This is a genomic window from Citrobacter sp. S-77 (assembly GCF_963864895.1).
In the GTDB taxonomy this organism is placed as follows: domain Bacteria; phylum Pseudomonadota; class Gammaproteobacteria; order Enterobacterales; family Enterobacteriaceae; genus Citrobacter; species Citrobacter murliniae.
The window spans coordinates 3,207,410-3,322,752 of record NZ_CAWLWU010000002.1; the positions used below are offsets into that span (position 1 = coordinate 3,207,410).

The 115,343-nt window shown below is 52.0% G+C and carries 102 protein-coding genes (1 of these 102 cut by a window edge); 36 read left to right on the plus strand and 66 right to left on the minus strand.

Features of this window, described 5'->3' with window-relative positions; translation table 11 throughout:
- Positions 1-1,007, minus strand: a 1,007-nt coding sequence (locus tag AACS05_RS15990; protein ID WP_045449723.1) for a malate:quinone oxidoreductase, incomplete at its 3' end; no start/stop codon positions are given.
- Positions 1,008-1,285: 278 nt separating this feature from the next.
- On the opposite strand from AACS05_RS15990, the gene AACS05_RS15995 reads away from it, so the two are divergent.
- Entirely contained in the window at positions 1,286-2,533 is a 1,248-nt protein-coding gene (locus tag AACS05_RS15995) for a SulP family inorganic anion transporter (protein WP_045449725.1), read from the plus strand.
- Here AACS05_RS15995 and mgtE read toward each other — a convergent pair.
- The 6 genes from mgtE to AACS05_RS16025 form a co-directional block, all read right to left on the minus strand.
- The gene (gene mgtE / locus AACS05_RS16000; RefSeq protein WP_045445397.1) at positions 2,496-3,932 is read right to left on the minus strand and encodes a magnesium transporter; all 1,437 of its coding nucleotides are present in this window, start codon (positions 3,930-3,932) and stop codon (positions 2,496-2,498) included. The genes AACS05_RS15995 and mgtE overlap by 38 nt on opposite strands.
- 144 nt (positions 3,933-4,076) lie before the next feature.
- Positions 4,077-5,720 (minus strand): multidrug ABC transporter permease/ATP-binding protein, encoded by a 1,644-nt coding sequence (locus AACS05_RS16005; protein ID WP_045445400.1) that lies wholly within the window; start codon positions 5,718-5,720, stop codon positions 4,077-4,079.
- Positions 5,721-5,795: 75 nt separating this feature from the next.
- Positions 5,796-6,446 (minus strand): DNA oxidative demethylase AlkB, encoded by a 651-nt coding sequence (gene alkB / locus AACS05_RS16010; protein ID WP_045445403.1) that lies wholly within the window; start codon positions 6,444-6,446, stop codon positions 5,796-5,798.
- Entirely contained in the window at positions 6,446-7,510 is a 1,065-nt protein-coding gene (gene ada / locus AACS05_RS16015) for a bifunctional DNA-binding transcriptional regulator/O6-methylguanine-DNA methyltransferase Ada (RefSeq protein ID WP_045445406.1), read from the minus strand. Before ada ends, alkB begins: the two co-directional genes overlap by 1 nt.
- A 79-nt stretch (positions 7,511-7,589) precedes the next feature.
- On the minus strand, positions 7,590-8,645 hold the full coding sequence (gene apbE / locus AACS05_RS16020) for an FAD:protein FMN transferase ApbE (protein WP_045445409.1): 1,056 nt from the start codon (positions 8,643-8,645) through the stop codon (positions 7,590-7,592).
- A 115-nt stretch (positions 8,646-8,760) separates the two neighbouring features.
- Positions 8,761-9,885 (minus strand): porin OmpC, encoded by a 1,125-nt coding sequence (locus AACS05_RS16025; protein ID WP_045445412.1) that lies wholly within the window; start codon positions 9,883-9,885, stop codon positions 8,761-8,763.
- Positions 9,886-10,625: 740 nt separating this feature from the next.
- On the opposite strand from AACS05_RS16025, the gene rcsD reads away from it, so the two are divergent.
- Both rcsD and rcsB read left to right on the plus strand, forming a co-directional pair.
- Entirely contained in the window at positions 10,626-13,295 is a 2,670-nt protein-coding gene (gene rcsD / locus AACS05_RS16030; protein ID WP_045445415.1) for a phosphotransferase RcsD, read from the plus strand.
- Between the two features lie 16 nt (positions 13,296-13,311).
- The gene (rcsB, locus tag AACS05_RS16035) at positions 13,312-13,962 is read left to right on the plus strand and encodes a response regulator transcription factor RcsB (RefSeq protein ID WP_045445418.1); all 651 of its coding nucleotides are present in this window, start codon (positions 13,312-13,314) and stop codon (positions 13,960-13,962) included.
- Between the two features lie 65 nt (positions 13,963-14,027).
- On the opposite strand, the gene rcsC is transcribed toward rcsB, so the two are convergent.
- Positions 14,028-16,874: a two-component system sensor histidine kinase RcsC gene (rcsC, locus tag AACS05_RS16040; protein ID WP_045445421.1), complete on the minus strand. Its 2,847-nt coding sequence runs from the start codon at positions 16,872-16,874 to the stop codon at positions 14,028-14,030.
- A 166-nt stretch (positions 16,875-17,040) separates the two neighbouring features.
- Here rcsC and atoS point away from each other — a divergent pair, with 166 nt between their 5' ends.
- The 6 genes from atoS (at position 17,041) to AACS05_RS16070 (ending at position 24,304) form a co-directional block, all read left to right on the plus strand.
- On the plus strand, positions 17,041-18,879 hold the full coding sequence (gene atoS, locus AACS05_RS16045) for a two-component system sensor histidine kinase AtoS (protein ID WP_045445424.1): 1,839 nt from the start codon (positions 17,041-17,043) through the stop codon (positions 18,877-18,879).
- On the plus strand, positions 18,876-20,261 hold the full coding sequence (gene atoC, locus AACS05_RS16050; RefSeq protein WP_045445434.1) for an acetoacetate metabolism transcriptional regulator AtoC: 1,386 nt from the start codon (positions 18,876-18,878) through the stop codon (positions 20,259-20,261). Before atoS ends, atoC begins: the two co-directional genes overlap by 4 nt.
- A 196-nt stretch (positions 20,262-20,457) precedes the next feature.
- The gene (gene atoD / locus AACS05_RS16055) at positions 20,458-21,117 is read left to right on the plus strand and encodes an acetate CoA-transferase subunit alpha (RefSeq protein ID WP_045445438.1); all 660 of its coding nucleotides are present in this window, start codon (positions 20,458-20,460) and stop codon (positions 21,115-21,117) included.
- A gap of 2 nt (positions 21,118-21,119) precedes the next feature.
- The gene (locus AACS05_RS16060; protein WP_045445441.1) at positions 21,120-21,770 is read left to right on the plus strand and encodes a 3-oxoacid CoA-transferase subunit B; all 651 of its coding nucleotides are present in this window, start codon (positions 21,120-21,122) and stop codon (positions 21,768-21,770) included.
- Positions 21,767-23,089 (plus strand): TIGR00366 family protein, encoded by a 1,323-nt coding sequence (locus AACS05_RS16065; protein ID WP_045445444.1) that lies wholly within the window; start codon positions 21,767-21,769, stop codon positions 23,087-23,089. Before AACS05_RS16060 ends, AACS05_RS16065 begins: the two co-directional genes overlap by 4 nt.
- Positions 23,090-23,119: 30 nt before the next feature.
- Positions 23,120-24,304 (plus strand): acetyl-CoA C-acetyltransferase, encoded by a 1,185-nt coding sequence (locus AACS05_RS16070; RefSeq protein WP_045445447.1) that lies wholly within the window; start codon positions 23,120-23,122, stop codon positions 24,302-24,304.
- Positions 24,305-24,347: 43 nt separating this feature from the next.
- Here the strand turns inward: AACS05_RS16070 and gyrA are convergent, their stop codons facing one another.
- A complete protein-coding gene (gene gyrA, locus AACS05_RS16075) occupies positions 24,348-26,984 on the minus strand; it encodes a DNA topoisomerase (ATP-hydrolyzing) subunit A (RefSeq protein WP_045445460.1) in 2,637 nt (878 codons plus the stop codon).
- Positions 26,985-27,142: 158 nt separating this feature from the next.
- Between gyrA and ubiG the strand changes: the two genes are divergently transcribed.
- From ubiG to yfaE, 4 genes are all read left to right on the plus strand, one after another.
- Positions 27,143-27,871, plus strand: a complete 729-nt coding sequence (gene ubiG / locus AACS05_RS16080) for a bifunctional 2-polyprenyl-6-hydroxyphenol methylase/3-demethylubiquinol 3-O-methyltransferase UbiG (RefSeq protein WP_045445462.1) — start codon at positions 27,143-27,145, stop codon at positions 27,869-27,871.
- 439 nt (positions 27,872-28,310) lie between these two features.
- Positions 28,311-30,596 (plus strand): class 1a ribonucleoside-diphosphate reductase subunit alpha, encoded by a 2,286-nt coding sequence (nrdA, locus tag AACS05_RS16085; protein WP_045445465.1) that lies wholly within the window; start codon positions 28,311-28,313, stop codon positions 30,594-30,596.
- A gap of 112 nt (positions 30,597-30,708) precedes the next feature.
- Entirely contained in the window at positions 30,709-31,839 is a 1,131-nt protein-coding gene (nrdB, locus tag AACS05_RS16090; protein ID WP_045445468.1) for a class Ia ribonucleoside-diphosphate reductase subunit beta, read from the plus strand.
- Complete coding sequence (gene yfaE, locus AACS05_RS16095) at positions 31,839-32,093, plus strand: ferredoxin-like diferric-tyrosyl radical cofactor maintenance protein YfaE (protein WP_045445471.1); 255 nt, start codon at positions 31,839-31,841, stop codon at positions 32,091-32,093. Before nrdB ends, yfaE begins: the two co-directional genes overlap by 1 nt.
- A 37-nt stretch (positions 32,094-32,130) precedes the next feature.
- Here yfaE and glpQ read toward each other — a convergent pair whose 3' ends face one another.
- Both glpQ and glpT read right to left on the minus strand, forming a co-directional pair.
- The gene (glpQ, locus tag AACS05_RS16100; protein ID WP_045445474.1) at positions 32,131-33,201 is read right to left on the minus strand and encodes a glycerophosphodiester phosphodiesterase; all 1,071 of its coding nucleotides are present in this window, start codon (positions 33,199-33,201) and stop codon (positions 32,131-32,133) included.
- Positions 33,202-33,204: 3 nt separating this feature from the next.
- Positions 33,205-34,563 (minus strand): glycerol-3-phosphate transporter, encoded by a 1,359-nt coding sequence (gene glpT / locus AACS05_RS16105; protein ID WP_045445476.1) that lies wholly within the window; start codon positions 34,561-34,563, stop codon positions 33,205-33,207.
- A gap of 270 nt (positions 34,564-34,833) precedes the next feature.
- Between glpT and glpA the strand changes: the two genes are divergently transcribed.
- From glpA to glpC, 3 genes are read left to right on the plus strand one after another with little or no spacing between them, the layout of a single operon-like run.
- Entirely contained in the window at positions 34,834-36,462 is a 1,629-nt protein-coding gene (gene glpA / locus AACS05_RS16110) for an anaerobic glycerol-3-phosphate dehydrogenase subunit A (RefSeq protein ID WP_045445479.1), read from the plus strand.
- Positions 36,452-37,711, plus strand: a complete 1,260-nt coding sequence (glpB, locus tag AACS05_RS16115) for a glycerol-3-phosphate dehydrogenase subunit GlpB (protein ID WP_045445482.1) — start codon at positions 36,452-36,454, stop codon at positions 37,709-37,711. The genes glpA and glpB overlap by 11 nt, the downstream gene beginning before the upstream one ends.
- Complete coding sequence (gene glpC, locus AACS05_RS16120; protein WP_003834686.1) at positions 37,708-38,898, plus strand: anaerobic glycerol-3-phosphate dehydrogenase subunit GlpC; 1,191 nt, start codon at positions 37,708-37,710, stop codon at positions 38,896-38,898. The genes glpB and glpC overlap by 4 nt, the downstream gene beginning before the upstream one ends.
- Before the next feature lie 48 nt (positions 38,899-38,946).
- Here glpC and yfaU read toward each other — a convergent pair whose 3' ends face one another.
- From yfaU to AACS05_RS16150, 6 genes are all read right to left on the minus strand, one after another.
- On the minus strand, positions 38,947-39,750 hold the full coding sequence (gene yfaU, locus AACS05_RS16125; RefSeq protein WP_045445487.1) for a 2-keto-3-deoxy-L-rhamnonate aldolase: 804 nt from the start codon (positions 39,748-39,750) through the stop codon (positions 38,947-38,949).
- A gap of 25 nt (positions 39,751-39,775) precedes the next feature.
- Positions 39,776-41,065, minus strand: a complete 1,290-nt coding sequence (locus tag AACS05_RS16130; RefSeq protein ID WP_045445490.1) for an MFS transporter — start codon at positions 41,063-41,065, stop codon at positions 39,776-39,778.
- A 56-nt stretch (positions 41,066-41,121) separates the two neighbouring features.
- The gene (gene rhmD, locus AACS05_RS16135; protein ID WP_045449727.1) at positions 41,122-42,327 is read right to left on the minus strand and encodes an L-rhamnonate dehydratase; all 1,206 of its coding nucleotides are present in this window, start codon (positions 42,325-42,327) and stop codon (positions 41,122-41,124) included.
- Positions 42,328-42,341: 14 nt separating this feature from the next.
- Positions 42,342-43,124, minus strand: a complete 783-nt coding sequence (locus tag AACS05_RS16140; protein ID WP_045445492.1) for an IclR family transcriptional regulator — start codon at positions 43,122-43,124, stop codon at positions 42,342-42,344.
- 270 nt (positions 43,125-43,394) lie between these two features.
- Positions 43,395-44,591, minus strand: a complete 1,197-nt coding sequence (locus AACS05_RS16145) for a nicotinamide mononucleotide deamidase-related protein YfaY (RefSeq protein WP_045445495.1) — start codon at positions 44,589-44,591, stop codon at positions 43,395-43,397.
- Positions 44,592-44,696: 105 nt separating this feature from the next.
- Positions 44,697-45,239, minus strand: coding sequence for a YfaZ family outer membrane protein (locus AACS05_RS16150; protein ID WP_045445497.1), 543 nt, complete (start codon positions 45,237-45,239; stop codon positions 44,697-44,699).
- Positions 45,240-45,468: 229 nt separating this feature from the next.
- Between AACS05_RS16150 and nudI the strand changes: the two genes are divergently transcribed.
- The 8 genes from nudI (at position 45,469) to arnF (ending at position 53,529) form a co-directional block, all read left to right on the plus strand.
- Positions 45,469-45,894 carry a nucleoside triphosphatase NudI gene (gene nudI / locus AACS05_RS16155; RefSeq protein WP_045445500.1) on the plus strand — a complete coding sequence of 142 codons (426 nt, stop codon included), beginning with the start codon at positions 45,469-45,471 and terminating at the stop codon, positions 45,892-45,894.
- Between the two features lie 261 nt (positions 45,895-46,155).
- A complete protein-coding gene (gene arnB / locus AACS05_RS16160) occupies positions 46,156-47,295 on the plus strand; it encodes a UDP-4-amino-4-deoxy-L-arabinose aminotransferase (RefSeq protein WP_045445503.1) in 1,140 nt (379 codons plus the stop codon).
- Between the two features lie 2 nt (positions 47,296-47,297).
- Positions 47,298-48,281 carry an undecaprenyl-phosphate 4-deoxy-4-formamido-L-arabinose transferase gene (gene arnC, locus AACS05_RS16165; RefSeq protein ID WP_045445505.1) on the plus strand — a complete coding sequence of 328 codons (984 nt, stop codon included), beginning with the start codon at positions 47,298-47,300 and terminating at the stop codon, positions 48,279-48,281.
- On the plus strand, positions 48,278-50,260 hold the full coding sequence (arnA, locus tag AACS05_RS16170) for a bifunctional UDP-4-amino-4-deoxy-L-arabinose formyltransferase/UDP-glucuronic acid oxidase ArnA (protein ID WP_045445507.1): 1,983 nt from the start codon (positions 48,278-48,280) through the stop codon (positions 50,258-50,260). The genes arnC and arnA overlap by 4 nt, the downstream gene beginning before the upstream one ends.
- Positions 50,257-51,156 (plus strand): 4-deoxy-4-formamido-L-arabinose-phosphoundecaprenol deformylase, encoded by a 900-nt coding sequence (gene arnD, locus AACS05_RS16175; RefSeq protein WP_045445509.1) that lies wholly within the window; start codon positions 50,257-50,259, stop codon positions 51,154-51,156. The genes arnA and arnD overlap by 4 nt, the downstream gene beginning before the upstream one ends.
- Positions 51,153-52,811 carry a lipid IV(A) 4-amino-4-deoxy-L-arabinosyltransferase gene (arnT, locus tag AACS05_RS16180; RefSeq protein ID WP_045445511.1) on the plus strand — a complete coding sequence of 553 codons (1,659 nt, stop codon included), beginning with the start codon at positions 51,153-51,155 and terminating at the stop codon, positions 52,809-52,811. The genes arnD and arnT overlap by 4 nt, the downstream gene beginning before the upstream one ends.
- The gene (gene arnE / locus AACS05_RS16185) at positions 52,808-53,143 is read left to right on the plus strand and encodes a 4-amino-4-deoxy-L-arabinose-phosphoundecaprenol flippase subunit ArnE (protein WP_045445513.1); all 336 of its coding nucleotides are present in this window, start codon (positions 52,808-52,810) and stop codon (positions 53,141-53,143) included. Before arnT ends, arnE begins: the two co-directional genes overlap by 4 nt.
- On the plus strand, positions 53,143-53,529 hold the full coding sequence (gene arnF / locus AACS05_RS16190) for a 4-amino-4-deoxy-L-arabinose-phosphoundecaprenol flippase subunit ArnF (protein ID WP_045445515.1): 387 nt from the start codon (positions 53,143-53,145) through the stop codon (positions 53,527-53,529). Before arnE ends, arnF begins: the two co-directional genes overlap by 1 nt.
- A 2-nt stretch (positions 53,530-53,531) precedes the next feature.
- Here arnF and pmrD read toward each other — a convergent pair whose 3' ends face one another.
- The 9 genes from pmrD to AACS05_RS16235 form a co-directional block, all read right to left on the minus strand.
- Positions 53,532-53,795, minus strand: coding sequence for a signal transduction protein PmrD (gene pmrD, locus AACS05_RS16195; protein ID WP_045445519.1), 264 nt, complete (start codon positions 53,793-53,795; stop codon positions 53,532-53,534).
- Between the two features lie 106 nt (positions 53,796-53,901).
- Positions 53,902-55,269 (minus strand): o-succinylbenzoate--CoA ligase, encoded by a 1,368-nt coding sequence (gene menE / locus AACS05_RS16200; RefSeq protein WP_045445522.1) that lies wholly within the window; start codon positions 55,267-55,269, stop codon positions 53,902-53,904.
- Entirely contained in the window at positions 55,266-56,228 is a 963-nt protein-coding gene (menC, locus tag AACS05_RS16205; RefSeq protein WP_045445525.1) for an o-succinylbenzoate synthase, read from the minus strand. The genes menE and menC overlap by 4 nt, the downstream gene beginning before the upstream one ends.
- Entirely contained in the window at positions 56,228-57,085 is an 858-nt protein-coding gene (menB, locus tag AACS05_RS16210) for a 1,4-dihydroxy-2-naphthoyl-CoA synthase (RefSeq protein WP_045445537.1), read from the minus strand. Before menB ends, menC begins: the two co-directional genes overlap by 1 nt.
- Positions 57,086-57,099: 14 nt before the next feature.
- A complete protein-coding gene (gene menH / locus AACS05_RS16215; protein WP_045445541.1) occupies positions 57,100-57,858 on the minus strand; it encodes a 2-succinyl-6-hydroxy-2,4-cyclohexadiene-1-carboxylate synthase in 759 nt (252 codons plus the stop codon).
- The gene (menD, locus tag AACS05_RS16220; RefSeq protein WP_045445544.1) at positions 57,855-59,525 is read right to left on the minus strand and encodes a 2-succinyl-5-enolpyruvyl-6-hydroxy-3-cyclohexene-1-carboxylic-acid synthase; all 1,671 of its coding nucleotides are present in this window, start codon (positions 59,523-59,525) and stop codon (positions 57,855-57,857) included. Before menD ends, menH begins: the two co-directional genes overlap by 4 nt.
- Before the next feature lie 87 nt (positions 59,526-59,612).
- The gene (menF, locus tag AACS05_RS16225) at positions 59,613-60,911 is read right to left on the minus strand and encodes an isochorismate synthase MenF (protein WP_045445548.1); all 1,299 of its coding nucleotides are present in this window, start codon (positions 60,909-60,911) and stop codon (positions 59,613-59,615) included.
- Positions 60,912-61,015: 104 nt separating this feature from the next.
- A complete protein-coding gene (elaB, locus tag AACS05_RS16230; protein WP_045445550.1) occupies positions 61,016-61,321 on the minus strand; it encodes a stress response protein ElaB in 306 nt (101 codons plus the stop codon).
- Positions 61,322-61,374: 53 nt separating this feature from the next.
- Positions 61,375-61,827 (minus strand): GNAT family N-acetyltransferase, encoded by a 453-nt coding sequence (locus AACS05_RS16235; RefSeq protein WP_045445553.1) that lies wholly within the window; start codon positions 61,825-61,827, stop codon positions 61,375-61,377.
- A 68-nt stretch (positions 61,828-61,895) separates the two neighbouring features.
- On the opposite strand from AACS05_RS16235, the gene rbn reads away from it, so the two are divergent.
- Together rbn and AACS05_RS16245 are read left to right on the plus strand one after the other, a co-directional pair.
- Positions 61,896-62,813, plus strand: coding sequence for a ribonuclease BN (rbn, locus tag AACS05_RS16240; RefSeq protein WP_045449729.1), 918 nt, complete (start codon positions 61,896-61,898; stop codon positions 62,811-62,813).
- 63 nt (positions 62,814-62,876) lie between these two features.
- Entirely contained in the window at positions 62,877-63,881 is a 1,005-nt protein-coding gene (locus AACS05_RS16245) for a chemotaxis protein (protein ID WP_045445556.1), read from the plus strand.
- Positions 63,882-63,936: 55 nt separating this feature from the next.
- On the opposite strand, the gene nuoN is transcribed toward AACS05_RS16245, so the two are convergent.
- From nuoN to lrhA, 14 genes are all read right to left on the minus strand, one after another.
- Positions 63,937-65,394: an NADH-quinone oxidoreductase subunit NuoN gene (nuoN, locus tag AACS05_RS16250; RefSeq protein WP_045445559.1), complete on the minus strand. Its 1,458-nt coding sequence runs from the start codon at positions 65,392-65,394 to the stop codon at positions 63,937-63,939.
- Between the two features lie 6 nt (positions 65,395-65,400).
- Entirely contained in the window at positions 65,401-66,930 is a 1,530-nt protein-coding gene (nuoM, locus tag AACS05_RS16255) for an NADH-quinone oxidoreductase subunit M (RefSeq protein ID WP_045445562.1), read from the minus strand.
- Between the two features lie 123 nt (positions 66,931-67,053).
- Positions 67,054-68,895 carry an NADH-quinone oxidoreductase subunit L gene (gene nuoL, locus AACS05_RS16260; protein ID WP_045445564.1) on the minus strand — a complete coding sequence of 614 codons (1,842 nt, stop codon included), beginning with the start codon at positions 68,893-68,895 and terminating at the stop codon, positions 67,054-67,056.
- Positions 68,892-69,194 (minus strand): NADH-quinone oxidoreductase subunit NuoK, encoded by a 303-nt coding sequence (nuoK, locus tag AACS05_RS16265; protein WP_000612644.1) that lies wholly within the window; start codon positions 69,192-69,194, stop codon positions 68,892-68,894. The genes nuoL and nuoK overlap by 4 nt, the downstream gene beginning before the upstream one ends.
- Positions 69,191-69,745: an NADH-quinone oxidoreductase subunit J gene (gene nuoJ / locus AACS05_RS16270; protein WP_045445570.1), complete on the minus strand. Its 555-nt coding sequence runs from the start codon at positions 69,743-69,745 to the stop codon at positions 69,191-69,193. Before nuoJ ends, nuoK begins: the two co-directional genes overlap by 4 nt.
- Positions 69,746-69,756: 11 nt before the next feature.
- A complete protein-coding gene (gene nuoI / locus AACS05_RS16275; RefSeq protein ID WP_005129470.1) occupies positions 69,757-70,299 on the minus strand; it encodes an NADH-quinone oxidoreductase subunit NuoI in 543 nt (180 codons plus the stop codon).
- Between the two features lie 14 nt (positions 70,300-70,313).
- Positions 70,314-71,291 (minus strand): NADH-quinone oxidoreductase subunit NuoH, encoded by a 978-nt coding sequence (gene nuoH / locus AACS05_RS16280; RefSeq protein WP_003028063.1) that lies wholly within the window; start codon positions 71,289-71,291, stop codon positions 70,314-70,316.
- Positions 71,288-74,014, minus strand: a complete 2,727-nt coding sequence (gene nuoG / locus AACS05_RS16285; RefSeq protein WP_045449731.1) for an NADH-quinone oxidoreductase subunit NuoG — start codon at positions 74,012-74,014, stop codon at positions 71,288-71,290. Before nuoG ends, nuoH begins: the two co-directional genes overlap by 4 nt.
- 204 nt (positions 74,015-74,218) lie before the next feature.
- Entirely contained in the window at positions 74,219-75,556 is a 1,338-nt protein-coding gene (nuoF, locus tag AACS05_RS16290; RefSeq protein WP_003839356.1) for an NADH-quinone oxidoreductase subunit NuoF, read from the minus strand.
- Positions 75,553-76,053: an NADH-quinone oxidoreductase subunit NuoE gene (gene nuoE, locus AACS05_RS16295; protein ID WP_003028069.1), complete on the minus strand. Its 501-nt coding sequence runs from the start codon at positions 76,051-76,053 to the stop codon at positions 75,553-75,555. The genes nuoF and nuoE overlap by 4 nt, the downstream gene beginning before the upstream one ends.
- Positions 76,054-76,055: 2 nt before the next feature.
- A complete protein-coding gene (gene nuoC / locus AACS05_RS16300; protein ID WP_075261760.1) occupies positions 76,056-77,858 on the minus strand; it encodes an NADH-quinone oxidoreductase subunit C/D in 1,803 nt (600 codons plus the stop codon).
- Positions 77,859-77,943: 85 nt separating this feature from the next.
- Positions 77,944-78,606, minus strand: a complete 663-nt coding sequence (gene nuoB, locus AACS05_RS16305; RefSeq protein ID WP_003028075.1) for an NADH-quinone oxidoreductase subunit NuoB — start codon at positions 78,604-78,606, stop codon at positions 77,944-77,946.
- A gap of 15 nt (positions 78,607-78,621) precedes the next feature.
- The gene (gene nuoA / locus AACS05_RS16310) at positions 78,622-79,065 is read right to left on the minus strand and encodes an NADH-quinone oxidoreductase subunit NuoA (protein ID WP_003028077.1); all 444 of its coding nucleotides are present in this window, start codon (positions 79,063-79,065) and stop codon (positions 78,622-78,624) included.
- 626 nt (positions 79,066-79,691) lie between these two features.
- A complete protein-coding gene (lrhA, locus tag AACS05_RS16315; RefSeq protein ID WP_045445582.1) occupies positions 79,692-80,630 on the minus strand; it encodes a transcriptional regulator LrhA in 939 nt (312 codons plus the stop codon).
- A 926-nt stretch (positions 80,631-81,556) separates the two neighbouring features.
- On the opposite strand from lrhA, the gene alaA reads away from it, so the two are divergent.
- Positions 81,557-82,774 carry an alanine transaminase AlaA gene (alaA, locus tag AACS05_RS16320; protein ID WP_003028082.1) on the plus strand — a complete coding sequence of 406 codons (1,218 nt, stop codon included), beginning with the start codon at positions 81,557-81,559 and terminating at the stop codon, positions 82,772-82,774.
- A gap of 84 nt (positions 82,775-82,858) precedes the next feature.
- Positions 82,859-83,458 carry a 5'-deoxynucleotidase gene (yfbR, locus tag AACS05_RS16325; RefSeq protein ID WP_045445585.1) on the plus strand — a complete coding sequence of 200 codons (600 nt, stop codon included), beginning with the start codon at positions 82,859-82,861 and terminating at the stop codon, positions 83,456-83,458.
- 69 nt (positions 83,459-83,527) lie between these two features.
- Here yfbR and AACS05_RS16330 read toward each other — a convergent pair whose 3' ends face one another.
- The 4 genes from AACS05_RS16330 to yfbV form a co-directional block, all read right to left on the minus strand.
- Complete coding sequence (locus AACS05_RS16330; protein WP_045445588.1) at positions 83,528-85,360, minus strand: SLC13 family permease; 1,833 nt, start codon at positions 85,358-85,360, stop codon at positions 83,528-83,530.
- Positions 85,361-85,437: 77 nt separating this feature from the next.
- Positions 85,438-86,115, minus strand: coding sequence for a sugar phosphatase (locus AACS05_RS16335; RefSeq protein ID WP_075261759.1), 678 nt, complete (start codon positions 86,113-86,115; stop codon positions 85,438-85,440).
- Entirely contained in the window at positions 86,108-86,602 is a 495-nt protein-coding gene (locus AACS05_RS16340; RefSeq protein ID WP_045445594.1) for a YfbU family protein, read from the minus strand. Before AACS05_RS16340 ends, AACS05_RS16335 begins: the two co-directional genes overlap by 8 nt.
- Positions 86,603-86,684: 82 nt before the next feature.
- A complete protein-coding gene (yfbV, locus tag AACS05_RS16345; protein WP_045445597.1) occupies positions 86,685-87,140 on the minus strand; it encodes a terminus macrodomain insulation protein YfbV in 456 nt (151 codons plus the stop codon).
- A gap of 339 nt (positions 87,141-87,479) precedes the next feature.
- Here yfbV and ackA point away from each other — a divergent pair, with 339 nt between their 5' ends.
- From ackA to yfcC, 3 genes are all read left to right on the plus strand, one after another.
- Positions 87,480-88,682 carry an acetate kinase gene (gene ackA / locus AACS05_RS16350; RefSeq protein WP_045445600.1) on the plus strand — a complete coding sequence of 401 codons (1,203 nt, stop codon included), beginning with the start codon at positions 87,480-87,482 and terminating at the stop codon, positions 88,680-88,682.
- Between the two features lie 76 nt (positions 88,683-88,758).
- A complete protein-coding gene (gene pta, locus AACS05_RS16355) occupies positions 88,759-90,903 on the plus strand; it encodes a phosphate acetyltransferase (protein ID WP_045445603.1) in 2,145 nt (714 codons plus the stop codon).
- A gap of 216 nt (positions 90,904-91,119) precedes the next feature.
- Complete coding sequence (gene yfcC / locus AACS05_RS16360) at positions 91,120-92,640, plus strand: putative basic amino acid antiporter YfcC (RefSeq protein ID WP_045445605.1); 1,521 nt, start codon at positions 91,120-91,122, stop codon at positions 92,638-92,640.
- Positions 92,641-92,678: 38 nt separating this feature from the next.
- On the opposite strand, the gene AACS05_RS16365 is transcribed toward yfcC, so the two are convergent.
- The 5 genes from AACS05_RS16365 to AACS05_RS16385 form a co-directional block, all read right to left on the minus strand.
- Positions 92,679-93,632 carry a transketolase family protein gene (locus tag AACS05_RS16365; RefSeq protein WP_045445608.1) on the minus strand — a complete coding sequence of 318 codons (954 nt, stop codon included), beginning with the start codon at positions 93,630-93,632 and terminating at the stop codon, positions 92,679-92,681.
- The gene (locus tag AACS05_RS16370) at positions 93,625-94,455 is read right to left on the minus strand and encodes a transketolase (protein WP_045445611.1); all 831 of its coding nucleotides are present in this window, start codon (positions 94,453-94,455) and stop codon (positions 93,625-93,627) included. The genes AACS05_RS16365 and AACS05_RS16370 overlap by 8 nt, the downstream gene beginning before the upstream one ends.
- The gene (locus tag AACS05_RS16375) at positions 94,452-95,843 is read right to left on the minus strand and encodes a PTS ascorbate transporter subunit IIC (RefSeq protein WP_045445615.1); all 1,392 of its coding nucleotides are present in this window, start codon (positions 95,841-95,843) and stop codon (positions 94,452-94,454) included. The genes AACS05_RS16370 and AACS05_RS16375 overlap by 4 nt, the downstream gene beginning before the upstream one ends.
- Before the next feature lie 72 nt (positions 95,844-95,915).
- Positions 95,916-96,188, minus strand: a complete 273-nt coding sequence (locus AACS05_RS16380) for a PTS sugar transporter subunit IIB (protein WP_045445618.1) — start codon at positions 96,186-96,188, stop codon at positions 95,916-95,918.
- A gap of 77 nt (positions 96,189-96,265) precedes the next feature.
- Positions 96,266-96,709, minus strand: coding sequence for a PTS sugar transporter subunit IIA (locus AACS05_RS16385; RefSeq protein ID WP_045445621.1), 444 nt, complete (start codon positions 96,707-96,709; stop codon positions 96,266-96,268).
- Between the two features lie 249 nt (positions 96,710-96,958).
- On the opposite strand from AACS05_RS16385, the gene AACS05_RS16390 reads away from it, so the two are divergent.
- Complete coding sequence (locus AACS05_RS16390) at positions 96,959-97,978, plus strand: LacI family DNA-binding transcriptional regulator (protein WP_045445624.1); 1,020 nt, start codon at positions 96,959-96,961, stop codon at positions 97,976-97,978.
- A gap of 4 nt (positions 97,979-97,982) precedes the next feature.
- Here the strand turns inward: AACS05_RS16390 and yfcD are convergent, their stop codons facing one another.
- The 3 genes from yfcD to yfcF are packed head-to-tail and all read right to left on the minus strand — an operon-like array spanning position 97,983 to position 99,863.
- On the minus strand, positions 97,983-98,555 hold the full coding sequence (yfcD, locus tag AACS05_RS16395) for an NUDIX hydrolase YfcD (protein ID WP_045445627.1): 573 nt from the start codon (positions 98,553-98,555) through the stop codon (positions 97,983-97,985).
- A gap of 56 nt (positions 98,556-98,611) precedes the next feature.
- Positions 98,612-99,163 (minus strand): phosphodiesterase, encoded by a 552-nt coding sequence (gene yfcE, locus AACS05_RS16400; protein ID WP_045445630.1) that lies wholly within the window; start codon positions 99,161-99,163, stop codon positions 98,612-98,614.
- Between the two features lie 55 nt (positions 99,164-99,218).
- Entirely contained in the window at positions 99,219-99,863 is a 645-nt protein-coding gene (gene yfcF, locus AACS05_RS16405) for a glutathione transferase (RefSeq protein ID WP_045445633.1), read from the minus strand.
- Between the two features lie 130 nt (positions 99,864-99,993).
- Between yfcF and yfcG the strand changes: the two genes are divergently transcribed.
- From yfcG to AACS05_RS16425, 4 genes are all read left to right on the plus strand, one after another.
- Positions 99,994-100,620, plus strand: coding sequence for a GSH-dependent disulfide bond oxidoreductase (gene yfcG / locus AACS05_RS16410; RefSeq protein ID WP_045445636.1), 627 nt, complete (start codon positions 99,994-99,996; stop codon positions 100,618-100,620).
- Positions 100,621-100,684: 64 nt separating this feature from the next.
- Positions 100,685-101,047 (plus strand): dihydroneopterin triphosphate 2'-epimerase, encoded by a 363-nt coding sequence (gene folX / locus AACS05_RS16415; protein WP_045445639.1) that lies wholly within the window; start codon positions 100,685-100,687, stop codon positions 101,045-101,047.
- A gap of 19 nt (positions 101,048-101,066) precedes the next feature.
- Positions 101,067-101,960 carry a TIGR01777 family oxidoreductase gene (locus AACS05_RS16420; RefSeq protein WP_045445642.1) on the plus strand — a complete coding sequence of 298 codons (894 nt, stop codon included), beginning with the start codon at positions 101,067-101,069 and terminating at the stop codon, positions 101,958-101,960.
- 84 nt (positions 101,961-102,044) lie between these two features.
- Positions 102,045-102,560 (plus strand): GNAT family N-acetyltransferase, encoded by a 516-nt coding sequence (locus AACS05_RS16425; protein WP_071829079.1) that lies wholly within the window; start codon positions 102,045-102,047, stop codon positions 102,558-102,560.
- Between the two features lie 46 nt (positions 102,561-102,606).
- On the opposite strand, the gene hisP is transcribed toward AACS05_RS16425, so the two are convergent.
- The 14 genes from hisP to AACS05_RS16495 all read right to left on the minus strand — a co-directional run.
- Positions 102,607-103,380 (minus strand): histidine ABC transporter ATP-binding protein HisP, encoded by a 774-nt coding sequence (gene hisP / locus AACS05_RS16430; RefSeq protein ID WP_003028114.1) that lies wholly within the window; start codon positions 103,378-103,380, stop codon positions 102,607-102,609.
- A gap of 13 nt (positions 103,381-103,393) precedes the next feature.
- Positions 103,394-104,101: a histidine ABC transporter permease HisM gene (hisM, locus tag AACS05_RS16435; RefSeq protein ID WP_045445661.1), complete on the minus strand. Its 708-nt coding sequence runs from the start codon at positions 104,099-104,101 to the stop codon at positions 103,394-103,396.
- Complete coding sequence (locus tag AACS05_RS16440) at positions 104,098-104,784, minus strand: histidine ABC transporter permease HisQ (RefSeq protein WP_045445664.1); 687 nt, start codon at positions 104,782-104,784, stop codon at positions 104,098-104,100. The genes hisM and AACS05_RS16440 overlap by 4 nt, the downstream gene beginning before the upstream one ends.
- A 187-nt stretch (positions 104,785-104,971) precedes the next feature.
- The gene (gene hisJ, locus AACS05_RS16445; RefSeq protein WP_045445667.1) at positions 104,972-105,754 is read right to left on the minus strand and encodes a histidine ABC transporter substrate-binding protein HisJ; all 783 of its coding nucleotides are present in this window, start codon (positions 105,752-105,754) and stop codon (positions 104,972-104,974) included.
- Between the two features lie 246 nt (positions 105,755-106,000).
- Positions 106,001-106,783, minus strand: coding sequence for a lysine/arginine/ornithine ABC transporter substrate-binding protein ArgT (argT, locus tag AACS05_RS16450; RefSeq protein ID WP_045445670.1), 783 nt, complete (start codon positions 106,781-106,783; stop codon positions 106,001-106,003).
- Positions 106,784-107,070: 287 nt separating this feature from the next.
- Complete coding sequence (locus AACS05_RS16455; RefSeq protein WP_045445673.1) at positions 107,071-107,640, minus strand: UbiX family flavin prenyltransferase; 570 nt, start codon at positions 107,638-107,640, stop codon at positions 107,071-107,073.
- A 95-nt stretch (positions 107,641-107,735) separates the two neighbouring features.
- Positions 107,736-109,253, minus strand: a complete 1,518-nt coding sequence (purF, locus tag AACS05_RS16460; protein WP_045445676.1) for an amidophosphoribosyltransferase — start codon at positions 109,251-109,253, stop codon at positions 107,736-107,738.
- Between the two features lie 35 nt (positions 109,254-109,288).
- Positions 109,289-109,777, minus strand: coding sequence for a colicin V production protein (gene cvpA / locus AACS05_RS16465; protein ID WP_045445679.1), 489 nt, complete (start codon positions 109,775-109,777; stop codon positions 109,289-109,291).
- 269 nt (positions 109,778-110,046) lie between these two features.
- On the minus strand, positions 110,047-110,709 hold the full coding sequence (gene dedD / locus AACS05_RS16470) for a cell division protein DedD (RefSeq protein WP_045445682.1): 663 nt from the start codon (positions 110,707-110,709) through the stop codon (positions 110,047-110,049).
- A complete protein-coding gene (gene folC, locus AACS05_RS16475; protein WP_045445685.1) occupies positions 110,699-111,967 on the minus strand; it encodes a bifunctional tetrahydrofolate synthase/dihydrofolate synthase in 1,269 nt (422 codons plus the stop codon). Before folC ends, dedD begins: the two co-directional genes overlap by 11 nt.
- Positions 111,968-112,158: 191 nt before the next feature.
- Positions 112,159-113,073 carry an acetyl-CoA carboxylase, carboxyltransferase subunit beta gene (gene accD, locus AACS05_RS16480; protein ID WP_045445687.1) on the minus strand — a complete coding sequence of 305 codons (915 nt, stop codon included), beginning with the start codon at positions 113,071-113,073 and terminating at the stop codon, positions 112,159-112,161.
- Positions 113,074-113,222: 149 nt separating this feature from the next.
- Positions 113,223-113,882 carry a DedA family protein gene (locus AACS05_RS16485; RefSeq protein WP_045445690.1) on the minus strand — a complete coding sequence of 220 codons (660 nt, stop codon included), beginning with the start codon at positions 113,880-113,882 and terminating at the stop codon, positions 113,223-113,225.
- Positions 113,883-113,905: 23 nt separating this feature from the next.
- Positions 113,906-114,718: a tRNA pseudouridine(38-40) synthase TruA gene (truA, locus tag AACS05_RS16490; RefSeq protein ID WP_045445694.1), complete on the minus strand. Its 813-nt coding sequence runs from the start codon at positions 114,716-114,718 to the stop codon at positions 113,906-113,908.
- Positions 114,718-115,343: the 3' portion of an aspartate-semialdehyde dehydrogenase gene (locus AACS05_RS16495; RefSeq protein WP_045445697.1), read on the minus strand. Its footprint extends 388 nt past the window's final position; 626 of the gene's 1,014 nt are visible here — the last part of the coding sequence; its start codon lies off the right edge, out of view; the stop codon is at positions 114,718-114,720. The genes truA and AACS05_RS16495 overlap by 1 nt, the downstream gene beginning before the upstream one ends.

The window sequence follows — 115,343 nt, forward strand, 5'->3', positions numbered from 1 at the left end:
CCATCCAGAATGCGGGTATCAATACTGCGGTACGGACATCGGCGGTGCACCACGGACGCCTGACCGTAGACTTTCGCCAGGTGACGATTGACCACGTCCGGGTTTTCCGCCACCAGGAACTGACCACCAACCGGGAATCCGGCATAGCCTTTCGCTTCCGGGATATCGGTTTCCTGCAGCAGTTTCAACGCAGCGCCACCAGCACCAATAAAGACAAACTTCGCCTTGATGTCGTGTTCCGCTTCGCTGTTTTTCAGATCGGCAACCGTGACGGTCCAGCTATTATCCGCGTTACGCTTAAACCCACGCACTTCGGTGCTCAGCTGCAAAGCAAAATTAGGTTTTTTCTGCAACGATGCAATCAGCTGGCGCGTAATTTCGCCGTAGTTTACGTCAGTACCAATCTCAGTACGCGTTGCCGCAACTTTCTGTTTTGGATCGCGGCCTTCCATGACCAGCGGCGCCCACTCTTTAATTTGCGCGTGATCTTCGGAGTAACGCATGCCACGGAACAACGTACTCTGCTGCAGTGCGGTATAACGGGCACGCAGGAAATTCACGTTCTCGTCGCCCCAGACAAAGCTCATATGTGGCACGGTGGTGATAAACGAGCGGGGTTCATGCATCACGCCATTGTTGACCTGATACGCCCAGAACTGGCGGGAAATCTGGAAGGCTTCGTTAATTTCGACTGCCTTTTCAATGCTGACACTACCGTCGGCTTTTTTAGGCGTGTAATTCAGTTCCATGAGTGCAGAGTGTCCCGTTCCAGCATTGTTCCAGCCGTTCGAACTCTCCTGAGCAACGCCATCCAGTCGCTCAACCATGGTCATTGACCATTGTGGCTCCAGTTCCTGTAAATAGGTTCCCAGTGTGGCGCTCATAATGCCGCCGCCAATCAACAGCACATCCGTTTCCTGCTCTTCAGTCGCTTTCGCTTTTGCCGCCATAGAGACAACGTTCAGTCCTACGGCCAGGGTGAAGAGCATGGCAGTCACTTTTTTCATAATGTTAATGCCTTACTTTTAGTATCGCTTTTTAGCTTTTATTGCAGGTGAAAATAGAGCGGTACCAACGGTAACACTTAAGTAAAAATAATTAAATATTGTTTATAAATTATATTTAAATTTTAAAAATGTTATTAATAAGTTGATTCTTTATAGGGTTATTGACAATCATTTCTGGAAACCCTCCCACCAGACGGGTACTATGCTGCGCTTTGCTATTCACCGCACGGATGCTTGTCGGTCTGCTGTATCAGGCCATTTCCGACCTGAGAGTAAATATGTCTGCGCTCCATCCCTCCCCTGCCGCGACGGCAGATCATTCCGTTGGAACCGTATTGCGTAAGCCCCATTTACTGGTGCGCGAAATGTTGGCGGGCGTGGTTACCGCCCTTGCACTGATCCCGGAAGTAATCTCCTTTTCCGTTATCGCTGGCGTTGATCCGAAAGTCAGTCTTATTGCCTCCGTTGTACTGTGCCTGGCAATGTCCTTTCTGGGGGGGCGCCCGGCAATGGTTACCGCCGCTGCGGGGTCTGTAGCTCTGGTTATTGGCCCAATGGTGCACCTACACGGCGTGCAGTACATTCTGCCAGCGGTCGTGCTGGCCGGACTTATCCAGATCCTGTTTGGCGTATTAGGCATGGCACGCCTGATGCGTTTTATCCCCGCGGCCGTCATGACGGGCTTTGTCAACGCACTGGGCATTTTGATTTTCTTTGCTCAGGTCCCGCACTTCTGGGGAAAAAGCCCGTTAATCTGGGGATTGTTTATCCTGACTCTGCTGATCGCACTGTGGCTACCGCGATTCATTAAAAATATTCCCGCACCATTGGTTGCCATTGTCTTGTTGACGGTATTCACCGTGACCAGTGGACAACTGTTGCCTACCGTCGGTGACGAAGGTTCAATGCGCGGTGGACTACCTGGTTTAACCCAATTGCTGGTACCACTTAACGGGCAAACTTTTGCCATTATCTGGCCCTGCGCGCTAAGCATCGCCTTTGTCGGTTTGATGGAGTCGTTGTTAACCGCAAGACTGGTTGACGATCTGACGGTCACGCCATCGAATAAAAACCGTGAAAGTGCGGGACTGGGGATCGCTAATATTCTGGCCGGGTTTTATGGCGGCATTGCCGGATGCGCGATGATTGGCCAAACGATCGTCAACGTTGAGATGGGCAAAGGACGCAGTCGACTCTCAACGTTGGCCGCCGGATTAGTATTACTGCTGCTGGTCACCGCATTAAGTGAAGTAATGGCGAAAATACCCATGTCGGTACTGGCCGGCATTATGGTGATTGTGGCGGTGAAAACGTTCAGTTGGCACAGTATCACTCCCGCCGCGCTGGTGAAAATGCCAGTCACTGAAACGCTGGTAATGTTGATTACCGTTGCCGCGACGGTTTCTACCGGCAACCTGGCGATTGGCGTGGTTGCCGGAGTGATGATGATGCTGGTTCTGCCGCGTATCGTCAGATGCAAACAAGTGGTTACATCAGAAACAGCGTCGCCAGACCAAGAAAAATAAAGAATCCGCCGGTGTCGGTAATAGCGGTGATCATAACGCTTGAGCCGACAGCCGGGTCGCGCCCGAGTTTCACCATCGTCATCGGAATGATTACCCCCATCAATGCCGCCATCAGCAGGTTAAGCATCATCGCCAGGGTCATAACGCCACCAAGCGCCATATCATCATACAGCCACCAGGTAATCCCCCCCATAATCCCGCCCCAGACGAGGCCGTTGATCAACGCCACGCCCATCTCACGCAGGATCAGGAACGTCAGGTTACCGGGCTGAATATTTTGCAGCGCCAGCGCGCGGACGATCATGGTGATGGTTTGATTGCCGGTATTACCGCCGATTCCCGCCACGATAGGCATCAACGAAGCCAGCGCCACCAGTTGTGAAATCGTGTGTTCAAAACCGTCGATGACTCGTGAGGCGATGAATGCCGTGCAGAGGTTAATCGCCAGCCATGCCCAACGGGTTTTTACTGCTTTAGTGACCGGGGCGAACACATCCTCTTCGGCGCTTAACCCCCCCATCCGGCGCAGATCGGTGTCGGTTTCTTCATATACCACATCGACGATCTCATCGATGGTCAAACGGCCCATCAGCTTACCTGATGGATCCACCACCGCCGCACTGACCAGGTTGTCACGTTCAAACGTTCGTGCCGCGTTTTCTGCGATATCCTCCGGAGCGAAGGTGAGCGGATCGTCTTCCATCACCTCGCTGACTTTGCGCTGCACATCATTAAGCAAAATACAGGTCAACGTCAGTTCGCCTACGAGGACTTTATTGCGATCGGTCACGAAGAGTTTATCGGTGTTTTCCGGCATTTTCCCCAACCGTCGCAGATAGCGCTGTACCACTTCCAGCGTCACGTCCGGGCGCACGGTGATGACTTCGAACTCCATAATCGCGCCGACGCGATTCTTCTCGTAGTGCATCACCTGGCGCACACGCGCCCGCTCCTCTGCCGGCAGCGATGCCAGCAGTCGGCCTGTCAGGTTGCGTGGCAAATGCTGCACCAGATAAATCTGTTCATCGATATCGAGATATTGCAACGCGTCCAGCAACTCGCGGTCGGTCATCTCATCGATCAGATCGTCCCAGACGTTTTCTGACGCCTCAAGCAGCACATTTCCGCGTTTTTCACTTTCGACCAGTCGCCACAGGGCATGACGTTCTTCAGAGGGTAACGCTTCGAGGGTATCGGCCAAATCGGGCGGTGGCAGGTGGGCCACCAGTGCCCCTACCTCAGCAATATCGTCGGCTAATGTACCGACGTCATATTGCTCAGCCAGGGTAAGCTTGCCCAACAGTGTAGAAATAATGGCTTTATCAGTGGTCAGCAGCCAGATCAGACGCGCACGTTCTTCATCACGCAGCCTGGCGCTGTTTTTATTTATTACAGACATTAATCATAAATCCATGATTTGAAATATCGTTAATCATGATGCTGAATTATGTAAATAACAATAAACTGAGCCGCCGGTTGGATAAAAAAACGGCGGATGAGAGTGTTAACCGTAGGCCGGTAGCTCCTTATCCGGCCTATGGGATCAGGCTGTACGGGCTACTGCATCACGCGATGCGGCGTCGCGTTCATCACCCATTAACTCGGTAAGCTGCCCGTTGCGCATCTCCAGCAGACGATCGGCATGAATAAAGTAATGATCGTCATGGCTGATGGCGAAAATGGTTTTGCCCATTTCCTGCATTAATGGCAACAGCACCTGATAAAATTCACGGCGGAAGTGCGGATCCTGATCGGCAGCCCATTCATCCAGCAGAATAATGTCGCGCTCCTCCGCTAATGCCAGTAGCAGCGCCACACGTTTTTTCTGCCCTTTAGACAGCTTCAGATTGAGGATGCGACCATCATTCAATTCCAGCTTGTGCGCCATCTTCAGATGATCCAACCACTTCGCCACCAGTTGCGGATTTGCGTCTCTCCCTTCAGGGCCCAACAGTTTGTCGAACAACCAGACGTCGGTGAACACCGCCGAGAATAGCTTGCGATAATCTTCTGGTTTTTCAATCGCTACCGCCTTGCCATCCAGCAAAATCTCACCAGACTGCGGCTGGTACAATCCGGTAAGCAGCATCGCCAGCGTAGATTTTCCACTGCCGTTGCCGCCAATCAGGAAGATCAGTTCGCCACGATGGATGGTCAGATTAATCGGCCCAACGGAGAACGCATTATCCTGATAGTGAAATACCACATTGCGCATTTCCAGCGTTTGCCAGTTCGGAAACGCGGTTGGTCGCGGAAACTCTGCCTTGAATGGTGCCAGTGAGAACTTATTCAGTTTGTTGAAAGCCACCTGCGCGGTGAGCAATGTGGGCAGCGCGCCGACGGCAGAGAGTAACGGCGTACGCAGGAACAGCAGCGTCAGCGAATAGGTCGCCGCCACTGCGGTATCTGCCCAGCCCAGACTATTAGCCATCCAGAACACCAGGCCAATTGCGCCCAGCATCATAATGTTGGACCAGTTGACTGCGCTCAGGTGGAAGGTATCGGCACGGATAATATGATGGCGATACTCTTTGGCATCCGGGACGTACAACTGGTTAAAGATATGCTCGGCACGTTCACGGTTGAGCGTCAGTTCTTTGCGCCCTTCCAGCACCGTCTGATAATCGTTATACAACTTGTCTTCTGTTTCACGCAGGGTAGCCATATGTTTGTACACCCGCGCCACCAGTACAAACCCGCCCCAGATAGTGATCGCCATCCAGATTGCCGTTACCAGCAGCATTTTGGTCGACAGCATCGCCAGATACGCCGCCGATCCTACGGTCAAAATAATTCCCTGTACCAGCTCAGGCAGACGGACGAAAGCGATGGTAATGTTGCGGATATCACTGGTTAAACCGGCCAGTAATGAGGCGCTACCAAGCTGCTCGATGCGCTCAACGTGGGTATCCAGTATACGTTTGATAAATTCGCTACGCAGGCGGTAGACAAAGTGGTGGCCCAGCGTGGTCAGCGCCAGCTGTGAGCCAAGCGTGACGACCATAAGTAACAGCAGCAGGCCGAGAAACTCCGGCAGCACCATCAGCGTGGTGTCGACCGTCTCAATCAGGCGCTGATTTATAAACGCAATCAGCCCAATTCCCAGCGCAGCGCTGGCAAGGCTGAGCGCCATTACGCTGATAAATGGCCAGCGATACTGCCGCCAGACAAGAAGTAAAAGTTCCATGTGTACAACCCGGACAAGTAATAACAGCCCGCAGTTTAAACATCTCAACGCTTACAGCAATAATAATTCTTATTTTTATTCCGCTTTACCCGCCTGGCGAAATGTCAGATTGTAACGACAGTCGGCCGTCAACGGATGATACCCCGTCTTAAGCGGCTGGATACCATGGTAAAACAGACGCGATTTCCCTCCCCATACCACCACATCACCATGTTCCAGCAGCAAACGTTTTAACGGATCATTACGCTGCAAACCACCAAACTGAAAGATCGCCGGTAAACCCAGCGACACAGATACAATAGGCGCTCGCAGATCGGGTTCGTCTTTATCCTGATGTAACGACAGTTTTGCCCCGGGGTTATAGCGGTTAATCAAGCACGCATCCGGGTGAAAGTCAGGATAGCCTGCGGCAATTGCTGCCTGTTGACACAGGTCGACAAAAACGTCCGGTAATGGCGGCCAGCCTGCGCCAGTCAGCGGATCAACCGGAGAATAAAGGTAACCGTGCTGATCCGTCGTCCAGCCCAGATGACCACAGTTGGTCATCGCCACCGACATCGTATAACCGCCGGGCGTAACCATCTGGCGAAAAGGCGACAAGGTGGCGACGGATGAGATCGCCTGTAGTAAGGAAGGTGCGGCGTCAAACGCAAAACGTCGCAAAATTACCGCACCGGATGCCAGTGGCTCTTGCCAGGGTTTCGCATCTGCAAAGAGATCGAGCATTATGTTTCCTCGCCGGTAGTTTCACGTTGCAGGAGTTGTGCCTTACGCGCAACGCCCCAACGATATCCCGAAAGCGCACCATCACCGCGGATCACCCGATGACACGGGATCACAATCGCCAGCTTATTCGCCCCGCAGGCGCTGGCCACCGCGCGAACAGCCTTCGGTTTGCCGATTGCGCTGGCCAGTTGCTGATAGCTAACCGTCTCACCACAGGGAATAGCGCGTAGCGCCTGCCACACCTGCTGCTGGAATGCGGTTCCCCGGATATCCAGTGGTAAGGACAGTGGCCTGTTGCGCGTGTTAATCACGGCAATCACCTCACGCACATGCAGTTGGAATTGCGCATCTGCAGGTTCGTCAAGCGCGGTGGGAAACAGTTCACGGAGCTCCGCTATCAACGTGGCATCGTCATCGCCAAGTAAAATCGCACAGATACCGCGTTCACTTTCCGCCACCAGGCAGCGACCCAGAGCACAGTCCGTAAGCGCGTAGCGCACAGATACGCTGTCGCCGCCTTTACGAAATTGTTTCGCCGTCATGCCCAGCGCCGCATCCGCTTTACGATAGTAGCTGCTGCTGTCGGGGAACCCGGCGTTAAGGATCGCCTGCGTTATCGGCTCCCCTTTCGCCAGCGCATCGCGCAGACGGCGAGCGCGCCAGGACTGCTGCCACGCTTTCGGGGTCATTCCTGTTGTCGCTTTAAACAGACGATGTAAATGGAACGGGCTCATCGCCACCTGTTGCGCTAATTCATCCAGCGTGAGGGGGGACTCTTGCTCTAAAAGCTGACAGGCGCGGGTAATCTTATCCAACCGACGTTGTTGCGCATTGTCTTTGTCCGGCTGACAGCGTTTACACGGTCGATACCCGGCAGCCAGTGCCTGCTGTGCATCCGCAAAGAAGCTGACGTTTTTGCGCAGCGCATGTTTCGCCCGGCAGGAGGGACGACAAAAAATACCGGTAGTTTGAACGGCAAAGACAAACTGACCGTCGGCGTCTGTGTCGCGATCCAACACAGACTGCCAGCGGTCATCATCAGTCAGGCGTAAGATATTTTTCATTTTGGACTCCTTGGTTAAGCATAGCGCTTAGGCTCAGTGTGTCCGCATTGCATGATGCAAAAACCCGTATTCTTGCTTTTTAATTTTTGTCGCTGACCAGAAAGCTTTTAAACTGCGGCGACATCCAGGTTTTAAACTCATCGCCCTCTTTCACGATCATATAAACTGCCAGCCCTTCACGACGCACGACCTCTTTGGCTTTATCCGTCCCGAGAACCATCAGTCCGGTATCCCAGCCGTCGGCTTCAAGCGCCGTCGGAGCAATTACCGTCACGGACACCAGATTGTGTTCGATCGGTCGACCGGATTGCGGATCGATAACATGTGACAGACGCTTGCCATCCAGTTCGTAATAATTACGGTAACTACCGGAAGTACTGATCCCGTGCCCGTTAATATCCACAATCGCCTGCACCGCGTTTTCGCGATCGGTTGGTTTCTGAATCGCCACACGCCACGGATGCCCCTCGGCGTTCATTCCCCGGCTGTTCAGCGCACCGCCCACGGAGACCAGATAACGAGCGATCCCCTCTTGTTCCATCAGGCGGGCCAGATGATCAGCGGCATAACCTTCTCCCACGGTGGAGAGATCAACGTACAATTCCGGCAAATCTTTTTGCAGGTAGTTCTGATGGGCCTCATTAACGACCTTCAGATGCGAAAGGCCAGTCTTCGCTTTTGCTGCATCAATTTGCGCCTGAGCAGGAATATGTACAGGTTGCTGATCCGGACCAAACCCCCACAGATTGACCAGCGGCCCAACGGTGATGTCCATAGCCCCATCCGTTTTTGCGCCGATACGTAACGCAGACGTTACAATATCCGCCAACGCGTCATTTACCGGCCATGGTGAAAGGCTTTTCGACAGGTTAAAGCGCATCAATGCAGAATCGTTTTTATAGGTAGAGAGAAGCTGATCGTCAGCATCAAGCTGAGTCTGGATCTTCGCCTGCAATTCCCCGGCGCGTTTGGCATCTATTCCCACCACACTGACCCGCCAGAAGGTTCCCATTGTTTTACCTTCCAGTACCGTGGCGGTCGGTGACGGGAGCTGAGCCGATTTCGGGGCCTCATCGCACCCGACAAAAAAGATCGTTGCAGCCAACAGGGCTACACGACAAAAATTCATATCCATACGTGATTATCCTCATGCAAACGGGCGCAAGAGTACACCAAAAATAGTTGTTTGTACGTCAGAAAAACGGCATTAAAAAAGGGCCCGCAGGCCCTTTGACAGAGATAAATGCAGATTAGAACTGGTAAACCAGACCCAGTGCTACGATATCATCGGTAGCAATGCCTGCAGCCTGGGTGAACGCATTGTCATCCAGCAGGTTGATTTTGTAATCAACATAGGTAGACATGTTTTTGTTGAAGTAGTAAGTCGCGCCAACATCAACATATTTCACGATGTCCTGGTCACCGAAGTTAGTGAAGCCATTGCTGATGTCTTTACCTTTTGACTGCAGGTAAGCAACGGACGGACGCAGACCGAAATCAAACTGGTACTGAGCCACAACTTCAAAGTTTTGTGCTTTGTCTGCGAAGCCATAAGCAGCAGTCTGGTTGCTGCCATTAGAGGTACCGAAACGGGTAGCGTTGTAAGACTGGGAGTACTGTGCTGCCAAGTATACGTTGTTCGCATCGTATTTCAGGCCACCGGTATAAACCGTTGCACGATCGCCGTTGCCGTATACGCCAACAGCATTTTGGTCAGCAGTACGTTTAGAGGTAGTAATCGCACCACCGATACCGAAGCCAGCACCCAGATCATAAGTCAGTGATCCGCCGTAACCGTCACCATTCTGAGTCAGCAGGCTACGACCACTTACGTTTTCACCGCTTACGCTACCATTTTTACCCTGGTACTGCAGAGCAAAGTTCAGACCATCAACCAGGCCGAAGAAATCAGTGTTACGGTAAGTCGCATAACCGTTACCACGCTGCTGCATGAAGTTATCAGCACCGTAGGTGTCGCCGCCAAATTCTGGCAGGACGTCAGTCCAGGACGTAACATCATAAGTCACGCCATAGTTACGACCATAATCGAAAGAACCTGCATCAGCGAATTTCAGACCTGCGAATGCCACACGCGTCCAGGCGTCGTTGCTGGCTTCACTCTGGTTACCCTGAATCTGGTATTCCCACTGGCCGTAACCGGTCAGTTGATCGTTAACCTGGGTTTCGCCTTTGAAGCCGATACGCATGTAAGTTTTATCACCATCATCACCTTTGTTATCGGAGAAATAGTGCAGACCATCGACTTTGCCGTACAGGTCTAATTTGTTGCCGTCTTTGTTGTAAATTTCAGCCGCATTTGCTGCGCCTGCCACCAGCAGAGCTGGTACCAGGAGGGACAGTACTTTAACTTTCATGTTATTAACCCTCTGTTATATGCCTTTATTGCTTTTTTATGCCACTGCATACTGATTAACGTTCATTAACCAGTCGGCAACTTCATTCTCCGCAAAAACACAGAATAATCCAACACGAATATGATACTAAAACTTTTAAGGTGTTTCATTTATCACCATAGATGTTTCAAAATATTAATATAAGGGAACTTTTTTAAATGTAAAAAACAGCCAAAATAAGCACGAATAATCAAGATTCATTACAAAATGCTTAAAAATCAAATAATTGAGTTAGATTTACTCATAGCACTGAATGACAAAACAAAATCTTCACTCGCAACTAAAATAGTTCCGCTATCATCATTAACTTTATTTATTACCGTCATTCATTCATGAATGTCTGTTTACCCCTATTTCAACCGAATGCTCTGCGTTCGGTTTTTTTTTACCCTTCTTTACACAAAACTTACCATCCTGTGCTAACTCTCCTAAACTATAACGATTATTAACCCTCTCATCTCACATTCATCACGTATAAATTCATTAAATAATTTCTTGTTATTTAATGCTAAATTCTTAGGTCTTGCATTTATATTTGTACTTCACCCTGTACGCTGTACACCTTTACAGCACTATGGCAGCAGCGAAATGCGCGGTAAAAAATGCTGTACTACGGGCGTTGCGTTAGTATGGCAATTCATACATTACCCTTTATACTGCCCCATCATCTTTAGCGTCGTTTTAACAGGTCATAAACACGAATGAGTCAGTCAGACACAACGGTTTCTACCCGATTCTCCCTGTTGCCGGGAAGTATTACCCGTTTCTTCTTATTACTGATCGTTGTGCTGTTGGTGATGATGGGCGTGATGGTCCAGAGTGCGGTTAACACCTGGTTAAAAGATAAAAGCTATCAGATAGTTGATATCACTCATGCTATCCATAAAAGGGTCGATACCTGGCGGTACGTAACCTGGCAGATCTATGACAACATTGCCGCCACAACCACCTCCTCTACCGCCGACGGGCTACAAGAGACTCGCCTTAAACAAGATGTTTACTATCTTGAAAAACCCCGCAGAAAGACCGAAGCGCTTATTTTCGGTTCACACGACAGCTCGACGCTGGAGATGACCCAGCGCATTTCGACCTATCTGGATACGCTGTGGGGAGCGGAGAATATTCCGTGGTCAATGTATTATCTGAATGGTCAGGACAATAGCCTGATCCTTATTTCAACGCTGCCGCTAAAAGATCTCTCTTCCGGCTTTAAAGAGTCAACGATAGGTAATATCGTCGATTCACGCCGTGCTGAAATGCTGCAGCAGGCCAACGCGCTGGACGAACGTGAAAGCTTCTCCTCCCTGCGCCGCCTGGCCTGGCAAAACGGACATTACTTCACGCTACGTACGACGTTTAATCAGCCGGGGCATCTGGCAACCGTCGTCGCTTTTGATTTGCCAATTAATGATCTTATCCCACCAGGAATGCCGCTGGACAGCTTCCATCTGGAACCGGATGCCACCTCAACGGCCGAACATCTTAATGAAAAAGAATCACCTGACAGCGTCAGTATCAGCTTTAACAACAGTAAAATTGAGATCTCCTCTGCGCTGAACTCAACGGATATGCGACTTGTCTGGCAGGTACCGTTTGGTTCATTGCTCCTTGAATCTTTGCAAAGCATCCTGCTACCGCTATTACTGAATATCGCCCTGCTTGCCCTGGCGCTGTTTGGCTATACCACCTTTCGCCACCTCCCTGCCCGCTCGACCGACGTGGCGCCAAACCTTGCCGCCAATAATGAATTACGCGTTCTGCGGGCCATTAATGAAGAGATTGTTTCCCTGCTGCCTCTGGGTTTACTGGTACATGACCAGGAGGCGAACCGTACGGTCATCAGTAATAAAATTGCCGACCACCTGCTGCCGCATTTAAATCTGCAAAACATTACCAGCATGGCGGAACAGCATCAGGGCATGATTCAAGCCACTATTAATAATGAACTGTATGAAATCAGGCTGTTCCGCAGTCAGATTTCACCGCGTACACAGATCTTTATCATTCGTGACCAGGACAGAGAAATTCTGGTTAATAAAAAGCTGAAACAAGCACAGCGTCTGTATGAGAAAAACCAACAGGCCCGCGCTGCCTTTATGCAGAATATAGGCAGTGCTCTGAAAGAACCCGCCAGAATACTTGCCGTCAACGCTGCCGCGCTAAATACGCCTGACAGTCAGAAACTGGCAAATCAGGCTGATATTCTGGTTCGTATGGTGGATGAAATCCAGTTGGCTAATATTCTGGAGAGCGACACCTGGAAAAGCGACCCAACGCTGTTTTCCATTCAGACGTTAATTGATGAAGTGGTCCCTGAAGTTCTGCCGGTGATTAAACGTAAAGGGCTACAGTTGCTAATCAAAAATCACCTCAGCGCCAGTGACGAGCGCCGTGGCGACCGCGATGCTTTGCGCCGCATTCTGATGCTGCTGATTCAGTATGCGGTAACCACTACCCAAATTGGTAAAATTACCCTCGAGGTTGACCAGGACGAGTCGGAAGCAGAACGTCTGACCTTCCGTATTCTGGATACTGGTGAAGGGATCACGTTAAATGAAATTGATAATCTGCATTTCCCGTTCATTAATGAAACGCAGAGCGATCGCTACGGTAAAGCAAATCCATTAACATTTTGGCTGTGCGATCAATTAGCCCGTAAACTGGGCGGACACCTGAATATTAAAGCACGGGAAGAACTTGGAACACGCTATATAGTCCATGTTAAAATGCCACTGCATGACCAGCATGCTGACATTGAAGAACGCCTGTTGGATGACGTCTGCGTGATGGTTGATGTCACCTCTAATGACGTACGTAGCATTGTGTTACGTCAGTTAGAAAACTGGGGAGCAACCTGCATCACGCCCGATGAACGGTTAAATAGTCAAGAATATGATCTCTTTTTAACTGATAATCCGTCTAATCTTACTGCCTCGGGCTTGCTTTTAAGCGATGATGAGTCTGGCGTGAGGAAAATTGGCCCTGGTCAGTTGCGCGTCAACTTTAATATGAGCAATGCGATGCAGGAAGCTGTCCTGGCGCTAATTGAAGAACAACTGGCGCAGGAAGAGATCCAACAACTCCCTCTCGGCGGAGATGAAAACGCCGAACTTCATGCCAGCGGTTACTATGCGCTCTTTGTGGACACAGTACCGGATGATGTTAAGAGGTTGTATACTGAGGCAGCAACCAGTGATTTCGCTGCGTTAGCTCAAACCGCCCATCGCCTGAAAGGCGTGTTTGCCATGCTTAATTTGGTACCCGGCAAGCAGTTATGTGAAGCGCTGGAACATCTTATTCAAGAGAAGGATGCTCCAGGTATAGAAAAGTATATCAGCGACATTGACAATTACGTCAAGAGCTTGCTGTAGCAAGGTAGCCCAATACATGAACACTATGAACGTAATTATTGCCGATGACCATCCGATTGTGCTGTTCGGCATTCGTAAATCACTTGAGCAAATCGAGTGGGTGAATGTTGTCGGCGAATTTGAAGACTCCACTGCACTAATCAACAATTTGCCAAAATTAGATGCCCATGTGTTGATTACCGACCTCTCCATGCCTGGAGATAAATACGGTGACGGGATCACGTTAATTAAATACATCAAGCGTCATTTCCCGAGCCTGTCGATTATCGTTCTTACCATGAACAACAACCCGGCTATCCTGAGCGCAGTACTGGATCTCGATATTGAAGGGATCGTCCTTAAACAAGGTGCGCCAACTGACCTGCCGAAAGCGCTGGCTGCGCTGCAAAAGGGCAAGAAATTTACCCCGGAAAGCGTCTCTCGCCTGCTGGAGAAAATCAGTGCCAGCGGTTATGGTGACAAACGTTTGTCACCAAAAGAGAGCGAAGTCCTGCGCCTGTTTGCCGAAGGTTTCCTGGTCACTGAAATCGCTAAAAAACTCAACCGCAGCATTAAAACCATCAGTAGCCAGAAAAAGTCTGCGATGATGAAGCTCGGTGTGGAAAACGATATTGCATTGCTGAATTACCTGTCGTCCGTGACGTTGAGTCCGTCAGACAAAGACTAATTCACATAGAGCCTGGCTCTAAGCTCAGAAATGCCTGATAGCGCGTTACGCTTATCAGGCATTTTTTATACCCGCGTTTTTCTGACCCGCTCTGCGTAGACCGCCAGCGTTTGCTTCAGCACATCTAACGTCACAGGCTTGGACAGACAACTATCCATACCTGACTCCAGGCATCGCTGCTTCTCTTCTGCTAACGCATTAGCCGTCACACCGACAACCGGCAACGTTAAGCCCAACTGGCGAATGCGCTGCGTCAGACGATAACCGTCCATATTCGGCATATTGACGTCACTCAGCACAATGTCGATATGGTTTTTGCTCAATACATTTAGCGCATCCACACCGTCATTAGCAGTTTTACACTGATATCCCAGCGATCCCAGTTGATCGGCCAACAAACGGCGGTTTATCGGATGATCGTCGACCACCAGAATCATCATGTCATCGTTCGTGCTACCGATCTTATCCGGGGCTGGTAGCGCGCTGGAAAGTTCTTCATTGCCCAGTTCAACGCTGTAAATATGCGCCAATAGCACAGGCAACTCGTGCGGTGATGCCACACTGTGCACCCACTCACCCGGCGCTCTTTCCAGCGGAATACCAATATGGCGACGGCAGAAAATAACCGCTGCTCGCCCCTTCCAGGCCTGTTCCTGCGCATCATCAGCAATCAGTACATCATCCGCCTCAGGCTGCTGACCTTCATAGCGCAGTACTGTCATCCCCGCACTCGCCAGGCTGGTTTCGATAAAGTGATACAGCGAGGCGTTACGCACCGCCAGCCAGCAACGCGTACCCGCAAGGCCTTCAGCCCCTTTTTTCAGCGGGTATTGCGCACCATAAAGTGGAATACGCAACGTAAACTGGCTACCCATTCCCGGTTCAGAATCAACGGAAATATCTCCGTCCATCATGCTGATCAGTTTTTCACAAATTGCCAGCCCCAGCCCGGTTCCCTGGAAATTGCGCTGCACCCCTGTCCCCACCTGGAAGAAAGGATCAAACAGGCGCACGACCTCTTTGGCCGGAATGCCCACACCGGTATCACGCACGCGAATACTGAGGTAGTCCCCGCTGCACTGCACATGCAGCACAATACAGCCGGTATCGGTGAATTTAATCGCATTGCTCAACAGGTTAGAAATCACCTGCTGCAGGCGCATCGGATCACCATTTAACGCCACCGGCACATCCGGTTCGATAAAACAGTACAACCCAAGTTGCTTGCGAACCACCAGCGGCAGGTAGTTGGCAGTAATATGGTTCATCACTTCTCGCGGCGAAAACTCACGCGGCTCAATCTTCAGCTGTTCAGATTCGATTTTCGAGAAGTCGAGAATATCGCTAATAATTTTCAGCAACAGACTGGAGGAGTTATTCATCGCCGTCACCAGGCGATCCACCCCATCAGGAAGTTCCTTCGTTTGCAGCAGGTCGAGATTACCGATAATGCCATACAGCGGGGTACGCAGTTCATGGCTCACCGTCGCAAGGAACATCGATTTAGACTGGCTTGCCTGTTCCGCCGCCTGAGCCATCTCCTGCAACGACTCTTCCATTTTGACGCGAGCGCTGACATCCACCAGTACACAAATCGCTACGTTTTCATTGCGATAACGTGAGTGCACAAAGCTGATTTGCAGATTGGTATTATTGCTGGTTAGCACATCAACAAAATTAACCTGCTGGCCGCAGATAATTTGCGTTAGCCGTTGCCGGTCCTCATGCGTCAGCATGTTCAGGTAGGTATGAGCCAGCTCATTGCTCAGGATGTTAATGCCGTCTATGGTGCGCAGAATACAAATGCCGACCGGCGCGGAAGCAACAATTTTACGGTTAAACTGCTCATGTTCTTCCAGTCGCTGCGCGTCACTTTCCGCAGGAATGAAGATACGTCGCTCATACATACGCATGAGCATAAATAGTGCCGCACCCACCAGCACATTCAGCAGAATCGCGTTCAGGATCAGCATGCGGATCCGCTCCAGTACCATATCGACCGGAACGGAATAGACAATGCTGAGTGATGATGGCGGCAGATTTTTCTTCAACACCAGCTCACGAAAACCCGGCGTATAACCAAACCAGGAGCGTTCCTGCATCCAGCGCGGTTCAGCTTTGATATTGCCTTCTGGACCGGTCAGCGAAATCAGCGCATGACCATTTTCATCGAGGATTGTCACACCCATCGGCAAGTTGCCTGGTGTGAAGAAATTCTCCATACGAATCGGCTGCTCCACACCCAACATCGCCTGCAGGCGATTCGCCAGATAAACTGGTGTAAGCGCATAAAAATACCCTACGCCGGGACGCGGCCCCTGGCTTATCCAGAACAGGTTATTGCCGTTTTCTTCCTGTGGCGCGTTACGGTATTTGATGATGCGCTCATGCAGCGCTTTCAGAGCGACGTCACGTTCGACAGGCATATCGCGCAGGCCGAAATTGGCCATGCAGAGGTTATCACTGCCGATCAGGAACACACGATTCAAATCGTAAGCGGCAGAAAAATTGTCTCGCCAGTAGCGCATAAACCACGCCAGCGATTCCAGCGATCCGCGCCAGGTATTCCCCATTACCGTACAGTCGGAATCGGCAAACAACGGCTCAAAATTAGGCACGACGGTTTTATCATCCCGTGCCCGTTGGGACATCACACCGTTTTCCGCCGTTAAGCGATTTTCAGCAATATATTTCAGCTCTTTTATCACGTCAGAAGTGCGCTGAATGTAGCGTTGGGCCTGATCGGAGCTGAGGTTAAACTCCTGACGAATCTCAGACTCTCTCTGATGCAACGCATTCACAATGTAGAACACAGAAGCAAAAGCAATCAGAAGCCAAACCAGTAGCGCCAGCGCCCTGAACAGATAGCGTGAAACTTTTAGGGTTGCATGAACGGAAGCAAGGTATTTCAAAAGGGCGAAGCTCCGCCTCAGGGAATCAATAAAGTGTGGTTAAGGTAGCGGGAAATGCCCCGCATCGCAATGCCATCTCTTTGCGGGAGTATGATAGACCGCTGAGAAACCGTTGCCTCAACCCGTGATAATCGTGTTTGACCAAACACACTACATGGATGTCATGATGCGCAATCTGAAAGGGCTCATATGCCGCTTATATCCGCGACGTTTACGCAATCAGATGATCATGATGGCCATTCTGATGGTTATTGTACCAACAATATCTATTGGTTATATCGTAGAAACCGAAGGCCGTTCAGCAGTCTTATCTGAAAAAGAGAAAAAATTATCATCGGTAGTAACCCTGCTGAACGATGAGTTGGGCGATCGCTTTAGCCACTTCGATAATCTGCCGCGTGAAGCGCGTATTCGTGCGCTTAATGAAGAGCTGAGCTCCATTACAGAACGGATCACACAGGCGTTTCCCGGCGTGGGTGCAGGGTATTACCACAAAGCGCTGGATGCGATTATCACCTATGCACCCTCTGCGCTTTATCAAAGCAATGTTGGTATCACCATCGCGCCAGACCATCCCGGACATGAGGTGATGGACAACAACACCCCCGTGGTCTATTCAGGGCGACAAGTTCGCGGTGACATTCTCAACTCAATGATCCCAATAGAACGGCATGGCGAAGTCATTGGTTATATCTGGGCTAACGAACTGACGGAAGATATCCGCCAGCAGGCCTGGCGAATGGACGTCAGGATCATTGCCGTTCTGGCAGGCGGATTAGTCAGCAGCCTGCTACTTATCGTTCTCTTTTCACGCCGATTCGGCGCCAATATCGACATCATCACTGACGGGCTCTCGACGCTGGCGCAAAAAACACCAGCTCGTCTTCCCAACCTGCCCGGCGAGTTGGGACAAATTAGCCGCAGCGTCAATGCGCTGGCACAAACATTACGCGAAACCAAAACGCTTAACGATCTGATTATTGAGAACGCCGCAGATGGCGTCATTGCAATCGACAGACAGGGTGACGTCACCACCATGAACCCGGCGGCGGAGCAGATAACAGGCTATAAGCTACATGAGCTGGTTGGGCAATCCTATGCAAAGCTGTTTGCTAACACAGGGTTCTACAGCCCGGTGCTGGATACCCTGGAGTACGGTACCGAGCATGTCGCGCTGGAGGTCAGCTTTCCTGGGCGTGAACGAACTATTGAGATAAGCGTCACCACCAGCCGAATCCATAACGCTCATGGCGAGTTGATCGGCGCACTGGTGATCTTCTCAGATTTAACAGCCCGCAAAGAGACACAACGCCGGCTGGCACAAACAGAAAGGCTCGCCACACTCGGTGAACTAATGGCCGGGGTGGCCCATGAGGTACGTAATCCTCTGACGGCAATACGCGGGTATGTCCAGATCATCCGCCAGCAAACTTCTCAGCCGGAGCATCAGGAGTATTTATCCGTTGTGCTAAATGAAATTGATTCAATTAATAAAGTTATCCAGCAACTGTTGGACTTCTCACGCCCGCGGCAAAGCCAGTGGCAACAGGTTCGACTCAATGCGCTGATTGAAGAGACGCTGATCCTCGTGCAAACCTCCGGTATTCAGGCCCGTATCAGCTTTACAACAGAATTAGATGCCAGCCTGACAGCGATCGTCGCCGATCGAGAACTGCTCAAACAGGTGATCCTGAATATTTTAATCAATGCAGTACAGGCGATAGGCGCACGAGGTGAAATTCGGATCCGTACCTGGCAATACACCGCTTCGCAGCAGGCAGTAATGATTGAGGATAATGGCAGTGGGATTGATATCGCCTTACAGAAGAAAATATTCGATCCATTCTTTACCACAAAAGCGTCAGGCACAGGTCTGGGACTGGCACTGAGCCAGCGCATAATCAATGCTCATCAAGGGGACATCCATGTAGTCAGCATGCCTGGCTGCGGCGCAACTTTCACTCTTATTTTACCGATCAATCCTCAGGGAACCTCGTCAGAATGAAAACCACATACCGTATTCTCATCGTTGATGACGAAGAAAATGTCCGCCGTATGCTTACCACGGCCTTTTCGCTGCAAGGACATGAGACACACTGTGCCAGCGACGGCAAAGCAGCGCTTAGCCTGTTTGCTGACACACAGCCCGATGTGGTGCTGATGGACATTCGTATGCCAGAAATGGATGGAATCGACGCACTGAAAATCATGCGAACCCAGCAGCCACGGATCCCCGTCATTCTGATGACGGCCTACGCCGAAGTAGAAACGGCAGTAGAGGCATTACGTAGTGGCGCATTTGACTACGTGATTAAGCCGTTTGACCTGGACGAACTTAACCTGGTGATTCAACGCGCATTGCAGTTACAGGCGATGAAGCAGGAGATCCGCAGTCTTCATCAGGCCCTCAGCACCAGCTGGCAGTGGGGGCATATCCTGACGACCAGCCCGCTGATGATGGATATTTGCAAAGATACGGCAAAAATCGCGCTCTCACAGGCAAATGTACTGGTTAGCGGCGAAAGCGGCACGGGGAAAGAACTGATAGCCCGCGCAATCCATTACAACAGCCGACGTTCCAGCGGTCCGTTTATAAAAATAAACTGTGCCGCATTACCAGAATCATTGCTGGAGAGCGAGCTGTTTGGTCATGAAAAAGGCGCATTTACCGGCGCGCAGACATTACGGCAAGGATTGTTCGAACGCGCTCATCAGGGGACGCTGTTGCTTGATGAAATTGGTGAGATGCCGCTGGTTCTACAGGCGAAACTACTACGAATTTTGCAGGAACGAGAATTCGAACGCATCGGTGGGCATCAAACCATTCGCGTTGATATTCGTATTATTGCCGCCACCAATCGCTGCCTGTACACAATGGTAAAAGAAGGAACCTTCCGCGAAGACTTGTTTTATCGGCTAAACGTGATTCATCTGGCTCTGCCCCCATTACGTGAACGCCGTGAAGACATCGCTCTGTTAGCTAACCATTTTTTACAAAAATTCAGTTCGGAAAATCAGCGAGATATCATTGAAATTGATCCGACAGCCATGTCAATCCTCACGGCCTGGCCATGGCCGGGAAATATTCGCGAACTGTCCAACGTGATCGAACGCGCGGTGGTCATGAATACCGGTGCGGTAATTTTTGCTGAAGACCTGCCCGCCCAGTTCCGCTCTCCCGTAAGCGCAATAACGGAAGTAAAACCCGCCCAGACCGGAGAGCGGAACCTGAAAGAAGAGATTAAACGCGAAGAAAAACGGATCATTGTTGAAGTCCTCGAACAGCAGGACGGAAACCGAACCCGCACCGCGCTAATGCTGGGGATCAGCCGACGCGCCCTGATGTATAAATTACAAGAATATGGTATCGACCCGTCAGGTTCCTGAGACAAAATTTGCTATGCAGAATTTTGCACACTGCGCAAAACTCTGCATAGTTCATTGACTTCCCGCTCACATCCCGCTTAAAAATAATCAATATAACTCAATGAGTTAGAAATTTTCACATCTGTATTATCATTCTGGCACCCTGCTTGCAATTCCCTGAGCGTACCCAAAATGGAGTATGTCAAAGGGAAACATAATGAAAACAAAACTGATTACCTTACAAGACGCCGCAGGCTTCTTTCGTGACGGCATGACCATCATGGTCGGTGGCTTTATGGGTGTTGGCACACCGCCTCGCCTTGTCGAAGCCTTACTTGAATCTGGCGTCAGGGATCTGACGCTAATTGCCAACGATACCGCATTTGTCGATACCGGGATCGGACCATTGATCGTCAATGGTCGGGTAAGCAAAGTGATTGCTTCACACATTGGCACCAATCCTGAAACCGGACGCCGCATGATTGCAGGCGAGATGGACGTCCAACTGGTTCCGCAGGGCACTCTCATTGAGCAAATCCGTTGCGGCGGCGCGGGTCTCGGCGGTTTTCTGACGCCAACCGGCGTTGGTACCGTAGTTGAAGACGGCAAGCAAACCATGACGCTTGATTGCAGAACCTGGCTGCTCGAACGCCCGTTACGTGCAGACCTGGCGCTTATTCGCGCTCACCGCTCAGATATGCTGGGCAATCTTACCTACCAACTCAGCGCCCGCAATTTCAACCCACTGATTGCCCTCGCCGCCGACATCACGCTGGTTGAGCCAGATGAAATGGTCGAAACAGGTGAGCTTCTTCCTGACCAGATAGTCACCCCTGGCGCCGTTATCGACCATATCGTTATTCCACAGGAGAGCTAATCATGGATGCTAAACAACGTATTGCGCGCCGCGTGGCGCAAGAGCTTCGCGATGGCGATGTTGTAAATTTAGGCATTGGCCTGCCGACGATGGTCGCCAACTACCTGCCAGATGATATTCATATCACGCTACAGTCTGAAAACGGTTTTCTGGGACTTGGTCCGGTAACGACCGCGCATCCTGATCTGGTTAACGCGGGTGGGCAGCCGTGTGGAATTTTGCCGGGTGCTGCCATGTTTGACAGCGCCATGTCATTTGCGCTTATTCGCGGTGGCCACGTCGATGCCTGTGTACTCGGTGGGTTACAGGTCGATGAGCAGGCTAACCTCGCCAACTGGGTCGTCCCCGGCAAAATGGTACCAGGCATGGGCGGCGCGATGGATCTGGTGACGGGTGCTCGTAAAGTGATTATCGCCATGGAACATTGTGCGAAAGATGGCTCGGCGAAAATCCTCCGTCACTGCACGATGCCGCTCACGGCTCAGCATGCAGTGCACATGCTGGTGACCGAGCTTGCTGTCTTCCGTTTCCTTGATGGCAAAATGTGGCTCACGGAAATTGTCGAAGGCTGCGATATCGCTACTCTGCGTGAGAAAACTGAAGCGCAGTTCGACGTCGTCAGCGATCTGGTCATCCAGCGAGGTGACGAATGATTGGCCGTATATCTCGCTTTATGACGCGCGTGGTCAGCCGCTGGCTTCCTGACCCACTGATTTTTGCAATGTTGCTCACGCTGCTGACCTTTGGGATCGCGCTATGGCTGACGCCGCAAACCCCGATAAGCATGGTGAAATTCTGGGGGGATGGGTTCTGGAACCTGCTGGCGTTTGGTATGCAGATGGCGCTGATCATCGTAACCGGTCATGCGTTAGCGAGTTCAGGGCCGGTTAAAAGCCTGCTGCGCACGGCGGCCTCAGCAGCAAAAACCCCCGCTCAGGGTGTGATGCTGGTGACTTTTTTTGGTTCGGTTGCCTGTGTGATCAACTGGGGTTTCGGTCTGGTCGTTGGGGCGATGTTTGCCCGTGAAGTCGCCCGACGGGTCCCCGGTTCCGATTATCCGCTGCTGATTGCCTGCGCCTACATCGGTTTTCTCACCTGGGGCGGCGGTTTCTCCGGCTCAATGCCGTTGCTGGCAGCAACGCCGGGAAACCCGGTTGAGCATGTCGCGGGGTTGATCCCCGTCGGCGATACCCTGTTTACCGGTTTTAATATCTTCATCACGCTGGCGCTGATTGTAGTGATGCCGTTCATCACGCGCATGATGACGCCGAAGCCGTCTGATGTCGTCAGTATCGACCCTAAGTTACTGCTTGAAGAGGCGGATTTTCAGAAGAAATTACCCGCGGATGCCCCACCGTCAGAAAAACTGGAAGAGAGCCGTATTCTGGCCCTGATCATCGGTGCATTAGGAATTGCTTATCTGGCCATCTATTTCGCTGAGAAAGGCTTCAACATCACCATTAACACCGTCAATCTGATGTTTATGATTGCTGGTCTGCTGCTGCACAAAACGCCAATGGCCTATATGCGCGCCGTCAGCGCCGCAGCACGCAGTACCGCCGGGATCCTGGTGCAATTCCCCTTCTACGCCGGTATTCAGTTGATGATGGAGCACTCAGGTCTCGGCGGACTGATTACCGAGTTCTTCATCAACGTCGCCAATAAAGACACTTTCCCGCTGATGACCTTTTTTAGCTCTGCGCTAATTAACTTTGCCGTGCCATCAGGCGGCGGACACTGGGTTATTCAGGGGCCATTCGTTATGCCAGCTGCGCAGGCACTTGGCGCTGACCTCGGCAAGTCAGTCATGGCTATCGCCTATGGCGAGCAGTGGATGAACATGGCGCAACCGTTCTGGGCGCTGCCTGCACTGGCTATCGCCGGGCTGGGTGTGCGCGACATCATGGGGTACTGCATCACCGCCCTGCTCTTTTCCGGGGTCATTTTTGTTATCGGTCTGACCTTGTTCTGACGGCAACCACTCACTTTAAAGGAACAGAAGATGAAAAATTGTGTCATCGTCAGCGCGGCACGTACCGCTATTGGCAGCTTCAACGGCGCCCTGGCGACCACCAGCGCCATCGAACTTGGGGCTACCGTAATTAAATCCGCACTTGAGCGCGCCCACCTTGACCCGCAGCAGGTTGATGAGGTCATCATGGGTAACGTGTTGCAGGCAGGTCTCGGACAAAACCCGGCACGCCAGGCATTGTTAAGAAGTGGTCTCTCCGACACCGTTTGCGGTTTTACCGTCAACAAAGTGTGCGGCTCAGGTCTCAAAAGCGTCGCACTTGCCGCGCAGGCAATTCAGGCCGGGCAGGCACAGGCAATTGTCGCCGGAGGTATGGAAAACATGAGCCAGGCCCCCTACCTGTTAGACGCCAAAGCCCGCTGGGGGTATCGCCTCGGAGATGGACAGCTATCCGATGTCATCCTGCGTGACGGTCTGATTTGCGCCACCCACGGTTACCATATGGGGATCACGGCTGAAAATGTTGCCCGTGAATACGATATCAGCCGGGAGATGCAGGATGAACTGGCGCTGATTTCGCAGCATAAAGCAGTGGCTGCGATAAATTCCGGCGCGTTTCAGGCGGAAATAGTGCCCGTCAGCGTGACATCCCGAAAAAAAACCATTGTCTTTGAGCGTGATGAATTTCCAAAAGCTGACTCTACGGCTGAAGGTCTTGCCGCGCTGCGTCCGGCCTTCGACAAAGCAGGCACCGTCACTGCAGGTAATGCTTCGGGGATCAACGATGGTGCTGCAGCCCTGGTAATAATGGAGGAATCTGCGGCGCTGGCTGCGGGACTGAAACCTTTGGCACGTATTAAAGCGTACGCCAGCGGCGGCGTCGCACCAGCGATGATGGGAATGGGGCCGGTACCGGCGACGCAAAAAGCGCTGCAACTGAGCGGGCTGCAACTGTCCGATATCGATCTTATCGAAGCCAACGAGGCGTTTGCCGCGCAGTTCCTGGCGGTGGGTAAAACGCTGGGCTTTGATACGCAAAAAGTTAACGTCAACGGCGGGGCTATCGCGCTTGGTCATCCTATCGGTGCCAGCGGAGCACGTATTCTGGTCACGCTGCTTCATGCCCTACAGGCGCGGGATAAAACGCTCGGACTGGCAACGCTGTGTATTGGCGGCGGTCAGGGAATTGCGATGATAGTGGAAAGGATGAACTAAAAAAAAGGGCCGGATTTCTCCGGCCCTTCTCATAACAGCTTAATTACTCTTCTGCGTCATCCGCAGCATCGTCATCACTTTCCGCTTCAGGCGCGATATCATCGTCCCCTTCTGCGGCGCTACCGTCGATAGAATCAAGCTCTTCATCATCAACCGGTTCAGCAACACGTTGCAGACCCACGACATTTTCATCTTCCGCAGTACGGATGAGGATAACGCCCTGGGTGTTACGCCCTACCACGCTGATTTCCGACACGCGAGTACGCACCAGCGTACCGGCATCGGTAATCATCATGATCTGGTCGCTATCTTCAACCTGCACCGCGCCAACAACAGAACCGTTTCGCTCGGTGACTTTAATTGAGATAACGCCCTGCGTCGCACGAGACTTGGTCGGATACTCTTCTGCTGCGGTACGTTTACCGTAGCCGTTCTGCGTTACGGTCAGGATGGCACCTTCACCGCGCGGAACAATCAGAGAAACGACTTTGTCTTCTCCTGCCAGTTTGATACCGCGTACGCCGGTCGCAGTACGACCCATCGCACGGACGGCGTCTTCTTTAAAGCGCACCACTTTACCGGCGGCAGAGAACAGCATAACTTCATCGTTACCTGCTGTCAGATCCACGCCAATCAGCTCGTCGCCTTCGTTAAGGTTAACCGCAATGATACCGGCAGAACGCGGACGGCTGAACTCGGTCAGCGCCGTTTTCTTCACGGTGCCGCTGGCGGTTGCCATAAAGACGTTCACGCCCTCTTCGTACTCGCGTACTGGCAGAATAGCGGTAATACGTTCGTTAGCTTCCAGCGGCAGCAGGTTGACGATTGGACGTCCACGCGCGCCACGGCTCGCTTCCGGCAGCTGGTACACCTTCATCCAGTACAGACGGCCACGGCTGGAGAAGCAGAGGATCGTGTCATGGGTGTTGGCCACCAGCAGGCGGTCGATAAAGTCTTCTTCTTTAATACGTGCTGCTGACTTACCTTTCCCGCCACGACGCTGTGCTTCGTAGTCAGTTAACGGCTGATATTTAACGTAGCCCTGATGAGACAAGGTCACGACAACATCTTCCTGGCTAATCAGATCTTCGATATTGATGTCAGCGCTGTTGGCAGTGATTTCAGTACGACGCTCGTCGCCGAACTGTTCACGGATCAGCTCCATCTCTTCACGGATAACTTCCATCAGACGATCGGCGCTGCCCAGAATGTGCAGCAGTTCAGCGATCTGCTCCAGCAGCTCTTTGTATTCGTCGAGCAGTTTCTCATGCTCAAGGCCAGTCAGTTTCTGCAAACGCAGATCCAGAATCGCCTGGGCCTGCTGTTCTGTCAGATAGTACTGACCGTCACGCACGCCGAACTCAGGTTCCAGCCATTCAGGACGCGCGGCGTCGTCACCAGCACGTTCCAGCATGGCGGATACGTTACCCAGTTCCCAGGAACGGGCAACCAGCGCAGCTTTCGCTTCAGCCGGGGTTGGCGCACGGCGGATCAGTTCGATGATCGGGTCGATGTTTGCCAGCGCAATCGCCAGCGCTTCAAGGATGTGTGCACGATCGCGAGCTTTACGCAGTTCAAAAATAGTACGGCGTGTAACCACTTCACGACGGTGACGCACGAAGGCTGCGATAATGTCTTTCAGGTTCATGATCTTCGGCTGGCCATGGTGCAGTGCAACCATGTTGATACCGAAGGAAACCTGCAGTTGGGTCTGAGAGTAGAGGTTGTTCAGAACCACTTCCCCGACCGCGTCGCGTTTTACTTCAATCACGATGCGCATACCGTCTTTGTCAGACTCGTCACGCAGCGCGCTGATGCCTTCAACGCGTTTGTCTTTCACCAGCTCAGCGATTTTCTCGATCAGGCGTGCTTTGTTCACCTGATACGGAATTTCATGCACGATGATGGTTTCACGACCGGTTTTCGCGTCAGCTTCGACTTCCGCACGCGCACGAATGTACACTTTGCCGCGACCGGTACGGTAGGCTTCTTCGATACCACGACGACCGTTGATGATCGCGGCGGTCGGGAAGTCCGGGCCAGGAATGTGTTCCATCAGCCCTTCAATGCTGATGTCTTCATCGTCAATGTATGCCAGACAGCCGTTGATCACTTCCGTCAGGTTGTGCGGCGGAATGTTGGTCGCCATACCTACCGCGATACCGGACGAGCCGTTCACCAGCAGGTTAGGAATTTTGGTCGGCATCACGTCAGGAATACGTTCGGTACCGTCGTAGTTATCGACGAAATCAACCGTTTCTTTTTCCAGGTCAGCCATCAGCTCGTGGGCGATTTTCGACATACGGATTTCCGTATAACGCATCGCTGCTGCGGAGTCGCCATCGACAGAACCAAAGTTACCCTGACCATCCACCAGCATATAACGCAAGGAGAATGGCTGCGCCATACGAACAATGGTGTCGTAAACGGCGGTATCACCATGAGGGTGGTATTTACCGATTACGTCACCAACGACACGGGCAGATTTTTTATAGGCTTTATTCCAGTCGTTGCCCAATACGTTCATGGCGTAAAGTACGCGACGGTGTACCGGCTTCAGGCCATCTCGGACGTCCGGCAGCGCACGGCCAACAATGACCGACATCGCATAATCCAGATACGAGCTCTTCAGCTCTTCCTCAATGTTGACCGGTGTAATTTCTCTCGCAAGGTCGCTCATCTAACCGCTATCCCTCTACTGTATCCCGGATTCAAAGGTCGCAAATTATAACACACCCGTGCAGATTCAGGTAAATGGATTCCCCCAGAGAGAGGCTTTATTCATCCCGTCAGGCTGATATACTCGTTTGTATTGCTAATTCAGGAGTAGAAGCCCCAATGAATGCCGAAAAACCCCCGGTAACTCACAACGTTGACCATGAAGAAATTGCCAAATTTGAAGCAGTCGCGTCGCGCTGGTGGGATCTTGAGGGCGAATTTAAGCCTCTGCATCGCATTAACCCACTGCGCCTGGGCTACATTACCGAGCGCTCAGGTGGACTGTTTGGTAAAAAAGTTCTCGACGTCGGTTGCGGCGGCGGCATTCTGGCGGAGAGTATGGCGCGCGAAGGTGCTACGGTCACCGGTCTGGATATGGGCTTTGAACCGTTACAGGTAGCCAGACTTCACGCGCTGGAAAGCGGTATTCAGGTTGAATATGTGCAAGAAACCGTAGAAGAGCACGCCGCAAAACATGCGCATCAATATGACGTTGTAACCTGCATGGAAATGCTGGAACACGTTCCGGATCCGCAGTCAGTGGTCAGATCCTGCGCCAGGCTGGTAAAACCGGGTGGCGAAGTCTTTTTCTCCACGCTTAACCGCAATGGCAAATCCTGGCTGATGGCGGTGGTCGGGGCGGAATATATTCTGCGTATGGTGCCAAAAGGCACACATGACGTGAAAAAATTTATTAAGCCTGCTGAGTTGTTAGATTGGGTTGACCAGACTGTACTGAAGGAACGTCATATGACGGGTCTGCATTACAACCCGATCACTAACACCTTCAAACTGGGCCCAGGCGTCGACGTTAACTATATGGTACATACCACCGCACAAGCCGAGTAACACGCTCCATTACAAAGGCCGGATAAAGGGTTCTCCCCGCCATCCGGCATTTAGTTTGTTTGACCACGCTTTACTGCCATACCTACCAATCATTAGTAGCATCGCTAACGCAATTTTTGCGCCAAATCATAAGAACCTTCTGCACCTTCGACGAAGAAATCAGCACTCGATCAAATTTTCTATTTTTTTTCTCAATTATTGACATCCTCGCCAGGCCTTATAAGACGCGCACTTAGCGATTCTCACCCTTTTGCAACCTCAATTTAACCTCAAAATCAACTCTTGTGCTGAAAAGAATCCCTACTAGAATACTCACCATATAGCGTCTATTTTATCAAACAACCCCTATATATAGTATTTATCCACAGACTTAGTCACAACATGGCTCTGTGGATAATATGGGGGATATTTTTTCTTTCACGGACAGGTAAAAAACCACATGAATCAGAGTCTGCTGGTGACAAAGCGTGATGGTAGTACAGAGCGCATCAATCTTGACAAAATCCACCGAGTTCTGGATTGGGCGGCAGAAGGACTGAATAACGTATCGATTTCTCAGGTCGAGCTGCGCTCCCACATTCAGTTTTATGACGGTATCAAAACCTCCGATATCCATGAAACTATCATCAAAGCTGCCGCAGACCTGATCTCCCGCGATGCGCCGGATTATCAGTATCTGGCTGCCCGCCTGGCAATTTTCCACCTGCGTAAAAAAGCCTATGGTGAATTTGAACCGCCAAAACTGTTCGACCATGTAGTGAAAATGGTTGAAATGGGCAAATACGACAATCATCTGCTGGAAGACTACACGGAAGAAGAGTTCAAGCAGATGGACTCGTTCATCGTACACGACCGCGATATGACCTTCTCCTATGCTGCTGTTAAGCAGTTAGAAGGCAAATACCTGGTGCAAAACCGTGTTACCGGTGAGATTTATGAAAGTGCGCAGTTCCTCTACATTCTGGTAGCAGCCTGCCTGTTCTCTAACTATCCACGTGAAACCCGCCTGGAATACGTTAAACGTTTCTACGATGCCGTTTCTACGTTCAAAATTTCGCTGCCGACGCCAATCATGTCTGGTGTGCGTACTCCGACCCGTCAGTTCAGCTCCTGCGTACTGATCGAGTGTGGTGACAGCCTGGACTCTATCAACGCCACTTCCAGCGCGATTGTGAAATACGTTTCCCAGCGAGCAGGGATCGGTATCAACGCCGGCCGCATTCGTGCGCTGGGTAGCCCGATCCGCGGTGGTGAAGCGTTCCACACCGGCTGTATCCCGTTCTACAAGCACTTCCAGACCGCAGTCAAATCCTGCTCTCAGGGTGGCGTACGCGGCGGTGCTGCCACGCTGTTCTATCCAATGTGGCATCTGGAAGTTGAAAGTCTGCTGGTGCTGAAAAATAACCGTGGCGTTGAAGGTAACCGCGTTCGTCACATGGACTACGGTGTGCAAATCAACAAGCTGATGTACACCCGTCTGCTGAAAGGCGGCGACATCACCCTGTTTAGCCCATCCGATGTCCCGGGTCTGTACGATGCGTTCTTCGCCGATCAGGATGAGTTCGAGCGTCTGTACACCCAATATGAAAACGATGACAGCATCCGTAAACAACGCGTAAAAGCGGTCGAACTGTTCTCACTGATGATGCAGGAACGCGCTTCTACTGGCCGTATCTACATTCAGAACGTTGACCATTGCAACACCCACAGCCCGTTTGACCCGGCCATCGCACCGGTGCGCCAGTCCAACCTGTGCCTGGAAATCGCCCTGCCAACCAAACCGCTGACCGACGTTAACGACGAAAACGGTGAGATTGCGCTGTGTACGCTGTCAGCATTTAACCTCGGCGCAATTGAGAGTCTGGACGAACTGGAAGAGCTGGCTGTACTGGCTGTTCGCGCACTGGATGCACTGCTGGATTACCAGGATTATCCAATTCCGGCGGCAAAACGTGGCGCAATGGGCCGTCGTACGCTGGGTATTGGCGTGATCAACTATGCCTACTGGCTGGCAAAAAATGGCAAGCGTTACTCTGACGGCAGCGCAAATAACCTGACTCACAAAACCTTTGAAGCCATTCAGTATTATCTGCTGAAAGCCTCTAACGAACTGGCAAAAGAGCAAGGCGCGTGCCCGTGGTTTAATGAAACCACCTATGCCAAAGGTATTCTGCCGATCGATACCTACAAAAAAGATCTGGATGCGATCGTCAGCGAAGCACTGCATTACGACTGGGAACAACTTCGTGAATCGATCAAGACTCACGGCCTGCGTAACTCCACGTTGTCTGCCCTGATGCCGTCCGAAACCTCTTCGCAGATCTCCAACGCCACCAACGGCATTGAACCCCCACGCGGCCACGTGAGTATTAAAGCCTCTAAGGATGGGATCCTGCGCCAGGTTGTGCCGGACTATGAGCACCTGAAAAATGCCTATGAATTGCTGTGGGAAATGCCGAACAACGACGGCTACCTGCAACTGGTCGGCATTATGCAGAAGTTTATTGACCAGTCTATTTCAGCGAATACTAACTACGATCCGTCACGCTTCCCGTCCGGAAAAGTGCCGATGCAGCAGTTACTGAAAGATCTGCTCACCGCCTACAAATTTGGTGTGAAAACGCTGTACTATCAGAACACCCGTGACGGTGCAGAAGATGCGCAGGATGATCTGGTGCCGTCCATTCAGGACGATGGCTGCGAAAGCGGCGCATGTAAGATCTGATGAATGATGCCGGGTGGCGCTACGCTTACCCGGCCTACGATTGCACGGTTTGTAGGCCGGACGCGGTGCCTGCACCGCCATCCGGCGCTCATACCACAAAGGATTCACATCAATGGCATACACCACATTTTCACAGACGAAAAATGACCAGCTACTGGAACCGATGTTCTTCGGCCAGCCGGTGAACGTTGCACGCTACGATCAGCAAAAATATGACATCTTCGAAAAATTGATCGAAAAGCAACTCTCTTTCTTCTGGCGCCCAGAAGAGGTCGATGTCTCTCGCGATCGCATCGACTACCAGGCACTGCCAGAACATGAAAAACACATTTTTATCAGCAACCTGAAGTATCAGACGCTGCTGGACTCCATTCAGGGACGTAGCCCAAACGTGGCGCTGTTGCCGCTGATCTCTATCCCTGAGCTGGAAACCTGGGTTGAAACGTGGGCGTTTTCTGAAACAATCCACTCACGCTCCTACACCCATATCATCCGTAACATCGTTAACGATCCGGCGATAGTGTTTGACGATATTGTCACCAACGAACAGATCCAGAAACGTGCGGAAGGGATTTCCAGCTACTACGACGAATTAATCGAGATGACCAGCTACTGGCATCTGCTGGGCGAAGGTACGCACACGGTAAATGGCAAAACGATTGTCGTGAACCTGCGTGAGCTGAAGAAAAAACTGTACCTGTGCCTGATGAGTGTTAACGCACTGGAAGCGATCCGTTTCTACGTCAGCTTCGCCTGCTCTTTCGCCTTTGCCGAACGTGAATTGATGGAAGGCAATGCCAAAATCATTCGCCTGATCGCCCGCGATGAAGCGCTGCACCTGACAGGTACGCAGCATATGCTGAATCTGTTACGCAGCGGCGTGGACGACCCGGAAATGGCAGAGATTGCCGAAGAGTGCAAACAGGAGTGCTACGACCTGTTTGTACATGCTGCACTGCAGGAAAAAGAGTGGGCAGACTATCTGTTCCGCGACGGTTCGATGATCGGTCTGAACAAAGATATTCTGTGTCAGTACGTCGAGTACATCACCAATATTCGTATGCAAGCGGTGGGACTTGATCTGCCGTTCCAGACACGCTCTAACCCGATCCCGTGGATCAACACCTGGCTGGTGTCTGATAACGTTCAGGTTGCGCCACAGGAAGTGGAAGTGAGCTCATATCTGGTCGGCCAAATCGACTCCGAAGTGAACACCGACGATCTGAGTGATTTCCAGCTCTGATGGGCCGCATTACCCTGCGCATTTCTGGCACACAGTTGTTGTGCCAGGATGAACATCCTTCCCTGCTCGCTGTGCTCGAATCGCACAATGTTGAGGTCGAATATCAGTGTCGTGAGGGCTATTGTGGTTCCTGCCGTACGCGTCTGGTAGCAGGACAGGTGGACTGGATTGCAGAGCCTTTAGCCTTTATTCAGCCAGGTGAGATCTTGCCCTGCTGTTGTCGGGCAAAAGGGGATATTGAGATAGAAATGTAGTTTTGTCGGGTGACGGCGAAGCCGCCACCCGGCACATTTAGCGCTTCTCTTTCAAAAAGCTCACCGCTTTATCCGGGAAATCAGTAAACAGCCCGTCAACACCCGCCTTGTTATACAGAATGTCATACAGCTGATTCACGTCAGTCGCGTAATCCGGCAGTTGATCGGCACGAACGGTATAAGGATGCACAACCATCTTGTTCTGATGAGCGTCCTGAACCATTGCGGTTAATGAGATATTGCCTTGCTTAGATTTCTCATCAACCAGCATGTGGTAATCCGGCCCAATGCCGTCCGCATACTCTGCCACCTGCTTCATCGCACCCGGTTTAAACATCCAGTCGTAGTTGTAATTAACCCAACTACCGTCTGGTTTTTTCTCCTGGGTTTCATTCCAGTCAGTGTACGCAATCAACTGCACCAGATTGAGATCCATCCCCATCTTCGGTTCCAGTTCATTTTTAATGCGTTTTAGCTCTGCGACGTCAAAACACTGCAGATAGACATTGTCTTCCTTGCCGGTATACCCATACTTTTTCAGTACCTCCAGCGTCTTAGCCGCAATATCCTTCCCTTCCTGGTGATGGAACCACGGTGCTTTCATTTCCGGGTAAATACCGATGTTCTTACCGGTGGAATGATTTAATCCCTGAACGAACTCAATCTCTTCTTCGAAAGTGTGCACGCGGAAATCAGATTTACCCATCGGGAAACGCCCTGGATATGTCTGCACCTTTTTGCCGTTTTCGATATCGAAGCCTTCAGTAAATTTCAGCGATTTGATCTCATCCAACGTAAAGTCGATAGCGTAGTAACGTCCATCTTTACGGGCACGATCCGGAAAGCGTTCGGCAACATCGGTTACACGGTCAAGATAGTGGTCATGCAGGACGACCAGATGGTCGTCCTTAGTCATCACCAAATCCTGCTCCAGATAATCCGCACCCTGCGCATAGGCCATCGCTTTTGCGGGCAGCGTATGCTCCGGTAAATAGCCGCTTGCTCCACGGTGTGCAATCACAATCTTGTCTGCAGCGATGGCCGCACTGCTGACCACCATACCGGTCAACATCAGCGCTACGCTGAGACTTTTCAATGTCGTTTTCATCTATTAGCCCCCGTTACGCTTCAGTTCCATCTCTTTGTGATGACGTTTTTCACCAATCATGACGACCACCAGCAGAATAACCGCCAGCACGCTGCCGCCAATCATCACCATAAAGCCGCCATCCCAGCCGAAGAAGTCAACGGTGTAACCGACAATGGCGCTTGCCGCCACAGAACCGCCCAGGTAACCAAACAGTCCGGTAAAGCCTGCCGCCGTACCCGCCGCTTTTTTCGGTGCCAGTTCCAGCGCATGCAGACCGATCAACATTACCGGGCCGTAGATCAGGAAGCCGATGATAATCATACAAGCCATATCAACGTTCGGGTTTCCTGCCGGGTTCATCCAGTAGACGATCGTCGCAATAGTCACCAGCGTCATAAAGAACACGCCAGTTGCGCCACGGTTACCACGGAAGACTTTATCCGACATCCAGCCGCATAACAGGGTGCCCGGGATACCTGCGTATTCATATAAGAAGTAAGCCCAGGAAGATTTATCCAGCGCGAAATGCTTCACTTCTTTCAGATAGGTCGGCGACCAGTCAAGGATGCCGTAACGCAGTAAATAGACGAACACGTTGGCGATGGCGATGTACCACAACAGTTTGTTCGGCAGAACGTACTGCATGAAGATCTGCTTCGCAGTCAGCTCTTCTTCTGCTTTTTCGTTGTAATCATCCGGATAGTCGTTCTTGTACTCTTCAATCGGCGGCAGACCGCAGGACTGCGGGGTATCGCGCATCAGAGCAAAGGCAAACAGGGCAACAACAATCGCGCCAAATGCCGGCATGTACAGCGCCGCTTTCCAGTCGTTAAACCAGGCCATCCCCAGCAGGAACAGCAGCGGTGGCAGGCCACCACCAACGTTATGCGCGCAGTTCCAGACGGAAACGATGCCACCACGCTCTTTCTGTGACCACCAGTGCACCATGGTACGGCCACACGGCGGCCAGCCCATCCCCTGGAACCAACCGCAGAGGAACAACAGCACAAACATCACGGCAATGCTCGATGTCGCCCACGGTACAAAGCCCATAAACAACATCACTGCCGCAGCCAGAATCAAACCAGCGGGCAGGAAAACGCGCGGATTCGAGCGGTCCGAAACGGATCCCATGATGAATTTCGAAAAACCATAAGCGATGGAGATACCAGACAACGCAAAGCCCAGATCGCCACGAGAGAAACCCTGCTCAACCAGATAAGGCATCGCCAGGGCAAAGTTCTTACGTACCAGGTAGTACGCGGCATAACCAAAAAAGATCCCCAAGAAAATCTGCCAGCGCAATCGACGATAGGTCGGATCGATCTCCGCTGCAGGCAAACGCGCTTTGTGTGGCGCCGGTTTAAAAATGCTCAACATATTGTAGCCTCCGTGGCCGTCTTTCGTTCGAAGGAAACACTGCAGTTTGTCGTAACAACCCTACCGCTCCCAGTGTGGCCGCGATGTTAAGGAATCATTCGGTGCAATAATGTGAATTACAGCACATATTGTTACAGTTTTATGACAAATGTTCATAAAGACGCACGGAATCACGTTTCATTTTCGAATCATGAGCGATTATGCGCGAAATCAAACAATCCATGTTTTTTATGTGGCTAAATGATAAAAAACGAACTGTGAGGAAAAACAATGAAAACTCGCGACTCGCAAACAAGTGACGTGATTATCATTGGTGGAGGAGCAACAGGTGCAGGGATCGCACGCGACTGTGCCCTGCGCGGCTTGCGCGTCATCTTAGTAGAGCGCCACGATATCGCTACGGGCGCAACGGGGCGTAACCATGGTCTGCTGCACAGCGGTGCGCGCTACGCCGTCACCGACGCTGAATCTGCTCGCGAATGCATCAGCGAAAACCAAATTCTGAAACGTATCGCCCGCCATTGCGTCGAGCCGACGGACGGTCTGTTTATTACGCTGCCGGAGGATGAACTCTCCTTCCAGGCCACCTTTATTCGCGCCTGTGAAGAAGCGGGCATCCGCGCAGAAGCGATAGACCCGCAGCAGGCGCGCATTATCGAACCGGCGGTAAACCCGCAACTGATTGGCGCAGTAAAAGTCCCGGACGGTACCGTGGATCCCTTCCGTTTAACCGCAGCCAATATGCTGGACGCACGCGAGCACGGAGCCGTTATCTTAACGGCCCATGAAGTGACCGGACTGATTCGTGAAGGAGCGACCGTCTGCGGCGTGAACGTACGTAACCATCTTACGGGTGAGATGCAATCCCTGCATGCACCGGTAGTGGTGAATGCCGCCGGGATCTGGGGTCAGCGTATTGCGGAATATGCCGATCTGAGCATTCGCATGTTCCCGGCGAAAGGTTCGCTGCTGATCATGGATCATCGCATTAACCAGCATGTCATCAACCGCTGTCGTAAGCCGTCCGACGCCGATATTCTGGTGCCTGGCGATACCATCTCGCTGATCGGTACGACCTCACAACACATTGATTACGACGATATCGACAGCAACCGTGTCACCGCAGAAGAGGTGGATATTCTGTTGCGTGAAGGCGAGAAGCTGGCACCGATTATGGCGAAAACGCGCATTTTACGCGCTTACTCCGGCGTGCGTCCTCTGGTTGCCAGTGATGATGACCCTAGCGGTCGCAACGTCAGCCGCGGCATTGTGCTGTTCGATCACGCCGAACGCGACGGGCTGGATGGGTTTATCACTATCACAGGCGGGAAGCTTATGACCTACCGCCTGATGGCGGAATGGGCGACCGACGCAGTATGTCGCAAACTGGGTAATTCCCGCCCTTGTACCACGGCGGATACCGCACTGCCTGGGTCGCAGGAATCTACCGAGCACACGCTAAAACGCGTCATCTCTTTGCCAGCACCACTTCGTGGCTCAGCGGTATACCGTCACGGCGATCGCACCCCAGCCTGGCTTAGCGAAGGTCGTCAGCACCGCAGTCTGGTCTGTGAATGCGAAGCGGTCACGGCGGGAGAAGTGCAATATGCCGTCGAGAATTTAACCGTTAACAGCCTGCTGGATTTACGTCGCCGCACCCGCGTCGGCATGGGGACATGCCAGGGTGAGCTGTGTGCCTGCCGTGCCGCAGGTTTGCTGCAACGTTTTAATGTCACCACCGCGGCGCAATCCATCACTCAGCTATCCGAGTTCCTCAATGAGCGCTGGAAAGGCGTGCAACCTATCGCCTGGGGGGATGCGTTGCGCGAAAGCGAATTCACGCGCTGGGTTTATCAGGGATTGTGCGGTCTGGAAAAGGAGCACCAGGATGAAATTTGATACCGTCATTATCGGCGGCGGCCTCGCCGGACTGCTGTGCGGCCTGCAACTGCAAAAAAGCGGTTTGCGCTGCACGATTGTCACTCGCGGCCAAAGCGCGCTGCATTTTTCCTCCGGTTCACTGGATTTGCTCAGCACTCTGCCGGATGGTCAACCGGTCACTAACATTGAGACAGGGCTGGACGCGTTGTGCGCTCAGGCTCCTGCGCATCCTTATAGCGTTATCGGAACACAAAATGTGCTGGAACTGGCACAACAGGCACAGACTTTGCTGGAAGGATCCGGAGCACGTTTGCAGGGGGACGTTCACCAGGCGCATCAGCGTGTAACACCGCTGGGGACCCTGCGTTCAACCTGGTTAAGCTCGCCGGAAGTCCCGGTCTGGCCACTGTCAGCTCAGCGCATCTGCGTGGTAGGCATTAGCGGTCTGCTGGATTTTCAGGCACATCTCGCTGCCGCCTCATTACAGCAGCGCAACCTCAGCGTCGAAACGGCTGAAATCGATCTGCCGGAACTGGATGTTCTGCGCGACAACCCAACCGAGTTTCGCGCCGTTAACATCGCACGCCTGCTGGATAACGAAGACAAATGGCCGCTGCTTTACGACGCGCTGCTGCCGATAGCAAAAACCTGCGACATGATCATTATGCCAGCCTGCTTCGGACTGGCTGACTCCCGGCTCTGGCAATGGCTCAACGATCGTCTCCCCTGTTCGCTTAATTTACTGCCAACCCTGCCGCCTTCAGTCCTGGGCATGCGTCTGCATAATCAGTTGCAGCGCCAGTTTGTACGCCAGGGTGGGATCTGGATGCCTGGCGATGAAGTGAAAAAAATCACCTGCCAGAACGGGTTGGTGAGCGAAATATGGACCCGCAACCATGCTGATATTCCATTGCGTCCACGCTTCGCTGTACTCGCCAGCGGCAGTTTCTTTAGCAGCGGGCTGGTCGCCACTCGAGAGGCCATTCACGAACCGATTATGGGGCTGGATGTCCAGCAAACCGCGACCCGAGCAGAATGGTATCAGCGTGATGTATTCGATCCACAACCGTGGCAACAGTTCGGCGTGACAACGGATGACGCACTGCGCCCTGCTCTTGCGGGAAAAACAGTAGAGAACATGTTTGCCATCGGTTCTGTACTTGGCGGATTTGACCCTATCGCACAGGGTTGTGGAGGCGGCGTATGCGCAGTTAGCGCCTTGCATGCCGCACATCATATTGCGAAACGTGCAGGAGGCCTGCAATGAGCGACACACGTTTTGAAAGCTGTATCAAATGCACAGTGTGCACCACCGCCTGCCCGGTCAGTCGTGTAAACCCGAGCTATCCTGGCCCCAAACAGGCTGGTCCGGACGGTGAACGTCTGCGTCTGAAAGATGGTGCGTTATATGACGATGCACTGAAATATTGCATCAACTGCAAACGCTGCGAAGTCGCCTGCCCCTCAGATGTGAAAATTGGCGATATTATCCAGCGTGCGCGCGCCAAATACGACACGACGCGCCCGTCACTCCGTAACTTTGTCTTAAGCCATACCGATTTGATGGGCAGTGTTTCCACGCCGTTTGCGCCGATAGTCAACACCGCCACGTCGTTGAAACCGGTACGCCAGCTTCTTGATTACGCACTAAAAATCGATCACCGTCGTACGCTGCCGAAGTACTCCTTTGGTACATTCCGCCGCTGGTATCGCAGCGTTGCTGCCCAGCAGGCACAGTATCAGGATCAGGTCGCCTTTTTCCACGGCTGCTTTGTGAACTACAACCATCCCCAGCTCGGCAAAGATCTGATTAAAGTGCTGAACGCGATGGGTACCGGCGTACAACTGCTGAGTAAAGAGAAGTGCTGCGGTGTTCCGCTGATCGCCAATGGTTTTACCGATAAAGCACGTAAACAAGCGGTAAGTAATGTGGCCTCACTCAGAGAAGCCATTGACGGGAAAGGCATTCCGGTGATCGCCACCTCTTCAACCTGTACCTTTGCGCTGCGCGATGAATACCCGGAAGTGCTGGATGTCGACAACTCAGGCCTGCGCGAACATATTGAGCTGGCCACCCGTTGGCTGTGGCGCAAACTGGATGAAGGCAAAACGCTGCCGTTGAAAACGCTGCCGCTGAAAGTGGTCTATCACACTCCCTGCCATATGGAGAAAATGGGCTGGACGCTCTACACGCTGGAGCTGCTACGACAAATTCCGGGGCTTGAATTGACAGTGCTGGATTCTCAGTGCTGCGGGATCGCCGGAACTTACGGCTTCAAAAAAGAAAACTATCCGACATCACAGTCTATTGGCGCCCCCCTGTTCCGCCAGATCGAAGAAAGCGGTGCGGATATCGTCGTTACCGACTGCGAAACCTGTAAATGGCAGATTGAGATGTCTACAAGCAAGCGCTGTGAACATCCGATCACTCTGCTTGCCAAAGCATTGGGTTAACGCTGCTCGCTGCTGCCCGATGGTATTCCACCATCGGGCAAGCAAGTATCAATAACTGCTTTTGAGCTTTTGCACAGCCTTGTCAGATTTAAACATCGCCAACCTGCGATCCAGCGCTTCACTATAGAGCATCGTGTCCACGCCTACGGCAACAAAGTTCGCCCCCCACTGCAGACATTTTTGCGCCATCGCCGGATCGACAGCGAGAAATCCCGCTGCTTTTCCGGCTGCACGAATGCGGCGGATGCTCTCTTCAATAATTCGCTGCACCTCAGGGTGCCCGGCGTTATCCGGATAGCCTAAAGACGCAGAGAGATCTGCCGGACCGATGAAAACACCATCGATACCTTCCACATCCAGGATCGCGTCCAGATTATCCAGCGCCGTTTTACTTTCGACCTGCACCAACAGACAGAGCGACTCATTAGCCAGCGCCATGTAATTATCAATACGTCCCCAACGCGCTGCACGGGCCACGCTGGCCCCAACTCCACGCTCTCCCACCGGAGGATAACGCGTCGCGGAAACCACCTGACGTGCCTGTTCTGCGCTGTCCACCATCGGGATCAGCAGCGTCTGTGCACCGATATCCAGCACCTGCTTAATCAACGCCTTGCTGCCTTCAATCGGACGAATCACTGGCTGACTGGCATAGGGCGCAATAGCCTGAAGCTGGTGATAGAGGTCCTGTACCGTGTTCGGCGCATGCTCACCATCAATGAGCAACCAGTCATAACCCGATGTTGCTGCAATTTCCGCCATATAGGAGGTGGTCGAACTGAGCCACAAACCAATCTGGACTTCCCCTTTGCGCAGCGCTTCTTTAAAAGGGTTTGATAACAATGCGTTCATAACGATCCTTACAACGTAGATAAGATTAATGATGCACCGCGCCCATTTGCGAAGCAGGACGGCTGACTTTCAGGGTGAAGATAATGACTGAACCAATAACTGCGACACATGCCAGGGTCAGAAGCCCTGCTGCATCACTGGCAAAAACGGTTTCAGCTTTAACCCGCAAGATGGGGGCCAGAAATCCCCCCACCGCGCCAAACAGGTTTACAAAACCAATGCCCGCAGCCAGCGCGGTACCAGAGAGCAATTGAGTCGGCATTGTCCAGAACACCGGCTGGACGGCAATAAAGCCCGCGGCCGCCACACATAAAGCCAGAATAGCCAGCACCGGAGACACCAGACCGGAAACGCCAATCCCGATCCCGGCGGCTAACAACGTCAGGGCCGCCACATTGCGCCGGTCACCGGTACGATCAGAGTAGCGCGGGATGAGCCAGGTACCGAACAGGGCAACCACCCACGGAATGGCCGTCACCACGGACGCAGTAAAGCCAACTTTGGTTCCCAATAGTGCCGCAACCTGGGTGGGCAGGAAGAAGATCAATCCATAGACCGCTACCTGAATCGTCAGATAAATAATTGCCAGTTGCCAGACACGCCCATTGCGCAAAGCATCTGACAGTTTTGAGGTGACCTTTTTCTCTTCTTCGCTCGCCAGTTGACTGATGAGAACGGCTTTCTCTTCCGCATTAAGAAAGCGCGCCTCCTGTGGTGTGTCGTCCAGCCAGAAGAAGGTGAAAACGCCTGCACCAACCGCCAGCAAACCTTCGATAACGAACATCCAGAACCACCCCGGATGCCCCATAAAACCGTGCATTTCTAACAGCGCGCCGGAAAGCGGCGATCCCAGAGTTAACGCCAGCGGTGCCCCCATGTAAAACAGCCCCATAATGCTGGCGCGGTTACGCTGCGGAAACCATTGCGACGTCAGGTAGATCATGCCGGGGAAGAAACCGGCTTCCGCCGCCCCCAACAGAGTACGGATAATCAGGAACTTTGCTTCGGTATCCGCCCACGCCATAGCCGCAGAGAGAAATCCCCACAGCAGCGTGGTGGTGCCAATCCAGCTTCTGGCGCCAAATTTACGCATCAGCAGGTTGGCTGGTACGCCCAGGAACGCGTATACCACAAAGAAAATTCCCGCCCCTAGTGCATAGGCTTCATTACTCAGCCCGGTATCAATCTGATACGTCTCTTTGGCAAAACCAATGTTCGAGCGATCCAGAAATGCCAGCACATACAGCGCCAACATAAAGGGAATCAAACGCGCACGGTTTTTCTTCACTACACCGTCAAGTAAAGTGGTTGTCATCACAAGATCCTCAAAGAAATGAGGGCGTTGCCGTGGATAAGGCAACGCACTGGTCATTAGTGGCTGTAGGGGCGCTTCAGATTGCAGTCACGGTTAAGCTCGACGCCAAAGCCAGGCTTATCAAGTACCGACTTATGGATCCGTCCGTTCACCGGCACTGGCTCATCCAGCAGGATAGGGTCGAACTGCGGACGCATCGTTGAACAATCCGGGCTGGTCATCAGGAACTCACTAAACGGGGTATTCGTGAAAGTGATAACCGCATGGTGCGAATAGACCGATGAGCCGTGCGGCACCACCAGTTGTCCACGCGATTTGGCAATTGCGGCAATTTCCACCAGCGTGGTTAATCCACCACACCAGCCGACATCAGGCTGCATGATATCAATGCCGGTTTCAGACAGCGTACGGAAGGACTGCAGCGTGCCGTGGTGTTCACCGCTGGTTACCATCATGCCTGCCGGTGCATTGCGCTTCAGCTCACGATAACCTTCATATTGCTGTGGCGGCAGACACTCTTCGATCCATTTCAGGTTATGCGGCGCACAGGCATGCGCCAGTTTGGTGGCATAGTTCACGTCCTGGCTCATCCAGCAGTCGAGCATCAGCCAGAAATCCGGGCCACATTTCTCACGCATATCGGCCACCATCGCGGCATCTTTGCGAACACCCGCGTCCCCATCGTGCGGCCCCCAATGGGTCGGCATTTTTCCACCGATAAAGCCCAACTCTTTTGCCAGATCTGGACGTGCCCCAGTGGCATAGAACTGAATTTCATCACGAACCGCGCCACCCAGCAGTTTGTAGACCGGTAATCCCACGACCTTGCCAAACAGATCCCAAAGCGCGAGATCCACGCAAGAGATGGTGTTCATCACCAGACCGCCAGAGCCAGAATAATACATTGTGGCACCAATCATCTGATCGTGAATGAGTTTAATATCACTGACGCATTTGCCTTCGATAAAGCGGTTAAGATGCTTTTCGACAATAAAGCAGCCCATCTCTCCAGCCGTCGAGACTGCAAACCCCGTCTGACCGTTTTCTGCCTCCACTTCGACAATCAACGTCCCCAGCACGTTTATGCCGAAAGACTGGCGCGACTGTTCATACTCACGGTATTTGCTCATTGGCGTAGCAATGTGATCGTCAATCCAGTGATGAGCGCCCTGGTCATGATAATCACCACCGCCCGCTCCTTTCTCCGCCGTAGCACCGCCGGTAAACCAGGCACGAACATGTTTAATTTTTGGTAGGGTCATGATGTTCTCCATTATTATGATGCGAGTGAATCGAAGGGACTTTTCCAGCCCAACAGACGTGAAATATCTTTGGCGCAGGCAATTGCCTTCCCGGCCAGGTAATCACGATTCTCTTCGTTGATTTGTAAACGAGTGCCAACCACTGAAATCGCGGCAGTCAGCGTATTACTGGCATTAAAAACGGGAGCGGCAACACAGCGAACATCCGGGTAATCCTCGCCATTATCAAAACTCCATCCACGCTGGCGAATGCGCTCCAGTTCATCATTCAGTTGCTGAGGATCAGCAATTGTGGTCGGCGTCGCCTTCTCCCATACCAACTGGTCAATAATGGTTTTGCGTACTGCAGCAGGCTGCCAGGCCAGCAAACATTTGCCGATGCCAGAGCGATACAGAGAAAGACTTTTTCCCTCATGAGAACGCACGCTGATGGTGGACGAGGATTCCACTTTCAGAATGTAATACGCGCTTTCGTGGTCGATGAGCCCCAGATGACAAAGCAGATCGGTTTCATCCATAAGCTGTGTCAAGCGCGGACGCGCCAGCTCACGCAGATCCATTTTGCTCAACGCATGCCCCGAGAGTTCAACCAGTTTGGTCCACAGGCAGTAGTTCTCCTGATGATCAATACTGAGAAAGCGCTGACGCTTCAGTTCGTTTAACAACAAATAAGCGGTGCTTTTCGGAATACCCAACGTATCCACAATCGTTGCGGCGCTGCACGGGCCGATACGCGCAATAAGATTGAGAATTTCTATCGCTCTGGTAAGCGCGGGGACTTTGCTTGATTCCAACATACTGGACTCCGGTCTGAGATACTGGAATCAGTGTGTTCGGTCAACAGGGTTAAAATTGTGAAGCACATCAAATCCCGCCTTTCTTCCAGCAGGCTGGAAAGATTACGTATAAAAATGTGAACCACAGCACGGATTTTTCCACAGGGAGTACAACAGGTTGGACAATAATGCAGGAGAAATTGCCGAATGGCGGGGGAACGTCTACTCACACACATAAGCAGACGTTCACTTAAAGCCCGATAAGCGCAGCGCTACCGGGCAATTTACAGGCTAGATCGTCAGCGACTCAACCACTTCAATCCAGCCGTGTTCGCTGGCAAGATCCTGCCCGTTTAGCCAGCGACGCAGCATATTTAGCGCCATCATCGCGCAGACTTCCTGACGAACCGGCAAGCTATAGCGATTCGCATTCAGTCGCACGCGCAAGGCATATGTACCATCGGGCGTTGCCAGGGCAAAGTTAATATGTTCGTTTTCGAAACCCGATACCGCCAACGCCAGCTCAGCATAATGGTTGCCGCGTCGTTCAGTTATCCAGTGCGCCGTTTGCGCCAGCGTTTCTTCCTGAGAGGGGACCACCTCGCTGGCCAGCAGTGGGGCGTTAGCACGGGAAAGTTGCAGAGCAACCAGACCACCGGTGAACTGTTCGCTCAACGTCAGGCTGTACTGGCGTTCCTGTAACTTACGGGCGATTTGCGCGGGTAATCCTTCCGTCCCCTCAAAAATCATGTTCTGTCCGGCGACCCGTTTAACTTCCGGCCACAGCGCCATCATCGCTTCACGTTGGGAATCCGGCCCGGTGAGTTTCAACTCGATAATCGGCATGGATGAGCGATACCCCATTGTCACTCCCGCCGGTAGTGACAGAGAATCCAGGCTCTGTGCCAGATCGCTTTCAGAGCGGCCAAAGGTGGTTAATCGCAGACATAGAGGGGGCTGAGAGAGCGAGAAACGCTCACGCAAGCGCGGCAGGATCTCATGCTCGATCATGACTTTAAATTCTGACGGCACGCCCGGCGTAAAGAACATCAGGCAGCGGTTTAGCTTAACGGCAAAGCCACATGCAGTGCCCACCGGATTATTAATAAACTCCGCGCTGGCAGGAAGCTCGGCCTGCTTGCGATTGCTCGGTGCCATCACGCGGCCGCGCTCGCGGAAAAAGCTCTCCATCTGGGCCAGCCATGGCTCATGCAGCACCAGTCCCTCACCTTTTGCCGTTGCCGCTGCCAGTGCACTCAAATCATCGCTGGTTGGCCCTAAGCCGCCATTGACGATCAACACATCGGCGTGTTCACTACGCTCACGCAAGATAGCGACCAAATCGTCAAGATTGTCGCCTACCGTGTTACGGCGCGTTAACGGTAATCCCTGATTAAAGAAAAAATCGGCCAGCCAGGCAGCGTTGGTGTCGACGATCTGCCCGTGCAACACTTCATCCCCGGTGGATAGCATCTCCACATTTAACATTGTGTTCTCCTGCTTTTGTAATAGAAACACTATAACGCAATGCAGGGGGAACATGGAGAAGGAAGAGGAGTAAAACAGGCGCAGCAGAACGCCGCGCCAGGAAGATTAGAAGCTGGCGCTAACCCCAACGTACGGGCCGTCAGCAATCGCGTTATCACGGTTGCCATCTTTACCGGCCAGATTCAGGTAGCGATAACCCGCTTCAATGCTCAGTGGACGCATAATCGTCAGGCGCGCACCGGCATTCGCTTCTTCAAAGCTGTCGATACCGCTGGAGAGCGAGTCCGGAGAGTAATAGTATTCGCCAAACAGACGGAGGCTGTCGCCAATCGGCCACTGCAGACCACCACCAACAGCCGCCGCATAACCTTCATCACCATCCTTCGGATTGGTGTAAATACCTTTGCCGCCAACAGTAGCCAACAGCGGTCCAAGCGGGATATTCAGACCAAGACCCAGACCAGCCGCGTCGCCATCGTCATCGTTGTGCATCCAGTTGCCGCTTACCGCTAATCCGGTTGACTCGGTGCCAAAGCCGACGCCAATGTTGGTGTAATCTTCACCAGCCTGACCATTGATGCTGATGGCATTAGCCGATGCGGAAACAAACAGCATTCCGGCAAGTCCTAACAGTACGCTTTTTTTCATTTTTACCCTTTCCAGCAAGCAAGTAATTAATGTGCCCCAAAACCGCAGGATTGTACTGCCAACAGCAAAGGAATCAATGAGCTAAAAAAGCGATCTAATAACATATTGTAACGAAATACTACCCGAAACCGTTTCAATAAGTGACGATGGAATTGACAATAATCACTTTAACCAACGCGTCAGCTCCCGTATTCTTTTGCCTCATCTCAGTACATTAAGGAACATAACCGTGCGTCAAAGGACAATTGTTTGCCCATTAATTCAAAATGAAGGCTGTTATTTGCTGTGTAAAATGGCCAACGATCGCGGTGTTTTTCCCGGTCAGTGGGCGTTATCGGGCGGTGGCGTGGAACCTGGCGAACGTATCGAAGAAGCCCTGCGACGGGAAGTAAGGGAAGAGTTAGGCGAGCAGCTTGTGTTGACCGATATCACCCCCTGGACCTTCAGCGATGATATCCGCACCAAAACGTATGCTGACGGCAGGCAGGAAGAGATTTACATGATTTATCTGATCTTCGACTGCATTTCTGCCAATCGCGAAGTGAACATTAATGAAGAGTTTCAGGATTTCGCCTGGGTAAAACCAGAAGATCTTGGACATTACGACTTAAACATCGCCACCCGAAAGACATTAACATTAAAAGGATTACTGTAAGTACAACGCTGCTTCTTAGAATCACCTCGCTGACTTAATATCTTTATGCACCAGCCCTTCGGGGCTGAGCAAACAAAATGTTTAATATCAATTAAATAACCATTAATCTCTTCTGCATCGCTCTCTTTTCTCCACCTTAAATCCTTAAGGATAAATTAACCTTCGATCATTAACCTTTGTAGCCTGATGAAATAATTAACGCGCGCTTGTTTGTCATAAAAATAAACCTACGACTGCGTTTAATGGCTTGAAGGAATAATGATGTCTGACTTTTTGCCCTTCTCTCGCCCGGCAATGGGTACTGAAGAACTTACCGCAGTTAAGGCGGTTCTGGATTCAGGATGGATAACCACCGGCCCTAAAAACCATGAGCTGGAGGAGGCGTTCTGTCGGCTTACGGGAAACCAACATGCCGTTGCCGTCTGCTCTGCCACCGCAGGTATGCACGTCACGCTGATGGCGTTGGGTGTGGGTGAAGGCGATGAAGTCATCACGCCTTCAATGACGTGGGTTTCTACGCTCAACATGATTGTCCTGCTGGGAGCCACGCCGGTCATGATCGATGTCGACCGCGATACGCTGATGGTAACACCGGAGCAAATTGAAGCCGCTATTACGCCACGAACCAAAGCTATTATACCGGTGCATTACGCAGGTGCTCCCGCCGATCTTGACGCGATTTACGCTATCGGCAAGCGCTATGGGATCACGGTGATAGAAGACGCAGCCCATGCCGTGGGAACGTTATATAAAGGTCGTCATGTTGGTGCTCGCGGCACGGCAATCTTCTCCTTTCACGCCATCAAAAATATTACCTGTGCGGAAGGCGGGCTGGTTGTTACTGACGACAAACAGCTGGCTCAACGGTTACGCAGCCTGAAATTTCACGGCCTGGGAGTGGATGCGTATGACCGACAAACCTACGGCCGAGCCCCGCAGGCAGAAGTTCTCACGCCGGGATACAAATACAACCTCACCGACATCAATGCGGCTATCGCCCTGACGCAACTGGGCAAACTGGCGCAACTGAACGCGCGCCGTGCGGAAATTGCCCAACAGTACCAGCAAGCGCTAGCTGATTCGCCTTTTCAGCCGCTGAACCTGCCGCGGTGGCCGCATGTACACGCCTGGCACCTGTTTATTATTCGTGTCGATGAAGCACGCTGCGGTATAAGCAGAGATGCGTTAATGGAAGCGCTTAAAGCCAGAGGTATTGGTACCGGCCTGCATTTTCGCGCCGCACACACGCAAAAATATTATCGCGAACGTTTCACTACCCTTTCGCTTCCTGATACGGAATGGAATAGCGCGCGCATCTGTTCGCTGCCGTTATTCCCTGACATGACCGCCGATGATACCCGGCGCGTGATTACAGCACTTCGCCAGATAGCAGGACAATAATCATGTTTGAAGCCACGCCGATTAAGAAAGTCTCGGTGGTTATTCCCGTGTTTAACGAACAGGAAAGCCTGCCAGAGTTAATTAAACGTACCTGCGCCGCCTGCGAAAAGCTGGGAAAAGAATACGAAATACTGCTGATCGATGACGGCAGCAGCGATAATTCCGCTCAACTGATGATGGAGGCTTCTCAGGCGCAGAACAGCCATATTGTCTCTATTCTGCTCAACCGAAACTACGGGCAGCACTCGGCAATTATGGCCGGTTTTAGCCACGTTACCGGCGACTTGATTATCACGCTGGATGCCGATTTACAAAACCCTCCGGAGGAGATCTCCCGGCTGGTTGCCACAGCTGATGAAGGTTTCGATGTCGTCGGAACGGTGCGCCAGAACAGGCAAGACAGTGTGTTTCGTAAGACCGCCTCACGGATGATCAACCATCTGATTCAGCGAACCACCGGAAAAGCGATGGGAGATTACGGCTGCATGCTGCGTGCTTATCGCCGTCACATCGTTGATGCCATGCTGCATTGCCAGGAACGCAGCACCTTCATTCCGATTCTGGCCAACATTTTTGCCCGGCGTGCGACGGAAATCCCGGTGCACCACGCGGAACGTGAATTTGGCGATTCTAAGTACAGCTTCATGCGCCTGATTAACCTGATGTATGACCTGGTGACCTGCCTGACAACCACACCACTGCGTATGTTGAGTCTGCTGGGCAGCGTGATTGCCGCCACGGGTTTCACTCTGTCCGTCCTGCTGGTCATTCTTCGCCTGACGCTAGGCCCACAGTGGGCTGCGGAAGGGGTATTCATGCTGTTTGCCGTACTGTTCACGTTTATCGGCGCGCAGTTTATAGGCATGGGATTACTCGGCGAATATATCGGTCGCATCTATAACGATGTCCGTGCCCGCCCCCGTTATTTTGTTCAACACGTTATTCGTCCACAAACCACGCACTCAACCGAGGAACACCACGCATGAAAGCCGTCGTATTTGCTTATCACGATATGGGATGTCAGGGAATTCAAGCCTTGTTGGATGCAGGTTATGAAATCGCAGCTATTTTTACCCACGCCGATAACCCTGCTGAGAAAGCATTTTTCGGTTCGGTTTCCCGGCTGGCGGCCAGCGCAGGCATACCGGTTTACGCCCCTGACGAGGTCAATCATCCGCTATGGATTGAACGAATTAGCCAGCTCGCGCCAGATGTTATCTTCTCGTTCTACTATCGTCATTTACTGAGCGATGACATTCTGAATCTTGCGCCTGTGGGTGCCTTTAACCTGCACGGCTCGCTGCTGCCCAAGTATCGTGGCCGCGCACCGCTGAACTGGGTTTTGGTCAACGGAGAAACAGAAACGGGCGTGACGCTTCATCGCATGGTAAAACGCGCGGATGCGGGCGCTATTATTGCTCAACAACGTGTTGCCATTTCCCCCGACGACGTAGCCTTAACGCTGCATCATAAACTGTGCCAGACTGCCCGGCAGGTTCTCGAACAGGTGCTGCCGGCTATCAAAACGGGTGACTTTCAGGAACGCCCTCAGCGGGAAACAGAAGCCACCTGCTTTGGTCGACGGACACCGGACGACAGCTTCCTCGACTGGCGTAAACCTGCAGCGCAGTTACATAACATGGTACGTGCCGTATCCGATCCCTGGCCGGGCGCATTCAGCTACGTGGGAACACAAAAATTCACTGTCTGGTCATCACGACTGTCTGCTCATCGCGCTGCAGCCCAGCCAGGGACCGTGCTTTCAGTGTCACCATTACTGATTGCCTGTGCTGATGGGGCGCTCGAAATCATCACCGGGCAAGCTGGCGATGGTATCACTATGCAGGGATCGCAGTTGGCGCAAGTGCTGGGTCTGGTTGCGGGGTCTCATCTGAACAGCCAGCCGCTTTCCACCCGCAAACGTCGTACTCGTGTTTTGATCCTCGGCGTTAATGGTTTCATTGGTAATCATCTGACAGAACGCCTGCTGCGCGAAGATAACTATGAAGTCTATGGGCTCGATATTGGTAGCGATGCGATTGGGCGTTTTCTGCAACACCCGCGGTTCCATTTTGTGGAAGGCGATATCAGTATTCATTCCGAATGGATTGAATATCATGTGAAAAAATGCGACGTCGTGCTGCCGCTGGTGGCGATTGCCACGCCGATTGAATACACCCGTAATCCGCTGCGCGTCTTTGAACTTGATTTTGAAGAGAACCTGAGGATCATTCGCTACTGCGTGAAATATCAAAAGCGCATCATTTTCCCCTCCACCTCAGAAGTTTACGGGATGTGTAGCGATAAGGTCTTTGATGAAGACAGCTCAAACCTTACCGTTGGCCCGGTCAATAAACCACGCTGGATCTACTCAGTGTCCAAACAGCTTCTGGATCGCGTCATTTGGGCGTATGGCGAAAAAGAGGGATTACGCTTCACGCTGTTCCGTCCGTTTAACTGGATGGGACCACGTCTGGACAGCCTCAACGCTGCACGTATCGGTAGCTCACGCGCCATTACTCAGCTGATCCTGAATCTGGTGGAAGGGTCACCGATTAAGCTGATTGAAGGCGGTAAACAGAAGCGCTGCTTTACTGATATTCGCGATGGTATCGAAGCTCTGTTCCGTATCATTGAAAACGACGGCGGACGCTGCGACGGCGAGATTATCAATATTGGTAATCCGGATAATGAAGCCAGTATTCAGGAACTGGCGGAAATGCTGCTGGCCTGCTTCGAAAGACATCCGTTGCGCCAACACTTTCCACCATTTGCCGGTTTTCGTGACGTCGAAAGCAGCAGCTACTATGGTAAAGGTTATCAGGACGTTGAACACCGGAAACCCAATATTCGCAATGCCAAGCGCTGCCTGAACTGGGAGCCCTCCATCGAAATGCTGGAGACTGTGGAAGAAACCCTGGATTTCTTCTTGCGCAGTGTGGATATCACGGAACAGAGATCATGAAACAGGTAGGCTTGCGTATTGATGTCGATACCTTCAGGGGGACGCGCGAAGGCGTACCCCGCCTGCTGGAGACATTGAACCGACATAACGTTCGGGCAAGTTTTTTCTTCAGCGTTGGGCCTGACAACATGGGACGCCATCTCTGGCGTATGGTAAAGCCGCAGTTTCTATGGAAGATGCTGCGCTCAAACGCTGCCTCCCTCTACGGATGGGATATTTTGCTGGCAGGTACCGCGTGGCCTGGAAAAGAGATCGGCCAGGCCAATGCGGCAATTATTCAGCAAACGGCTCTGGTTCACGAAACCGGGTTACATGCCTGGGATCACCACGCCTGGCAGGCTCGCAGCGGGAACTGGAATGACAAACAGCTGATCGATGATATTTCCCAGGGTATCACCGCTCTCGAAGCCATTACCGGACAGCCTGTCACCTGTTCTGCCGTTGCCGGCTGGCGTGCCGATGCACGCGTTGTCCACGCAAAAGAAGCGTTCAAGCTGCGTTATAACAGCGACTGTCGGGGAACATCGTTATTCCGCCCGGTGCTTGAGACAGGCAAAACAGGCACGCCGCAAATTCCCGTTACCTTACCGACATGGGATGAAGTGGTTGGCGGGGAAGTGCAAGCTGTCGATTTCAATTCCTGGATCCTCTCCCACATGCTGATGAACAGAGGAATATCTGTGTACACAATTCATGCGGAAGTCGAAGGTATCGCATTTCATCAGGATTTTAACACTCTACTGATTCGCGCAATTGATGCGGGGATTACGTTTTGTCCACTTGGCGATCTGCTGCCGGACGACATTAACACGTTGCCATCAGGACAAATCATACGTGGCAAAATACCCGGCAGAGAGGGATGGCTCGGCTGCCAGCAACCAGTGAGCGCGACATGATGAGATCCATACGCAACATAATGGCATTTATCGCCTTTATTGCGCTGTATTACGTTTTACCCATCAATAGCCGCATGCTCTGGCAGCCTGACGAGACGCGCTATGCTGAAATCAGTCGGGAAATGCTGAACGCGGGCGACTGGATAGTCCCGCACTTTTTAGGGCTACGCTATTTTGAAAAACCCATTGCCGGATACTGGCTAAACAGCATCGGGCAATGGCTCTTTGGTGCCACCAACTTTGGCGTCAGGGCAGGTGCAATTTTTGCTACACTGCTGACCGCACTGCTGGTAGCCGGATTTGCAATGCGGTTATGGCAGGATAAACGCACAGCCTTACTCTCTTCAGTCATTTTCTTAACGTTTTTCTCCGTTTACAGCATCGGAACCTACGCGGTTCTTGATCCTATCATCGCACTCTGGCTCATGGCGGGCATGTTCTGTTTTTGGGAAGGCATGCAGGCCACCAGTAAAAAACGCAAAATCATCGCTTTTTTACTGCTAGGGTTAACCTGCGGTATGGGAGTAATGACCAAAGGTTTTCTCGCGCTGGCCGTCCCGGTGCTCAGCGTACTGCCATGGGTCTGGGTGCAAAAACGCTGGAAAACGTTTTTTATCTACGGCTGGCTGGCAATTTTAGGCTGTATAGCGATTGTTCTACCGTGGGCGATGGCCATTGCACAACGCGAACCTGACTTCTGGCATTACTTTTTCTGGGTCGAACATATTCAACGGTTTGCGCAGGCGGATGCCCAGCATAAAGCGCCGTTCTGGTATTACCTGCCTGTGTTTATCGCAGGCTGCCTGCCCTGGCTTGGTCTGCTGCCTGGTGCACTGCGTACGGGCTGGCGTGAACGTGATTTTCCGCGCAGTGCCTTGTACCTGCTGAGCTGGATAATCATGCCGATACTGTTTTTCAGTATCGCCAAAGGAAAATTGCCGACCTATATTCTTTCCTGCTTCGCACCGCTTGCGATCCTCACTGCGCGTTTCGGCCTGCAGGCAGCACAAAAGGGTTCCATTGCCTTACGTGTTAATGGCTGGATTAACATCCTGTTTGGCGTGCTCGGCATTGTCGCAACTTTTATCGCGTCCACGTTGGGGCCGTTAAAGTCGCCTGTCTGGACGCATATTGAAACCTATAAGGTTTTTTGTGTGTGGGGCATTTTTATTAGCTGGACTTTTTTTGGCTGGTATACGCTGAACAGTACCGAGAAAAACTGGAAATTCGCAGCGCTTTGTCCACTGGGACTGGCGCTGTTGTTTGGCTTTTCAATACCCGATCGGGTCATGGAATCTAAGCAGCCTCAGTTTTTTGTTGAGATGACCAAAGAGTCGCTGGAGTCGAGTCGTTATATTCTCTCCGATAACGTAGGCGTCGCTGCGGGCCTGGCCTGGAGTCTGAAACGCGACGACATCATCATGTACGGACAAGCGGGCGAGTTAAAATACGGACTCAACTACCCGGATGCCAGAGGCCGCTTTGTCAGCCGGGATGACTTTGCAAACTGGTTAGCACAACATCGTCAGGAAGGAAACATTACCCTCGTGTTGTCAATTTCGAAAGGTGAAGATATTAATCAACTTGCCATTCCGCCTGCTGACTATATCGATAATCAGGGACGCCTGGTTTTGATTCAGTATCGACCAAAATGATCTGGATAATCCTGGTTCTTGCCAGCCTGCTCAGCGTTTGCGGACAACTATGCCAGAAGCAGGCCACTCGCCCGGTACCCGTCCACGCGCGAAAACGTCATATTACGCGGTGGGTTGTCCTGGCTCTGGCCTGTCTGGGTCTGGCTATGCTGCTCTGGATGGCAGTATTGCAGAACATTCCCGTCGGCATCGCCTATCCGATGCTGAGTCTCAACTTTGTATGGGTCACACTGGCTGCATGGAAAATCTGGCGCGAACCTGTCACAAGGCGTCACTGGCTGGGGGTTGGGCTGCTCATCACCGGCATCTTTATTCTTGGGAGCGCAGTGTAATGGGCATATTTTGGGGTTTGTGCAGCGTTTTCATTACTTCTGCCGCTCAACTAAGTCTGGGTTATGCGATGGATAGTCTGCCGCCGATACAATATCCGCAGGCGTTTATATCCGCTTTATTGTCCACCAGCATCGGGGCGCTAGCCCTGTATGCCGGTCTGTTGGGGTATTTACTGTCAGTTATCTGCTGGCATAAAGCCCTGCACCAGCTGGCTCTGAGCAAAGCATATGCCCTGCTCAGCCTCAGCTATGTGCTGGTATGGGTAGCATCAATGATTTTACCCGGCTGGCAGGGGACTTTCTCATTGAAGGCGTTTGCTGGAGTGTTGTGCATCATGGCAGGGCTAATGATGATTTTTCTGCCTTCTCCCGGACAGGCTTCCTGAGGTTATTTGCCCTCAGACAGATGCAACAGACGCTGCCAGTCGTCACAGTGGTATTGTCTGGCATCTATTATTTTAATCACCCGTGATGTATCACGATTAATACAATACAAAGCATCTTTCAGCGGTGAAAGAAGATCGCCGACATTAACCCGCTCAGAGGTTTGCGCCTCAGCCAGCATCTTCAGTGAGCCGCCGCTATCGCAAATTACGATATAAATTTTCCCTGTCTTTTTGAGACAGCAAGACTTCTTCACATGCCATTCCATAGCGCACCTGTTTGTTAATAAATATCATAACAAGTTACGCTTTAGCAGATAAACAAAACAACAATGGGTATGGAATGGCAAAATGAGATGTAAAATGAATGCGGCCTTAATCTTTATCGTTGGCACGAACCCAGTCAAGCAACGCACGGCGAGAAACTTTAATACCACCGGTTTTCAGCTCTGGCGGTAATGTCAGCCAACGCACCGGCTGCTGAAAACGCGCCAACTTATCGTTAACCCATTCGGCAAGGTCAATTTTTCCAGCGTCAGCGTCATATTCAACGACTGCTACCGGGCGATGCCCAAACTCTCTGTCTTCTACCGGAACAATAAAGGCTTGCAGAACCTGCGGATGCGACGTAATCACGCGCTCCACCTCTTCCGGCTGGATACCTTCCCCACCGCTAAAGAACAGATTATCCAGGCGGCCGACAATGGTTAACTTACCGTCATTTAATACCCCACGGTCGCGGGTGGCAAACCAGCCTTCAGCATTAACCAGTGGGTTAATTTTCCCGTTACGCCAGTACCCTTGGGCCATACTGGCGGCTCGCAGCCAGACTTCATCATTAACAATTCTGACTTCTCTGCCCGGCAAAGCGGAGCCTACATCGCCCAGACCATCCGCTTCTTTTGCGCAAACCGTAGAGGCAAATTCCGTCAGCCCGTAACCGCACCAACAACGAATCCCGTGCTCGCGCGCCTGTTCAGTCAGTTCAACGGGTATTGCCGCACCTCCCAGCAATACGGCTTTCAGCGTTACCGGTGTTTTATTCACCAGCAAACGCCAGAGTTGTGTGGGCACGAGCGAGGCATGGGAACAGCCAATCAACATCTGTTCCAGCGGCTGCTTGTCACGCACGGTTATTCGCGCGCCCGCAAACAGCCAGCGCCACAGAATACCCTGACCAGATACATGAAATAACGGCAGTGAGAGCAGCCAGTCATCTTTTGTACCAAACGGGATAAGCGACAGCACGCCCTGTGCGCTAGCCAGATGAGCCTCGCAGGTATGGACGGCCGCCTTAGGTAATCCGGTTGAACCGGAGGTTAACGTCATCGAGCTCAAACGCTGGGGCAGCCAGGCGACAGCATACTCGCCAGACTGTTCGCGCATTCGCAGTGGCGTCAGCGCTGAAAATGTATCGTCGCCTTCCAGATTCAGCGCAAAATGCAGCGTTAAATCAGGTACCAATGTCTCCAGCAATGACCGAGGCAGTTGTGGATTCACAGGTAAAACCCGGGCTCCGCACTGCAACAATGCCAGCCAGGCCATCAGAGACCGGGGATGATTCCAGGCTCGCAACAGTACGCCATCGCCCTCTTCCACGCCCTGAGCGGCAAACCCTGTAGCCAGAGCGTCTACCCGGGTGCAGAGATCTCGCCAGCTTAGCACCTCATCATTGAGGCGTAAGGCTGGCGCATCTCCCCGAACCTGCCGCCAGTGACGCCACGGCCAGTCAGGGAAGATCATAACAACCGTTCCAAAGAATCAACGTCGACACACGGCAACATGCTGCCCGGCCAGCTGCGTACCTGCTGGCATTGCATCAGACTAAGCGTATCCAGACCAGGAATGGTCTGTGGCGTCAGCCAGGCGGCAATCCGCGCCAGCTGGGTTAACCCCAGACTCGACTCAATAGACGAACTGATTACTGCAGTAAGCCCCAGCGCGTGCGCCGCCTCAACCTGTTCGCGAACCTTATCCAGACTGCCGGTGAGCGTTGGTTTGATGACGACCGCACTCACACCCTCTTCAGCTATAAAGGTAAAGTCTGCTTCACGCAGGCTTTCATCCCAGGCGATGCTAATCCCGGTTTCGCGAGCAAACGCGCGCGAATCGTCGCGGGTTTTACACGGCTCTTCGAGAAAAGCAATGCGCGCGCGATACTCCGGATTAACATATTTCGCGAACTGCTGCGCTTTAAGCGGCGTCCAGGCACGGTTAGCATCAAGACGCAGATGTAACGTGGGGATCGCCTCAAGCAACAGGTTGACGACCATGCCATCGCGTACCGCTTCATACAGACCGACTTTCACCTTCGCGACCTTCTCGCCCGGCATGTCTGCCAGCTGCAAAACCAGATCGTCAGGATCGCCCGTACACAACGGCGCAGCGCGATAGTCCGCCGCATCAGGCAATGCCCCCTCAAGTTCAGCCAGCGCACAACTTGCACCAAAGGCCACCGAAGGCATCGACGGTAAGGTTGAATCCCCCTGTAACCAGCCGTTTACCCAGCTCAGCAGCGCAGTTTGCGCCTCTTCCCAGGTTTCCTGGCTGAAGCCCGGCAGTGGGGAGATCTCTCCCCACCCTTCGTGCTCGCCGTCACGAAGACAAACGTACAGCCCGTCACGCGTTTTTAACCGCCTGTCGCGCAGAATCACCCCCGCGTCCATGGGGATCTGCCAGCGGTATACCTGCGCGCTACGCATTACGGATTCCGTTTGAATTTGCTGAAGTCAGGCTGACGTTTCTGGTTAAAGGCGTTACGGCCTTCCTGTCCTTCTTCCGTCATGTAGAACAGCATGGTGGCGTTACCAGCCAGTTCCTGCAGACCCGCCTGACCATCACAATCAGCGTTCAGCGCAGCTTTCAGGCAACGCAGCGCCATCGGGCTGTTTTGCAGCATTTCGCGACACCAGCGTACGGTCTCTTTTTCCAGATCCGCCAGCGGAACCACGGTATTGACCAGGCCCATATCCAGCGCCTGTTTTGCATCGTACTGACGGCACAGGAACCAGATTTCACGCGCTTTTTTCTGGCCGACAATGCGCGCCATGTAAGAGGCACCCCAACCACCGTCGAATGAACCGACTTTTGGTCCAGTCTGACCGAAGATGGCGTTTTCTGCTGCAATAGTCAGGTCACACATCATGTGCAGCACGTGACCACCGCCAATGGAATAACCCGCAACCATCGCCACAACAGGCTTCGGACAGGTACGAATCTGACGCTGGAAGTCCAGCACGTTCAGGTGATGCACTCCGGAGTCATCCTGGTATCCGCCGTAGTCACCGCGCACTTTCTGATCGCCGCCCGCGCAGAACGCTTTGTCGCCAGCACCCGTCAGGATAATCACGCCAATGTTATCGTCATAACGTGCATCCGCCAGCGCCTGAATCATCTCTTTAACGGTAACAGGGCGAAATGCGTTGCGTACCTGCGGACGATTAATGGTGATTTTTGCGATACCGTCGGTGGATTTTTCGTAGCGAATGTCGGTGTAGCCTTCAGAGCAATCGAGCCATTCTACCGGTGCGTAAAGCATTGTTTCATCAGGATAGATCATAAAATGTCCTTTAGTCAGCGACGCAGAATCTGAGCCAGACAGTCCACCACGCCTGCGGGATTATCCCGATGCGCGTTGTGTCCGGCGTTACGAATCACATGGTTCGGTACAGACATTTCCGTCGCCAAAGCGCGGAATTTATCGTCACGTTCACCACATAAATAATAAAACGGAAATGTGCGCGTAGTGAGTTGCGCACGTAAATCAGGTTGGACGGCAAGCGAGGTAGCCTCCAGCATTGCAGCCAACGTAACACCATTATTATGGCTGCGCAGCGCCACGAGCGCCTGTCGTTGTACAGGGCTTAACGAGGCGAAAACTGGCTGTTGATACCAGTCATTAAACACATCACGCAACGGTTCCCGGCGAAAACGTGCGGCCCAGCGGCCATCTGAGAGACGACGCTGAATCCGCTCATCTTCGCGTTGTAGCCCAGGATGTCCACCTTCAACAACCAATCCGCAAAGCCCCGGCATCCCCTGGCAGGCCGCCATCATCGCGACTCTGCCGCCAAGAGAATATCCCACCAACCAGTAGTTAAGTATGTTGTAACTAAATAAAGTATTACGCAGCAATTCACTGACGTCATCAAAGCCCCTCACGCGAATGTCAGCAGAACCGCCGTGTCCTGGCAGATCGATGTACAATCGCGAGTAGTTTTGAAACGTCTCGCCGACCGTTTGCCATTCCTGACAATCACCTGAGAATCCGTGCAGGAAAACCAGCCAGGGATAACCCGCCTGGCCCTCATTCGCCTGCGCGTGCAGGATCATAGATGGCTCACCTGTGCCAGCAGTTGCTGCAGAGTTTGCGCCCCGTCAGTTTCATTCACTACCAGCTCAATCACCGTTGCAGCAGGGGTTCGCCAGGCATTCGCCAGCGCGCTTTCCAGTTGCTCCCAGCTTTCCGGTCGGTGATATTTCAGGTTGAACATGGCTGCCGCGTGATCAAAGTGGACGTTCTGCGGCATCAGATAGAAGCGTTCGCGTTCGCTTTGTGGCGTTGGCAGTAGTGAGAAAATCTGACCGCCGTTATTATTCACCACAATCAATACGAACGGAGCAGAGACCTTGCGTAATAACGCCAGTGCATTCAGGTCATACAGCGCGGATAAATCGCCGACAATAGCCAGCGTCGATTTCGCGCTGGCGCGTTGTACGCCCGCGGCTGTAGACAACAAACCGTCGATACCGCTCGCCCCACGATTGCTGTAAACCGGATAACCGACAGGAAGCTGCGACAGTGCGTCTATCAGACGCACCACCAGACTATTACCCACAAACAGCTGTCCCTGTTCAGGTAGATAATCCCGAATGCGGTGCGCCAGTTGTGCTTCTCCGAAGGTATCACGACGTGCCACCACCGCTTGCCAGGATTGTTCTGCGAGACGTGGAATCTCCACGCACCAGGGCTGACGCTTCTCAGCCGGATGCAGTTCCAGCCAGTCATTTATCTTCGCGACTAACCGGCGTCCACGATGATGAGCCGGATCCAGACGTCCTTCGATATTATCGACAATCCAGTATTCCTGCGGATCGCAACTGGCCTGCCACTGCAGCAGACGTTTCCCGGTCAGGCTACTGCCGAGCTGCACCACAATCTGCGCCTGCTGTAACTCAGCCACCGCTTTTGCATTACCCAGCCACAGATCGGCACATGGCAACGGTTGCCCGGTTTGCGACAATACATCGCCAATCAGCGGCCAGCCTAACGTCTGCGCCCAGAGTGCAACTTTCTTGCCCTCTTCCGCACTCATGCGACCGGCAATCACCACGCCACGTTTTTGTCGCCAGAAAAACCAGTCACGCTGCTTATCACTTTCCAGCCGACGTGATTCGCTCAGCCACGGTTTGTCATCCTGCCACCAGTCACCAAGGCGCTGTTGCCACTCAACGCCAGTTTCGTCCATATCGCCATACAGCGGTTCTGCAAACGGGCAATTTATGTGTACTGCGCCGCTATGCAGTGAGGCTAATGCGTTATCAATGGTGGAAACCAGCCAGCTTGCCGGAATATCCTGCGTTGGACGTGGTAAAGAGAGCGTTTGCGATGGATGTGAGGCAAACATACCCGCCTGGCGAATCGCCTGATTCGCCCCGCAATCAATCAGTTCTGGCGGCCTGTCCGCCGTAAGTAAAATCAGTTTTTCACCGGTCAGACCCGCTTCGATCAGCGCCGGATACAAATTCGCCACTGCCGTGCCGGAGGTCACAATCACTGCAACAGGTTGTCTGCTGACCTTTGCCAGCCCTAAAGCCAGATGCCCAAGCCCACGCTCGTCAAAATGCGTATGGTGTATAAAAGCAGAGTTTTCCGCTGCAGCCAGAGTCAACGGCGTCGAACGTGAGCCAGGCGCAATGCAAACATGCCTGACGCCGTGGCGAGTGAGTGCTTCCAGAATGACCGCCGCCCAGCGTCGGTTAAATGCGCTTACTGACATGAGATTGTCCGGTATCAATATTGCGACACAGTATAAAGAATCGAATAAATGGATTTTTGATATGAGTCGGGAATATACACGAAATCATTATCCTTCCATCTGTAATAAAGTACGTAACCCTGCCGCTTTATTGTCTATTTCCTGCCATTCCTGCTCTGGATCTGAGCCACGCACGATCCCCGCCCCGGCATACAGGCGTACCACGTTTGCGTTAATTTTCGCAGAACGTAACGATACGCAAAACTCGCTTTGGCTCAGAGAGAGATATCCCGCAGATCCGGCATACCATTCGCGTTCAAAAGGTTCATGATGCTGGATAAACTCGCGCGCCAGCTCGCGCGGAATACCTGCCACGGCGGCCGTCGGCTGTAGCTGCATCAGGCAAAGCGCGTCATCTGGCTGATTCAATGCCGTCCAGATACAACGCCGCAAATGCTGCACTTTGCGTAATCTAAGCACCTGCGGGGGAAGCACGTCGAGCGTTTGCGTGCAGTTCTGTAACCGCTGGCAGATATCTTCCACCACCAGCATATTCTCACGCTGGTTTTTATCATCTTTCATTAGCCATTCGCCAAGCTGCCAGGCCCGGTGATCGTCAGGATGATTAGCGACAGTTCCGGCCAGCGCTTCGGTGCGCAAAGCGGTGTCACGCCGCCGCCACAGGCGTTCGGGAGACGAACCAAGAAAAGCGCATTCGGCGGAGAATGCCATAAAGAAATGGTAGCAGTTGAGGTTTAAACGACGGCTTGAAGCCATTACCGCTGCGGCATGCACCGGATGAGAGAACTGTAAATCGGTGGCCCTCGCCAGCACCACTTTATCGAGATCTTCTCTGGCGATGGTTTGCGTGGCAAGTTCAATCAGGCGTGTCCAGCCAGCTTTATCAGGCCAGTGCTGTTCACCGGTCAAATTCAGGCGCAATGTGGGAAGTGGCTTAACACTGGCAAGTGCTGAGAGAAATGCGCCAGCACGCGCAGCATCTTCGCGCAGAGAAACATCACTATAAAGATGTAACCGTAAAGTCGCCATTCCTGCGCAGCGTCGCCACTCCAGACGGGGTAACAGTAGATTACCGCGTTGAGGCTCGAACGCATTCAATCCCCAGATCCGTAGTTCTGGATTATCTTCATGCTGGCGTAAAAACTGCTGGGCAGATTCGAGAGAAGAGAATGTGGCGGTAGCTCCCAGCACAGCAGCTTCTTCATCACCGTTACGCTGCTGCCAGTAAAACTGCGGCCAGACGGGTTGGCTGGCCAGCCATCCTAAAGCGTCAAATGCATCGTTCAGCGGGAAAGGTATATCGTAAATACGAATTCCAGGTGCTGCTGGTATCTCTTGCGACAAATGGCGCATCAGACTTTCCAGCGCAGTAGTGATTGAATGCACGCGGACCTCTCCCTGTTAAAAACCTCTCATTATACGGGGTACTGAACAGAAAAAGCAGTACCCCCGTTTAGGGAGTACTTACTATTGCGAAGAGGGTGCTGAATTTATCGCCGTGCCAACAATAAACCCATCACTAAACCGACCGTTGCGCCGACGCCAATCCCACGCCAGGGCTTTTCATGTACATAGTCATCAGCCCGGCAAACTGCCTGCTTCGCGCGATAATAATAGCTGTCAGAGGCATGGCTTACGCGATTTCTCACATCCTCCAGCGCCTGCTCAGCGCGCGCTTTTAACTCAAGATACTTCTGGTCAGCAGGATCACCCGATGAACGCAGCACTTCTTCCAGCGTTTCACTGAGTAGTTCCAGGTCGTCGTCAATACGTGATTCATCAGAACGAAAAGACATTATATTCTCCCTTTCTATTTACGTATCCACTAACTATAGACAACAGTGGCTATTTACGCCTCACGCGCCATGCCTATGTGTGGGATACCATCTTCGTCATAGATATCCGTTACCGGCATAAAACCAAAGCGTGCGTAAAAGGATTGCAGATGTGCCTGTGCGCCGAGATATAACGCCTTGTGCGGCCAGTGCTGCGAGCACGATGCCAACGTCTGCGCCATCAGCTGTTGACCCAGTTTTTCACCACGTAACGCTTCGCTTACGATCACTCGACCAATCACTACCGGCTCCAGATCCTCGTCACTTTTCAGAATCCTCGCATACGCTACCAGTTGACCGTTATACCACCCCAGAATGTGACGGTTTTCACCCACCAGATCATCGCCGTCCACATCCTGATACGGACACTGTTGCTCAACGACAAACACCGCGCAGCGAAGCTGAAGAATGGCATACAGTTGCTGGACGTTCAGTTCTGTATGGTGGAGATCTTGCCAGTGAATCATTGTCTGCCCCTTTGTTGTGATAACCTGAACACCCTGCCTCAATGATGGCGAAAAGTGTAACGCAAAAGATGGAATTACTATTTTTAGGCACGTCTGCGGGTGTTCCCACTCGCTCACGCAATGTAACGGCAATACTACTGAATCTGCAACATCCCACGCAGGCGGGGCTATGGCTTTTCGATTGCGGCGAAGGGACGCAGCACCAGATGCTTAGTACACCGTTTAATCCGGGAAAGCTCGAGCGAATTTTTATCAGCCATCTGCATGGCGATCACCTCTTTGGCTTACCCGGGCTATTGTGTAGCCGTTCGATGGCCGGAAACGTTCAGCCACTGACACTCTACGGTCCGAAAGGATTACGGGAGTTTACCGAGACCGCATTACGCCTTAGCGGCTCCTGGACCGATTATCCGCTGGAGATTGTGGAAGTTACCGCGGGTGAAATTCTGGATGATGGCTTGCGGAAAGTTACTGCGTTCGCACTGGAACACCCTGTGGAGTGTTACGGCTATCGGGTCGAAGAACATGACAAACCCGGCGCGCTTGACGCTAAAGCACTAAAGGCTGCGGGTGTGAAACCGGGTCCCTGGTTTCAGGAACTGAAAGCCGGAAAGAGCATCGTGCTGGAAGATGGCCGCTCGATTAACGGTGCAGATTTTCTCGCGCCGGCAATACCGGGCAAATCTGTTGCTATTTTCGGCGATACCGCACCGTGTGCTAACGCCATCGAGCTGGCAAAAGGTGTGGATGTCATGATTCATGAAACCACGCTGGATTCGTCGATGGAGGAAAAAGCCAACAGCCGTGGGCACAGCTCTACCCGACAAGCCGCTCAGTTGGCTCTGGAGGCCGGAGTGAGCCGTTTGATAATAACCCACGTCAGCTCACGCTACGATGAAAAAGGCTGCCAGCGTTTGCTCGAAGAGTGCAGGACCCTGTTTCCGGCGACCGAACTGGCTCACGATTTCACCATTTTCACGGTTTAGTGCTCTATTTTTTCGCCTCAGTGCCGATAACAGAGAAAAGCTGGCTTTCACACTGAGGACAGGATGAACAATTTTCAAAAAGACATCGACGACAGGACAAACCTAACCCTGTCTAACCGCTTTGAACTGTTGCTGTTTCGTCTGGGCACATCACTGGATGAGCAGAAATCGGAGCTGTTTGGCATCAACGTATTCAAGCTGCGTGAAATCGTCCCGATGCCCACGTTTACGCGTCCGGCTGGCATGAAAGCCCCGCTGTTAGGTATGGTGAATATCCGTGATCAGGTGATCCCGGTAATTGACCTGCCAGCCGTTGCCGGATGTAAACCAGAAACCGGTCTTAATATCCTGTTGATTACTGAATACGCCCGCAGCGTACAGGCATTTGCGGTGGAATCCGTGGAAAACATTATGCGCCTGGACTGGCAGCAGGTGCATACTGCGGAGAAAGCTGTTAACGGTCGCTATATCACCAGTATCGCCTGTCTGGACGACAATAAAGAGACCAACAACCTGGCGCTGGTACTCGACGTTGAACAAATCCTGTATGACATCGTGCCGTCAAATCACGATCTGCGTGCCACCAATCTTAAAACCAGTAAGTTCAATATCACACCGGGTGCGGTAGCGATTGTTGCAGAAGACTCAAAAGTCGCCCGCGCGATGCTGGAGAAAGGGCTTAATGCCATGGAAATCCCCCATCTGATGCATGTGACGGGCAAAGACGCGTGGGAAAAAATACAGCAACTGTCTCAGGAGGCCCTGGCGGAAGGTAAACCCATCAGCGAGAAAATCGCCCTGGTGCTCACCGATCTGGAAATGCCGGAGATGGACGGTTTTACACTCACCCGCAAGATTAAAACCGATGAGCGTCTGAAAAAGATCCCGGTAGTGATCCACTCTTCACTCTCCGGTAGTGCAAATGAAGATCACGTTCGCAGAGTAAAGGCAGATGGCTACGTGGCAAAATTTGAGATTAACGAGCTGTCTTCTGTGATTCAGGAAGTGATGGAGCGCGCGGCGAAAGACGTCAGCGGACCGCTGGTAAGTCGTCAGCTTTCAGCCTGATATTTGCTGCATAAAAAAACCCGCCTCGGCGGGTTTTTTCGTTTCAACTTGTCGCTTACATCAGCGGTGCTGCCAACTGCACGATGCTGATCAACGGTTGCGGGTAGACACCGAGGATCAGAACCAGCAGAGCAGAGATCAGTACCACGATACCACCAGCGCTGTACTGCCAGTTAGACGGTGCATCACGGTTAAGCTGCTGCGGTGCGCTCAGGTACAGGCTCACGGCAACGCGCAGGTAGTAGTACAAACCAATCGCGGACCCGACGACTACTGCGGCAACCAACCACCACAGGTTGGCCTGCACACCAACTGCCAGTACGTAGAATTTACCGATAAAGCCCAGCGTCATCGGGATCCCCGCCAGAGACAACATCATCACCGTCATCACTGCCGCAAGGATCGGACGATGCCAGAACAACCCACGGTAAGAGAACAGAGAATCGGCATCCGGGCCGCGGTACGGGCTGGACATCAGGCTGACCACACCAAACGCACCCAGGCTGCTGAACAGATAACCAGCCAGGTAAACGCCGACCGCTTCCATCGACATCTCACCGCTTTGCAGAGCAATCAGCGCCACCAGCAGATAACCGAGGTGAGAGATAGAAGAATAACCCAGCAGACGTTTGATGTTGGTCTGGCTCAGCGCCATCAGGTTACCGAAGATAATGGAAGCAAAGGCGATGACACCCAGCACGATACGTACCGCTTCGCTGTCACCCACCGGCGCGTACAGGAACAAACGCATTACCACGCCGAAGATAGCGATTTTGCTCGCCGTCGCCAGGAAGGTGGATACTGGAGCAGGAGCGCCCTGGTATACGTCTGGCGTCCACAGATGGAACGGCACCAGCGAGAGTTTAAAGCCCAGACCAACGATCATCAGACCAAAACCGGCCAACAGCAGCGGTTCGTTCAGCATACCATCGCCGAGACTCTTACCGAGCGCAACAAACGACAGGTTGCCTGACTGCGCGTACACCAACGCCATACCAAACAGCAGGAATGAAGAGGCTGCGGCAGACAGGATGGTGTATTTGATACTGGCTTCCAGCGAACGCTTCTGACGGAACGCATAGCCAACCAGACCAAACAGCGGCAGAGAGATCAGTTCGATACCGAGGAACAGCGCCGCCAGATGGTTGGCGTTCGCCAGCAGAATGCCACCCAGCGCGGCGATCAACACCAGCAGGTAGAACTCTTCCCGGTTATCGTCATAGCCTTCCAGCCACGGGTAGGCAAAGGTACAGGTGGCAAGGCTCGCCAGCAGCACCAGCCCGGTGTAGAGCATAGCGAAACCGTCAACCCGCATCAGCGGGGTGACATCCATTGCGCCCGCCTGGCCAACAAACCAGAGCGAAACCAGCGCGGCGTTAAGTCCAATGACCGACAGCGTGGCATTGAGGAAGTGATTGCGTCGCCACGCAATGGAGAGCATCACAACCACCACCGTCAAGCCGACGATCAGCAGCGGTAGCAGCGCAATCAGGTGTTGTGGAGTTATTGTCATGGCGATTTACGGCCTTGTAGTAGTAACGGAATTAACAAACCACTGCTGGATGTTGCTCATCGCAGAATGCGAGGTATCCAGAATCGGCTGCGGATAGAAGCCAAGCAGTACCAGAAGCACGACCAGCAACAGGATGATAAACAGCTCACGCAGCGACATCCCTGGCAGTTCAACACTGGCAATCTGGCTTTTCGCCTTACCGAAGTAAGCGCGATGCAGCATCGCCAGCGAGTAAACAGAGGCAAATACCAGACCAAAGGTCGAGATCACCGTAATGACCGGAACCACCTGGTAACTGCCGAACAGAATCATGAATTCGCCAACGAAGTTACCGGTGCCTGGCATACCCAGCGTACATACCGCGAAGAACATCGACAGCGCTGGCAGCCATTTCATTTTGCCCCACAGACCGCCCATCATACGCATATCACGCGTATGCAGACGTTCGTACAACTGACCACACAGAATGAACAGACCGGCTGCGGACAGGCCGTGAGCGATCATCTGGATCACCGCGCCCTGGTAAGCCAGTTGGCTGCCGGTGTAGATAGCAATCAGCACGAAGCCCATGTGCGATACAGAGGTGTAGGCAATCAGACGTTTGATGTCGTACTGATTAAAGGCCATCCACGCGCCGTAGAAAATACCGATAACGCCCAGCCACATGGCGATAGGTGCGAACTCCGCCGACGCATTCGGGAACAGCGGCAGGGAGAAACGCAGCAGACCGTATGCCGCGGTTTTCAGCAAAATCCCCGCCAGGTCAACGGAACCTGCGGTCGGTGCCTGGGAGTGCGCGTCCGGCAACCAGCCGTGCAGCGGAACCACCGGCATTTTCACCGCGAAGGCGATGAAGAAGCCCAGCATCAGCAGATATTCCACGCCGTGGGACATCGGGGTATTCAGCAACTCTTCATAGTTGAAGGTCCAGACACCGGTTGCTTTGTAGTGCACAAATACCAGAGCCAGGATGGCGATCAACATGACCAGGCCACTCGCCTGGGTATAGATGAAGAACTTAGTGGCCGCCGTGATACGCGTTTTACCGTCAGAAGCTTTATGCCCCCACAGCGCGATCAGGAAGTACATCGGCACCAGCATCATTTCCCAGAAGAAGAAGAACAGGAACATGTCGATGGCAAGGAACACGCCAATTACGCCGCCGAGGATCCACATCAGGTTCAGGTGGAAGAAGCCCTGGTATTTTTCGATTTCATTCCAGGAACACAGTACCGCCAGAACGCCGAGCAGACCGGTCAGCACTACCATCAGCAGCGACAGACCGTCGATAGCCAGATGAATAGAGATGCCAAAGCGCGGGATCCACGGCACGACGAACTCAGACTGCCACTGCGGAATGCCAGCAGATTGCGTCAGTGAATAGCCGCCCTGCAACCACAGTTGCAGGCCAAGCGCCAGCGTCAATCCCATGGTAACCAGCGCGATCCAGCGCGGCACCTTCACGCCAAAGCGTTCGGTCTGCCAGCACAGGAAGCCACCGATAAAGGGAATTAATATTAGCCAGGGTAGTAACATGGCGATCTTTATTCCTTGTTAAAGTCCCAACAGGACCTGATTTTCAACGAATTCTCACGACAGAAAATTCACTTCGGATTGCGGTTTTAACGCCACCGGGCAAAACAACCGCAATCCTCAAACTCAACGCAGTACCATCAACAGTGCCAGCACGACAACCGCGCCAATGCTCATGGATGCAACATACCAGCGCAAATAGCCATTTTCGCTCAACAGCAGGCCTTTACCTGCGAAGCGAGACAGGATCGCCGGAATGTTCATCATCGAGTTCATTGGATCGCGTTTCAGCAACCAGGCTATGCCCAGGAACGGCTTGACGAATACTTTGTCATACAGCCAGTCAAAGCCCCAGGCGTTATACCACCAGGTTCCCAGCAGGCGACCCGGCGCACTGTTGGCAATTGAGGTCACCAGAGTACGTTTACCCAACCACAGCCAGGCTGCAATCAGGATGCCCGCAATCGCTACGATGCCGGAGGTAATTTCCAGCGTCATCACGCGACCATGCTCAAGCTCAGTTGTTGCCGGGAGCACGCCATGCAGCGGAGGCACAATCAACGCACCAACGAAGGTGGACAGGATCATAAGTACAATCAGCGGCAGGTGGTGGGTAATCCCCTTCCCTGCGTGAGCGTGAATTTGTTCTTTCCCGTGGAACACGATGAAAATCATACGGAAGGTGTACAGAGAGGTCATAAACGCGCCGACCAGACCTGCAACCATCAGATTGATATGACCGTTCGCCATAGCACCGGCAAGAATCTCATCCTTACTGAAGAAGCCCGCGGTAATCAGCGGCAGAGCCGACAGCGCTGCGCCACCGACCAGGAAGCAGAGATACACCAGCGGAATAGACTTACGCAGGCCGCCCATCTTGAAGATGTTCTGTTCGTGGTGGCAGGCAAGGATAACCGAGCCGGATGCCAGGAACAGCAGTGCTTTAAAGAAGGCGTGCGTCATCAGATGGAAAATCGCCGCATCCCACGCCTGAACACCAAGCGCCAGGAACATGTAGCCAATCTGGCTCATGGTGGAATAGGCGAGAACGCGTTTGATGTCGGTCTGCACCAGCGCCGCGAAACCTGCCAGCACCAGCGTGATAGCTCCGATAATCCCAACCAGGTGCAGGATTTCCGGCGTCATCAGGAACAGGCCGTGGGTACGCGCAATCAGGTAAACACCCGCGGTAACCATCGTTGCGGCGTGGATCAACGCGGAAACAGGCGTCGGGCCAGCCATCGCGTCAGCAAGCCAGGTCTGCAACGGCAACTGCGCCGATTTACCGACCGCACCGCCCAGCAGCATCAGCGTTGCCCACATCAGCATGTTATTGCCATCTGCAAAGTGCGCAGGCGCCAGTTCAACCATTTCGCGGAAGTTCAGCGTGCCCAGCTCGTTGTAGAGGATGAACAGCGCGAACGCCAGGAACACGTCACCGACACGGGTCACCACGAAGGCTTTCATTGCCGCAGCGCCATTCTTCGGATCGGTGTAGTAGAAACCGATCAGCAGATAGGAGCACAGGCCCACGCCTTCCCAACCGAGGTACATCAACAACAGGTTATCAGCCAGTACCAGAACAACCATACTGGCGATAAACAGGTTGGTGTAGGCGAAGAAACGAGAGTATCCCTCTTCACCGCGCATATACCAGGAAGCAAACATGTGGATCAGGAACCCCACGCCGGTCACAACAGAAAGCATGGTCAGTGACAGGCCGTCCAGCACCAGGTTGAAACCGATGTTAAAGTTGCCAACAGACATCCACGTCCACAGCGGAACGCTAAATGCCTGTTTACCGTTGGCGAAGAAATCCACGCCAACAAACGCAGTCACCAGCGCTGCCAGGCCAATCGACCCAACCCCTACGGTAGCGGACAGATTTTCTGACCAACGACCACGAGAAAACGCCAGTAATACAAAGCCAATAAATGGCAGAAGAATGGTTAAGGCAAGCATGTTCATCCACGCATCTCACTTACTGAATCGATGTTCAGGTTCTGGCGACGGCGATGAAGTTGCAGTAACAGCGCAAGTCCGATGCTCGCTTCAGCAGCCGCGAGACTGATGGCGAGGATATACATCACCTGACCATCGGTCTGGCCCCAGTAGCTACCCGCGACCACAAAGGCCAGCGCAGAAGCGTTAATCATGATTTCCAGCCCGATCAGCATAAACAGCAGATTGCGGCGGATAACCAGACCGGTTAAGCCCAGCACGAATAAAATCGCAGCGAGGATCAATCCATGTTGTAAGGGGATCATGCGTGCTCCTCCGTTTTTCTTTTCGCGCGATCGTCGGTGCGGTTGCTCAGCACTTCACCCATACGCTCTTCGCGACCGACGTGGAAGGCCACAACCAGACCAGCCAACAGCAGCATCGAAGCCAACTCAACCGCCAGAACATAAGGTCCGAACAGGGAAATACCGACTGCTTTCGCGCTGATTGGCGTACCGTCGATGCCCTGATCATTAACACCCAGAATGGCGTAAACGATGACCACCAGCATGATGGCCGACAGAATTGCCGGGCCAATCCATACTTGTGGTTTCAGCCACTGACGTTCCTGTTCAATTTCAGAACCGCCGAGGTTCAGCATCATTACCACGAACACGAACAGCACCATGATGGCGCCCGCATAAACGATAATTTCCAGCGCACCCGCAAAGTAAGCACCTAACGAGAAGAACACCCCAGAAATCGCCAGCAGCGAAATAATCAGATACAGCAGTGCGTGTACCGGATTGGTATGGGTGATCACCCGCAAGGTTGCGAGAATGGCTATCAGGCCACAGATATAAAAAGCGAACTCCATTGCCCCTCTCCTTACGGTAACAGGCTCTTGACGTCGATAGGCTTGGCTTCGTTCTCAGCTTCGCCTTTATCTTTGCCGTCGATTGCCATACCTGCCATCCGGTAGAAGTTATATTCCGGGTATTTGCCCGGACCGGAGATCAGCAGATCCTCTTTCTCGTAAACCAGGTCCTGGCGCTTGTACTCACCCAGTTCAAAGTCTGGGGTAAGCTGAATTGCCGTTGTCGGACAGGCTTCTTCGCACAGGCCGCAGAAAATGCAGCGTGAGAAGTTGATGCGGAAAAACTCCGGATACCAGCGTCCGTCTTTGGTTTCTGCTTTTTGCAGCGAGATGCAGCCCACCGGGCACGCTACCGCACACAAGTTACAGGCCACGCAGCGTTCTTCACCGTCAGGATCGCGCGTCAGCACGATACGTCCGCGAAAACGGGGTGGTAGATAGACCGGCTCTTCCGGGTACATCTGCGTTTCGCGTTTCGCGAACGCATGCAGGCCGATCATCCAGATACTGCGTACCTGGGTGCCGAAGCCTACTAACAATTCTTTTAAGGTCATGGTCTTTGTGTCCCTTATTGCGCCTGCCAGAGAATGACAGCCGCCGTTACCAGCAAGTTGACGAGCGTCAGCGGCAGGCAGACTTTCCAGCCGAAGGACATTACCTGGTCATAACGAGGACGCGGTAACGACGCACGAATCAAAATGAACATCATCATGAAGAACGCGGTTTTCAGCGCGAACCAGACGAATGGCGGTAAGAACGGGCCATGCCAGCCACCGAAGAACAAGGTAACCATCAGCGCAGAAATGGTGACGATACCAATGTACTCACCCACAAAGAACAGACCGAATTTCATACCGGAGTATTCAATGTGGTAACCATCGGCCAGTTCCTGCTCGGCTTCCGGCTGGTCAAACGGATGACGGTGACACACCGCCACACCCGCGATGGCAAAGGTGACAAAACCAAAGAACTGCGGAATAACGTTCCAGATATCAGCCTGGTTATTGACGATGTCGGTCATATTGAATGAACCGGCTTGCGCCACCACGCCCATCAGGGAAAGTCCGAGAAACACTTCGTAACTGAGCGTCTGCGCAGAAGCACGCATCGCACCCAGCAGCGAGTATTTGTTGTTGCTTGACCAACCGGCGAACAGTACCGCGTAAACGGCCAGACCCGCCATCATCAGGAAGAACAGGATCCCGATGTTCAGATCAGCAACCACCCAGTTCGGGCTGACTGGCACAATTGCAAAAGCCAGCAACAGAGAGGTGAAGGCGATCATCGGTGCCAGAGTAAAGATGACGCGATCCGAGAATTTCGGGATCCAGTCTTCTTTAAAGAACATTTTGATCATGTCCGCGACCAGCTGGAGCGAACCGCCCCAGCCAACACGGTTCGGTCCGTAACGATTCTGGAACAGACCCAGCAGACGACGTTCACCAAAGCTCATGAATGCCCCGCAGGTGACCACCACCAGCAGGATCACTACCGCTTTGAGAATGCTCAGCAGGATCTCAATCAGATCGGGTGTAATCCAACTCATTGTTGTGCCTCCTGCAGATCCTCAAGACGCGCGCCTGCCAGTACCGGTGCGATGCCAGGCATCCCCATCGGCAAACCAACCTGCCCTGCCGATAATCCCTCAGAGATTTCAACCGGCAGTGTCACCGTATTGCCATCGTAGCTAAAGGAAACTCGCGTACCGACATTTACGCCCAACTTCGCGGCATCCGCCGGGTTGAGTTTAATGTACGGCTGCGGCATGCGCGTCTGGAAGACCGGTGCGCGCTGGGACATTTCGTCGCTGCCAAACAGATGATAGTAAGGTGCAATACGCCACTGACCATCCTGCGCCTGGAAGCTCGCCGGAACGGTAGTGAAGTAGTCCAGACCGCCTTCTGACGCTTCAATCAGACGCACACCCGGATCGCCATGACGCAGTTTACCGCCCACTTCATCCTGGAACTTGTTCCACGCTTGCGGGGAGTTCCAGCCTGGAGCCCAGGCAAACGGAATCTGTGAACGCGGCGCATCCGGCTGGTTGTTCCCCTCCATTGAGAAAGCGAACATGGTGTCTTTATCCTGCGGCTGACGCGGTTCGTGTACGCTGATGTTGGCGCGCATTGCGGTACGACCGCTGTAACGGTGCGGCTCACGTGCCAGTTTCTGTCCACGGATGCGGAAGCTCGCGTCCGGCGCAGCATCTTTGATGCCTGCCAGCTGCGGCAGTGCGGCAACGGCAGCGTCAATAACGTGATCGAGTTGCGTCCAGTCCACTTCGCGGTTTTGCACAGTGCTGTGCAACGAATGCAGCCAACGCCAGCTCTCCAGCATAATTGTTTTGCTGTCGTAGTAGGACGGGTCATACACCTGGAAGAAGCGCTGTGCGCGACCTTCGTTGTTGATGACCGTACCATCGCTCTCAGCAAAGCTTGCGGCAGAAAGCACCAGGTGAGCATTTTCCATGATCGCCGTACGTTGATGGTCAACAACCATCACCAGAGGCGCTTTCGCCAGTGCGGCGTTAACGCGAGTCGCACTTGCATGACGATGCAGGTCGTTTTCCAGCACCACCACCGCGTCAGCACGACCGGTTTCCAGCTCAGTCAGCGCATCCTCAAGAGATCCGCCGCCAATCATGCCCAGACCCATACTGTTCACGGAGCGAGCAATCATGGTAATGCCTACGTCAGCGCCGCGACCTTTCAGCGCCTTCGCCACGTTAGCCGCCGCCTGAATCACTTCTGCGCTACCGGCGTTAGTACCGGAGATAATCAGCGGTTTCTTAGCACCAGCCAGAGCCTGAACGATGACGTCGATTTTGTTCTGCAGGTCACGGTCGATGCCCTCAACCGCTGGCGCGTTGTTGTCCAACGCATGAGCGATAGCAAAGCCTAACCGCGCCTGATCTTCAACCGGCGCACGGTAAGTCCATGCTGCGATATCATCCAGACGAGTGCTGTCAACGTTGGTCACGAACAGCGGATGCTTGGCTCGCTGACCAATATTAAGGATTGCCGCAATCTGCCAGTCAGCGACTTTTTGCGCCGCAGCCATCTCACGTGCTTTGCCTTTCACAGCCTGACGAACTGCCAGCGCAACACGCGCGCCGGTCTGGGTAACATCTTCGCCCAGTACCAGTACCGCATCATACGATTCGATATCGCGCAGTGCAGGCGTATGAATACCACCGTCACGCAGCACGCTCAGTGCCAGTTGCAGACGTTCCAGTTCGCCCTGAGCAATACCGGTATAAAAGTTTTCCGCACCCACCAGTTCACGCAGCGCGAAGTTGCTCTCGACGCTGGCTCGTGGGGAACCGATGCCGATGACTTTCTTCGACTGACGCAGAATATCTGCCGCGCCCTGCATCGCCTGCTCGGCATTAAGGGTAATCAGATCATCGCCGCGACGCTGTACCGGCTGACGCGGACGGTCTTTCAGGTTCACGTAACCATAGCCAAAACGACCACGGTCGCAGAGGAAGTAGTGGTTAACGGTACCGTTGTAGCGGTTTTCGATTCTACGCAGTTCACCGTAGCGCTCACCCGGGCTGGTGTTACAGCCAATGGAGCATTGCTGGCAGATGCTTGGCGCAAACTGCATGTCCCATTTACGGTTATAACGCTCGGAGTGCGTTTTATCAGTGAATACGCCGGTCGGGCAGATCTCTACCAGGTTGCCGGAGAATTCGCTTTCAAGCGTACCGTCTTCCGGGCGACCGAAGTAGACGTTGTCATGTGCGCCATATACGCCCAGATCCGCGCCATCTGCATAATCTTTGTAGTAGCGTACGCAGCGGTAGCAGGCAATGCAGCGGTTCATTTCGTGAGAGATGAATGGCCCCAGATCCTGGTTGCGGTGAGTACGCTTAGTGAAGCGGTAGCGACGGAAGCTATGACCTGTCATTACGGTCATATCCTGAAGGTGGCAGTTCCCCCCCTCTTCGCAGACCGGACAGTCATGTGGGTGGTTAGTCATCAACCATTCCACCACGCTCTCACGGAACTGTTTCGCTTCTTCGTCGTCAATAGAAATAAAGGTGCCTTCGGTGGCCGGTGTCATACAAGACATCACCAGGCGACCACGCGTGTCTTCCGCGTTTTGGTATTGCTTCACCGCACACTGGCGGCAAGCACCGACGCTTCCCAGCGCCGGGTGCCAGCAAAAGTACGGAATATCAAGGCCGAGAGACAGACAAGCTTCCAGCAGGTTGTCCGCTCCGTTGACCTCATATTCTTTGCCGTCTACATGAATCGTAGCCATAGTCAGCATGCTTCCAGTTGGCCTAAATAACCTTCATCCTTCACACTCTGGCTGTATTGGCTGCCATCGCTCCCCCAGTCATTTAGTTCACTAAACTCCTGGGACTCGCTCTGTTGCTGCCTTGCCACAGCGCGAAGGTCTCGGTTATTTTTTAGGCATTAATCGAAATTTTTTCTCAGGTATCGCAAAACGCCAATACCGCTATTACCAGCGCTCTTTAAGCAGGTTCGGCTGAATACCACCAATTGCATGGGTATTGCTGAAGGTCTGCTTGATGCCAGCTTCGAATTCTTCGCGGAAATATTTAATGGCGCTCTGCAGCGGTTCGACCGCACCCGGTGCGTGTGCACAGAAGGTTTTACCCGGACCGAGGAAACGACACAGTTGCTCAAGTGTCTCGATATCCCCAGGCTGGCCTTCACCACGCTCCAGCGCACGCAGAATTTTCACACTCCACGGCAGACCGTCACGACACGGCGTACACCAGCCGCAGGATTCACGGGCAAAGAACTCTTCCAGGTTACGCACCAGCGGTACCATGCCAATCTCGTGATCGACAGCCATTGCCAGCGCGGTACCCAGACGACTCCCCGCTTTACCGATACTTTCGAATTCCATCGGCAGGTCAAGGTGTGCTTCGGTCAGGAAGTCGGTTCCCGCGCCGCCCGGCTGCCAGGCTTTAAACTTCAGGCCATCACGCATGCCGCCAGCGTAGTCTTCAAGAATTTCACGCGCGGTGGTGCCGAAGGGCAGTTCCCACAATCCCGGGTTTTTCACGCGACCGGAGAACCCCATCAGCTTGGTGCCAGCGTCTTTGCTCTTCGAAATGTTCTGGTACCACTCCACGCCGTTGGCGAGAATTGCCGGCACGTTACATAAGGTTTCGACGTTGTTAACGCAGGTCGGCTTACCCCATGCGCCAGAGCTTGCCGGGAACGGCGGCTTCGAGCGCGGATTAGCACGGCGACCTTCGAGGGAGTTAATCAGTGCGGTTTCTTCACCACAGATGTAACGCCCTGCCCCGGTATGCACGAACAGTTCGAAGTCGAAACCGGTGCCCATGATGTTCTTGCCAAGCAGACCCGCTTCGGTTGCTTCGGCAATCGCACGGCGCAGATGCACAGCCGCTTCAATATATTCACCGCGCAGGAAGATGTAACCACGGTACGCTTTCAGCGCAAACGCAGAGATCAACATACCTTCCACCAACAGGTGCGGCAGTTGTTCCATCAACAAACGGTCTTTATAGGTACCCGGCTCCATTTCATCCGCGTTACACAGCAGGTAACGGATGTTCATGGATTCGTCTTTCGGCATCAGACTCCACTTAAGACCTGTGGAAAAGCCCGCGCCGCCGCGCCCTTTCAGGCCAGCGTCTTTTACCTGGTTGACGATTTCATCCGGTGACAGCCCTGTCAGGGCTTTACGCGCACCTTCGTAGCCGTTTTTGCTACGGTATTCGTCCAGCCATACTGGCTGTTTGTCATCACGCAGACGCCAGGTCAGCGGATGTGTTTCGGGAGTACGGATAATGTCTTTCATTTATACCGCTCCAGCAGTTCGGGGATGCCTTCCGGGGTCAAGTGAGCGTGAGTGTCCTCATCGATCATCATGTTTGGCCCTTTATCGCAGTTCCCCAGGCAACAGGTTGGCAGCAGCGTAAAGCGACCGTCAAAGGTCGTCTGCCCCGGCTTGATGTTGAGTTTTTTCTCAAGCGCGGCCTGGATCCCCTGATAGCCGTTGATATGGCACACCACGCTGTCGCAATAGCGGATCACATGGCGGCCAACTGGCTGGCGGAAGATCTGGCTGTAGAATGTCGCAACACCTTCAACGTCGCTTGCCGGGATACCCAGCACGTCAGCGATCGCATAGATCGCCCCATCCGGCACCCAGCCACGCTGCTTCTGAACAATTTTCAGCGCTTCAATGGACGCCGCACGCGGGTCTTCGTAGTGGTGCTTCTCGTGCTCAATCGCTTCACGCTCAGCCGCACTCAGCTCAAAAGCCTCGGTTTGTGGTTGTTGATTCTCGTGCATAATTAGCGGTCCACATCTGACATAACAAAATCGATACTACCCAGATGGACGATCAGGTCGGACACCAGGCTGCCACGTACCGCTACCGGGATCTGCTGCAGATGCGCAAAGCTCGGCGTACGGATACGAGTACGGTAACTCATGGTGCTGCCATCGCTGGTCAGGTAGTAACTGTTGATACCCTTGGTCGCTTCAACCATCTGGAAGGACTCGTTCGCCGGCATGACCGGACCCCACGATACTTGCAGGAAGTGGGTGATCAGGGTTTCGATATGTTGAAGCGTGCGCTCTTTCGGTGGCGGCGTGGTCAGCGGGTGATCCGCTTTGAACGGGCCTTCCGGCATGTTGTTGAGGCACTGCTCAAGGATGCGCAGACTCTGACGCAGTTCTTCAACTTTCAGCATTACGCGGGTATAGCAGTCGGATACACCACCACCAACCGGCACTTCAAAGTCAAAGTTTTCGTAGCCAGAGTACGGACGTGATTTACGCACGTCGAAATCAACACCTGTCGCACGCAACGCGGCACCGGTACAACCCCAGTCCAGCGCTTCTTTCTTGCCGTAAGCGGCAACGCCCTGCGAACGACCTTTCAGGATGGTGTTACGCAGCGCCGCTTTCTCGTAAGAATCCAGACGCTTCGGCATCCAGTCCAGGAAATCACGCAGCAGTTTGTCCCAACCGCGCGGCAGATCGTGCGCAACACCGCCAATACGGAACCAGGCCGGGTGCATACGGAAACCCGTGATCGCTTCCACCACGTCATAGATTTTTTGACGGTCGGTAAAGGCGAAGAATACCGGAGTCATTGCGCCGACGTCCTGAATAAACGTCGAGATATACAACAGGTGGCTATTGATACGGAACAGTTCGGAAAGCATTACGCGGATCACGTTGACACGATCCGGTACGGTAATGCCCGCCAGTTTTTCTACCGCCAGCACATAAGGCATTTCGTTGACGCAGCCGCCGAGATATTCGATACGGTCAGTGTACGGAATGTAGCTGTGCCAGGACTGACGTTCACCCATCTTTTCAGCACCACGATGGTGGTAACCGATGTCAGGCACACAGTCGACAATTTCTTCGCCATCAAGCTGCAGAACAATACGGAATGCACCGTGAGAAGACGGGTGGTTAGGACCGAGGTTGAGGAACATAAAGTCCTCATTTTCGGTACTACGCTTCATGCCCCACTCTTCAGGTTTGAAGGTCAGTGATTCCATTTCCAGATCCTGCTTGGCTTTGGTCAGCTCAAACGGATCGAATTCAGTGGCACGCGCCGGGTAATCTTTACGCAGCGGATGTCCCTGCCAGGTATGAGGCATCAGCAGGCGAGTCAGGTGCGGGTGGCCTTCGATATCGATGCCAAACATTTCCCAGGTTTCGCGCTCATACCAGTTAGCGTTCGGGAACAGTTTAGTGAAAGTCGGTACGCGTAGATCGTTTTCAGACAATGCCACCTTGAGCATGATATCGCGATTGCGTTCAATGGAGATCAGGTGATAGAAAACGGAAAAATCCGCGGCAGGTAACCCTTCGCGGTGCGTACGCAGACGTTCGTCCATGCCGTGTAAGTCAAACAGCATGACGTAAGGTTTCGGCAGTCTCTTTAAGAAATCGCCAACTTCCAGTAATTGTTCACGCTTGACCCAAACAACGGGTACCCCGGTGCGAGTCGCCTGAACGGTAAAGGCATCCGGCCCAAAACGGTTGCGCAGTTCGCCAATGACCGGGTCATCGAGATGATCCCGTGTCTGCCATGCAGCTTCTTGCGCGGTTAAGTCGGTCATATTGTTCACCATTGCAAATGGTCCGTGGTGGTCGGCAGTGCTTCGCGCTATTTATGTAGTAATAAGCGAAGGAAGTGCTGCTGCCGACAGGCGCATATTAAATCTCGTCTGGTGTACGAAGATTCGTTACAGCAATACGTTCGCCGCGCTTACGCTCGCGCTCTGACTGCATATTGGCGCGATAAACGCCCTGATCGCCAACCACCCAGGAGAGCGGACGGCGTTCTTTGCCAATGGAGTCTTGCAGCAGCATTAGCGCCTGCATATACGCTTCCGGGCGCGGCGGACATCCCGGGATGTACACATCTACCGGAATAAATTTATCAACGCCCTGCACGACAGAGTAGATATCGTACATACCGCCGGAGTTAGCGCATGCGCCCATGGAAATAACCCATTTTGGTTCCAGCATCTGATCGTAGAGGCGCTGAATAACCGGGGCCATTTTGGTAAAGCAAGTTCCGGCCACAACCATCAGGTCAGCCTGACGCGGAGAGGCACGCAGTACTTCCGCACCAAAGCGGGCCACATCATGCACGGCGGTAAACGAGGTCACCATCTCAACGTAGCAGCAGGAAAGGCCAAAGTTGTATGGCCAAATTGAGTTTTTACGGCCCCAGTTAACCATGTCATGCAGTTTGCCCATGAACACGTTTTTGTTAACTTCTTGCTCCAGGGGGTCGGTTACGATCTCCTGTTTTTGCAGGGGGTAACGGTCGTTCTCACCGTTAGGATCTATGCGGGTGAGCGTATAATCCATCTTAATGCCTCGCGGTTAGCGTTGACGATTAGCGATACTGTTCGTTTCCGGGTTCATACGCTCGCGGCGTGAACGCGCGGGCGTCCAGTCCAGCGCGCCAATACGCACCAGATAAACCAGACCTGCCAGTAACACAAAAATAAAAATTGCAGCTTCCACAAAGCCAATCCAGCCGCTTTCACGGATAGAAGTTGACCATGCGAACAGATACAGCGCTTCAACGTCGAAGATAACGAAGAACATGGCTACCAGATAAAACTTGGCAGACAGGCGCAGGCGGGCGGTGCCGACCGAGTCGATACCTGATTCAAACGGCACGTTTTTAGATCTCGCGCGCGCGCGACCACCTAAAAACCAGCCGCCAACAAGCATCAGGCAGCACAGGCCAATGGCAACAATAAGAAAGATAGCGAATGCCCAGTGATGAGCGATGATTTCAGTGGATGTTGACATACTCATTGCTTACTCATCAAAAGTAGCGCCAAATTCTCTGCTCTTTTCGGCAGATGAACGCCACATCGATTCATGGGGAGGAATAAAAAAAACCTTACAATCACTGTAGAAAATCATTTAAACAGCCAATTGATGGGGTTTTTTACTCCTTTCTATAACCTTTTGTCAACTTTAACAAAAGTTCCCTCACATTATTTTACACCAATCCAATTTCATTAACATAAAGTGCTGTTTAGACTAATTTCGATCGTTTCATTAGTCATTTTCAATGTTGTTGAATCGTGTCCGTAGTGAAGTAAAAAAGATAATACTGCTCTATTTTGACAGGATTTCACTCAGATGCCTCCCCCTAAATGGGAGTATTTTCTTGATCTGTGACACGCTTTTGTTAATTCACCATAAAAAACAGCAACAATTTCTCTAGTTTTTTAACATAGAAACAGATGACACTCCTGTTGTTTGTTTTTTATTCAATTTTAAGGCAGGTTTTTTACCGGCTGATTTTGTTAAGTTTTAGTATACAAAATGGTATCAAGCGCCATTATTTGTATAAAAAAAGAGCCGCTGGATGTTTTTTCACCATTAGCGGCTCTTTTTTACACTTACATTTTATAACGATTATTTGTGACACATTACTCAAAGTCACCTTCAACGATCAGCGAATCATCTCCCCCTTCGGGAGTAAACTGGTTGTATTGCCAGGGGTTTTGATATGTCTGCATCGACTTAAAGATAACCTGAGCCAATTCATTTTTCGTGGTGGGATCGCAGCACAACAGGTATTCCGTTTCAGGTAACGGCGGTAGCCCGTCCACAGCCCCGAGAACGCGCAGGTCCGGACTCATCATTTCTACCGGACGAGCAGTGACGCCCAGTCCCGCTTTCACCGCAGCACGAACCGCTGGTAATGTTGATGCTACATAGGCCAGACGCCACGGGATCTGTGCGGCATTCAGTGTCTCCAGTACGATATCCCGAAACGGACTAGGATCGTCGAGCAGAACCAGAGGAACTGGTTCGCCTTTTTGCAGGATATACTCAGCCGCGCAATACCAGTGTGTCGGTGAGGTACGCAGATTCAGGCACTCAAAATCACCTGGACGGTTGGTGGTGACCACCAGATCCACTTCCTGCGACTTCAACATATCCACCATGTAAGCGTTACGCTTCACTCTCACATCAAGAGCAAGCTTCGGATATACCGAGCTTATTCGATTGAGCAGGAAAGGCAGTATTGTATCGGCCGATTCATCGGAAGCGCCGATAGTTAACACTCCCTGAAGATTGTTAAACATTAATGATGAGCAGGCCTCATCATTAAAACGCAGTATTTTTCTGGCGTAACCCAAAAGCTGAATACCATGTTCAGTCAGCAGTTTGTTGCGACCATGGCGCGCGAACAACTCTTTCCCCACTAGTTGTTCAAGGCGTTGCATTTGCTGACTCACCGCAGACTGTGTGCGACATACCGCAGCAGCCGCAGCCGCGAAGGTATTCAGGTCGGCAACAGCAACGAAGGTTCTCAGCAGATCGAGGTCGAGGTTAATTATCGGACGATTTGCATTTATCATAATTTTTCACTTACTCGCGGGTCATACCGGGTTAATGCTGTGCATTCAGAAACAAACAATTCCATTTGTAATGTGCTTCCCTCGCAGTTTCACTTAGTGTAACCAAGTGAAAATAAGGATGTATTTGGTGTACAAACGAAACAATTCTCTTTCTGCGCTTTATAATATCCGGGACTCTAATCGGAATATAGTAACGAGAAACAGTCAATTTTTTAGCTTTTGAATGATTCTGACTAATGGGGAAACATGTAAATTTTGTAAATATTGAAAATAGTTAGCAAACATTAATTTACACATTAAAAGCCAAATTTTCAGTATGTTAGAAACAATCAACCAACATGAGAATTATCGCAAAACACGTACCGCACACCATTTCATGAGACTTATCTTAACCTAAAACCACTATATTTATAAGTGTTATCGTGAATAATTCGAAGCAAAATGGTGTTATCTTGAACTTGCGCTTTTACTATTATTAACGCATTCAATAAATGCTGTTTAAATATTAAATAATAATTAATTAAGACTGACACTATTCATTAATTATACTTAACAATAGATTCACACCCTGCCGTTGGCGGATCATACCGATAACAGTCGGACAGCATCAGGACTCAGTATTTTCGAATTACGCCATTTGAGTGATGAGACGATTGCAGACCGCCTGGCCCATCTAACTATTTTTAACCAGACAAATCACCATCACCAAAGGATAACTACAAAATAAAAACCCATTAAATACATTATTAATAGAATTAAGCACTATAATTAATATATTAATTAGTCGTTAACAGTGAATTATAACTTCATGCCGGATCGAAATCTTCTACTAAAGACCCTTCAAAACTCACCGTCGTGGGAGTACATTGTTCTGTGCTGACTTCCACGGCAGGGAGTGGCATTCACAGCTAAAAAGGTCAAGATTCATGTCCCCCATTGAAAAATCCAGCAAATTAGAAAATGTCTGTTATGACATTCGTGGCCCGGTTCTGAAGGAAGCAAAGCGCCTGGAAGAAGAAGGCAATAAAGTTCTGAAACTGAATATCGGCAACCCCGCGCCATTCGGATTTGAAGCGCCAGATGAGATTCTGGTTGATGTGATCCGCAATTTACCAACAGCGCAGGGATATTGCGACTCCAAAGGCCTTTATTCCGCCCGTAAAGCGATCATGCAACATTACCAGGCTCGTGGGATGCGCGATGTTACCGTCGAAGACATCTATATTGGTAACGGCGTTTCCGAGTTGATAGTCCAGGCGATGCAGGCGTTGTTGAACAGTGGGGACGAAATGCTGGTACCTGCGCCCGATTATCCGCTGTGGACAGCTGCGGTATCGCTCTCCGGCGGTAACGCCGTGCACTACCTGTGCGATGAGTCTTCAGACTGGTTCCCGGATCTGGATGATATTCGCGCCAAAATCACCCCACGCACGCGTGGGATCGTCATCATCAACCCGAACAACCCCACCGGTGCCGTTTATTCCAAAGAACTGCTGATGGAGATTGTTGAGATTGCTCGCCAGAACAATCTTATTATCTTTGCCGACGAAATTTACGACAAGATCCTCTATGATGACGCCGAGCACCATTCGATCGCCGCAATGGCTCCGGACCTGCTGACCATCACCTTTAACGGCCTGTCAAAAACCTACCGTGTTGCTGGTTTCCGCCAGGGCTGGATGGTGCTGAATGGACCGAAGAAACATGCCAAAGGGTATATCGAAGGTCTTGAAATGCTGGCATCTATGCGTTTGTGCGCCAACGTTCCTGCACAGCATGCCATCCAGACCGCACTGGGAGGCTACCAAAGCATTAGCGAATTCATCATGCCGGGCGGACGCTTGTACGAACAGCGCAATCGTGCCTGGGAATTGCTGAACGATATTCCCGGCGTCTCCTGCGTCAAACCGCGCGGCGCACTGTATATGTTCCCAAAAATTGATGCGAAGCGGTTCAATATTCATGACGACCAGAAGATGGTGCTCGATTTCCTGCTCCAGGAAAAAGTCCTGCTGGTACAGGGAACCGCATTCAACTGGCCGTGGCCGGACCACTTCCGTATCGTAACGCTGCCGCGTATTGACGATATCGAAATGTCGCTGAGTAAATTCGAACGTTTCCTGTCAGGCTATCGTCAATTGTAATAACGTTGAGCGCCGCCGGGATTTGCATCCGGCGGCACTCTCTGCGCACAATACCTTTACTGAAGTCACTGAGTAAGGGTCGTTATGAAGCAGAGCCATTTTTTTGCCCACCTCTCCCGTCTGAAGCTCATTAATCGCTGGCCATTGATGCGCAACGTGCGCACCGAAAATGTGTCTGAGCATAGCCTGCAGGTTGCGATGGTTGCTCATGCGCTGGCCGCTATCAAGAATCGTAAATTTGGTGGTCAGGTTAATGCCGAACGCATTGCCCTGCTGGCGATGTACCACGATGCTTCCGAAGTGCTGACCGGTGATCTCCCTACCCCGGTTAAATATTTCAACTCGCAAATCGCTCAGGAATATAAAGCCATTGAGAAAATTGCCCAGCAGAAGCTGGTCGATATGGTCCCAGATGAGCTGCGTGATATTTTTGCGCCATTAATTGATGAACACGCTTACAGCGATGAAGAGAAATCTATTGTTAAACAGGCCGATGCCCTTTGCGCTTATCTGAAGTGTCTGGAGGAACTCTCGGCCGGTAACAACGAATTTTTGCTGGCGAAAACACGACTGGAAAAAACACTGGAGTCACGTCGTAGCGAAGAGATGGATTATTTTATGGATATGTTCGTGCCAAGTTTCCACTTATCTCTTGACGAGATTAGTCAGGATTCTCCGCTATAAGACGCGTTGCCAGATAGCGTAAAGGCGTTGTTGGCCCGGTAGCGCAACGCCACCGGGCCATACCATCCGTCAAAACGGGAACAGCATCGGGATCATTACTACGCACACCGCCATGACAATAACCGTAAATGGCACACCAATCTTCACGAAGTCGCTGAAAGTGTAGTTTCCCGGTCCCAGCACCAGCGTGTTGACCGGTGAGGAGACCGGCGTCATAAAGGCCGCGGATGCCGCCATCGCAACCCCCATCGCAAAAGGATACGGCGAAACCCCCATAGACTTCGCTGCCGCCAGCGCAATTGGTGCCATCAGAACTGCCGTCGCGGTATTTGAGATAAATAATCCAATGGTTGCACACAGTACGAACAGGCAACCCAGCATCATGTACGGGCCATACCCTCCACCGACGTCCATCAACCCTTTCACCACCAGATCGACACCGCCTGTTTTTTGCAGGGCCAGCGCAAAAGGCATCATCCCGACAATCAAGATAATACTCGGCCAGTGAATCGCTTTATACGCGCTCTCAGCATCAATACAACGGAATTTGCCCATCAGCAGGCACGCGATGAGAGCGGCAACCGTGTTAGGTATTTCATCGGTCAGCATCAGAGCGACCATAAGAACCAGGCAAAAAATCGCATGCGGTGCCTGACTGTGTGCCGGGGAAGCTTCACTCACTTCCACTGGCATATTCAGCACCACAAAGTCACGCCCCTTTTTCCCCATCAAGGCAATGACCTTCCAGTTTCCCACTACCAGAATAATATCCCCCATCAGCAGCGGCTCATCCACAACCGCCCCGGCAAGCGCAGTACCATCACGCTTTAATCCAACAACATTCAGCCCATAACGGGTACGAAATCCTATTTCCCGTACCGTTTTACCAATTAACTCCGATTCCGGGATCAGTGAAATCTCAGCCATGCCAACATCAAGCGCCTGTTCGGAGAAATATTCACCACGCAGCACCATTGGCTCCAGCAGTTGTTCGCTACAAAATTCACGCAAATCCACATCGGCAGCGGACATGTCTATCAACAAAACATCACGCGCCCGAAACTCAGAAACCCCGTTAACGTCCACGATAACGCGACGAAAGCGACGCCAGCGTTCAACGCCAATCACATTCGCCCCGTAACGTTCACGTAATTTAAGGTCATCCAGGCGCTGGCCAATCATCGGCGATCCAGGACGAATAGCCAGCCGACGGGCACGCCCGGTGAGGCGATATTCTTTAATGAGATCGCGAAAGGTCCGGCGTTTCCATCCGTCACCCTGCTGCCCGGCAACGTCCCCTTTGAGCATAAAACGCATCAACAGCATATAAATAATGCCGAGTACGAGAACAACCAGCCCCAGAGGCGTAACGCTGAAGAAACTGAAGCCGTTAAGCCCTTCACGCAGCAACTCACTGTTAACGACCAGGTTAGGTGGTGTTGCCACCAACGTCATCATCCCGCTGATCAATCCGGCAAAGCTCAGCGGCATCATCAGGCGTGAGGGGGATATTTGCATGCGCATGGATACGCTTAAGACAACCGGAATAAAAATGGCGACCACGCCGGTAGAGCTCATAAATGCCCCGAGACCGGCAACGGTTATCATCAACAGCACCAGCATTTTGACTTCGCTACTGCCGGCGACCTTAACCAACCAGGCCCCCATCACCGTCGCCACCCCGGTACGCACCAGGCCGTCGCCAATAATAAATAAGGCCGCTATCAAAATAACGTTAGGATCGCTAAAACCGGAAAAAGCTTCTGTGATGCTCAGTGTTCCACTCAGAACAAAGGCAATAATAACCAGCAAAGCGACCGCGTCCATACGCACTCTGCCAGTTGCAAACAAAACGACGGCGATAGCCAACAATGAGAGAACCCATACCAATTCACCGTTCACAACATATCCTTGTTAAATGAGAGGGATAGACCGATTCTGCCATAAAAAAGCCCCAACAATCTGGGGCTAAATCACGATCAGGTATTTCTTACAACGCTCACATTTCCGTTAGGTTGTTTGGTCACGGAAATATGTTCCAGACTGGTCAGCGAAAAGTCGACCTCATCCAGACGCGGTGTGTCTGCGGGGGCATTCACGGCAATAACATGACACCCTGCCGCCAGACCAGAGAGCACACCAGCTGGCGCATCCTCTACAACAGCACACTCTCGCGGTGCAAGGCCGAGCAGTTGCGCTCCCAAAAGATATGCATCTGGCTCCGGCTTACCTCTTTTTACCCGTTCGGCAGTGACAAACACTTCAGGGGCCGGCAGACCCGCGACACGATGACGTGCCCGCGCCACCGGCATTGATCCGGAGGTCACTATCGCCCACGGGATCCCCGCTTTATTGAGGTGATTCAGTAAATCAACCGCCCCGGGTAGTGCGATGATCCCGTCAGTCTCAGTCGCCTCTATTTGCTCCAGGCGCGTAAACTCCGCTGCGATCTCCGCTTCGGATTTCCCGACCATAAAGTGCCGCAGAGAGGTTATCGCCTGCTTGCCATGAATAAAGCCCAGCACTTCGTCGTGATCAAGGCCAAAACGATCGGCCCAGTTACACCATGCACGTTCTACTGCTGGTAAGGAATCGACAAGCGTTCCATCCAGATCAAACAGAAAGCCTTTGCACTGCACGCTCGCCCCCTCAGGCATTAATGATTTGGTTAATTTCGTTCGCGCTCAGGTGATACTGACGCGGGCAAGAGTGCCAGACATTCAGCATGCGCTGATATTTTTCCCACATTGGCGTCTGGGCGTTGAAGCCATGCGTACCCGCATCAAAATGGGTATAACGCCCTTCTACATTGACCATAAAACGAACGTATCCCAGGAAGCGCGCTTCCGTTGCGGCATCAAAGCCGAGGAACGTGACGCGACGTTCGTCAATAGTCTGCGCGTCTTTAAGGTTAGTCCAGGAGACGTGCAATGCATGATACATCTCCATAATATCGATAATTGTGCGACAGGTTTCTTCCGTCAGCTCGCCAAACTCACGATCAAGCTCGCGCATCTGCAAACCGTAACCGCGCTCAATAATCGTCTGCAAACGACGATAGCGTTCGGCATTACCAGGATCGAGCATAGTCATCATTTTGTACTGGTTGGACAAAATAAGACGTTGAGCGTTGGTCATTTCCATTTGGGACTCCTGTACCACTACTGCTGCAATGAAAAAAAGAAGGCATCTTGTGCCTTCTTTTATATGCGTAATCCGGGGTCAATTACAAATCATCAAGAAAAGTTTTATCCAGTTGTTTGAAGGCGCGCTTAAGCGTGTCAGCTAGCGCCTGATAATCCGGCTTTCCTTCCACCGGTGCCAGCGCTTGTCCGGCCTCTTGTAATTTTCCCCGAACCTCATAGAACCAGTTGAGTATGGATGGTGGCAACGGCGTGACAGAACGTTTACCTAACCACCACATACCCTGCATCGGCAGGCTAAGCGCAAACAATGCGGTCGCCACAGCCGGTCCCAACTGCCCCCCCAGCGCAATTTGCCAGCATAAGGTAAATACGGCGATAGGCGGCATAAAACGGGTAGCATAACGCGTCATGCGAATCACGCGGTTCTCAACAAATACTGGCGCAAGGCGCTTTTCCATCGGCCACGTCTTTGCGTAGTGCTGCCCCCGGCGAAACAAACTGAAAAAATTTACGGAGCGATTATCCGGTGTCGACATGGCGGTTACCTCAACTTCACATATAAAATTTAAAAAATTTGTGCAAAACAACAACTACAGAGGACATCGTTCAAAACATTTTGTCTTCGATACCCACAATCAGGTATCCTGTGTCGGCCTGTAAGGCCTTTAGTCCAAAATCATTGAGTCGTCAAACTGGCATACAGTATGCCATTGGCTGAAAATTACGCAAAATGACATAGACTCAAAGGTATTTATTCCATCGTGCCCAAAAAGACAATGGTGCATGATGTTAATCATAAACGTCGGTGTCATCATGCGCTACGCTCTATGACTCCCTGACGTTTTTTTAGCCACGTATCATAAATAGGTACTTCCATGTCGAGTAAGTTAGTACTGGTTCTGAACTGCGGTAGCTCCTCACTGAAATTTGCCATCATCGATGCAGTAAACGGTGAAGAATACCTTTCTGGTTTAGCCGAATGTTTCCATCTCCCAGAAGCACGTATCAAGTGGAAAATGGACGGCGGTAAACAAGAAGCGGCTTTAGGTGCAGGCGCCGCTCACAGTGAAGCGCTGAACTTCATCGTTAACACTATTCTGGCACAAAAACCGGAATTGTCTGCGCAACTGACCGCAATTGGTCACCGTATCGTACACGGCGGCGAGAAGTATACCAGCTCCGTGGTTATCGACGATTCCGTTATCCAGGGCATCAAAGATTCTGCCTCTTTCGCACCGCTGCATAACCCGGCTCACCTGATCGGTATTGCTGAAGCGCTGAAATCCTTCCCGAATCTGAAAGATAAAAACGTGGCTGTGTTTGACACTGCGTTCCATCAGACTATGCCGGAAGAATCTTACCTCTACGCCCTGCCGTACAGCCTGTACAAAGAACACGGCGTTCGTCGTTACGGCGCGCACGGTACCAGCCACTTCTTCGTAACTCAGGAAGCGGCAAAAATGCTGAACAAACCGGTTGATGAACTGAACATCATCACTTGCCACCTGGGCAACGGCGGTTCTGTTTCTGCTATCCGTAACGGTAAATGTGTTGATACCTCCATGGGTCTGACCCCGCTGGAAGGTCTGGTGATGGGTACACGTTCCGGTGACATCGACCCGGCGATCATCTTCCACCTGCACGACACGCTGGGCATGAGCGTTGACGCTATCAACAAAATGCTGACTAAAGAGTCCGGCCTGCTGGGCCTGACCGAAGTCACCAGCGACTGCCGTTATGTTGAAGACAACTACACCACCAAAGAAGACGCTAAACGTGCAATGGACGTTTACTGCCACCGTCTGGCGAAATACATCGGTTCTTACACTGCGCTGATGGATGGTCGTCTGGATGCAGTTGTCTTCACCGGTGGTATCGGTGAGAACGCAGCGATGGTTCGCGAACTGTCTCTGGGCAAACTGGGCGTTCTGGGCTTTGAAGTTGACCACGAACGTAACCTGGCCGCACGTTTCGGCAAATCTGGTTTCATCAACAAAGAAGGTACCCGTCCTGCGGTGGTTATCCCAACCAACGAAGAACTGGTTATCGCGCAAGACGCGAGCCGTCTGACTGCCTGATTTCACACCGCCAGCCTAGCTGGCGGTGCTGTTTTGTAACCCGCCACATGTCGGCGGTAACGAAAGAGGATAAACCGTGTCCCGTATTATTATGCTGATCCCTACCGGAACCAGCGTCGGCCTGACCAGCGTCAGCCTTGGCGTTATCCGCGCAATGGAACGCAAAGGCGTTCGTCTGAGCGTCTTTAAGCCGATTGCTCAACCGCGTGCCGGTGGCGATGCGCCAGACCAGACCACCGCTATCGTACGTGCTAACTCTTCTTTGCCAGCTGCTGAGCCGCTGAAGATGAGCCACGTTGAATCTCTGCTCTCCAGCAATCAGAAAGATGTGCTGATGGAAGAGATCATCGCGAATTACCACGCGAACACCAAAGATGCAGAAGTCGTACTGGTTGAAGGCCTGGTCCCAACCCGTAAACATCAGTTCGCACAATCTCTGAACTACGAAATCGCGAAAACGCTGAATGCGGAAATCGTATTCGTTATGTCTCAGGGTACTGACACCCCGGAACAGCTGAACGAGCGTATTGAACTGACTCGCAGCAGCTTCGGCGGCGCAAAAAATACCAACATCACCGGCGTTATCGTTAACAAACTGAACGCACCGGTTGATGAGCAAGGCCGTACTCGCCCGGATCTGTCCGAGATTTTCGACGACTCTTCCAGAGCGAAAGTGATCAAAGTTGATCCGGCTAAACTGCAAGAGTCCAGCCCGCTGCCGGTTCTGGGCGCGGTGCCATGGAGCTTTGACCTGATCGCTACTCGTGCAATCGATATGGCGCGTCACCTGAACGCTACCATCGTTAACGAAGGCGATATCAACACCCGTCGCGTGAAGTCTGTGACTTTCTGCGCACGCAGCATTCCACACATGCTTGAGCACTTCCGTGCTGGTTCTCTGCTGGTGACTTCTGCCGATCGCCCTGATGTGCTGGTTGCAGCATGCCTGGCGGCAATGAACGGCGTTGAAATCGGTGCCCTGCTGCTGACTGGCGGTTACGAGATGGACGCACGCATCACCAAACTTTGCGAACGTGCATTCGAAACCGGTTTGCCGGTATTTATGGTGAACACCAACACCTGGCAGACCTCTCTGAGCCTGCAGAGCTTCAACCTGGAAGTTCCGGTTGACGATCACGAGCGCATTGAGAAAGTTCAGGAATACGTTGCTAACTATATCAACGCTGACTGGGTTGAATCCCTGACCGCGACCTCTGAGCGCAGCCGTCGTCTGTCTCCGCCAGCGTTCCGCTATCAGTTAACCGAACTGGCTCGTAAAGCCGGTAAACGCGTTGTTCTGCCGGAAGGCGACGAACCGCGTACCGTTAAAGCGGCAGCCATCTGTGCTGAACGTGGTATCGCAACTTGCGTACTGTTGGGTAACCCGGATGAAATCACCCGTGTTGCAGCCTCTCAGGGCGTTGAGCTGGGTGCTGGCGTAGAAATCGTTGACCCGGATGTGGTTCGCGAAAGCTACGTTGCTCGTCTGGTCGAACTGCGTAAAAACAAAGGGATGACCGAAACCGTTGCCCGCGAACAGCTGGAAGACAACGTGGTTCTCGGTACCCTGATGCTGGAACAGGACGATGTTGACGGTCTGGTTTCTGGTGCTGTTCACACCACAGCGAACACCATTCGCCCACCGCTGCAGCTGATCAAAACTGCACCGGGTAGCTCTCTGGTATCTTCTGTGTTCTTCATGCTGCTGCCGGATCAGGTATACGTTTACGGCGACTGCGCGATCAACCCGGATCCGACTGCAGAGCAGCTGGCAGAAATCGCAATTCAGTCTGCAGATTCCGCAGCTGCTTTCGGTATCGAACCGCGCGTAGCGATGCTTTCCTACTCCACCGGTACTTCTGGTGCAGGTAGCGATGTTGAGAAGGTACGTGAAGCAACTCGTCTGGCGCAGGAAAAACGTCCAGACCTGATGATCGATGGCCCGCTGCAGTACGATGCCGCTGTTATGGCTGACGTTGCGAAATCCAAAGCGCCGAACTCTCCGGTTGCGGGTCGCGCTACCGTGTTCATCTTCCCGGATCTGAACACCGGTAACACCACCTACAAAGCGGTACAGCGTTCTGCCGACCTGATCTCCATCGGGCCGATGCTGCAGGGTATGCGCAAGCCGGTGAACGACCTGTCTCGTGGCGCGCTGGTAGACGATATCGTCTACACCATCGCACTGACCGCGATCCAGTCTTCTCAGCAGCAGCAGTAATCTGCTTTGTACGCCAGATGGTGACGTGAACGCGTCCAGTCTGGCCTACAGATAGTGGTTCTTTAAACCGGAAATAGCTGATATTTCCGGTTTTTTTATGCCTGTTATTCCAATTAGTAATTTCTGAAATATTTGCTTAACTGCGCTGCATCAATGAATAACTATTCTCCTGTTTGCATACTTAGCCTCTTTGCTTTGCAACAGGGATAGCTCTTCATGTCTGCAGTAACAGAATCACAACCCGCTAAGAAATGGGCAATGCCCGATACGCTGGTGATCATATTTTTCGTTGCCATTTTAACCAGCCTGGCGACCTGGGTTGTACCCGTCGGCATGTTCGACAGCCAGGAGGTGCAGTACCAGGTTGATGGGCAGACCAAAACCCGGAAAGTGGTCGATCCCCACTCGTTTCGTATACTGACCAACGATGCGGGTGAAGAGCAGTACCATCGGGTTAAGTTTTTCACCACCGGCGATGAAAGTCCCGGACTGATGAACTTTCCGTTTGAAGGTTTAACCTCCGGCTCAAAATTTGGCACTGCCGTTGGCATCATTATGTTTATGCTGGTAATTGGCGGCGCATTTGGCATTGTTATGCGTACAGGAACCATTGATAACGGCATCCTGGCGCTTATCCGTCATACGCGGGGTAACGAGGTCTTGTTTATCCCGGTGCTGTTTATTCTCTTCTCATTAGGTGGTGCTGTATTTGGCATGGGAGAAGAGGCTGTCGCTTTTGCCATTATCATTGCACCGCTCATGGTACGCCTGGGTTACGACAGTATCACCACTGTGCTCGTTACCTACATCGCCACCCAAATTGGCTTTGCCAGCTCGTGGATGAATCCGTTCTGTGTGGTTGTCGCGCAAGGCATTGCGGGTGTACCGGTGCTCTCCGGCTCTGGCCTGCGTATCGTGGTATGGGTCGTTGCGACCCTGATTGGTCTCACTTTCACCCTCGCCTACGCATCACGCATCAAAAAGAATCCTCTACTTTCACGCGTTCATGAATCCGATCGTTTCTTCCGCGAGCAGCAGGATGACGTCGTGGAGCGGCGTTTCACTCTGGGCGACTGGCTGGTATTGTTAGTACTTACCGGCGTGATGATTTGGGTTGTCTGGGGCGTGATTGTCAACGCATGGTTCATTCCTGAAATCGCCAGCCAGTTCTTCACCATGGGTCTGGTGATAGGCATTATTGGCGTTATCTTCCGGCTCAATGGTATGACGGTCAACATTATGGCCTCGTCGTTTACCGAAGGTGCGCGGATGATGATTGCCCCTGCCCTGCTGGTTGGTTTTGCCAAGGGTATTTTACTGCTTGTGGGCAATGGAGAGGCGGGGGATGCCAGTGTGTTAAATACTCTCCTGCACAGTATTGCCAACGGTATCAGCGGTCTGGACAATGCTATCGCTGCATGGTTTATGCTGCTATTTCAGGCAGTATTTAACTTCTTTGTCACCTCCGGCTCAGGCCAGGCGGCGCTGACTATGCCGTTATTGGCGCCTCTCGGTGATTTAGTCGGTGTAAACCGCCAGGTTACCGTTCTCGCTTTCCAGTTTGGTGATGGTTTCAGCCATATTATCTATCCAACATCCGCGTCACTTATGGCGACATTGGGCGTTTGCCGGGTGGACTTCCGCAACTGGTTGAAAGTGGGAGCAACGCTGCTGGGGCTGCTGTTTATTATGTCCAGCGTGGTGGTGATAGGCGCACAGATAATGGGATATCATTAAAAATAAGCCCCTTGTCACCTATGACAAGGGGCGTTCCTTCACATTAATGATTTCGCTGCCTCAACAATCGCCGCGGCGGTGAGTCCATATTCTTCCTGTAAAAAATCCTGTGTCCCAACCTGACCATAACGTTCTTTGACACCAACCCGACGCATCGGTACCGGGCACGTTTCCACCAGCACTTCAGCCACTGCAGACCCCAGCCCATTATGAATACTGTGGTTTTCACAGGTCACAATTCGTCCCGTTTTCTCGGCATAGTTCTTCACCAACATCCTATCGATAGGCTTCAGAGTAAACATATCGATGACTGCCGCATTTACCCCTATGTGCTCCAGTTGTCGTGCGGCTTCCAGCGCTTCTGCAACCATAATCCCGTTGGCTATTAGCGTGACATCTTCGCCTTCGCGCAGAACATTCCCTTTGCCGATCGTAAATGTCGATCCTGGCGCGTAGATACTCGACGCCTGCTTACGGATTGTGCGTACCCAGTAGAAGCCCTCAAGCTCCAGGAGCTGGCGTAAGATATCGTCGAACATCACCGCATCCGTCACTTCCAGTACCACCGAATGCGCCAGGCCGCGCACAATCCCCATATCTTCAAAGGACATGTGCGTACCTCCGTTGTGACAAGCGGTAACCCCGGCATCTGAAGCGATCACCTTCACGTTATTACGCTGATAGTCCAGTGACATAAACAGCTGATCGAAACAACGACGGCTGGCAAATGCAGTGAAAGTGTGCACAAACGGTTTACGCCCCGTTAATGCCAGTCCAGCGGCAGTACCAATCACATTGGCTTCCATGATGCCGCAGTTAATAACATGCTGCGGGTAATCCCGCGCCACACTGTCCATTGCCATCGAACTCATCAGATCGGCTTCAAGAGCAATAATCGGGCTTCCTGCTGCCACTTCTTTCGCCACGAATCCGGCATATACCTTACGCATCTCTACGTTATCTTTTTGCCCTGCGGGCGCGAGCTTAATCATGCGTGGCCTCCAGATGATGAACGGTTTCATTCAACGCCTGTCTCATTTCTTCCGTCAGACGCAGGTGATGGGAATTGCTGAGATGTTCCAGATATGGCACACCCTGTCCTTTGATACTGTCGAGAATAACAATCCGAGGTCGAGTCTCTTCATTCAGACGCGACTGCACTGCAGTCAGCAGGCCTGCAATATCATCCCCTTTCACCGTGATCGCCTCAAAACCAAAGGCCGTGAATTTGTCCTCCAGGCTAAACGGGCGAATGATGTCATCCAGTTCGCCATCTAACTGTTGTTTATTCCAGTCAACAAACACCGTCAGGTTATTCAGCTTATGGTGCGCAATAAACTGAAACGCCTCCCAGCACTGACCTTCGTTCAGTTCGCCATCGCCAACAATGCAAAATACCCGATTCGGACGCTTTGCCAGCTTATGGGATAACGCCATCCCAGCGGCGATAGATATGCCCTGTCCTAACGAGCCAGTGGTAGCGTCTACACCACGCGTTTTAAGCCTGTCCGGATGGCTGGGCAAACGAGTACCGTTTTGGTTCAGCGTGCTCAATTCTTCAATCGGGAAATACCCCTTGATCGCAAGAGTACTGTACAGTGCCGGCCCCGCATGACCTTTGGATAAGACGAAATAGTCACGTTCCGGCCAGTCCGGATCGGCGGGGTCGATTTTCATCACTGCACCATACAGGACGGCCAACGTTTCCACGACCGACATACTGCCGCCGAAATGGCCAAACCCCAGATGCGTCAGCGATTTCAGCGTGGCGATGCGGATCTCTTTCGCCAGTTGTGTAACTTCATTCACATTCATGATTTGGCTCCATTATTTTCCGGCGCATTACCCGCTGCCGTTCTGTTTTTAGCGAACACGTTCCAGGCAACCAGTAACGCAAAGAGCGCGACAACCAGACCAGTGATAGCGAGAGGGGACAAATAGCGAGCAAGGTTGCCAAGGACAATGCCTACCACACCAAAGTCAGCATCTGAAAAGGTCGTGTTGGCAAAGCCGATTGCACCCAGTACAGGTAGAAGAAGTACGGGCAGGAAAGTGATTAGCAGGCCATTAGCAAAAGCGCCAATCATTGCCCCACGACGCCCACCGGTGGCGTTACCAAATACCCCCGCAGTTGCCCCAGTGAAAAAGTGTGGCACCACGCCCGGCAAAATTAACACCAGCTTCATCTGCCCAAGCAAGAACAGCCCCACCAGACCACCGAGAAAGCTGAACAGAAAACCAATTAATACAGCGTTAGGGGCGTAGGGATAGACTACCGGACAGTCAAGTGCAGGCCGGGCATTAGGCACCAGTTTTTCAGAAAAACCGGTAAAGGCCGGCACGATCTCCGCCAGAATCAGGCGCACCCCTTGCAGAATGATAAACACCCCTGCAGCAAAGGTAATTGCCATGATGATGGCGTAAACCAAATAGTTCTGCCCACCACTGAAGGTACTTTCAACGTATTCCCGCCCGGCGCTAATTGCCATAATCAGGTAGATGATCATCATGGTCAGGGAAATAGAGATAGAACTGTCACGCAGAAAGCTTAAATTCTTCGGCAGATTCATCTCTTCTGTTGAGCGAGAGCCTTTACCGCACACGCTTCCAATCCAGCCTGAGAGCACATATCCCAACGTGCCGAAGTGACCGAAAGCAATCTCATCGTTGCCTGTGATACGGCGCATATAACGCTGCGCCAGTGCAGGGAAAAAGGCCATGACCAGCCCGAGAATCAGTGACCCCGTAAAGACCAGCCCCGCCCCGTCAAATCCTGCCACAGTCAGGATTACGCCGATCATACAGGCCATATAAAAGGTGTGATGCCCGGTCAAAAAGATATATTTCAATCGAGTAAAACGGGCGACAATAATATTGGCCACCATCCCAAATGCCATAATAAGCGCCGTCGAGGCACCGTATTTTTCTAGCGCAATAGAGACAATCGCTTCGTTATTGGGAATAATACCCTGGATATTAAAAGCGTGCTCAAACATCCCGCCCAATGGATTTAATGAACCAACCAATACGGTAGCCCCACCACCAAGCACAATAAATCCAAGAATAGTTTTAATGGTACCTTTAACAACATCAGAAAAAGCCTTTTTCTGCGCAACCAGGCCAATTAAGGAAATTAATCCTACCAGCACAGAGGGTACTTTCAGTATATCAACAACAAAATTTAGCGTTTCAAGGATAAACATATCCACCTCGCTTTATGCACATGGGCAGTCAAACTGCCGAAATGCAGTCTGAGTGATTACGCACATATACAGTTATTGTTTATCGAACCATGCGCATAGCTGCGCTTCGAGTTCATTGATATCGATAATATTATTAATCACTACCAGTTGTGCTTCTGGTACGCTGGCGCTGGCAGCAATATCTTTAGCCATGACGAACAGGTCGGCGGCCCCTGGCGTGGCGGAGGAGAGATCGGAGTGTTCGACTTCCGCCTCAATATTGAGTTTTTTGAGGACTTTTTTAATATTCATTTCAACCATAAAACTGCTGCCCAGGCCAGAGCCACAAATAGCCATGATTTTCATTGTTATCACCTTTTTAGTAGAGTACACCCGCATCACGCTCACGCGTAATGTTTCATAACATTCAATCTGGACTTAAATCAGAAGCGTGAAATAATTTTTTTAATTTCCTCCCGTGTTGTAGCACTATGTAATTGCGCAAGTTCTTTATCACTTGAAAATAACTCAGCAAGGGCAGAAATCATGGCAATATGGCTGTGTTTATCTGGAGCGGCCAGCATAATAATAATATCAACTGGATCAAACTCTCCTGCACCAAATGAAACACCTTGCTTTAATTTCAGCAGCGACAAACCTAAGTCTTTCGCTCCTTCTTCTGGCCTGGCATGGGGCATCGCAAGACCCGGAGCCAGCACATAATAAGGGCCTAACTTATGGTGCTGCGCGACAATGGCAGTGAGGTAATCAGACGTAATGACTCCCGCATTCAGCAAGGGTCTGGCACAAAGCTCCAGAGCCTGCGGCCAATCCTCTACGCTTTCGCACAGCATAATGGTTCTATCCGTTAACCAGGTACTCAGCACTTTTCCTCCTTAGCATTCGCTCAATATGGACAAACTTTATTCAACCACTGAAACCATATCTGCGATCGTAGTCACAAAGATAGCGCTATCAAAAGATATCGTTCGGTTATGTGATAGCGCTATCAAAATACGATTACTGAGTGAAATCACAGCAAAAAAAATGATTTAAGGCGTATACTGCCCTTTACGCGAAGCAAAGAATGACAATAAAAAAACAGCTCAACTGGTTGTAATTAAGCAGGAATTTGTATGTCTCTAACTCGAAAACGGCGTAGTACAGGAAAAGTGACCATCGCCGATGTTGCTCAGCTTGCTGGTGTTGGCACTATGACCGTCTCCCGTGCATTACGCACCCCTGAACAGGTATCCGATAAACTCAGAGAAAAAATTGAAGCGGCGGTGCATGAGCTCGGGTATATGCCTAATCTTGCGGCAAGTGCGCTGGCATCAGCTTCATCACGCACAATTGCCATGGTGGTGCCTAATCTGGCTGAGGCAGGTTGTTCAGAAATGTTCGCGGGGTTGCAGGAAATTTTACAGCCAGCCGGATACCAGATAATGCTGGCAGAATCCCGCAATCGTCTTGAGCAGGAAGAAAAACTACTGGAAACACTGCTTGCCTCAAATATTGCAGCCGCAATATTGCTTAGCGTCGAACACAACGACACCGTGCGGCACTGGCTGAAAAATGCGTCTATTCCGGTTATGGAAATCGGTGCCATTCGTAGCGACCCCATCGATATGAATATCGGCATTGATAACGTCGCGGCTATGTTTGAACTGACTGAGATGCTGATTCAGCGTGGCTACCAGAACATTGGCCTGTTATGTGCCAATCAGGAGCAGTGGATTTTTCAGCAACATTTACAAGGCTGGTATAAAGCGATGTTGCGTCATCATATGTCACCAAATCGGGTGATTAATGCCGCATTACCCCCGGTTTTTTCTACCGGAACGTCACAACTTCCCGAATTTATTCTCGCCTGGCCGGAACTGGACGCGCTGGTCTGTGTGTCAGATGAACTGGCCTGCGGCGTATTGTACGAATGTCAGCGGCGACGTATTAAAGTTCCTGATGATCTTGCTGTCGTGGGGTTCGGCAATAGCGATGTGAGCAAAGTCTGCCAACCGCCACTGACAACAATGGCTGTACCACATCGTAAGATTGGTCTTGAGGCCGGGCGCGCATTGCTGGCGAGAATTCAGGATGGAAACTGGAGCGATCAAAAACAGATCGCCTCCAGTTTATGCATGCGAGATAGCTGTTGAGGTTCTACTCCGCCTCTTCCTGCTTTTCTTGTTGGGTCTCTGACGACTTAGTCGCGGACTCATTCTTGGCGTTGCGGGTCATCCACAACGCCAGCGCCTTCAGTGAATCCGGCGTGAATTCGTCGCAGCGCGCCGTAATTTCTTCCGGTGTCAGCCAGCAAACCTCGCTAACCTCTTCTTCCTGCAACGCGAACGGCCCATGAGATACACAACTAAACAACGCCCCCCAAACCCGACAATTTTTATCTTCAAAATAAAACTGCCCGTGGTCGGCAAACGGTACGCCCGCGATGCCTAACTCTTCTTCTGCCTCGCGACGGGCCGATTCGAGAAGTTGCTCATCTGCCTGAACGACGCCACCTGCTGTGGCATCCAACATGCCAGGCAAAAAGTCTTTTGTCTCGGTGCGGCGCTGAACCAAAATTTTACCCATACCATCATGCACAACGATATACGTTGCACGATGACGTAAGCGTTCCGCCCGCATCTGTTCCCGGCTGGATTGTGCGATGACTTCGTTGTCTTCATTCACAATATCCACCCATTCCGTACTTGCCAAACGACGCTGTTCCACCATCAGGAAACCTTCTTTTTTCTAGCGCTCTTACGGCGCGTTTACGTTTGTGGGGTAAATTACGGATTAATCTCGACCTGCGCAATGATACTTTGATCATTGAGTGCCATTACTCTGAGAACATTATCATCCAGAATCCCGTAGCTTGCCGTAAAACCCCCTTTCGGGATGCTGACCGAACCAGGGTTAAAGTGATAAATCTCCCCACGCTGTTCTGCAACCGGCAAATGAGTATGCCCATAAACCAGCACATCTCCGGCACTCAGGGGCGGAAGATTTTCCGGGCCAAAAAGATGTCCGTGCGTCAAAAAGAGGCGCTGATTATCTGTCAGAATTTGCTGCCACGGTGCAGTTATCGGAAATTGCAGGAGCATCTGATCCACTTCGCTGTCACAGTTGCCACGCACCGCAATAATACGCGATGCCTGCTCATTCAAACGCTCGGCAACCTGCGCCGGCGCGTAGCCTTCCGGCAACGCATTACGCGGCCCGTGGTTTAAAACATCACCCAATATCACCAGCCATTGCGCACCGCTTTGGGTAAACCTCTCGAGTACGCGCTCCGTGGCTGGCAACGAACCATGAATGTCCGATGCGAACATCAGTTTCATCACTCACTCCTCGTTGAAAATTACCTTTCAATGATACTGGATTACGCCCCGATGATCAGCAGGAACGCTTCGCGGAAAGCGCGATAAAACGTTGTACCGATGCACGCTGCCACTGGAACGCTGCATATTCCGCTAACTGCTCAGGAACATCATCTCCGTTAAGGACCAGACGATTAAGCATGAGCGCTAAATCGCAATCTGCAATACACCATTCACCAAATAAATTCTGTTTCCCATGGGCCAGTAAGTTGCCCGCTGTGGCAAACAATTTTTCCGCACTCGCCTTCCCCGCTTCACTCAACGGCGTTTTTTTTACACCGGCAAAGACCACGTCCGTTGAACGCTCTTCACGAATCGGCATGAGATCGCTACGGATCCAGGCCTGAACCTGGCGGGCGCGAGCGCGTTTCTGGATATCGTGAGGGTAAATCCGCTCCCATTGCGGCGGCGCGAAGCTCTCTTCAAGAAACTCGGCAATTGCCGATGATTCACTCAGTTCAAAACCGTCGATCTCGAGAACCGGTACACGGCGCGTGAGGGCATACCCTTGCCATGAAGGCTGTAAGTGTTCGCCATGGTTGAGATCTACTGTTTTCAGCGTAAAAGGCAGCCCTTTCTCTTGTAGAGCAACATATACGGACAACACGTACGGGGAGAAAAAGTTTGCATCTGACCACAGCGTAATTGCAGGTTTGCTCATAATATCCTCAGAGATGTATTGGCTTACTTTCAAAATATAGAGTCTTTCTCACTCTGTCACTTGATGAAAACTCACGCTCGTCAGCAGGTTCTATACTTGTAGTGACCAGGTGACAAAACGGACGCTGAAAATGATCGACCTCTACTACACACCAACGCCCAACGGACATAAAATCACGCTGTTTCTGGAAGAGGCGCAGTTGAAGTACCGTTTAATTCATGTGGATATCAGCAAAGGTAATCAGTTTCATCCCGATTTTCTGGCTATTTCGCCAAATAATAAAATTCCTGCAATTGTCGATCATGCCCCGGAAGATGGCGGAAGACCGATCAGTCTGTTTGAATCTGGTGAAATTTTGCTCTACCTGGCGGAGAAGAGCGGAAAGCTGCTAAGTGGTGAATTGCGAGAACGCCATACCACGCTACAGTGGCTCTTCTGGCAGGTCAGCGGATTAGGTCCTATGCTAGGCCAAAATCACCACTTTAATCACTTCGCACCGCAGACGATCCCTTACGCCATTGAACGATATCAGGTTGAGACCCACCGATTGTATAACGTGATGAATAAGCGTCTGGAAACTTCACCCTGGCTGGGTGGCGATCATTATAGTATTGCGGATATTGCTTGCTGGCCCTGGATTAACGCCCACCAGCGGCAGCGTATCGATCTCGATACTTATCCGGCAGTCAATAACTGGTACGAGCGTATCCGTACGCGTCCCGCCACGGAACGCGCGATGCAGCAAACTGCTCAGTGAGAAGAAGTAACGCGATTAGGTTCTCGTGTATCATGCAGAGGTTCATACATGGAGGAAACCTGCAATGTCACAACCTGACGCTATTATTCGTATAAAAAACCTTCGTCTGCGCACCTTTATTGGCATCAAAGAAGAGGAGATCCTCAACCGGCAGGATATCGTCATCAATATCGCCATCCACTATCCGGCAGACATAGCCCGTACCAGTGAAGATATCAACGATGCGTTGAATTACCGCACGATCACCAAGAGCATAATTCAACATGTGGAAAGTAACCGCTTCTCATTATTAGAAAAATTAACTCAAGATGTGCTCGATATCGCACGCGAACATCACTGGGTCACTTATGCTGAAGTAGAGATCGATAAACTTCACGCATTGCGTTATGCCGACTCCGTTTCCATGACGCTGAGCTGGCAGCGCTAATCGTTACCCGGGAGGCGACATGCAGATTCTGATTACTGGCGGTACTGGCCTGATTGGACGCCATCTGATCCCCCGTCTGCTGGAATTGGGGCATCAGATAACCGTAGTGACACGTACCCCCGATAAGGCCCGCCAGATCCTGGATTCACGGGTCACGATTTGGAAAGGACTTGAGGACCAACACAACCTCAATGGAATTGAAGCAGTCATTAACCTTGCCGGTGAGCCTATCGCGGATAAGCGCTGGACTGCTGAGCAAAAAGAGCGACTGTGCCAGAGCCGCTGGGTTATTACACAGAAACTGGTCGATCTAATCAGGGCCAGCGACACACCACCAGCGGTATTGATATCGGGTTCCGCGGCAGGATATTACGGTGACCTTGGCGAGGTAGTCGTCACAGAAGAAGAGCCACCGCATAACGAGTTTACCCATAAGTTGTGCGCTCAATGGGAAAACATTGCCAGCAGTGCGCAAAGCGACAGAACACGCGTGTGTTTACTACGTACAGGGGTTGTGCTGGCTCCTGCTGGCGGGATCCTGGCAAAAATGGTTCCACCATTTCGTCTTGGCCTGGGCGGTCCTATCGGTAACGGACGCCAATATCTTGCCTGGATCCATATTGACGATATGGTGAACGGTATTATCTGGCTGCTGGATAACGATCTGCACGGCCCCTTCAATATGGTTTCACCATACCCGGTACGTAACGAGCAGTTCGCCCACGCGCTGGGTCATGCCCTGAACCGACCTGCTATCGTGCGCGTCCCTGCGACGGCCATGCGGTTACTGATGGGGGAATCATCGGTGCTGGTCCTCGGCGGGCAGCGAGCGTTACCCAAACGCCTGGAAGCCGCTGGTTTTGCATTTCGCTGGTATGATTTGGAAGAAGCGCTGGCGGATGTCCTTCGATAATCTCTGCTGACTGTTCACTGTCGCTATTGTGGTGGTAAGGTTATAAAACTGACTACCTCAATGGCGACATTTAATAGCGACTTTATGGCGATAATAACGACTCCCCGACTTATCCTCTCTGCATATCAACTCTCTGACTGGTCATTTTTCCTCAGGCTGCGTGAAAGCCCGGAAATAATGCGTTATATGGCTGACATCTCCACGGCAAAAGAAACGCGCTTACTGTTTGCCAGACGCCTTTCCGCTAAGCATTCCTTCGTTATCCGTGAACATAATAACAATACGCCGTTGGGCGATATTGGCTTACAAATTAGTCATCTTTATCCTCAGGAAGCAGATATCGGCTACGCCGTCGTCCCACAGGCACAGGGAAAAGGTATCGCCAGCGAGGCAGTCCGTGTTGTGTGCGATTACGCCTTTCAGCAGGCAGGAGTCACCGCGATAAACGCATATGTGTTAGCCGAGAATACGGGGTCAGTACGCATTTTGGAAAAGACAGGTTTTGTACTCACCCAGGTACTCGAGCAAGCATACGAAGTGAATGGCATACGGTATGACGACTGTGTCTATCGTCTGGAGTGTCCAGCACGGGGTTTATAAGCCCGGAAGTGAGGTGCCCCCGGGCATTTTGGACGGTACAGCAGTACTACTTCAATGACCCTTTCAGGAACTGCTGCAAACGTGGACTCTGCGGATTGCCGAATACCTGCTCCGGATCGCCTTCTTCTTCGATTTTCCCCTGATGCAGGAAAATAACGTGCGTGGAGACATGCCGGGCAAATCCCATTTCATGGGTGACGACCACCATGGTTTTTCCCTCTTCGGCCAGTTGCTGCATAATGCGCAGCACTTCACCGACCAACTCCGGATCAAGGGCTGAAGTCGGCTCATCAAATAGCAGCACTTCCGGCTCCATTGCCAGCGCGCGAGCAATAGATACACGCTGCTGTTGTCCACCGGACAGATGTACCGGATATTTACCCTGGGCGCGTTCATCAATACCGACTTTGGCCAGATACTTCACCGCGCGATCGCGAGCTTCCTGTTTGCTTAAACCTAACACCTGAATCGGCGCTTCCATGACGTTTTCCAACACCGTCATATGGCTCCACAGGTTGAAGTGCTGGAAGACCATAGTCAGTCGCGTACGTAACAGACGAAGTTGGTTTTTATCCGCCACCTTGAGCTGACCGTCTTTGTCGCGTACCAGGCCAATATTCTGACCACTGACCACAATCGACCCGGCGCTCGGTTTTTCGAGAAAGTTAATGCAGCGCAGGAACGTACTTTTACCGGAACCTGACGAGCCAATAATACTGATAACATCACCCGCGTTGGCCTGCAGCGATACCCCTTTCAGCACTTCATGTTCGCCGTAGTGCTTATGTAAATCGATAACGTTTAATTTATTTTCAGACATCGTGTTACTCGAATCATTTAGAGGAGACATGCTGCAACCAGCGTTTTTCCGCTTTACGGAACAGACTGATCAGGACATACGAAATCATCAAATACAGTACGGCGGCAATACCGAATGCGGTAAACGGCTGGTAAGTTGCCGAGTTGATATCGCGGGCGATTTTCAACAAATCCGGCACCGTCGCCGTAAATGCCAGCGCCGTTGAGTGCAACATTAAAATGACTTCATTGCTGTATGCTGGCAGCGCAATACGCAATGCTGAAGGCAAAATAATACAGCGATACATTTTAAATGAAGAGAAGCCATAGGCACGCGCGGCTTCAATCTCGCCATGAGGTACCGAACGGATTGCCCCGGCAAAAATCTCTGTGGTATAGGCACAGGTGTTTAGCGTTAGCGCCAGCACGGTACAATTAAGGCCACTGCGGAAAAAAGCGTTGAGGAAGTCTGTCCCTTTAACGATTTCCAGCGTGTACATTCCGGAATAAAACACCAGCAACTGAACGTAAAGCGGTGTTCCACGAAAAATATAGGTAAATAGCCAGATGGGAAACTGGATAAACTTATTGCTGGAAACACGACCAATCGCCAAAAACAGCGCCAGGATGCCCCCCATTACCACAGATGAGATCAGCAACCACAGCGTTATCGCCACGCCGGTGAAGCGATAGCCGTCGGTCCATAGCAGGGATTTCCAGTACTCCTGAATAATCTCAATCACAGGTCAGCCCTCTTCACACCCACGGAGTAGCGGCGCTCAAGGTACAGCAGCACACCGTTAGAAACAGTGGTAAACACCAGATAGATAGCGCCGCACACCACGGCAAAGTAGAACGGCTCCCAGGTGCTCTTACCCGCAAGCTGAGTGGCTTTCACCACGTCTTCAAGTCCGAGCAGAGAAACCAGTGCCGTGGCTTTAAGAATAACCTGCCAGTTATTACCAATTCCCGGCAATGCATAGCGCATCATCGCCGGAAACATAATGCGGCGGAATATCTGTGAACTGGTAAAACCGAATGCAGTTGCCGCTTCAATATGGCCTCTGGGTACAGCCATAAACGCACCGCGAAAGGTTTCGGTAAAATAGGCCCCGTAGATAAAACCGAGCGTGATAATACCCGCCACCATCGGATCGATATCAATCTGGCTGATACCAATTGCGTCGGTTATGGTGTTAAGCGCAATCTGCAACCCGTAGAATATGAGCAGCATTAAGACAAGATCGGGTACTCCACGTATTAACGTCGTGTACCCTTCGAAAATTAGCCCCATTGCCCGACTTTGCGAAAGCTTCGCTCCCGCGCCGACAAGACCTATCAGGACCGCCAGCACTACTGAGCTGAGAGCCAGCTCGAGCGTAACAATCGCGCCCTGTAAAATAACACCTGAAAAGCCATACAACATGCTGCCTGTCCTGTTGTGTGTGGTGAAGTAATGAGCCTCTTTTGATATGTTGTCTCGACACGTTTTATGCCTGATGTCGCTTCGCTTATCAGGCCTACATGCTTTCGTCGTAGGTCTGATAAGGCGCAGTCGCCATCAGGCAATAAGTCGATCAACAATCTACGGGCTTTATCAGCACCTGCGGTGATTAACCGCCGTAAACATCAAAATCAAAGTACTTTTTCGCCAGTTTCTCGTAAGTACCGTCAGCACGCATTTCTGCAAATGCTTTATTCAGTGCTTCGCGCAGTTCGTTATCGTCTTTGCGCAGCCCCATTCCGGTACCCACGCCGAACAGTTTCTCATCTTTCACAGACGGGCCACCGAATTTGTAATCTTTACCTACGGGTTGCTTCAGGAAGCCTTCACTGGCAGCGACTTCATCCTGGAACGCGGCGTCGATTCGTCCGGCAGTCAGGTCAGAATAGATATTGTCCTGCCCCTGATAGGAGACAATTTCAATGCCTTTTGGCGCCCAGTGCTCGTTACCGAATGTTTCCTGGGTAGTGCCCTGCAGAACACCGACACGTTTGCCTTTCAGCGACTCGATTGTCGGCTGGATATCAGAATCTTTAGCAACTACCAGACGAGAATCCGCTGCATAAAGTTTGTCGGTAAAAGCAATTTCCTGCTGACGTTTTTCAGTAATGGAAAGCGAAGACATGATAGCGTCGATTTTCTTCGCTTTTAACGAAGGGATCAGCGCATCCAACGGGTTTTCCACGAAGGTACATTGTGTATTAATGCGTTTGCAGAGTTCTTTTGCCAAATCAATATCAAAACCAACCAGTTCACCCTGCGCATTTTTCGATTCAAACGGGGCATAAGTAGGATCGGTACCGATACGGACTTTTTGCGGAATGGCTGCAAATGCTGCGGTGGCACTGGAGAAAGCCAGGACCAGAGAAAGAGACAACACCAGTTTTTTCATAACTATCCTCAACAGACTGTCTTTTATAGGGGATCTTTACAGGACCAGGTGCAGTTATCGTGCCATTAATCAGGCCGACAAGGCAAAGCATTCTACCTTGCCGGCAATATTTTTTTGCATGAAAAGCGCTTAAGTATGCAATCATGCTCATTAAGACAGCGATAAAAGCACCAAAACAGTGCACTGGATTTATTATGCACCGTAATGGTTAGCCTCTATGGTGCAATCAATTCCCGTTTCAGCGTATCAGTCGCCGTAGACATTAAAGTTAAAATACTTTTTCGCCATTTTGTCGTAGGTGCCATCCTGACGCAGCTCACCCAACGCTTTATCAAAAGCAGCTTTCAGTTCCACATCATCTTTGCGTAAACCAATTCCGGTTCCGTCACCGAAATACTTTTTATCTTTTACCGAAGGACCAGCAAACACATAGTCTTTACCTGCTGGCTGTTTCAGGAAGCCTTCGCTGGCAGCAACTTCATCCTGCAATGCCGCATCGAGGCGCCCTGCTGTCAGGTCAGAATAGATAAGGTCCTGGTTCGCGTATGCCACTACATCCACGCCTTTGCTGCGCCAGGTGTCATTGGCATAGGCTTCCTGTGTGGAGCCTTGCAGTACCCCAACGTGTTTACCTTTCAGAGAATCCAGAGTCGGCTGGATTGGGGAACCTTTCGCCGCGATCAGACGTGAGTCTGCTGCGTAGAGTTTGTCTGAGAAAGCAATCTCTTGCTGGCGTTTCTCGGTGATAGAAAGCGAGGAGATGATGGCATCAATTTTTTTCGCTTTCAGCGATGGGATTAGCGCATCAAAGTCACTGGCAACCCAGGTACATTTGATTTGCATACGCTTACACATCTCATTTCCGAGATCGATATCAAACCCGACAAAATCCCCTTTCGCATCTTTAGAGGAAAAAGGGGCGTAGGTTGTATCTGTACCAATACGAACTGTCTGCGGAAGTGCTGCGTAGCTGGCCGCGGTTGCGGAAAGTCCTACCAGCAAAGACAAAGCAAGAACCGTCTTCTTCATACATAACCCTCAAGTGGCGTAATTTTATTATGTTTTACGTTGTGTTGTGTGTTTGCAGACTTTTTCATGCAGGTCTTATGCCATTTTCGCGTCGATGAGGATATTCGACGTTAAATATGTTAATAAAACGTTGCAATATTGTCCTGATTTTGAAGATAGCAGGTATGACGGTTGAACCGCAGCGTTTCGTTGAGTTTTAACGAATTAAATGTTGAGGATATGATCGCGGTTACAAAATTGCCCTGAAACAGGGCAACGAATACAGAGTTGCACGCTGACAGAGCAGCTTATGCCCCCTGCCAGCGGGTAAACAGGTCCTGAGGGAGAGAGATATCAAACTGGTCTAACACACGGTTAACCGTTTGATTAATCACGTCATCAAGCGTCTGAGGGCGATGGTAAAACGCCGGTACGGGCGGCATAATCACAGCACCAATTTCCGCCGCCTGCGTCATGAGACGCAGATGTCCCAGATGCAGAGGTGTTTCACGCACGCACAGCACCAGAGGGCGGCGCTCTTTTAGCACAACATCAGCTGCACGGGTGAGCAGCCCATCGGTGTAGCTGTGGACAATGCCAGATAGCGTTTTAATTGAACATGGCAGGATAACCATTCCAGCCGTCTGGTACGAGCCGGATGAAATACTGGCGGCGATATCACGCGCATCATGATTTACATTCGCTAATGCCTGCACGTCGCGTACAGAGAGGTCCGTTTCAAGTGCCAGCGTCTGTCGCGCCGCCTGGCTCATCACCAGATGGGTTTCCACATCAGCAACGTCACGCAACACCTGCAACAAGCGCACGCCATAAATTGCGCCGCTTGCGCCGCTGATCCCTATGATGAGTCGTTTCATGTTTAACCGCCCTTTCTTGTTTCAGGGCTGACTTTGCAGGATTTTACGGGGAGTTGCAAGCAAGGGAACTTCTCCCCCTTGCTTGCTGTAGAGCATTAACCTTCGTTGTGCATCTCGAGGTTTTCAGCTTCGTTCTGACGCAGTACTGCTTTGGCGTCATCATTACGCAGGGAATCAAGAAAATCGAGGTACTTCTGGTCGACGTCTTTAGTGACATACACACCGTTAAACACCGAGCATTCAAACTGCTGAATATCCGGGTTCTCAGCGCGCACGGCTTCAATCAGATCGTTCAGATCCTGGAAGATAAGACCGTCAGCACCAATTATCTGGCGGATCTCGTCCACTTCGCGCCCGTGAGCAATTAGCTCCGTCGCCGTTGGCATGTCAATACCGTAGACGTTCGGAAAGCGGATTTCCGGTGCGGCAGAGGCCAGGTACACCTTCTTCGCCCCGGCTTCACGCGCCATCTCGATAATCTGTTCTGAGGTGGTGCCGCGCACGATAGAATCATCCACCAGCAACACGTTCTTATCACGGAATTCAGCACGGTTAGCATTCAGCTTGCGGCGTACAGATTTACGGCGCAACTGCTGACCCGGCATGATAAAAGTGCGCCCCACATAGCGGTTTTTCACAAAACCCTGGCGATACGGTTTGCCAAGAATACGGGCTATTTCCAGCGCGATGTCACAAGAGGTTTCTGGAATCGGGATGACGACGTCAATATCCAGATCTTCCCACTCGCGGGCAATTTTTTCGCCAAGCTTAGTCCCCATATTCACACGGGCGCTGTAGACGGAAATTTTGTCGATGAAAGAATCAGGACGCGCAAAGTAGACGTATTCGAACAGACACGGATTACTGACCGGATTATCCGCACACTGACGGGTAAACAACTGGCCTTTTTCAGTGATATACACCGCTTCGCCAGGTGCAACGTCACGCAGGAATTCAAAACCCAGCGTATCCAGCGCCACGCTTTCGGAGGCAACCATGTATTCGGTACGACCATCGCCAATATCGCGTTTGCCAAGCACCAGTGGGCGAATACCGTTAGGATCGCGGAAAGCGACCATCCCGTGACCGATAATCATAGCCACGCAGGCATATGCGCCGCGGATCTGGCGGTTAGTTGCTGCGATAGCCGCAAAAATATTATCGGCTTCCAGCGGATAGTGACGGAAGTTATCCAGCTCGCTGGCGAAAATATTCAGCAGAATTTCAGAATCTGAAGTGGTGTTGATGTGGCGACGCTTTTCTTCAAACAGCTTTTTACGCAGCTCATGCGCATTGGTCAGGTTGCCATTGTGGGCAAGCGTAATGCCATATGGTGAGTTGACGTAAAAAGGTTGAGCTTCGGAGGCGCTGGAGCTGCCAGCCGTTGGGTAACGCACATGGCCAATGCCCATATTGCCCTGCAAACGCTGCATATGGCGAGCTTCAAAAATGTCGCTCACCATTCCGTTTGCCTTTCGCAAACGGAAGCAGTTGTTGGCATCAATGGTGATGATGCCAGCGGCATCCTGACCACGATGCTGGAGCACCGTTAACGCGTCATAAATCGACTGGTTTACCGGCATAACACCGGCGATACCGACAATACCGCACATACGTCTTTTCCTCGTTAAGCCACATCTCAGAACCGTTAGGGTCTGGGCAAGAAACTTGACGAGCTTTGCAGATAGTCAAAAAACCATCTGATGATAAAACTGAACTGCGGGATCAACTGTGACTTGCTCCAGTCTTCACTTTTCGACACACCGGTAAACGTATCGAGAAAAAACAGAATGGCGGCGACGATCAACGCTCCTCGCAGAGCACCAAAGCAAATCCCCAACACCCTGTCGGTACCCGACAGGCCTGTTTTCTCCACCAGTTGGCCTATCACAAAATTAACGATAGCGCCGACGATAAGTGTCGCGATAAACAGTATCGCGATAGCAATCCCATTTCGAACCAGTTCGTCTTCAAAGCCCGTAAACCAGACAGACAGGTAAGTGTAGTAATGGCTGGCGACAAAGAAAGCACAACCCCAAGTCACCAACGATAATGCTTCACGAACAAAGCCACGGATCAGGCTAACCAGACAGGAAAAACCAATCACCGCGATAATGGCGTAATCAATCCAGACCATAAGTGTCCCACGATTTTACGCCCTGTCGTCCTGTTCGGGGCGCATTCTAACAGAAAAAGAAAACGTTTGCGTAGGGATTTCCTTTCCACGCGTAAATAAAAATGGCGCTGAAAAAATCTTCAACGCCATCGAACTTTTTGCCTCTTCGGGCACTGCCGGATGGCGGTGCAAGCACCTTATCCGGCTCACAACACAGTAACACTGTAAGCCTGCCAGCACACCGCCATCAGGCACAATCCCGTGCAGGATAGCGATGCTGGCACCACGGTTTAGTTCGGGGTGTAACCCATCACGACCCCACTCAAACCGGAGATCTTTTGCAGTTCGCCGAGCGAGTTTTTCAGCTTATCTCTGGAGGCGTCAGGCCCGACAAGAATGCGGGTTATTTTACCCTGTACTGGCGTTGACGGGGAAGTATATACCCGGAAGCCAGCTCCCCGAAGTTTACCAACGATCTCATTGACCTTATCGGCGTTTTTCAGCGCACCGAGTTGCACGACGTACGCTTTCCCGGTTGGGGCCGGAGCCTCCGCAACTGCTGGTTTAGGCGTTGGCGCAGGTGCAGGTGCGGGTGCAACAGGCTGTGGTTGCGGCTTCGGTTTTGGTTTCGGCTGTTCGACAGGCGCAGGTATGGGATCAAACTCCGCACTGTTTGCCGCAGTCAGGCGTGACGGATCCAGTGACGGCGCAGCAGCATCACCTGCACGCACCTCTTCTGCCGCGCCTTCTGGCGGTTGCGTCGGCAGCGCCTGCGTTGCCGCAGGCATCATGTCTGGCTCATCGCGATCGCCAGGTTTAGGCACCAGAGGGATCGCCGCAAACTCATCCTGATAATGTTTTTTTTGCCCGTCAAGCAACCCGGGAAGCACAATCACCCCAAGCGCCACCAGCACAATTGTGCCAACTAATCGATTCTGAAACTTACTCGCCACCGCTTCTCCCCACGTCTATCACTTCCATGACATGTGCGACAGTGTGAAACGATCCACACACCAACACGGTATCTTCTGGTTTTGCATCTGCCAGCGCAGCATGCCATGCCTGAGCAACGCTGCCATAGGCTTCGCCTTTGCCCAAATGCTCCAGCAGTTGTTCTGCTGTCGCGCCCCGCGGACCTTCCAGGGGAGCACAATACCAGGCGTCAACCACGCTTTTCAACCAGGCCAGCGTACCTGCAATATCTTTATCATGTAGCATACCGATAACCGCCAGTACGCGCCCGTTTTTCACTAACTTTTTCAGACACCCGGTCAGATATTCCGCCGCATGAGGATTATGGGCGACATCAAAAATAACACGTGGCGACTCGCTCACAATCTGGAAGCGTCCCGGCAAAATAGCCAACTCGATACCTTCACGAATCGCCTGCTCGCTCACATTAAGTCCACTTGCCCGCAGGGCAGCCAGTGCAGTTGCGGCATTTGGTTGTGGAACCTGTGGTAACGGCAGGTGCGCCAGCGTACCGTGACAGTCCGTAAAGGACCAGTCATTGTCCGTTACAGCATAGCGCCAGTCCACGCCATATCGTTGCAAATTCGCTCCGGTCTCTTGCGCGACATCTGCAATGGTGTAAGGCATTTCAGGTTCGCCAACAATAGCCGGTTTTTCGGCACGGAAAATGCCGGCCTTCTCACGACCAATACTTTCACGATCAGGTCCCAGCCAGTCAGTATGGTCGAGCGCAATACTGGTAACCACCGCGACATCGGCATCGACAATATTCGTGGCATCCAGACGCCCACCCAGGCCAACCTCCAGAATCACCACATCAAGCTGTGCCTGTTTGAACAGCCACAGCGCCGACAGCGTGCCATATTCAAAATAGGTCAGGGAAATGTCACCGCGTGCGGCTTCAATCTCAGCAAATGAGGCTGTGTGGGCCGCTTCCGGTAACTCATTTCCCTGCACACGAACACGTTCTGTGTAGCGCACCAGATGGGGAGAGCTGTACACACCGACTTTATATCCGGCTGCCGTCAGTACGGACTCCAGCGTGCGGCAGGTTGTACCCTTACCGTTGGTTCCCGCCACCGTGAAGATGAATGGAGCCGGTTTAAGAATACCCAGCCGCGCCGCAACCTGGCTGACACGCTCAAGGCCCAAATCGATGGTTTTACTGTGCAGGTTTTCCAGATAAGAAAGCCACGACGCCAGGGGCGACGTGGCTTGAGGGATACGTTTATTGTCCATGATTTATGTAATTCGCTACGGTGAGAAAAGAAAAAGGCAGCGCCGACCGGCCCTGCCCTTTTATACTCGTCGCCTTTCAAGTTGCAGGGATATTGGCTGCACTCGCTCACCCGAATCACTTACCAGTGTAAGTTCATCGGGATTCACTCTCTTGCCGCCTTCCTGCAACTCGAAATCCATAGAGTAAACTATCAGGCCTCTGATTCCTGATCGGGTACCGGAGGTACCACCACGCCTTCACGTGGCTCATCCGGATTCGGCGCAGGAAGATTCATTAGCTTCGCCAGGATGCTCGCCAGTTTCAGGCGCATTTCCGGGCGGCGAACGATCATATCGATAGCGCCTTTTTCAATCAGGAACTCACTGCGCTGGAATCCCGGCGGCAATTTCTCACGTACGGTTTGCTCGATAACACGCGGACCAGCAAAGCCGATCAGTGCTTTCGGTTCAGCAACGTTGAGATCGCCCAACATCGCGAAGCTTGCTGAAACCCCACCCATGGTTGGGTCGGTCAGTACAGAGATGTACGGTAAACCACGTTCCTGCATTTTCGCCAGTGCAGCAGAGGTTTTTGCCATCTGCATCAGTGACATCAGCGCTTCCTGCATACGCGCACCGCCGGAAGCGGAGAAGCAGATCAGCGGGCAGTTGTCTTCCAGCGCCTGTTCAACGGCACGGACAAAACGGGCACCAACCACAGACCCCATGGAACCGCCCATAAAAGCGAATTCGAATGCTGCAGCAACGACCGGCATACCGTGAAGTGTACCTTTCATTACCACCAGCGCATCTTTCTCGCCGGTTTCTTTCTGCGCAGAAGCCAGTCTGTCTTTGTATTTCTTGGAATCACGAAACTTCAGCACGTCTTTCGGCTCAAGCTCGCTACCCAGCTCCACAAGAGAACCTTCATCTAACAGGCTATGCAGGCGATTGCGCGCCGACATGCGCATATGATGGTCACACTTCGGACAGACCTCAAGATTACGTTCCAGCTCAGCACGGTATAAAACCTGACCGCAGCTATCACACTTGGTCCACACCCCTTCAGGAATGCTTGCCTTGCGGGTGGGAGTAATGTTGCTTTTAATTCGTTCAATCCAGCTCATTGGTGACCTTTCTGCCTGAACCTTAGTCAGCTTTGTTATAAGGGGCGCATAATGCCATTTTTGCCCCCAACAGACCATGAATGTTGCACATTAAAACATAACAGCCCGAAACTTTGGATAAAAAAGTGGTCGAACCGCTGAGTTACTTTCTATTTTGCAGCACGTGACGCAGCACGCTTGTGACGAATCACTTCAATAACGCCGGGCAATACGGAGAGGACGATAATCGCCACAATCAATAATTTCAGGTTCTCCTGTACCACCGGCAGATCGCCAAACAGATAGCCTGCATAGGTAAACAGCAATACCCACAGCAGCGCGCCTGCGACGTTATACATTGCAAAATGGCGGTAGGACATATGCCCCATACCTGCCACAAACGGCGCAAATGTACGCACGATAGGGACAAAACGCGCCAAAATAATTGTTTTGCCACCATGACGTGCATAAAAAGCATGGGTTTTATCCAGGTAGCTGCGGCGAAAAATTTTGGAATTCGGATTGCTAAAAAGTTTTTCGCCGAACAGTCGACCGATAGTGTAGTTCACCGCATCGCCAACAATCGCCGCCACAATCATTAACGCCACCATCAGATGAACATTCAAATCATTGGTTGGCAACGCAGAGAGCGCTCCGGCGACAAACAGCAGAGAATCGCCCGGCAGGAACGGCGTCACTACCAGTCCTGTTTCACAAAACAGAATCAGAAACAGAATGGCGTAAACCCAAACACCGTATTCCGCTACCAGTTCAGCCAAATGCACATCTATGTGCAGGATAAAATCGATCAGAAAGTAAATCAGGTCCATATTTATGCCTTTTACGACTCGAATTAGTCCGCCAGGAACAGCGGGCCCATTGGCGGTTTAGGCAGGTCAAACCGATCTGGATAATCTACCGCAACCAGATACAGTCCTTCCGCCTTCGCCGTTGCCGCTGCCAGCGTTCTGTCCTTCGCCGCTAACAACTCTGCTATCCAGCTCTCCGGCTGGTTGTGGGCACCTACTTCCATCAGGCTACCAACAATATTCCTGACCATATGATGTACAAAGGCATTTGCTTTGATATCGACCACCACATATGGGCCGTGACGCGTGACGTTGATGTGCATCACGTTGCGCCACGGTGTGCGCGACTGGCACTGCACTGCCCGAAACGAAGTGAAATCATTCTCACCAATCAGACACTGAGCCGCACGATGCATACGTTCAGCATCCAGCGGTTCATAGTAATGCGTCACACCGTTCCCCAGAACCGCCGGGCGTAACCGATGATTGTAGATGATGTAGCGATAACGGCGAGCCGTGGCGCTAAATCGTGCATGAAAATCATCCGGCACAGCCTTCACCCAGCGCACGGCAATGTCACCAGGTAAATTCGCATTTACACCCAGTGTCCATGCCGCATCTTTACGTTGCGCGGTGGTTTCAAAATGCACCACCTGCCCCGTTCCATGAACGCCTGCATCCGTTCGCCCCGCACAAAATACATTAATGCGTTCATTGGCGACTTGTGAGAGCGCTTTTTCCAATTTTTCCTGAACGCTACGCACTTCGTTCTGGCGCTGCCAGCCATAATATTTGCTGCCATCATACTCTATACCCAGCGCAATTTTATGTGTTGGCAGTTGTTGCAGGTCAGACATTAGTACAGATACTCCTGCACCAGTTTTTCAGCAATTTTTACCGACATTAACGCGCCACCAAAGCGCACATTATCGGCTACAGACCAGAACTGAATCTGCTCCGGCATACCATAATCGTTATGTACGCAGCCGACCGAAAGATGGGGAGTACCAGAAGCATCGCCAACCTGAGTAGGATAATCCGTCTCTTCCGACAGAACGATGTCTTCGCCGCGGGTAAACGCATCACGAGCCTCTTCTGCCGCCAGCGGCCGCAGGGCTTCAAAGTTCACCATTTGTGCATGGCCGTAAAACACTGGCGACTGCACTATGCTTGCGGAGACCAGCAGACCATCGTCCTGCATAATTTTCCGCACTTCATCGACGATCCGACGTTCTTCACGCACGCTGCCTTCACGATCCGGCAGTAATGGCAACATATTGAACGCCAGTTGACGCCCGAAGAAATCATCGTCATCGACAGGGATCCCGTTGAGCAGCTTCGCACTCTGCCCTGCCAGCGCATCCACCGCCTTTTTACCGCGTGCAGAAGCTGAAATAATATTGGTGACCGTTATACGAGAAAGCCCACCGTCATCAATCAGTGGTTTCAGCGCAGTCAGCAACTGGCTGGTCAGACTATCCG

Excerpts from the sequence above, each read along its gene's own strand:
- AACS05_RS15995 (WP_045449725.1), top strand. The coding sequence starts at position 1,286 with ATGTCTGCGCTCCATCCCTCCCCTGCCGCGACGGCAGATCATTCCGTT.
- mgtE (WP_045445397.1), bottom strand. The coding sequence starts at position 3,932 with ATGTCTGTAATAAATAAAAACAGCGCCAGGCTGCGTGATGAAGAACGT.
- AACS05_RS16005 (WP_045445400.1), bottom strand. The coding sequence starts at position 5,720 with ATGGAACTTTTACTTCTTGTCTGGCGGCAGTATCGCTGGCCATTTATC.
- alkB (WP_045445403.1), bottom strand. The coding sequence starts at position 6,446 with ATGCTCGATCTCTTTGCAGATGCGAAACCCTGGCAAGAGCCACTGGCA.
- ada (WP_045445406.1), bottom strand. The coding sequence starts at position 7,510 with ATGAAAAATATCTTACGCCTGACTGATGATGACCGCTGGCAGTCTGTG.
- apbE (WP_045445409.1), bottom strand. The coding sequence starts at position 8,645 with ATGGATATGAATTTTTGTCGTGTAGCCCTGTTGGCTGCAACGATCTTT.
- AACS05_RS16025 (WP_045445412.1), bottom strand. The coding sequence starts at position 9,885 with ATGAAAGTTAAAGTACTGTCCCTCCTGGTACCAGCTCTGCTGGTGGCA.
- rcsD (WP_045445415.1), top strand. The coding sequence starts at position 10,626 with ATGAGTCAGTCAGACACAACGGTTTCTACCCGATTCTCCCTGTTGCCG.
- rcsB (WP_045445418.1), top strand. The coding sequence starts at position 13,312 with ATGAACACTATGAACGTAATTATTGCCGATGACCATCCGATTGTGCTG.
- atoS (WP_045445424.1), top strand. The coding sequence starts at position 17,041 with ATGCGCAATCTGAAAGGGCTCATATGCCGCTTATATCCGCGACGTTTA.
- atoC (WP_045445434.1), top strand. The coding sequence starts at position 18,876 with ATGAAAACCACATACCGTATTCTCATCGTTGATGACGAAGAAAATGTC.
- atoD (WP_045445438.1), top strand. The coding sequence starts at position 20,458 with ATGAAAACAAAACTGATTACCTTACAAGACGCCGCAGGCTTCTTTCGT.
- AACS05_RS16060 (WP_045445441.1), top strand. The coding sequence starts at position 21,120 with ATGGATGCTAAACAACGTATTGCGCGCCGCGTGGCGCAAGAGCTTCGC.
- AACS05_RS16065 (WP_045445444.1), top strand. The coding sequence starts at position 21,767 with ATGATTGGCCGTATATCTCGCTTTATGACGCGCGTGGTCAGCCGCTGG.
- AACS05_RS16070 (WP_045445447.1), top strand. The coding sequence starts at position 23,120 with ATGAAAAATTGTGTCATCGTCAGCGCGGCACGTACCGCTATTGGCAGC.
- gyrA (WP_045445460.1), bottom strand. The coding sequence starts at position 26,984 with ATGAGCGACCTTGCGAGAGAAATTACACCGGTCAACATTGAGGAAGAG.
- ubiG (WP_045445462.1), top strand. The coding sequence starts at position 27,143 with ATGAATGCCGAAAAACCCCCGGTAACTCACAACGTTGACCATGAAGAA.
- nrdA (WP_045445465.1), top strand. The coding sequence starts at position 28,311 with ATGAATCAGAGTCTGCTGGTGACAAAGCGTGATGGTAGTACAGAGCGC.
- nrdB (WP_045445468.1), top strand. The coding sequence starts at position 30,709 with ATGGCATACACCACATTTTCACAGACGAAAAATGACCAGCTACTGGAA.
- yfaE (WP_045445471.1), top strand. The coding sequence starts at position 31,839 with ATGGGCCGCATTACCCTGCGCATTTCTGGCACACAGTTGTTGTGCCAG.
- glpQ (WP_045445474.1), bottom strand. The coding sequence starts at position 33,201 with ATGAAAACGACATTGAAAAGTCTCAGCGTAGCGCTGATGTTGACCGGT.
- glpT (WP_045445476.1), bottom strand. The coding sequence starts at position 34,563 with ATGTTGAGCATTTTTAAACCGGCGCCACACAAAGCGCGTTTGCCTGCA.
- glpA (WP_045445479.1), top strand. The coding sequence starts at position 34,834 with ATGAAAACTCGCGACTCGCAAACAAGTGACGTGATTATCATTGGTGGA.
- glpB (WP_045445482.1), top strand. The coding sequence starts at position 36,452 with ATGAAATTTGATACCGTCATTATCGGCGGCGGCCTCGCCGGACTGCTG.
- glpC (WP_003834686.1), top strand. The coding sequence starts at position 37,708 with ATGAGCGACACACGTTTTGAAAGCTGTATCAAATGCACAGTGTGCACC.
- yfaU (WP_045445487.1), bottom strand. The coding sequence starts at position 39,750 with ATGAACGCATTGTTATCAAACCCTTTTAAAGAAGCGCTGCGCAAAGGG.
- AACS05_RS16130 (WP_045445490.1), bottom strand. The coding sequence starts at position 41,065 with ATGACAACCACTTTACTTGACGGTGTAGTGAAGAAAAACCGTGCGCGT.
- rhmD (WP_045449727.1), bottom strand. The coding sequence starts at position 42,327 with ATGACCCTACCAAAAATTAAACATGTTCGTGCCTGGTTTACCGGCGGT.
- AACS05_RS16140 (WP_045445492.1), bottom strand. The coding sequence starts at position 43,124 with ATGTTGGAATCAAGCAAAGTCCCCGCGCTTACCAGAGCGATAGAAATT.
- AACS05_RS16145 (WP_045445495.1), bottom strand. The coding sequence starts at position 44,591 with ATGTTAAATGTGGAGATGCTATCCACCGGGGATGAAGTGTTGCACGGG.
- AACS05_RS16150 (WP_045445497.1), bottom strand. The coding sequence starts at position 45,239 with ATGAAAAAAAGCGTACTGTTAGGACTTGCCGGAATGCTGTTTGTTTCC.
- arnB (WP_045445503.1), top strand. The coding sequence starts at position 46,156 with ATGTCTGACTTTTTGCCCTTCTCTCGCCCGGCAATGGGTACTGAAGAA.
- arnC (WP_045445505.1), top strand. The coding sequence starts at position 47,298 with ATGTTTGAAGCCACGCCGATTAAGAAAGTCTCGGTGGTTATTCCCGTG.
- arnA (WP_045445507.1), top strand. The coding sequence starts at position 48,278 with ATGAAAGCCGTCGTATTTGCTTATCACGATATGGGATGTCAGGGAATT.
- arnD (WP_045445509.1), top strand. The coding sequence starts at position 50,257 with ATGAAACAGGTAGGCTTGCGTATTGATGTCGATACCTTCAGGGGGACG.
- arnT (WP_045445511.1), top strand. The coding sequence starts at position 51,153 with ATGATGAGATCCATACGCAACATAATGGCATTTATCGCCTTTATTGCG.
- arnE (WP_045445513.1), top strand. The coding sequence starts at position 52,808 with ATGATCTGGATAATCCTGGTTCTTGCCAGCCTGCTCAGCGTTTGCGGA.
- arnF (WP_045445515.1), top strand. The coding sequence starts at position 53,143 with ATGGGCATATTTTGGGGTTTGTGCAGCGTTTTCATTACTTCTGCCGCT.
- pmrD (WP_045445519.1), bottom strand. The coding sequence starts at position 53,795 with ATGGAATGGCATGTGAAGAAGTCTTGCTGTCTCAAAAAGACAGGGAAA.
- menE (WP_045445522.1), bottom strand. The coding sequence starts at position 55,269 with ATGATCTTCCCTGACTGGCCGTGGCGTCACTGGCGGCAGGTTCGGGGA.
- menC (WP_045445525.1), bottom strand. The coding sequence starts at position 56,228 with ATGCGTAGCGCGCAGGTATACCGCTGGCAGATCCCCATGGACGCGGGG.
- menB (WP_045445537.1), bottom strand. The coding sequence starts at position 57,085 with ATGATCTATCCTGATGAAACAATGCTTTACGCACCGGTAGAATGGCTC.
- menH (WP_045445541.1), bottom strand. The coding sequence starts at position 57,858 with ATGATCCTGCACGCGCAGGCGAATGAGGGCCAGGCGGGTTATCCCTGG.
- menD (WP_045445544.1), bottom strand. The coding sequence starts at position 59,525 with ATGTCAGTAAGCGCATTTAACCGACGCTGGGCGGCGGTCATTCTGGAA.
- elaB (WP_045445550.1), bottom strand. The coding sequence starts at position 61,321 with ATGTCTTTTCGTTCTGATGAATCACGTATTGACGACGACCTGGAACTA.
- AACS05_RS16235 (WP_045445553.1), bottom strand. The coding sequence starts at position 61,827 with ATGATTCACTGGCAAGATCTCCACCATACAGAACTGAACGTCCAGCAA.
- rbn (WP_045449729.1), top strand. The coding sequence starts at position 61,896 with ATGGAATTACTATTTTTAGGCACGTCTGCGGGTGTTCCCACTCGCTCA.
- AACS05_RS16245 (WP_045445556.1), top strand. The coding sequence starts at position 62,877 with ATGAACAATTTTCAAAAAGACATCGACGACAGGACAAACCTAACCCTG.
- nuoN (WP_045445559.1), bottom strand. The coding sequence starts at position 65,394 with ATGACAATAACTCCACAACACCTGATTGCGCTGCTACCGCTGCTGATC.
- nuoM (WP_045445562.1), bottom strand. The coding sequence starts at position 66,930 with ATGTTACTACCCTGGCTAATATTAATTCCCTTTATCGGTGGCTTCCTG.
- nuoL (WP_045445564.1), bottom strand. The coding sequence starts at position 68,895 with ATGAACATGCTTGCCTTAACCATTCTTCTGCCATTTATTGGCTTTGTA.
- nuoK (WP_000612644.1), bottom strand. The coding sequence starts at position 69,194 with ATGATCCCCTTACAACATGGATTGATCCTCGCTGCGATTTTATTCGTG.
- nuoJ (WP_045445570.1), bottom strand. The coding sequence starts at position 69,745 with ATGGAGTTCGCTTTTTATATCTGTGGCCTGATAGCCATTCTCGCAACC.
- nuoI (WP_005129470.1), bottom strand. The coding sequence starts at position 70,299 with ATGACCTTAAAAGAATTGTTAGTAGGCTTCGGCACCCAGGTACGCAGT.
- nuoH (WP_003028063.1), bottom strand. The coding sequence starts at position 71,291 with ATGAGTTGGATTACACCCGATCTGATTGAGATCCTGCTGAGCATTCTC.
- nuoG (WP_045449731.1), bottom strand. The coding sequence starts at position 74,014 with ATGGCTACGATTCATGTAGACGGCAAAGAATATGAGGTCAACGGAGCG.
- nuoF (WP_003839356.1), bottom strand. The coding sequence starts at position 75,556 with ATGAAAGACATTATCCGTACTCCCGAAACACATCCGCTGACCTGGCGT.
- nuoE (WP_003028069.1), bottom strand. The coding sequence starts at position 76,053 with ATGCACGAGAATCAACAACCACAAACCGAGGCTTTTGAGCTGAGTGCG.
- nuoC (WP_075261760.1), bottom strand. The coding sequence starts at position 77,858 with ATGGTGAACAATATGACCGACTTAACCGCGCAAGAAGCTGCATGGCAG.
- nuoB (WP_003028075.1), bottom strand. The coding sequence starts at position 78,606 with ATGGATTATACGCTCACCCGCATAGATCCTAACGGTGAGAACGACCGT.
- nuoA (WP_003028077.1), bottom strand. The coding sequence starts at position 79,065 with ATGAGTATGTCAACATCCACTGAAATCATCGCTCATCACTGGGCATTC.
- lrhA (WP_045445582.1), bottom strand. The coding sequence starts at position 80,630 with ATGATAAATGCAAATCGTCCGATAATTAACCTCGACCTCGATCTGCTG.
- alaA (WP_003028082.1), top strand. The coding sequence starts at position 81,557 with ATGTCCCCCATTGAAAAATCCAGCAAATTAGAAAATGTCTGTTATGAC.
- yfbR (WP_045445585.1), top strand. The coding sequence starts at position 82,859 with ATGAAGCAGAGCCATTTTTTTGCCCACCTCTCCCGTCTGAAGCTCATT.
- AACS05_RS16335 (WP_075261759.1), bottom strand. The coding sequence starts at position 86,115 with ATGCCTGAGGGGGCGAGCGTGCAGTGCAAAGGCTTTCTGTTTGATCTG.
- AACS05_RS16340 (WP_045445594.1), bottom strand. The coding sequence starts at position 86,602 with ATGGAAATGACCAACGCTCAACGTCTTATTTTGTCCAACCAGTACAAA.
- yfbV (WP_045445597.1), bottom strand. The coding sequence starts at position 87,140 with ATGTCGACACCGGATAATCGCTCCGTAAATTTTTTCAGTTTGTTTCGC.
- ackA (WP_045445600.1), top strand. The coding sequence starts at position 87,480 with ATGTCGAGTAAGTTAGTACTGGTTCTGAACTGCGGTAGCTCCTCACTG.
- yfcC (WP_045445605.1), top strand. The coding sequence starts at position 91,120 with ATGTCTGCAGTAACAGAATCACAACCCGCTAAGAAATGGGCAATGCCC.
- AACS05_RS16365 (WP_045445608.1), bottom strand. The coding sequence starts at position 93,632 with ATGATTAAGCTCGCGCCCGCAGGGCAAAAAGATAACGTAGAGATGCGT.
- AACS05_RS16370 (WP_045445611.1), bottom strand. The coding sequence starts at position 94,455 with ATGAATGTGAATGAAGTTACACAACTGGCGAAAGAGATCCGCATCGCC.
- AACS05_RS16375 (WP_045445615.1), bottom strand. The coding sequence starts at position 95,843 with ATGTTTATCCTTGAAACGCTAAATTTTGTTGTTGATATACTGAAAGTA.
- AACS05_RS16380 (WP_045445618.1), bottom strand. The coding sequence starts at position 96,188 with ATGAAAATCATGGCTATTTGTGGCTCTGGCCTGGGCAGCAGTTTTATG.
- AACS05_RS16390 (WP_045445624.1), top strand. The coding sequence starts at position 96,959 with ATGTCTCTAACTCGAAAACGGCGTAGTACAGGAAAAGTGACCATCGCC.
- yfcD (WP_045445627.1), bottom strand. The coding sequence starts at position 98,555 with ATGGTGGAACAGCGTCGTTTGGCAAGTACGGAATGGGTGGATATTGTG.
- yfcE (WP_045445630.1), bottom strand. The coding sequence starts at position 99,163 with ATGAAACTGATGTTCGCATCGGACATTCATGGTTCGTTGCCAGCCACG.
- yfcF (WP_045445633.1), bottom strand. The coding sequence starts at position 99,863 with ATGAGCAAACCTGCAATTACGCTGTGGTCAGATGCAAACTTTTTCTCC.
- yfcG (WP_045445636.1), top strand. The coding sequence starts at position 99,994 with ATGATCGACCTCTACTACACACCAACGCCCAACGGACATAAAATCACG.
- folX (WP_045445639.1), top strand. The coding sequence starts at position 100,685 with ATGTCACAACCTGACGCTATTATTCGTATAAAAAACCTTCGTCTGCGC.
- AACS05_RS16420 (WP_045445642.1), top strand. The coding sequence starts at position 101,067 with ATGCAGATTCTGATTACTGGCGGTACTGGCCTGATTGGACGCCATCTG.
- AACS05_RS16425 (WP_071829079.1), top strand. The coding sequence starts at position 102,045 with ATGGCGATAATAACGACTCCCCGACTTATCCTCTCTGCATATCAACTC.
- hisP (WP_003028114.1), bottom strand. The coding sequence starts at position 103,380 with ATGTCTGAAAATAAATTAAACGTTATCGATTTACATAAGCACTACGGC.
- AACS05_RS16440 (WP_045445664.1), bottom strand. The coding sequence starts at position 104,784 with ATGTTGTATGGCTTTTCAGGTGTTATTTTACAGGGCGCGATTGTTACG.
- hisJ (WP_045445667.1), bottom strand. The coding sequence starts at position 105,754 with ATGAAAAAACTGGTGTTGTCTCTTTCTCTGGTCCTGGCTTTCTCCAGT.
- argT (WP_045445670.1), bottom strand. The coding sequence starts at position 106,783 with ATGAAGAAGACGGTTCTTGCTTTGTCTTTGCTGGTAGGACTTTCCGCA.
- AACS05_RS16455 (WP_045445673.1), bottom strand. The coding sequence starts at position 107,640 with ATGAAACGACTCATCATAGGGATCAGCGGCGCAAGCGGCGCAATTTAT.
- purF (WP_045445676.1), bottom strand. The coding sequence starts at position 109,253 with ATGTGCGGTATTGTCGGTATCGCCGGTGTTATGCCGGTAAACCAGTCG.
- cvpA (WP_045445679.1), bottom strand. The coding sequence starts at position 109,777 with ATGGTCTGGATTGATTACGCCATTATCGCGGTGATTGGTTTTTCCTGT.
- folC (WP_045445685.1), bottom strand. The coding sequence starts at position 111,967 with ATGGACAATAAACGTATCCCTCAAGCCACGTCGCCCCTGGCGTCGTGG.
- accD (WP_045445687.1), bottom strand. The coding sequence starts at position 113,073 with ATGAGCTGGATTGAACGAATTAAAAGCAACATTACTCCCACCCGCAAG.
- AACS05_RS16485 (WP_045445690.1), bottom strand. The coding sequence starts at position 113,882 with ATGGACCTGATTTACTTTCTGATCGATTTTATCCTGCACATAGATGTG.
- truA (WP_045445694.1), bottom strand. The coding sequence starts at position 114,718 with ATGTCTGACCTGCAACAACTGCCAACACATAAAATTGCGCTGGGTATA.